General features: G+C 49.0%; 81 protein-coding genes and 2 tRNA genes. 51 read left to right on the top strand and 32 right to left on the bottom strand.

The genetic code is table 11. The features are described from left to right. Positions 1-705: 705 nt before the first annotated feature. Positions 706-2,685: a methyl-accepting chemotaxis protein gene (locus tag Q4488_RS11170; protein ID WP_303580552.1), complete on the bottom strand. Its 1,980-nt coding sequence runs from the start codon at positions 2,683-2,685 to the stop codon at positions 706-708. A 275-nt stretch (positions 2,686-2,960) separates the two neighbouring features. Between Q4488_RS11170 and carA the strand changes: the two genes are divergently transcribed. The 3 genes from carA (at position 2,961) to greA (ending at position 7,880) form a co-directional block, all read left to right on the top strand. Continuing rightward, complete coding sequence (carA, locus tag Q4488_RS11165) at positions 2,961-4,094, top strand: glutamine-hydrolyzing carbamoyl-phosphate synthase small subunit (RefSeq protein ID WP_303580551.1); 1,134 nt, start codon at positions 2,961-2,963, stop codon at positions 4,092-4,094. A gap of 88 nt (positions 4,095-4,182) precedes the next feature. Beyond that, positions 4,183-7,389, top strand: a complete 3,207-nt coding sequence (carB, locus tag Q4488_RS11160) for a carbamoyl-phosphate synthase large subunit (RefSeq protein ID WP_303580550.1) — start codon at positions 4,183-4,185, stop codon at positions 7,387-7,389. A gap of 14 nt (positions 7,390-7,403) precedes the next feature. After that, the gene (gene greA, locus Q4488_RS11155) at positions 7,404-7,880 is read left to right on the top strand and encodes a transcription elongation factor GreA (RefSeq protein ID WP_303580549.1); all 477 of its coding nucleotides are present in this window, start codon (positions 7,404-7,406) and stop codon (positions 7,878-7,880) included. Between the two features lie 62 nt (positions 7,881-7,942). Here greA and Q4488_RS11150 read toward each other — a convergent pair whose 3' ends face one another. Next, positions 7,943-8,245, bottom strand: coding sequence for a YhbY family RNA-binding protein (locus Q4488_RS11150; RefSeq protein WP_303580548.1), 303 nt, complete (start codon positions 8,243-8,245; stop codon positions 7,943-7,945). Positions 8,246-8,367: 122 nt separating this feature from the next. Here Q4488_RS11150 and rlmE point away from each other — a divergent pair, with 122 nt between their 5' ends. The 16 genes from rlmE (at position 8,368) to Q4488_RS11070 (ending at position 24,970) form a co-directional block, all read left to right on the top strand. After that, positions 8,368-8,988, top strand: coding sequence for a 23S rRNA (uridine(2552)-2'-O)-methyltransferase RlmE (gene rlmE / locus Q4488_RS11145; RefSeq protein ID WP_303580547.1), 621 nt, complete (start codon positions 8,368-8,370; stop codon positions 8,986-8,988). Positions 8,989-9,077: 89 nt separating this feature from the next. Further along, a complete protein-coding gene (gene ftsH / locus Q4488_RS11140) occupies positions 9,078-11,045 on the top strand; it encodes an ATP-dependent zinc metalloprotease FtsH (protein WP_303580546.1) in 1,968 nt (655 codons plus the stop codon). Between the two features lie 72 nt (positions 11,046-11,117). Continuing rightward, positions 11,118-11,990 carry a dihydropteroate synthase gene (folP, locus tag Q4488_RS11135; protein ID WP_303580545.1) on the top strand — a complete coding sequence of 291 codons (873 nt, stop codon included), beginning with the start codon at positions 11,118-11,120 and terminating at the stop codon, positions 11,988-11,990. Then, positions 11,983-13,320: a phosphoglucosamine mutase gene (glmM, locus tag Q4488_RS11130; protein ID WP_303580544.1), complete on the top strand. Its 1,338-nt coding sequence runs from the start codon at positions 11,983-11,985 to the stop codon at positions 13,318-13,320. The genes folP and glmM overlap by 8 nt, the downstream gene beginning before the upstream one ends. Positions 13,321-13,406: 86 nt before the next feature. Then, a complete protein-coding gene (tpiA, locus tag Q4488_RS11125; protein WP_303580543.1) occupies positions 13,407-14,171 on the top strand; it encodes a triose-phosphate isomerase in 765 nt (254 codons plus the stop codon). 12 nt (positions 14,172-14,183) lie between these two features. Next, the gene (gene secG, locus Q4488_RS11120; RefSeq protein WP_303580542.1) at positions 14,184-14,549 is read left to right on the top strand and encodes a preprotein translocase subunit SecG; all 366 of its coding nucleotides are present in this window, start codon (positions 14,184-14,186) and stop codon (positions 14,547-14,549) included. Between the two features lie 12 nt (positions 14,550-14,561). Beyond that, positions 14,562-14,648, top strand: a tRNA-Leu gene (locus Q4488_RS11115). A gap of 733 nt (positions 14,649-15,381) precedes the next feature. Then, positions 15,382-15,458: transfer RNA gene (locus Q4488_RS11110), tRNA-Met, on the top strand. A 281-nt stretch (positions 15,459-15,739) separates the two neighbouring features. Continuing rightward, entirely contained in the window at positions 15,740-16,195 is a 456-nt protein-coding gene (rimP, locus tag Q4488_RS11105) for a ribosome maturation factor RimP (protein WP_303580541.1), read from the top strand. A 36-nt stretch (positions 16,196-16,231) separates the two neighbouring features. Beyond that, positions 16,232-17,719 (top strand): transcription termination factor NusA, encoded by a 1,488-nt coding sequence (gene nusA, locus Q4488_RS11100; RefSeq protein WP_303580540.1) that lies wholly within the window; start codon positions 16,232-16,234, stop codon positions 17,717-17,719. Between the two features lie 23 nt (positions 17,720-17,742). After that, on the top strand, positions 17,743-20,313 hold the full coding sequence (gene infB / locus Q4488_RS11095; RefSeq protein WP_303580539.1) for a translation initiation factor IF-2: 2,571 nt from the start codon (positions 17,743-17,745) through the stop codon (positions 20,311-20,313). A gap of 20 nt (positions 20,314-20,333) precedes the next feature. After that, positions 20,334-20,729, top strand: coding sequence for a 30S ribosome-binding factor RbfA (gene rbfA, locus Q4488_RS11090; RefSeq protein ID WP_303580538.1), 396 nt, complete (start codon positions 20,334-20,336; stop codon positions 20,727-20,729). Between the two features lie 3 nt (positions 20,730-20,732). After that, complete coding sequence (gene truB / locus Q4488_RS11085) at positions 20,733-21,689, top strand: tRNA pseudouridine(55) synthase TruB (RefSeq protein WP_303580537.1); 957 nt, start codon at positions 20,733-20,735, stop codon at positions 21,687-21,689. 133 nt (positions 21,690-21,822) lie between these two features. Next, positions 21,823-22,092 carry a 30S ribosomal protein S15 gene (gene rpsO / locus Q4488_RS11080; protein WP_303580536.1) on the top strand — a complete coding sequence of 90 codons (270 nt, stop codon included), beginning with the start codon at positions 21,823-21,825 and terminating at the stop codon, positions 22,090-22,092. 217 nt (positions 22,093-22,309) lie between these two features. Beyond that, positions 22,310-24,412 carry a polyribonucleotide nucleotidyltransferase gene (pnp, locus tag Q4488_RS11075; protein WP_303580535.1) on the top strand — a complete coding sequence of 701 codons (2,103 nt, stop codon included), beginning with the start codon at positions 22,310-22,312 and terminating at the stop codon, positions 24,410-24,412. Positions 24,413-24,502: 90 nt separating this feature from the next. Further along, positions 24,503-24,970, top strand: coding sequence for a CreA family protein (locus Q4488_RS11070; RefSeq protein ID WP_303580534.1), 468 nt, complete (start codon positions 24,503-24,505; stop codon positions 24,968-24,970). An 8-nt stretch (positions 24,971-24,978) separates the two neighbouring features. Here the strand turns inward: Q4488_RS11070 and Q4488_RS11065 are convergent, their stop codons facing one another. Beyond that, complete coding sequence (locus tag Q4488_RS11065) at positions 24,979-25,329, bottom strand: hypothetical protein (RefSeq protein WP_303580533.1); 351 nt, start codon at positions 25,327-25,329, stop codon at positions 24,979-24,981. A gap of 258 nt (positions 25,330-25,587) precedes the next feature. On the opposite strand from Q4488_RS11065, the gene Q4488_RS11060 reads away from it, so the two are divergent. After that, positions 25,588-25,770, top strand: coding sequence for a hypothetical protein (locus Q4488_RS11060; RefSeq protein ID WP_303580532.1), 183 nt, complete (start codon positions 25,588-25,590; stop codon positions 25,768-25,770). Between the two features lie 170 nt (positions 25,771-25,940). On the opposite strand, the gene Q4488_RS11055 is transcribed toward Q4488_RS11060, so the two are convergent. From Q4488_RS11055 to rsuA, 3 genes are read right to left on the bottom strand one after another with little or no spacing between them, the layout of a single operon-like run. Beyond that, complete coding sequence (locus tag Q4488_RS11055; RefSeq protein WP_303580531.1) at positions 25,941-26,615, bottom strand: hypothetical protein; 675 nt, start codon at positions 26,613-26,615, stop codon at positions 25,941-25,943. A 20-nt stretch (positions 26,616-26,635) separates the two neighbouring features. Further along, entirely contained in the window at positions 26,636-27,679 is a 1,044-nt protein-coding gene (locus Q4488_RS11050; RefSeq protein WP_303580530.1) for a methyltransferase, read from the bottom strand. Beyond that, the gene (gene rsuA / locus Q4488_RS11045; RefSeq protein ID WP_303580529.1) at positions 27,679-28,368 is read right to left on the bottom strand and encodes a 16S rRNA pseudouridine(516) synthase RsuA; all 690 of its coding nucleotides are present in this window, start codon (positions 28,366-28,368) and stop codon (positions 27,679-27,681) included. Before rsuA ends, Q4488_RS11050 begins: the two co-directional genes overlap by 1 nt. A gap of 129 nt (positions 28,369-28,497) precedes the next feature. Here rsuA and Q4488_RS11040 point away from each other — a divergent pair, with 129 nt between their 5' ends. Further along, the gene (locus Q4488_RS11040; RefSeq protein WP_303580528.1) at positions 28,498-29,334 is read left to right on the top strand and encodes a 6-carboxytetrahydropterin synthase; all 837 of its coding nucleotides are present in this window, start codon (positions 28,498-28,500) and stop codon (positions 29,332-29,334) included. Positions 29,335-29,442: 108 nt separating this feature from the next. On the opposite strand, the gene Q4488_RS11035 is transcribed toward Q4488_RS11040, so the two are convergent. The 11 genes from Q4488_RS11035 to dksA all read right to left on the bottom strand — a co-directional run bounded on the left by Q4488_RS11035 (position 29,443) and on the right by dksA (position 41,054). Beyond that, positions 29,443-30,624 carry an acetyl-CoA C-acetyltransferase gene (locus Q4488_RS11035; protein WP_303580527.1) on the bottom strand — a complete coding sequence of 394 codons (1,182 nt, stop codon included), beginning with the start codon at positions 30,622-30,624 and terminating at the stop codon, positions 29,443-29,445. 323 nt (positions 30,625-30,947) lie between these two features. Further along, positions 30,948-31,796 carry a pantoate--beta-alanine ligase gene (gene panC / locus Q4488_RS11030; RefSeq protein ID WP_303580554.1) on the bottom strand — a complete coding sequence of 283 codons (849 nt, stop codon included), beginning with the start codon at positions 31,794-31,796 and terminating at the stop codon, positions 30,948-30,950. A 2-nt stretch (positions 31,797-31,798) separates the two neighbouring features. Continuing rightward, positions 31,799-32,593: a 3-methyl-2-oxobutanoate hydroxymethyltransferase gene (gene panB / locus Q4488_RS11025; RefSeq protein WP_303580526.1), complete on the bottom strand. Its 795-nt coding sequence runs from the start codon at positions 32,591-32,593 to the stop codon at positions 31,799-31,801. A 130-nt stretch (positions 32,594-32,723) separates the two neighbouring features. Then, a complete protein-coding gene (gene folK / locus Q4488_RS11020; RefSeq protein WP_303580525.1) occupies positions 32,724-33,227 on the bottom strand; it encodes a 2-amino-4-hydroxy-6-hydroxymethyldihydropteridine diphosphokinase in 504 nt (167 codons plus the stop codon). Further along, positions 33,220-34,632, bottom strand: a complete 1,413-nt coding sequence (gene pcnB / locus Q4488_RS11015) for a polynucleotide adenylyltransferase PcnB (protein WP_303580524.1) — start codon at positions 34,630-34,632, stop codon at positions 33,220-33,222. Before pcnB ends, folK begins: the two co-directional genes overlap by 8 nt. A 239-nt stretch (positions 34,633-34,871) precedes the next feature. Then, a complete protein-coding gene (locus Q4488_RS11010) occupies positions 34,872-35,099 on the bottom strand; it encodes a hypothetical protein (RefSeq protein WP_303580523.1) in 228 nt (75 codons plus the stop codon). 98 nt (positions 35,100-35,197) lie between these two features. Beyond that, the gene (locus Q4488_RS11005; protein WP_303580522.1) at positions 35,198-36,589 is read right to left on the bottom strand and encodes a sigma-54 dependent transcriptional regulator; all 1,392 of its coding nucleotides are present in this window, start codon (positions 36,587-36,589) and stop codon (positions 35,198-35,200) included. Positions 36,590-36,653: 64 nt separating this feature from the next. Next, complete coding sequence (locus Q4488_RS11000; RefSeq protein ID WP_303580521.1) at positions 36,654-39,548, bottom strand: ATP-binding protein; 2,895 nt, start codon at positions 39,546-39,548, stop codon at positions 36,654-36,656. Beyond that, positions 39,538-39,714 carry a hypothetical protein gene (locus Q4488_RS10995; RefSeq protein WP_303580520.1) on the bottom strand — a complete coding sequence of 59 codons (177 nt, stop codon included), beginning with the start codon at positions 39,712-39,714 and terminating at the stop codon, positions 39,538-39,540. The genes Q4488_RS11000 and Q4488_RS10995 overlap by 11 nt, the downstream gene beginning before the upstream one ends. Beyond that, on the bottom strand, positions 39,714-40,589 hold the full coding sequence (gluQRS, locus tag Q4488_RS10990; RefSeq protein ID WP_303580519.1) for a tRNA glutamyl-Q(34) synthetase GluQRS: 876 nt from the start codon (positions 40,587-40,589) through the stop codon (positions 39,714-39,716). The genes Q4488_RS10995 and gluQRS overlap by 1 nt, the downstream gene beginning before the upstream one ends. A 36-nt stretch (positions 40,590-40,625) precedes the next feature. Further along, a complete protein-coding gene (gene dksA, locus Q4488_RS10985) occupies positions 40,626-41,054 on the bottom strand; it encodes an RNA polymerase-binding protein DksA (protein ID WP_303580518.1) in 429 nt (142 codons plus the stop codon). Between the two features lie 365 nt (positions 41,055-41,419). Between dksA and Q4488_RS10980 the strand changes: the two genes are divergently transcribed. Both Q4488_RS10980 and sfsA read left to right on the top strand, forming a co-directional pair. Beyond that, positions 41,420-42,577, top strand: a complete 1,158-nt coding sequence (locus Q4488_RS10980; protein ID WP_303580517.1) for a pyridoxal phosphate-dependent aminotransferase — start codon at positions 41,420-41,422, stop codon at positions 42,575-42,577. Beyond that, complete coding sequence (gene sfsA / locus Q4488_RS10975; RefSeq protein ID WP_303580516.1) at positions 42,577-43,281, top strand: DNA/RNA nuclease SfsA; 705 nt, start codon at positions 42,577-42,579, stop codon at positions 43,279-43,281. Before Q4488_RS10980 ends, sfsA begins: the two co-directional genes overlap by 1 nt. Here sfsA and Q4488_RS10970 read toward each other — a convergent pair. After that, a complete protein-coding gene (locus Q4488_RS10970) occupies positions 43,264-43,608 on the bottom strand; it encodes a Rieske 2Fe-2S domain-containing protein (RefSeq protein WP_303580515.1) in 345 nt (114 codons plus the stop codon). The genes sfsA and Q4488_RS10970 overlap by 18 nt on opposite strands. A gap of 156 nt (positions 43,609-43,764) precedes the next feature. On the opposite strand from Q4488_RS10970, the gene Q4488_RS10965 reads away from it, so the two are divergent. Genes Q4488_RS10965 through Q4488_RS10955 form a run of 3 tightly spaced genes read left to right on the top strand, consistent with a single transcriptional unit; the run spans position 43,765 to position 46,408 of the window. Continuing rightward, a complete protein-coding gene (locus Q4488_RS10965) occupies positions 43,765-44,667 on the top strand; it encodes an energy transducer TonB (protein WP_303580514.1) in 903 nt (300 codons plus the stop codon). Then, positions 44,667-45,656, top strand: coding sequence for an iron ABC transporter permease (locus Q4488_RS10960; protein WP_303580513.1), 990 nt, complete (start codon positions 44,667-44,669; stop codon positions 45,654-45,656). The genes Q4488_RS10965 and Q4488_RS10960 overlap by 1 nt, the downstream gene beginning before the upstream one ends. Then, positions 45,650-46,408 (top strand): heme ABC transporter ATP-binding protein, encoded by a 759-nt coding sequence (locus Q4488_RS10955; protein ID WP_303580512.1) that lies wholly within the window; start codon positions 45,650-45,652, stop codon positions 46,406-46,408. Before Q4488_RS10960 ends, Q4488_RS10955 begins: the two co-directional genes overlap by 7 nt. Before the next feature lie 29 nt (positions 46,409-46,437). On the opposite strand, the gene Q4488_RS10950 is transcribed toward Q4488_RS10955, so the two are convergent. Further along, complete coding sequence (locus tag Q4488_RS10950) at positions 46,438-48,045, bottom strand: bifunctional aminoglycoside phosphotransferase/ATP-binding protein (RefSeq protein ID WP_303580511.1); 1,608 nt, start codon at positions 48,043-48,045, stop codon at positions 46,438-46,440. 60 nt (positions 48,046-48,105) lie between these two features. Here Q4488_RS10950 and mrcB point away from each other — a divergent pair, with 60 nt between their 5' ends. From mrcB to Q4488_RS10935, 3 genes are all read left to right on the top strand, one after another. Then, positions 48,106-50,451 carry a penicillin-binding protein 1B gene (mrcB, locus tag Q4488_RS10945; RefSeq protein ID WP_303580510.1) on the top strand — a complete coding sequence of 782 codons (2,346 nt, stop codon included), beginning with the start codon at positions 48,106-48,108 and terminating at the stop codon, positions 50,449-50,451. Positions 50,452-50,455: 4 nt separating this feature from the next. Next, entirely contained in the window at positions 50,456-51,055 is a 600-nt protein-coding gene (locus Q4488_RS10940; protein ID WP_303580509.1) for a tetratricopeptide repeat protein, read from the top strand. 220 nt (positions 51,056-51,275) lie between these two features. Then, positions 51,276-51,959 carry a Crp/Fnr family transcriptional regulator gene (locus tag Q4488_RS10935; protein ID WP_303580508.1) on the top strand — a complete coding sequence of 228 codons (684 nt, stop codon included), beginning with the start codon at positions 51,276-51,278 and terminating at the stop codon, positions 51,957-51,959. Between the two features lie 80 nt (positions 51,960-52,039). Here the strand turns inward: Q4488_RS10935 and Q4488_RS10930 are convergent, their stop codons facing one another. From Q4488_RS10930 to Q4488_RS10900, 7 genes are all read right to left on the bottom strand, one after another. Next, the gene (locus Q4488_RS10930; RefSeq protein WP_303580507.1) at positions 52,040-52,249 is read right to left on the bottom strand and encodes a cold-shock protein; all 210 of its coding nucleotides are present in this window, start codon (positions 52,247-52,249) and stop codon (positions 52,040-52,042) included. A 217-nt stretch (positions 52,250-52,466) separates the two neighbouring features. Then, complete coding sequence (locus tag Q4488_RS10925) at positions 52,467-53,435, bottom strand: diguanylate cyclase (RefSeq protein WP_303580506.1); 969 nt, start codon at positions 53,433-53,435, stop codon at positions 52,467-52,469. Further along, complete coding sequence (locus Q4488_RS10920) at positions 53,432-54,409, bottom strand: response regulator (protein WP_303580505.1); 978 nt, start codon at positions 54,407-54,409, stop codon at positions 53,432-53,434. Before Q4488_RS10920 ends, Q4488_RS10925 begins: the two co-directional genes overlap by 4 nt. A 363-nt stretch (positions 54,410-54,772) precedes the next feature. Next, positions 54,773-55,408, bottom strand: a complete 636-nt coding sequence (locus tag Q4488_RS10915) for a hypothetical protein (RefSeq protein WP_303580504.1) — start codon at positions 55,406-55,408, stop codon at positions 54,773-54,775. A gap of 3 nt (positions 55,409-55,411) precedes the next feature. Then, positions 55,412-56,701, bottom strand: a complete 1,290-nt coding sequence (gene hemL / locus Q4488_RS10910) for a glutamate-1-semialdehyde 2,1-aminomutase (protein ID WP_303580503.1) — start codon at positions 56,699-56,701, stop codon at positions 55,412-55,414. 11 nt (positions 56,702-56,712) lie between these two features. Then, positions 56,713-57,363, bottom strand: a complete 651-nt coding sequence (gene thiE / locus Q4488_RS10905) for a thiamine phosphate synthase (protein WP_303580502.1) — start codon at positions 57,361-57,363, stop codon at positions 56,713-56,715. Positions 57,364-57,385: 22 nt separating this feature from the next. Continuing rightward, positions 57,386-59,131, bottom strand: a complete 1,746-nt coding sequence (locus Q4488_RS10900; RefSeq protein ID WP_303580501.1) for a chloride channel protein — start codon at positions 59,129-59,131, stop codon at positions 57,386-57,388. Between the two features lie 186 nt (positions 59,132-59,317). Between Q4488_RS10900 and argC the strand changes: the two genes are divergently transcribed. Together argC and erpA are read left to right on the top strand one after the other, a co-directional pair. Next, positions 59,318-60,349, top strand: a complete 1,032-nt coding sequence (gene argC / locus Q4488_RS10895; protein ID WP_303580500.1) for an N-acetyl-gamma-glutamyl-phosphate reductase — start codon at positions 59,318-59,320, stop codon at positions 60,347-60,349. 84 nt (positions 60,350-60,433) lie between these two features. Next, the gene (gene erpA / locus Q4488_RS10890; protein ID WP_303580499.1) at positions 60,434-60,784 is read left to right on the top strand and encodes an iron-sulfur cluster insertion protein ErpA; all 351 of its coding nucleotides are present in this window, start codon (positions 60,434-60,436) and stop codon (positions 60,782-60,784) included. Between the two features lie 152 nt (positions 60,785-60,936). Here the strand turns inward: erpA and Q4488_RS10885 are convergent, their stop codons facing one another. Continuing rightward, a complete protein-coding gene (locus Q4488_RS10885) occupies positions 60,937-61,137 on the bottom strand; it encodes a hypothetical protein (protein WP_303580498.1) in 201 nt (66 codons plus the stop codon). 117 nt (positions 61,138-61,254) lie between these two features. Between Q4488_RS10885 and Q4488_RS10880 the strand changes: the two genes are divergently transcribed. From Q4488_RS10880 to Q4488_RS10870, 3 genes are all read left to right on the top strand, one after another. Beyond that, a complete protein-coding gene (locus Q4488_RS10880) occupies positions 61,255-61,584 on the top strand; it encodes a hypothetical protein (RefSeq protein WP_303580497.1) in 330 nt (109 codons plus the stop codon). Positions 61,585-61,706: 122 nt separating this feature from the next. Further along, complete coding sequence (gene hmpA / locus Q4488_RS10875; RefSeq protein ID WP_303580496.1) at positions 61,707-62,912, top strand: NO-inducible flavohemoprotein; 1,206 nt, start codon at positions 61,707-61,709, stop codon at positions 62,910-62,912. Between the two features lie 239 nt (positions 62,913-63,151). Next, the gene (locus tag Q4488_RS10870; protein WP_303580495.1) at positions 63,152-63,580 is read left to right on the top strand and encodes an Rrf2 family transcriptional regulator; all 429 of its coding nucleotides are present in this window, start codon (positions 63,152-63,154) and stop codon (positions 63,578-63,580) included. Between the two features lie 4 nt (positions 63,581-63,584). Here Q4488_RS10870 and Q4488_RS10865 read toward each other — a convergent pair whose 3' ends face one another. Continuing rightward, the gene (locus Q4488_RS10865; protein WP_303580494.1) at positions 63,585-64,703 is read right to left on the bottom strand and encodes an anhydro-N-acetylmuramic acid kinase; all 1,119 of its coding nucleotides are present in this window, start codon (positions 64,701-64,703) and stop codon (positions 63,585-63,587) included. A 26-nt stretch (positions 64,704-64,729) separates the two neighbouring features. Beyond that, the gene (locus Q4488_RS10860) at positions 64,730-66,082 is read right to left on the bottom strand and encodes an OapA family protein (protein WP_303580493.1); all 1,353 of its coding nucleotides are present in this window, start codon (positions 66,080-66,082) and stop codon (positions 64,730-64,732) included. Positions 66,083-66,377: 295 nt separating this feature from the next. Between Q4488_RS10860 and tyrS the strand changes: the two genes are divergently transcribed. Further along, positions 66,378-67,676, top strand: a complete 1,299-nt coding sequence (tyrS, locus tag Q4488_RS10855; protein ID WP_303580492.1) for a tyrosine--tRNA ligase — start codon at positions 66,378-66,380, stop codon at positions 67,674-67,676. A 147-nt stretch (positions 67,677-67,823) separates the two neighbouring features. Further along, the gene (locus Q4488_RS10850; RefSeq protein ID WP_303580491.1) at positions 67,824-69,356 is read left to right on the top strand and encodes a peptidoglycan-binding protein; all 1,533 of its coding nucleotides are present in this window, start codon (positions 67,824-67,826) and stop codon (positions 69,354-69,356) included. Positions 69,357-69,586: 230 nt separating this feature from the next. Here Q4488_RS10850 and Q4488_RS10845 read toward each other — a convergent pair whose 3' ends face one another. Continuing rightward, positions 69,587-69,853, bottom strand: coding sequence for a hypothetical protein (locus tag Q4488_RS10845; protein WP_303580490.1), 267 nt, complete (start codon positions 69,851-69,853; stop codon positions 69,587-69,589). Positions 69,854-70,284: 431 nt separating this feature from the next. Between Q4488_RS10845 and Q4488_RS10840 the strand changes: the two genes are divergently transcribed. The 4 genes from Q4488_RS10840 (at position 70,285) to Q4488_RS10825 (ending at position 74,075) form a co-directional block, all read left to right on the top strand. After that, positions 70,285-72,006 (top strand): acetolactate synthase 3 large subunit, encoded by a 1,722-nt coding sequence (locus Q4488_RS10840; RefSeq protein ID WP_303580489.1) that lies wholly within the window; start codon positions 70,285-70,287, stop codon positions 72,004-72,006. Between the two features lie 2 nt (positions 72,007-72,008). Then, complete coding sequence (gene ilvN, locus Q4488_RS10835) at positions 72,009-72,500, top strand: acetolactate synthase small subunit (protein WP_303580488.1); 492 nt, start codon at positions 72,009-72,011, stop codon at positions 72,498-72,500. 543 nt (positions 72,501-73,043) lie between these two features. Then, entirely contained in the window at positions 73,044-73,628 is a 585-nt protein-coding gene (phnN, locus tag Q4488_RS10830) for a phosphonate metabolism protein/1,5-bisphosphokinase (PRPP-forming) PhnN (RefSeq protein ID WP_303580487.1), read from the top strand. A 60-nt stretch (positions 73,629-73,688) separates the two neighbouring features. After that, a complete protein-coding gene (locus tag Q4488_RS10825; protein ID WP_303580486.1) occupies positions 73,689-74,075 on the top strand; it encodes a thioesterase family protein in 387 nt (128 codons plus the stop codon). Between the two features lie 111 nt (positions 74,076-74,186). Here the strand turns inward: Q4488_RS10825 and ilvY are convergent, their stop codons facing one another. After that, complete coding sequence (ilvY, locus tag Q4488_RS10820; RefSeq protein ID WP_303580553.1) at positions 74,187-75,059, bottom strand: HTH-type transcriptional activator IlvY; 873 nt, start codon at positions 75,057-75,059, stop codon at positions 74,187-74,189. A gap of 260 nt (positions 75,060-75,319) precedes the next feature. Here ilvY and ubiM point away from each other — a divergent pair, with 260 nt between their 5' ends. From ubiM to Q4488_RS10790, 6 genes are all read left to right on the top strand, one after another. Continuing rightward, a complete protein-coding gene (gene ubiM / locus Q4488_RS10815; protein WP_303580485.1) occupies positions 75,320-76,525 on the top strand; it encodes a 5-demethoxyubiquinol-8 5-hydroxylase UbiM in 1,206 nt (401 codons plus the stop codon). A gap of 177 nt (positions 76,526-76,702) precedes the next feature. Further along, complete coding sequence (pssA, locus tag Q4488_RS10810; RefSeq protein ID WP_303580484.1) at positions 76,703-77,482, top strand: CDP-diacylglycerol--serine O-phosphatidyltransferase; 780 nt, start codon at positions 76,703-76,705, stop codon at positions 77,480-77,482. A 747-nt stretch (positions 77,483-78,229) separates the two neighbouring features. Continuing rightward, on the top strand, positions 78,230-79,342 hold the full coding sequence (coxB, locus tag Q4488_RS10805; protein WP_303580483.1) for a cytochrome c oxidase subunit II: 1,113 nt from the start codon (positions 78,230-78,232) through the stop codon (positions 79,340-79,342). A gap of 4 nt (positions 79,343-79,346) precedes the next feature. Beyond that, the gene (gene ctaD / locus Q4488_RS10800; protein WP_303580482.1) at positions 79,347-80,960 is read left to right on the top strand and encodes a cytochrome c oxidase subunit I; all 1,614 of its coding nucleotides are present in this window, start codon (positions 79,347-79,349) and stop codon (positions 80,958-80,960) included. Next, positions 80,957-81,538, top strand: coding sequence for a cytochrome c oxidase assembly protein (locus tag Q4488_RS10795; RefSeq protein WP_303580481.1), 582 nt, complete (start codon positions 80,957-80,959; stop codon positions 81,536-81,538). The genes ctaD and Q4488_RS10795 overlap by 4 nt, the downstream gene beginning before the upstream one ends. Further along, positions 81,535-82,419, top strand: coding sequence for a cytochrome c oxidase subunit 3 (locus tag Q4488_RS10790; RefSeq protein ID WP_303580480.1), 885 nt, complete (start codon positions 81,535-81,537; stop codon positions 82,417-82,419). Before Q4488_RS10795 ends, Q4488_RS10790 begins: the two co-directional genes overlap by 4 nt. Here Q4488_RS10790 and Q4488_RS10785 read toward each other — a convergent pair. After that, positions 82,393-82,635, bottom strand: a complete 243-nt coding sequence (locus Q4488_RS10785; protein WP_303580479.1) for a twin transmembrane helix small protein — start codon at positions 82,633-82,635, stop codon at positions 82,393-82,395. The two genes, Q4488_RS10790 and Q4488_RS10785, sit on opposite strands and share 27 nt — an antisense overlap. A 56-nt stretch (positions 82,636-82,691) precedes the next feature. On the opposite strand from Q4488_RS10785, the gene Q4488_RS10780 reads away from it, so the two are divergent. The 5 genes from Q4488_RS10780 to Q4488_RS10760 all read left to right on the top strand — a co-directional run bounded on the left by Q4488_RS10780 (position 82,692) and on the right by Q4488_RS10760 (position 86,505). Continuing rightward, positions 82,692-83,411, top strand: coding sequence for an SURF1 family protein (locus Q4488_RS10780; RefSeq protein WP_303580478.1), 720 nt, complete (start codon positions 82,692-82,694; stop codon positions 83,409-83,411). Beyond that, positions 83,408-83,866: a hypothetical protein gene (locus tag Q4488_RS10775; RefSeq protein ID WP_303580477.1), complete on the top strand. Its 459-nt coding sequence runs from the start codon at positions 83,408-83,410 to the stop codon at positions 83,864-83,866. The genes Q4488_RS10780 and Q4488_RS10775 overlap by 4 nt, the downstream gene beginning before the upstream one ends. A gap of 1 nt (position 83,867) precedes the next feature. After that, on the top strand, positions 83,868-84,872 hold the full coding sequence (locus Q4488_RS10770) for a heme A synthase (RefSeq protein WP_303580476.1): 1,005 nt from the start codon (positions 83,868-83,870) through the stop codon (positions 84,870-84,872). Beyond that, on the top strand, positions 84,865-85,767 hold the full coding sequence (gene cyoE / locus Q4488_RS10765; RefSeq protein WP_303580475.1) for a heme o synthase: 903 nt from the start codon (positions 84,865-84,867) through the stop codon (positions 85,765-85,767). The genes Q4488_RS10770 and cyoE overlap by 8 nt, the downstream gene beginning before the upstream one ends. 132 nt (positions 85,768-85,899) lie before the next feature. Beyond that, the gene (locus Q4488_RS10760; protein WP_303580473.1) at positions 85,900-86,505 is read left to right on the top strand and encodes a Yip1 family protein; all 606 of its coding nucleotides are present in this window, start codon (positions 85,900-85,902) and stop codon (positions 86,503-86,505) included. Positions 86,506-86,815: the final 310 nt, after the last annotated feature.

Genomic DNA, 86,815 nt, shown 5'->3' with positions numbered 1-86,815 from the left:
TGGCATGAGCGTGTTTATGTGGTCGACGTAGCATGCCCTTTGGGCACCTCAAGCCGATTGTTCGCTTGATCGGGGCTGTTTCGTTATACGGCCTTAAAAGCCGCTGTCCGTCGTTCGAAAAAGCGTATCAATCAGGTGTAGGAGTCACGCCCTCGTGGCGATATAGGCCGTGGTCCGAGGTCCGAAAAAGCGTATCAATCAGGTGTAGGAGCCACGCCCCCGTGGCGATGTGTTTTGGTGTGTGAACGTGTTTATCGCGACGAGGGCGTCGCTCGCTACAAGGCCGGGTGGGTATTCTATCCACACCACCGGTGCGGTTCGCCGAACTCACCATACCCTTCGCCAATGCTGTAATAGCGGATAATCTGTACAAGGAGCCACGCCCTCGTGGCGATAAAAGTTATTATCCTAGGTTCGAACGCTGCGCTTGTCTGAGATTCGAAAAAGCGTAGCGCGAAACCTCTTTTATTTTTATGCTGAGATGGTTGTCTGGGGAGCGCCGATCATCCTACCCTCGAACCCAGGGTTATGACTGTCATGCTTGTTGAATAGCGTACAGTTTTGCCGGTGACCAATTATAAGTTGCGTTGTATCGCGCTAAAGCGCCGGACGAGGTGCTCGGCAAGCAATAACGGCAGGACAGTTATCGGTTGTACTATATCCATCGGCTGTTCTGCATTACCTTAGCAACAAATAGTTTTGCTGTTACTGTCTCTGTTTAAATTGTTGTAATAGTTGCATCAAGCTGTTGCTCGTATGATCAACCTGACGTGCATGTTGTTTGTTGTTTTCGGCTTCCAAGGCGGATTCCTGTGAGTGCTCTAAGGTCATATTAATGACGTCGGAGATTTGATTGGTGACAGTCGATTGCTCCTCGGTTGCCGAGGCAATCATGCTGCTCATGCTGTCTATCTCATTAATCGATATGCGGATCTGTTCAACACTTTGTCGGGCATTTTCTGCCAGTGTGACGGTGTTATGTACGCACTCTGCTTGGAGCTCTACTTTATTAGCCATCTGATCGATAGCTCCATTGAGTTTATTGATAATGACGCCGATATTGTCAGCGGCTGTGGCGGTATTTAGCGCTAAGGAGCGTACTTCATCGGCAACAACGGCAAAGCCTCGGCCACTATTGCCCGCGCGGGCGGCTTCAATTGCGGCATTAAGCGCAAGTAAATTGGTTTGTGCTGCAAAGTTCTGAATAACGTTAAGCGCCGAGCCAATCTCTTTGCCGTCATCTTTCAACTGCTGCAGTGTCAGGTTGGTCGCCTCTGCTTCTGTTTCCAGTTGGCGTATGCTTTCCCGAGTGTTTTGCATTTCGGTTACACCATGAACGGCGGTTTCTGTCGCTTTTCGCGTAGCTTCTGAGGTTTTAACCGCATTTTTGGCGACTTCTTGGTAAGAGCAGCTGAGTTGCTGAATCTGTACAGAGGCCTGCTCGGTTGAAAGCTGTTGCTTGCTAACGATGCGGGTTAAGGTGTCGGAGCTGTTATTGAGGTTTTTGCCTAGCTGATCGAGGGTCGTGCTTTCTGTATTAATTTTATCGATCAGTGCGGTGAAGTAGTCTCGCAGGCTAGCGATGGAGCTTTCGAGTATCTCGATTTCGATGATGCGACTGGTTTTCCTGTCCTCCTGAGTTAACCGACCGTTAGCGAGAGCATCTAATTGTTGGCAGGTTCCACTGATGATGCGGCTAAGCTTGGTATTGAGAAGGCTCATGATCAAGCCAATGAAGATGATTAATGAGAGGCTGACAATAAGCAATATATTGACCAGTTGATCAGTGGCATCGTAATGTGTTTGCAGGCGGTTTTGATTTTCCTGTAAGTGGTTATTGAGCTGATCAATCAATGCGGTTGTGTTGGCGATAGTGGTGGCTTTGCGCGCATAAATTTTCTCGATATTAGTCAGCTCTTTGGGATAACGTCTGATAAGGTTGCTGAGTTCCTGGGTATACAGCTCGCCGAGTTCGCTGCGTGGGCGGTCGGTATCGACGCTGTTGTTGCCTAGTAAGGCGGCTAAAGAATCATCGGCTTCCGTTGCTTCGTAGATATTAAAGCGGGGCAATTCGCTTAGCTTATTAGCGATACTGGCTAATGAGTGCAAGCGTCGCTCAACGTCGCTTCTGTTGGGGTGTGCGGCGGTAAAAAAGTGTTGTCGGCTGTGAGCGAGTTCAGGTATCAGCGGGCTTATCTTGTTGAGAATCGCTATATAGCGTTGCTGTAATTGTGGTTGCTGTTGAGCGCCTTTGTTCGCGTAATCGTTCAATAGACTGATATTGCTCAGAATTTCGCGCTCATTGTTAATTAATAGTTCTTGAGGCTGACGTAATTTTCCTGCTGCGCGTAACTGCAACAAAGCAACCGATTGTAGCTCGGTTAGCGTGTTCTCTACGGCGGGTATCCCGTTATCAGTTAGCGCTTTTACGCGGACATCCTGACGTATGAGCTGAATAAGGGCGTTATCAATTTCACTCAGCAGTGAGGCTTCGCCTGAGCTAAGGTAAATCAGAATTGGGCGGGTGACCTTGGTATCAATCTCTAGCTTAAGCTGTTGATAGCTTCGAGTTTGATCGAAACTGTTATTTAAACGCTCCAGCGACCAAAACATTAGGCAGGCCATGACGCTTACAACAAGCAGTAAGATGGCCGCCGCCATTAGATTAATTTGAGATATTTTCATTGTTCACAGCATCGAATATTTTAAAGCCTCCATTTATATGTCTTTTTTGTTACGGGCATGTTTCAGGATTTTCTGTTGATACTCATAATGGGAGGTCGGCTTACATAGACAAGCTAAGCGAGATGGATTAAAATATCGCCGATTTGCATCCTAGAAATGCACAATATGAATTCTCTATAAAAAAGCGAGGTGGGCATTTTGTTCTGCCTCGCTTTTTTGCAACTTACAGTTTATTAATTCTGTTTAGATTTTCGCGCTAAGCGGGGAGGTTAATTTTGACAAGACCAGCCATTCTGGCCCTTGAGGACGGTAGTATCTTCCGGGGAGTAGCGATTGGCGCGGATGGCCAGTCTAGCGGAGAAGTTGTGTTTAATACTTCTATGACTGGTTATCAGGAGATTCTGACGGATCCATCGTATGCTCGTCAGATAGTGACCCTGACCTATCCACACATCGGTAACGTGGGAACGAATAAAGAGGATGAAGAATCCTCTCAAACATGGGTTGCAGGTCTTGTGATCCGTGATCTGCCGCTGATCGCCAGCAACTGGCGTAGCGAACAGAGTCTGGATGAATACCTGAAAGCGAATAATATTGTTGGTATCGCGGATATTGATACCCGTCGACTAACACGTATTCTACGTGAGAAAGGTTCATTGAGCGGCTGCGTGATGGCGGGCGATATCGATGAAGCTCAAGGGCTTGAGTCGGCTAAGGCCTTTCCTGGTTTGAAAGGTATGGATTTGGCAAAAGAGGTGACTACTTCAGCGGCCTATCCATGGACATCAAGCACATGGGATCCTGTCGAAGGGCATCAAGAGCGGGCTGACACCGAGCTGCCACATCATGTCGTGGCTTATGATTTCGGTGTTAAGCGCAATATTCTGCGGATGCTGGTTGAGCGTGGTTGTCGTCTCACGGTTGTGCCTGCGAAAACCACCGCCGCTGAGGTGCTAGCACTGCAGCCTGATGGTGTGTTTCTGTCCAACGGACCCGGTGACCCGGAACCCTGCGATTATGCAATTGAAGCGATTCAGGCGATCTGTGAAACCGATTTGCCGGTTTTTGGTATCTGCTTAGGACATCAATTATTGGCGCTGGCGTCTGGTGCGCAGACCCTGAAGATGAAGTTTGGTCATCATGGCGCGAACCATCCGGTACAAGATCTGGCTAATAAACAGGTTATGATTACCAGTCAGAATCATGGTTTCGCGGTTGACGAAGAGAGTTTGCCAGCAACGTTGCGAGCGACACATAAATCGTTGTTTGATGGTTCCCTGCAGGGTATTGAACGCACAGATCGTGCAGCCTTTAGTTTTCAGGGGCACCCTGAGGCGAGTCCTGGGCCGCGAGACGTGGCGCCGTTGTTCGATCGCTTTATTCGCGATATCGAAGCGCGCAAGGCCTAAGAGCCTGACTTAAGCTATATACGGACTGCCCGTGAGCTAGCGGCGGGCAGCTTTCAACGAATTAACATTTTCGATCGGTTGTTTACACATGCCAAAACGTACGGACATACAAAGTATTCTGATCCTCGGTGCGGGTCCTATCGTTATCGGTCAGGCCTGTGAGTTTGATTACTCCGGAGCCCAGGCCTGTAAAGCCCTGCGTGAAGAGGGCTATCGCGTCATTCTGGTTAACTCTAACCCAGCCACTATTATGACTGATCCGGCGATGGCTGATGCCACTTACATTGAGCCTATTCAGTGGAAAACGGTTGCCAAGATTATTGAGCAAGAGCGTCCTGATGCTCTGCTGCCAACGATGGGTGGTCAAACTGCGCTGAACTGTGCCCTCGATCTTGAGCGCGAAGGTGTGCTTGAGCAGTTTGGCGTCGAGATGATCGGTGCTAATGCCGATACGATTGATAAAGCGGAAGACCGTGATCGATTCGATAAAGCGATGAAATCGATTGGCTTGGAATGTCCTCGTGCTGCCATTGCGCATAGCATGGAAGAGGCGTTGCAGGTGCAATCTCGCTTGGGCTTCCCTTCCATTATTCGTCCCTCTTTTACGATGGGCGGAACCGGTGGGGGTATTGCCTATAACAAAGAAGAGTTTATTGAAATTTGTGAGCGTGGCTTAGATTTATCGCCCACGAGCGAACTGTTGATTGACGAATCCCTGATCGGCTGGAAAGAGTATGAGATGGAGGTTGTGCGTGATAAAAACGACAACTGTATCATCATCTGCTCAATCGAAAACTTCGATGCCATGGGTGTGCATACCGGTGACTCCATCACTGTTGCGCCGGCTCAAACACTGACGGATAAAGAATATCAGTGGATGCGTGATGCCTCATTGGCAGTGTTACGTGAAATTGGTGTTGAAACGGGTGGGTCTAACGTACAGTTTGGTCAGTGCCCCGAAACCGGTCGTTTTGTCATCATCGAGATGAACCCACGAGTATCACGTTCATCGGCGTTGGCTTCAAAAGCCACGGGCTTCCCGATTGCTAAAGTGGCTGCCAAGCTAGCGGTTGGTTATACCCTAGATGAGTTGCAAAATGATATTACCGGTGGCGCGACCCCGGCATCATTTGAGCCTGCGATCGATTATGTTGTCACTAAGATACCGCGCTTTACTTTCGAGAAGTTTCCACAAGCAAATGATCGTTTAACCACGCAGATGAAGTCTGTCGGTGAGGTGATGGCGATTGGTCGTACGCAGCAGGAATCACTGCAGAAGGCGTTGCGTGGGCTAGAGGTCGGTGCGTCTGGATTAGATCCTATTGTTGATCTGCAGAGTGAGGATGCGCGGGCTGAAATCATTCACGAGATGAAACAGCCGGGCGCCGAACGTATCTGGTATTTGGGTGATGCTTTCCGCTTAGGTATGACCGTTGAAGAGCTGTATGAGCTCTCCGGTATTGATCATTGGTTCTTGGTGCAGGTTGAAGATCTGATTAAAGATGAACAGCGGGTGTCTAATATGACCCTGTCTGAATTGGATAGCACCGAACTGTACCGTCTGAAGCGTAAAGGTTTCTCGGATACTCGTTTAGCCGCCTTGTTAGGCGTGTCTGAAAAACAAGTACGCAAACAGCGTCATAAGTTCAATATCCGTCCGGTATTTAAGCGAGTGGATACCTGTGCGGCTGAGTTTTCGACCGATACCGCGTATATGTACTCAACCTATGAGGAAGAGTGCGAGGCGAATCCGTCTGAGCGCGATAAAATTATGGTCATTGGTGGCGGGCCTAACCGTATTGGTCAGGGTATCGAGTTTGACTATTGCTGTGTTCATGCGGCGTTAGCGGCTCGAGAAGACGGTTATGAAACCATCATGGTTAACTGTAATCCGGAAACCGTATCGACAGATTACGATACATCTGATCGTTTGTATTTTGAACCGATCACACTAGAAGATGTGTTAGAAATCGTTGATCTGGAGAAGCCTAAAGGCGTCATCGTGCAGTATGGTGGTCAAACGCCATTGAAATTGGCATTGGCGCTCGAGCAAGCGGGCGTGCCGATTATTGGTACCTCACCGGAAGCGATTGACCGTGCGGAAGACCGCGAGCAGTTTCAGCAGATGCTTAAGCGTTTGGGCTTAAAGCAGCCAGAGAATGCGACTGTGCGTTCGCTGGAAGAAGCGATTATTGAAGCGGACAAGCTGGGTTATCCGCTGGTTGTGCGTCCATCCTATGTGTTGGGTGGTCGGGCGATGGAGATCGTTTACAAGGAATCTGAATTACGTCAATACATGACCACGGCGGTGAAAGTTTCTCACGATGCTCCCGTGCTATTGGATCACTTCCTCAATGCGGCGATCGAGGTGGATATCGATGCGGTGTGTGATGGCGAGACCGTTGTGATCGGTGCCATTATGCAACATATCGAGCAAGCCGGTGTTCACTCCGGTGACTCAGCATGCTCTCTGCCTCCTTACAGTCTCTCCGATGAGCTGCAAGATAAGATGCGGGATATGGTACGTAAGATGGCGTTAGAGTTGGGTGTTGTGGGGCTGATGAATACTCAGTTAGCCTATCAAGACGGCGAAGTCTATGTTATTGAAGTGAATCCGCGTGCATCGCGTACGGTGCCGTTTGTTTCTAAGTGTATCGGTGTCTCTCTGGCCAAAGTTGGTGCTCAGGTTATGACTGGTAAAACACTGAAAGAGATCGGTTTTACAGAAGAGATCGTGCCCACGTTGTATAACGTTAAAGAAGCCGTATTCCCGTTCAATAAGTTTCAGGGAGTCGACCCTATTTTGTCGCCGGAAATGAAGTCTACCGGTGAAGTGATGGGTGTGGGTGAAACCTTTGGTGAAGCGTTCATGAAAGCACAGCTGGGGGCGGGTGAGAAAATGCCGGCAACCGGTAAAGCATTCATCTCCGTGCGCGATGTTGATAAACAGAATGTGCTGCCGGTTGCTCGTGATCTCGTTGGTTTAGGCTTCACGCTCGTCGCGACTCGTGGCACGGCTGACTTGCTGAAGCAGGATGGCCTCGAAGTACAACTTGTTAATAAAGTGATGGAAGGTCGTCCGAACATCGTCGATATGTTGAAGAACGACGAAATTGTTTACGTTATCAATACCACGGAAGGACGTAAGGCGATTGCTGACTCCGCTGAAATTCGTCGCTCTGCTCTGCAGCATAAAGTACCTTACAGTACGACGCTGGCGGGCGCTGAGGCGATGATCAAAGCGATGCAATATGGTGAAGAAAAAACCGTACGTCGTTTGCAAGACCTTCATTAAGGAATAGTAATAATATGCAAAAGTTTCCAATGACCGTGGGTGGTGAAAAAGCCTTACGTGATGAACTCGATGATCTGAAAACTGTTCAGCGTCCTACAGTGATTGCTTCTATCGCTGAGGCGCGTGAACATGGCGATCTGAAAGAAAACGCCGAATATCATGCGGCACGAGAGCAACAGGGCTTTATTGAGGGGCGAATTCAGGAGCTCGAAGGGAAGTTAGGTTCGGCTCAGGTGATCGATGTCTCTCAGATTCCACATTCAGGAAAAGTGATTTTCGGTACCACCGTCGATCTGATTAACTTGGATACTGACGACACGGTTAGCTATCAAATCGTCGGTGATGATGAGGCGGACATTAAAGGGGGTAAAATCTCTATTAGTTCTCCGATAGCCCGTGCATTGATTGGTAAAGAAGAAGGCGATATCGCTGTTGTGCAGACCCCTGGCGGCGGCGTAGAGTATGAAATTGATCAGGTGCACCATATCTGATGCAATAGGATAAAAAAACCGCCTTAGGGCGGTTTTTTTGTTGTTGATCTGTTCCGGCTACATTAACGTAACAGGTTGGACAGTTTTGGATCTGGCGTTTTCGCTGCGCGATACAGCAAAGCAACATTACCGATCTCTTGAACGATGGTTGCTTCGACAATTTGGGCCATTTCACTGATCAATTGTTTCTTCGCTTCGCGGTCGCCCACAGCAAATTTTATTTTGATGAGCTCGTGGTCTTCCAGAGCGCGATCGGCTTCCAGTAAAATGTTTTCACTGAGGCCGTTACCGGCGACAGTGATGATGGGGTTAAGACCGTGGCCGATCGTTCGAAACTGCTTCTTTTGCGTAGGGGTTAAGCTCATACTAAAATACTTGACCTTTGAATTTTGGAGCGGAAGACCCGCTCAGAATCATAATAAACCGATTTTACCTGAGTTAGTGTGCAGAAAGTAGACATTGACTCAAATTCCGAATGGGGTTGTGGGTGGCAAGATCAAAAAGCAGCGGTCGTTGGCTGCAAGAACACTTCGACGATCAGTATGTGAAAAAGTCTAGAGAGCTAGGCTATCGCTCGAGAGCGAGTTTTAAACTACTGGAATTGAATGAAAAAGATAAACTGATTCGTCCGGGTATGACATTGATGGATCTGGGGGCGGCACCGGGAGGTTGGTCTCAGGTAGCGGCAGAGCTGGTTGGCGATACCGGTCGAGTCGTATCATCGGATATTCTCGATATGGATCCGCTACCCGGTGTACAGTTCGTTCAGGGGGACTTTACCGAGGAGTCCGTGCTCAATGAAATCCTTGAAACGTTAGGTGATGAGCTAGCAGACCTTGTAATTTCAGATATGGCCCCCAATATGAGTGGTATGAGTGCTGTTGATCAGCCGGCGGCGATGTACCTAGTTGAGTTGGCGTTGGATATGGCTCGTCAGGTGTTGAAGCCCGGGGGTGATTTTGTCGCCAAGGTTTTTCAGGGTGAAGGATTTGACGAATATATGAACGATATGCGCAGCAGCTTTACTAAGGTATATACCCGTAAACCGGACTCCTCGAGGGCCCGTTCGCGAGAAGTTTATTTGATTGGACGAAATTATCGTCCTTGATATAGTCAACACGGTATAACTACTGTAGTTTTGTTTGTCTTCGGACGGACACTAATTTTGAGAAAACAGAGGGTTTTCCTTTGAACGATATGGCAAAGAATTTAGTACTGTGGCTGGTTATCGCGGCAGTGCTGTTAACCGTTTTCAATAACTTCAATAGCGAAGGCACATCGCAGAATCTGAATTATTCTGAATTTATCAGTGCAGTGAAAAGCGATCAGGTTCGGCGTGTGGTGATTGATGGTTATACCATTGAGGGTGAGCGAATCAATGGCGAGCGCTTCTCGACCGTGCGGCCTGCCTTGCAGGACCCTAAGCTGGTTGACGACCTATATAACCATAAAGTGGTTATTGAAGGTAAGCAGCCAGAGAAGCAGAGTGTGTGGACTCAGTTACTGGTCGCGAGTTTCCCAATACTGATTATCCTCGCTATTTTCATGTTCTTCATGCGGCAGATGCAAGGCGGCGGCGGTGGTAAAGGCGGGCCAATGTCATTTGGTAAGTCTAAAGCCAGAATGATGGGGCAGGATCAGATTAAAACCACGTTTGAGGATGTGGCCGGCGTCGAAGAGGCGAAGGAAGAAGTCAAAGAGTTGGTTGACTATTTGCGTGACCCTGGAAAATTTCAGCGCTTAGGCGGGCATATCCCCCGTGGTGTACTGATGTCAGGTAATCCCGGTACCGGTAAAACACTGTTGGCGAAAGCGATTGCCGGTGAAGCTAAAGTGCCGTTCTTTACTATTTCAGGTTCTGACTTTGTGGAGATGTTTGTCGGTGTGGGTGCATCCCGCGTGCGGGATATGTTCGAACAGGCGAAGAAAAACGCGCCCTGCATTATCTTTATCGATGAGATCGATGCCGTTGGCCGTCACCGTGGTGTGGGTATGGGTGGTGGTAATGATGAACGGGAACAGACACTGAATCAGCTGCTGGTTGAGATGGATGGTTTTGAAGGAACGGAAGGCGTTATCGTTATTGCGGCGACTAACCGTCCCGATGTGCTTGACCCTGCGTTGTTACGTCCGGGTCGTTTTGACCGTCAGGTGCATGTTGGTCTGCCCGATATTCGTGGTCGTGAGCAGATTTTGAAAGTGCATATGCGGAAAGTGCCGCTGGGCGATGATGTGAAAGCCGATTTGATTGCTCGTGGTACCCCTGGATTTTCCGGTGCCGATCTCGCTAACTTGGTAAATGAGGCGGCGCTATTCGCAGCGCGCTCGAGTAAGCGTACCGTGAGTATGGAGCAGTTCGAACGCGCCAAAGACAAAATCATGATGGGCGCCGAGCGTAAATCAATGGTGATGTCTTATGAAGAGCGATTGAATACGGCTTATCACGAATCCGGACATGCGATTGTCGGTCGTTTGATGCCTGAACATGACCCTGTTTATAAAGTATCGATCATTCCGCGTGGTCGAGCGTTGGGTGTCACCATGTTCTTGCCTGAAGAAGATCGTTATAGCCATAGTCGCAAGCTACTGATCTCTAATATTTGCAGTCTGTATGGTGGTCGTATTGCTGAAGAGATGACCTTGGGTAAAGACGGTGTAACCACCGGTGCATCGAATGATATTCAACGTGCGACTAGCTTGGCGCGTAACATGGTATCTCGTTGGGGCTTGACCGATGAGTTAGGGCCTATCTTATATGATGATGAAGAACAGGATCCATTCAACCGAGGTTATGGGCAGCCGGGTAAGGTGATGTCTGAAGAGGTGCAGCGCAAAATTGATGCTGAAACTCGTAAGATTATCGATGAGTGTTATGCCAAAGCCTATCAAATGTTGGAAGATAACCGAGATATTCTTGAGTCGATGACGCAGGCGTTGATGAAGTATGAAACCATCGATAGTAAGCAGTTGGATGAGTTGATGGATCGTCAGCCGGTTACCGCGCCTGAAGGTTGGCAGGAGTCTGATTCTAAAGCCGCAGCGGATGAAGCGGCGGCTAACACAGAAAAAGAAGCGTTTGATCTTGATGACGATGATGATCTCGATGGCAACAATGGTGCATCGCCAGATGCTGATCTTGATGCCCCAGATCAGAAACCTCATTAATCGATGAGTGAAACGCCATAAGGCCGGTCCCTGACCGGCCTTTTTAATAACTACTACCGAAAGGACGCCACCGTGGCTGATTTTTCTGCCTATCGTTTTGGTTCTCGTACACTTAATTTGAGTCGCCCACAGGTGATGGGGATCGTCAATGTAACGCCGGACTCCTTCTCCGATGGCGGTACCTTGTATGAAGCGCGTAAGCTCTGTGTTGATCAAGCGGTTGAGCGTGCCCGACAGATGGTGGCGGACGGCGCGACCATTATTGATATCGGTGGGGAATCAACCCGGCCCGGTGCTGCGGCGGTTTCTTTAGCTGAGGAGTTAGATCGGGTTCTGCCGGTGGTTGAACGCATTCAGGCAGAGTTGGATGTCATTATTTCTGTTGATACCAGTGCGCCAGAGGTGATGACTGAGGCGGCCAAGTTAGGGGCTGGATTGATCAATGATGTGCGTGCCTTAGGGCGAGAAGGCGCGCTAGAGGCGGCCGCCGCCACGCGCCTGCCGGTGTGTATTATGCATATGCAGGGTAACCCTCTCTCCATGCAAGATGCCCCCGCATACGCTGATGTGATCGACGATGTTGGTCACTTTTTGCAACAGCGAATCAAGCAGTGCCATGCTGTCGGGATTAATAACGATCAGATTATTCTTGATCCTGGCTTTGGCTTCGGTAAAACCGTTGAACATAATCTGCGGTTGTTAAATAATTTACGTCAACTGCAGCGATTCAATTTGCCTTTGTTAGTCGGCACGTCGCGTAAAAGTATGATTGATCATGTGCTCAAACGGTCGGTTGATCAGCGTTTAGCGGGGGGATTGGCAACCGTGGCTATCGGTGTACAGCAAGGTGGGCATATTTTCAGAGTGCATGATGTTAAAGAGACGGTAGATGTGGTGCGCATGACCGAAGCTATTCTCCATGAAAGGAGGCTTGATAATGACTAAACGTTATTTTGGTACGGATGGTATCCGCGGTAAAGTGGGTACTGCGCCGATTACGCCAGATTTTATGCTCAAGCTTGGCTGGGCGGCGGGTAAGGTGTTTGCTCGGGAAGGGCGGAGTAAGATTGTTATCGGTAAGGATACGCGTATCTCGGGCTATATGTTTGAGTCGGCCTTGGAAGCAGGCTTATCCGCCGCAGGCGTTGATGTTCTATTGCTGGGGCCAATGCCAACCCCTGCGATTGCATACTTAACACAGACGTTTCGCTGTAATGCAGGTATAGTTATCAGTGCCTCGCATAATCCTTTTTACGATAATGGTATCAAGTTTTTCTCCGAGCAGGGCACTAAGCTCCCTGATGCGGTCGAGCACGCGATAGAAGCGCAGATGGATATGGCGATGACGACCGTTGATGCGGCGGAACTCGGCAAGGCGCGTCGTATCGATGATGCGGCCGGACGCTATATTGAGTTTTGCAAAGGCACAGTGTCGGGCGATTTGAGCCTGAAGGGTTTGAATATCGTGGTTGATTGCGCCAACGGCGCTACCTATCATATTGCGCCGAAGGTTTTTCGTGAGTTAGGTGCGTCAGTATTTGAGATTGGATCATCTCCTGATGGCATTAATATCAATGAAGATTGTGGTGCTACTTCAACGGCGTTATTGCAACAGACGGTGGTTGAACGTCAGGCTGATTTAGGAATCGCGTTGGATGGTGATGGCGATCGATTGATCATGGTCGATCATCTGGGGCAGCAAGTCGATGGCGATGAATTACTGTTTATTATAGCGATGGCGTTACATGACAAGGGACGACTCAATGGCGGTGTTGTCGGCACGTTGATGAGTAACTTTGGCTTAGAGCAAGGCTTGAAGCAGGCAGGTATTCCCTTTGTGCGAGCGCAGGTGGGCGATCGCTATGTGCTCGAACAACTGATCGAGAAGGATTGGTTGCTTGGAGGCGAGTCTTCGGGGCATTTGATTTGTCGACAGTTGGCATCGACCGGCGACGGTATTGTTGCTGCTTTACAGGTACTCAAAGCGATCGTCGATACGAGGTGTTCGCTAAATGAGCTTAAGTCGGCGATGGGTAAAATGCCGCAAACGATGATTAACGTCAGGTTGCATGATAAAACGATAGATGTGCTGTCTCTATCGGCGGTGCAATCGGCAGTGATGGCGCTTGAGTCGACGCTGGGGGATCGTGGACGAGTATTGTTGCGGCCATCGGGAACTGAGCCATTAGTGAGAGTGATGGTTGAAGGCGATGATGCGGCGTGGGTTGAAGGCTTGTGTCAGGAGTTAGCCGATGTGGTTCGGCAAGCACTTTAATATTTTATCAATTAGAGTGCTCTAATCACTTGTAACTTATAATATAACTCGTTATTATATGCGCCGCTTTGCACAGAGGGGAACTCATGCGTAAGACGATAGTCGCCGGAAATTGGAAAATGAACGGAACCAGTGAGTCAATTAAGACTTTGCTGGAAAGTCTCACCTCAGGCGTGCCTGCAGTTGAGGGGCTAGTGACATTAGTCTGTCCGCCTGCTGTTTACCTATCACAGGTTAAGCAAGCATTGAGTGATGCACCGATTGCATTAGGTGCGCAAAATGTTTCATCGCAACCATCCGGCGCGTTTACCGGTGAATGGTCATTAGCGATGTTGCAAGATCTAGGTTGTGAATACGTTATCCTAGGTCACTCTGAGCGACGTAGTCTGTTCGCTGAGTCGGATGAGGATGTAGCTGAGAAAGTTGCTGCAACACTGTCTGCCGGTTTGATACCGATATTGTGCGTTGGTGAAACATTGACGCAACGAGAGTCGGGTGAGACATTGTCGCTAGTGGCTGCGCAGATAGATGCAGTCTTGCAACGTGTAGGAATAGAAGGTTTTGCCTCTGTCGTGATTGCATACGAACCTGTTTGGGCTATTGGTACAGGTTTGACGGCAACCCCGGAGCAGGCGCAGGAAGTACATGCTGCTATCCGTGCGCAACTTGCTGAATGTGATGCTGACATTGCTGATCAGTTATCAATATTGTATGGCGGCAGTATGAATGCCGGCAATGCAGCGGAGCTTTTAGCTCAGCGAGATATTGATGGTGGCTTGATTGGTGGCGCATCGCTGAAAGCTGACGAATTTCTGACAATCTGCGCTGCGGCGACAGAAAGTCGTAAGTAAGTGGAAAAATAGATGGAAACTCTGGTTCTTGCTGTACATGTTTTGCTGGCTGTCGCCATTATTGCTTTGGTGTTATTGCAGCAAGGTAAAGGCGCTGAGGCGGGTGCATCTTTTGGTGCCGGTGCCTCTCAGACCGTGTTTGGCAGTCAGGGTTCTGGCTCATTTTTGAGTCGTATGACCGCCATTATTGCAGCGGCTTTGTTTGTAACCAGTTTTATATTGGCTATTTATGCAAAAGATAAGGCGGTTTCAGTGGGTGATGCAGGCATCCCAGCTGCAGAACTTATTCAGCAAGCCGCAGATCAGGTTGATCAAGTACCTGTTCTAGAAGAGCAAAATTTACCGACAGGTGATGCGGACGTACCGCCTGGAGAGTAAACCTCGTTTTATGCCGAAGTGGTGGAATTGGTAGACACGCCATCTTGAGGGGGTGGTGACCTAATGGTCGTGCGGGTTCAAGTCCCGCCTTCGGCACCATATTTAAAGAAACGCTCTATGAGCGTTTTTTTTCGTTTATGCCTCGGCAGGACTGCGTCCCGCGTGGGTTCATCTGCGATGAAGTCCTGCGGACCGTCGTCGGCAGGCTTCGACGCCCAATGAGTCAGGCTCATTGTCAGCACCCTGTTTAAAGAAACGCTCTATGAGCGTTTTTTTTCGTTTATGCCTCGGCGGGACTGCGTCCCGCGTGGGTTCATCTGCGATGAAGTCCTGCGGACCGTCGTCGGCAGGCTTCACGCCCAATGGGTCAGACTCATTGTCGGCACCCTGTTTAAAGAAACGCTCTATGAGCGTTTTTTTCGTTTATGCCTCGGCGGGACTGCGTCCCGCGTGGGTTCATCTGCGATGAAGTCCTGCGGACCGTCGTCGGCAGGCTTCACGCCCAATGATTCAGACTCATTGTCGGCACCCTGTTTAAAGAGCGCACTATGAGCGTTTTTTTTCGTTTATGCCTCGGCGGAACTGCGTCCCGCGTGAGTTCATCTGCGATGAAGTCCTGCGGACCGTCGTCGGCAGGCTTCACGCCCAATGGGTCAGACTCATTGTCGGCACCCTGTTTAAAGAGCGCACTATGAGTGTTTTTTGTTGATGTCTCGGCGGGACAGTGTTTTGTGTGCCTGAATGCGAGAGTTTCAGTGCTTATTTAATAATCAAGTGTAACGTTCCCTTGAATTGGCTGGCTTGCGGGAGTATAATCCTCGCCGATTTCTGATGCGGGGTGGAGCAGCCTGGTAGCTCGTCGGGCTCATAACCCGAAGGTCGTCAGTTCAAATCTGGCCCCCGCTACCATTTCTTAATGGTCAATCAGAAACAAAGAGTTTCGTTAGTAACTCTTGAAGGTGAAATCAACTGCTTAGGTCATGCCTAGCAGATAGTAACCTTTCAAAGGGTTATCGCTACCAATTTCAGAATGCTGTTGAACAGTGAATGATCTGAAATTGTCGATCAAGTAGTACGTTGATTGGCCCCTTTTTAGGGGCTTTTTCGTACTTGCGGCTCAGAGGTCGTATGTTGAATGGGTCTTTGACCCATTTTTTGTTTGCTCAAAAAGTAGGTTTAGAGGTTTTTGCGTGTCAGCAAAGTTGAGTGTGTTACAGGAGCTGATTGAGCCATCGGTGGTGGCTCTCGGTTATCAGTTATGGGGTATCGAAATGATATCTCAGGGGCGTCACAGCATGCTGCGGATCTATATCGATGCCGAAGAAGGTATCGGTGTCGATGATTGCGCTAATGTGAGCCGTCAGGTGAGCGGTATTCTGGATGTTGAAGATCCGATTAGCGGAGAATATACATTAGAAGTGTCCTCGCCGGGGATGGATCGTCCGCTGTTTAAGCTGGAACAGTACAAGGCGTTTGTCGGGCATGTATTGCAGGTAAAACTGCGTATGCCATTTGATGGTCGCCGTCGATTTAAAGGCGTCCTGAGTGGCATTGAAGATGAAGATATTGTGCTGGTTGTCGATCAGGAAGAGTACCTGTTGCCGATTGACCATATTGAAAAAGCAAACATAGTTCCTCAGTTCTGAGAGTTAAGAATTGAATTTTGAGGTTGAGGCAGTTGTATGAATAAAGAAATTCTACTGGTTGCAGAAGCAGTATCTAACGAAAAAGATGTCTCAAAAGAGGTTATCTTTGAAGCGATTGAATTGGCGTTGGCAACCGCGACAAAGAAGCGTTACGACGAAGAGGCGGATGTCCGCGTCGTCATTGATCGCGCTACGGGTGATTATCAAACATTCCGTCGTTGGGCTATTGTCAGCAATGAAGGCGTTCCTCTGTTGGGGACTGAGCTGACCATGCAAGAAGCTGAAGAGATTGATGTTAGTCTTCAGCCAGGCGATATCCACGAAGAAGAAGTTGAATCGGTTAAGTTTGGTCGTATCGCTGCGCAGACCGCGAAACAGGTTATTGTGCAAAAGGTGCGGGAAGCCGAACGCGCTAAAGTGGTCGCTCAATATAGTAGCCGTGTTGGCGAATTGATCTCTGGCACCGTCAAGAAAGTGACACGAGATAACATTATTGTCGATCTGGGTAATAACGCTGAAGCGGTTCTGCCTCGTGATCAATTGTTGCCGCGGGAAACTTACCGCATGGGCGACCGTGTCCGTGCCGTACTCAATGAGATTCGCACCGAAGGACGTGGTCCGCAATTGGCGATGAGCCGCAGCTGTCCGGCGATGCTGATCGAGTTGTTCCGCATCGAAGTGCCTGAAATCTCAGAGGAAGTGATTGAGATTCGAGCGGCATCTCGAGATCCAGGTTCACGTGCAAAGATCGCTGTAAAAACCAACGATGGCCGTATTGATCCGGTTGGCGCGTGCGTGGGTATGCGTGGTGCACGAGTTCAGGCGGTATCGAATGAATTGAGTGGCGAACGTGTTGATATCATCCTCTGGGATGATAACCCTGCACAACTGGTTATTAATGCCATGTCACCGGCAGAAGTCGCATCGATCGTGGTGGATGAAGACTCTCGCTCGATGGATGTCGCGGTCGCAGAAGAAAACTTACCGATGGCTATCGGCCGTAGCGGACAGAATGTTCGTCTAGCGTCTGAATTGACCGGCTGGAAGCTGAATGTGATGACGGAAGAAGACGCGGCTGAAAAGCAGCAGTCTGAAGCAGGCTCCATTCTGGAGTTGTTCGTCAAACACCTCGATGTTGATGATGATATCGCGGGCATATTGGTCGATGAAGGCTTTACCTCACTAGAAGAGGTGGCTTATGTACCGGCGGATGAAATGCTCGAAATCGATGGCTTCGATGAAGAGATTGTTGATGAACTGCGCACTCGCGCAAAAGACGCTCTGCTCAACCTAGAACTGGCTAATGAGGAGGCGCTTAATGTTGAGCCTGCTCAGGATCTGCTGGAGATGGACGGTATGGAGCGTCATCTGGCCTATGTTTTGGCCAGTAAAGGTATCGTGACTATGGAAGATCTAGCTGAACAAGCGGTTGAAGACCTGCTTGATATTAATGAGCTGGATAAAGACAAGGCTGCAGCGCTAATTATGACTGCGCGCGCCCCATGGTTTGCGGACGAAGAATAAGTCAACGGAGGAGATAAACCCAGATGGCAGAAGTCACAGTAAAACAGCTAGCCGAAGTAGTTGGCGTTCCCGTTGATCGTTTGCTTACGCAGATGAAAGAAGCAGGTATTGCAGGAAAGAATGAAGTCGCTTCAGTAACTGAAGATGAGCGTCAGAAACTGCTAAACCATCTTAAGCGTAGCCACGGAGAAAAATCCGATGGTGAACCTAAAAAGATTACGCTGAAGCGTAAAACCACTAGTCAGATTAAAGTGTCTGGTGCTGCAGGTAAGAAAACTATCAATGTAGAAGTGCGCAAAAAACGCACCTACGTTAAGCGTGCTGACGTTGAAGAAACGCCCGCTGCTGGCGTTAAAGCAAATAATTTACAAGCTGAGCTCGATGCACAAGCGCGTCGTGATGCCGAGCTTCAGGCTGCACAAGAGAAGCAGCGCGAAGAAGCGCGCACCAAAGCAGCCGCAGAAGCGAAGGCCAAAGCGGCTCGTGCGAGCAATGGTGAGGCGGCTAAATCGTCTGAACCTAAAGCTGCGGTCTCTAAGCCTTCCATGGCCAAGCCTGCGGCGAAGAAAACAGCCGCGCCTCGATCGGGTGCGCCAGCGGCTAATACGCCAGCGCCGAATGCGAATGCGAATGCACCGAAGCAAGATCGCAAACCCGCGCGTGAGAAAAATTTCCGCAGTCAGGATAAACCAGCCGCCGGTCGTAAAGGTGGTGATAAGCGTCTATCCCGTAAGCCGAGTGGGCGTGACGGTAATCGTCGTGGCAAACCAGCTCAACGTGGCATGACCAGCTCTAACGTACAAGCATTTGAGCGTCCTACGGCGCCGGTTATCCATGAGGTTGGCATTCCGGAGTCGATTACTGTTGCTGAATTGGCGAAGAAAATGTCTGTTAAGGCGGCTGACGTGATTAAGGTGATGTTCAAAATGGGGGCGATGGCGACCATCAACTCTGTTATTGATCAAGACACTGCCACGCTGGTTGTTGAAGAGATGGGTCATACCGCTGTCGCCATGCAGGCGAATACGGTTGAAGATCAGTTGATCGAAAGTGCTGGCGCGGCTGAAGATATTGCCGGTGAGCAGGTTGAACGTGCACCGGTTGTGACCGTTATGGGCCATGTTGACCACGGTAAAACATCGCTGCTGGATTATATTCGTGAAACACGGGTTGCTGCCGGTGAGTCGGGTGGTATTACTCAGCATATCGGTGCTTATCACGTAGAAACCGGCCATGGTATGGTGAGTTTCTTGGATACTCCAGGACACGCAGCGTTTACCGCGATGCGTGCCCGTGGTGCGCAGTTGACCGATATCGTTATTCTGGTTGTTGCTGCCGATGATGGCGTTATGCCGCAGACCGAAGAAGCGGTCAATCACGCTAAGTCGGCCGGTGTGCCGTTGGTCATTGCGGTTAACAAGATCGATAAAGAAGATGCTGATCCTGAGCGAGTTAAAAACGAACTTGCGCAGCGTGATGTCTTGCCGGAAGAATGGGGCGGTGACGTTCAGTTTGTTAACGTCTCGGCTAAAACCGGTGAAGGTATCGATGCGTTGTTGGATGCGGTACTGCTGCAAGCCGAGCTGTTGGAATTGAAAGCGATTCCTGAAGCGTCTGGCCGTGGTGTTGTGGTTGAATCCCGATTGGATAAGGGTCGTGGCCCTGTGGCAACACTGTTGGTTCAGAATGGTACCCTACGCCAGGGCGATATCGTATTGGCTGGTCTGCAGTATGGTCGTGTCAGAGCGATGCTGGATGAGAACGGTAAGCCGGTTAAAACCGCTGGGCCATCTATTCCGGTAGAGATTCTGGGTCTCGATGGTACACCGGGTGCGGGTGATGAGTTCACCGTGGTCTCCAATGAGAAGAAAGCCCGAGAAGTGGCCTTGTTCCGTCAGGGTAAATACCGTGAAATTAAACTGCAGCGTCAGCAGCAGGCGAAACTTGAGAACCTGTTTGAGAACATGCAAGCCGGTGATGTCAAAACGCTGAATATCATTATTAAAGCGGACGTTCGTGGTTCCTTGGAAGCGCTGACTAGCTCGTTAATGGATCTCAGTACCGACGAAGTTAAGGTGAATGTTGTCTCCGGCGGTGTCGGTGGTATTGCTGAAACGGATGCTAACTTGGCGGTTGCCTCTAGCTCGATCATGATCGGCTTTAACGTTCGTGCGGATGCTCAGGCACGCGCCATCGTTGAGCGTGAAGATATCGAACTACGTTATTACAGCGTTATCTATGACATCATTGATGATGTTAAGTTGGCCATGACCGGTCTACTGTCTCCTGAGTTTAAGGAACAGATTGTGGGTATCGCCGAAGTACGTGATGTGTTCCGTGCACCGAAGATTGGTGCGGTTGCAGGCTGTATGGTGACTGAAGGTTCGGTATTCCGTAACAAGCGTATCCGGGTACTGCGTGAAAACGTGGTCATTTATGAGGGTGAGCTTGAATCACTACGTCGCTTTAAGGATAACGTGGCTGATGTTCGTCAGGGCATGGAATGCGGTATCGGTGTTAAGAACTACAATGATGTGAAGGTCGGCGATCAGATCGAAGTCTTCGACACGATTGAAGTTCAGCGTACCCTTTAAGAGTGCATTGATAGACTACTATGGCAAGAGAATTTAGTCGTACACAGCGGATATCTGACCAGGTTCAAAAGGACTTGGCTCAGTTGATTCAGCGTGAAATTAAAGACCCCCGCCTAGGCATGGTGACAATCAGCTACGTCAAGATCGCTAAAGATCTTGGCTATGCCGATATCTATATCACCGTGATGGCGATGGGTGGCAAAGATGAAGCAACGGCAGTGGTAGAATCCCTCAAGGTTCTTAACAATGCCGCCGGCTTCCTGCGTGGGCAGTTGTCCAGCAAGATCAAACTGCGGGTGATGCCGCAATTACGTTTCCATTTCGATGAAAGTGTTGACCGTGGTCGCCGCCTGAATGATCTGATCATTAAGGCAACGCGAGCAGATGGTAAACACGGTCAGGAAGACGGGGAATAACCGTTGGCAAGGCGGGCAAAAGGCCGCTCGGTCAATGGCATATTTCTGCTCGATAAACCGGGTGGAATGTCGTCAAACCGAGCGCTACAAATTGTAAAACGTATCTATGGCGCCGCGAAGGCGGGTCATACCGGTGCGTTGGATCCTCTCGCGACTGGGATGCTGCCACTTTGCTTTGGTGAAGCGACTAAGTTTTCTCAGTTTTTATTGAATGCCGATAAGCGCTACATCACCACGGCTAAGTTGGGTCAGCGAACTGATACCAGTGATGCCGATGGTGAGGTGGTTGAACAACGGCCGTTACCAGACAACCTCAGTGCCGCGCAGATCGACGAGTTATTACAGCAGGCGTTTACGGGCTTAATTACGCAGGTGCCGTCGATGTTTTCGGCCCTTAAGCATAATGGTCAGCCGCTGTATAAACTGGCACGTCAAGGCATTCAGATTGAGGTGAAAAGCCGTCAAGTGACGGTATTCAGTATTGAATTACTGGATTTCCGCGGTGATGAAGTCGATCTCGATATTCGTTGTAGTAAAGGCACCTATATCCGTTCAATTGTGCAGGATATGGGCGAGATGCTAGGCTGCGGAGCGCATGTTAAAATGCTGCGCCGTCTCGACTCGGGGCCCTATAAAGCAGAGGCGATGATGCCTTTAGCTGAATTGGAGCAACGTGTAGCGGATATGGGGAGTGAGGCCACGACAGAAGCGATACAAATGTCGTTGGATACGTTATTATTACCGTCATGGAGCCCTGTTGCGGATACCCCAGAGGTGTTGCTATCAGCAACTCAAACCCTTGCTCTCTGTCAGGGGCAGCGCGTGATGTTGGATAACGTTGACGAGCAGCCACTGGTGCGGATTCGTGATAGCGCGAGTGATAAATTTCTGGGGATTGGTGAAGTTGACGTGTATGGGCAATTACTGCCGCGTCGCTTGATGAATACGCAGGATATATAATTGATTTGTCTGTGTGGCTTAGGCGGCACAGGCAATATGACGTTGCACTGATAATATGCTCGGTACAACGCGACTATTAATCCACCACGCTTATACAGTCAGTGGTGTGCATATTAAATTTGGAGTTTTTAAAATGGCATTATCTGTTGAAAAGAAAGCTGAGATCGTTGCTGAATACGCACGTGTTGAAGGCGACACCGGTTCTCCTGAAGTTCAGGTTGCTCTGCTGACTCACAACATCGTTGGTCTGCAATCTCACTTTAAAGGTCACATCCATGACCACCATTCTCGTCGCGGTCTGATCCGCATGGTAAACCAGCGTCGTAAGCTGCTGGATTACTTGAAGAATAAAGATGTAACTCGTTACGCTGATCTGATCAAGCGTCTCGGTCTGCGTCGCTAAGATAATGTTCCGGGGCCATCATTGATGGCCCCGGTGCTTTTTAAGGTCTGCTAAAATAGAGATCACTATAAGGTCTGTACTGCGTTTTACACCAACCAGCCTGTACTCTAGTGGGTTCTCAGGGAGACCAGAGCCCAGCAGAGTACTGGCTATAAAGAGGCCGGTGTGACGTTGCACAGACATTTTTTTGTTTTGCATAAAGATAAGGAATTGTATCGTGCCACAAGCAATTACTAAGACATTCCAATACGGTAAGCATGAAGTTACCCTCGAAACGGGTCGGGTTGCCCGTCAGGCGAGCGGTGCTGTATTGGTAACGATGGGTGGTGTACAGGTTTTGTGTACCGTTGTGGGTGCTAAATCAGCCCGCGAAGGTCAAGACTTTTTCCCACTGTCTGTTCACTACCAAGAAAAGTACTATGCCGTTGGACGTATCCCTGGTGGCTTCTTTAAGCGTGAAGCGCGTCCATCTGAGAAAGAAACACTGACATCACGTTTGATTGACCGTCCTATCCGTCCGTTGTTTCCTAAAGGCTACATGAATGAAGTACAGGTTATCTGTACGGTGATGTCTGCGGATAAGATTAACGATCCTGATATTGCGGCGATGATCGGTACTTCCGCTGCACTGGCGGTTTCAGGTATTCCATTCCAGGGTCCTATCGGTGGCGCGCGTGTTGGTTATACCGAAGAGGCGGGTTACTCGCTCAACCCAACCTATGAAGAGCTGGAAACCTCCATGCTGGACATGGTGGTTGCGGGTACTTCCGATGCCGTACTGATGGTTGAATCCGAAGCGCAAGAGCTGTCTGAAGATGAGATGCTAGGGGCCGTTGTATTTGCGCATCAGCAGATGCAAGTGGCTATCTCTGCTATCAATGAGTTGGTTGCCGAAGCCGGTAAGCCGCGCTGGGAATATGCACCAGAAGCTAAGGACGCAGCACTGATCGAACAGGTGCGCGGCGTCGTTGGTGCTGATATCAATGCTGCTTATCAAACGGCTGACAAGATGGAGCGTCAAAACGCTCTGAGTCAAGCACGTAGTAAAGCGGTTGAAACGTTGTGTGGTGAAGAGGGTCAACCTTCTGCTGCTGAAGTATCCGGTATCTTTAAATCACTGGAAAAAGAGATTGTTCGGGGTCGTATCCTTGATGGTCAGCCACGTATCGATGGTCGTGACAGCAAAACTGTCCGTGGTATCGATGTTGAAGTTGATGTATTGAGTGGTACTCACGGTTCTGCACTGTTTACCCGTGGTGAAACTCAGGCGATCGCTACCTGTACACTCGGTACAGCGCGTGATTCACAAATCATCGATGCGATCGAAGGCGAACGTCGCGATCCATTCATGTTGCACTACAACTTCCCTCCTTACTCTGTCGGTGAAGCGGGTCGTATGGGCGCGACTGGCCGTCGTGAGATTGGTCACGGTCGTCTAGCACGTCGTAGTGTTGCAGCCGTTCTGCCATCACAGGAAGAGTTCCCGTACACTATCCGTATCGTGTCTGAGATCACTGAATCTAACGGTTCAAGCTCGATGGCATCGGTTTGTGGTGCGTCTCTGTCTATGATGGATGCGGGTGTTCCGTTGAAAGCGCCGGTTGCCGGTATTGCTATGGGTCTGGTTAAGGAAGGCGAGCGTTTCGCGGTCCTGACGGATATCCTCGGTGATGAAGATCATCTGGGGGACATGGACTTTAAAGTAGCGGGTACAGAAGCGGGTGTTACCGCGCTGCAGATGGATATCAAGATTACCGGTATCACTGAAGAGATCATGGAGATCGCGCTGGAGCAGGCTTATGAAGCGCGTGCTCATATCTTGAAAGAGATGGCTAAAGTGATTGGTTATGCCCGTCCTGAACTGCCAGACAATGCCCCTGCGATGACACTGCTGGAAATTAATCCAGACAAGATTCGTGACGTTATTGGTAAGGGTGGTGCGACGATCCGTGCGCTGACAGAAGAGACCGGTGCCACCATTGATATTGAAGACAATGGTACTGTCCGAGTCTATGCGGCCGATAAAGCAGCCGCGAAAGCGGCGGTGGATAGAGTTCGCGAAATTACTGCTGAAGCTGAAGTAGGTAAGATCTACGAAGGTAAGGTGGTACGTCTTGAAGAGTTCGGCGCCTTTGTTAACATTCTGCCGGGTAAAGATGGCTTGGTACACATCTCGCAAATCGCTAACAAGCGTATCGAGAAGGTGACTGATTACATCAAGATGGATGACACGGTTAAGGTTAAAGTGATGGAAGTTGATCCTCGTGGTCGCATCAAGTTGACTATGCGTGATCTAGAGCAAGATGAATCTGTAGAATAAGTCTTCATTCTGCGTCAAAAAACCCGCTGCTGCGGGTTTTTTTGTACCTATTGGATAACTGATGAGCTGATGATTAAAAGAGATATGAGTATGAAAAGACGAATAGCCATGTTGTCTGTTCTGCTGCTGACGGGGTGTGGCGGAGAAGATGTGGGTGATGTTTCACTGGGCTTTCTGACGACGAAGGATATTAAACTGAACGTGTTGGTTGACCCTGTTGTGACGGGAGTGACTTGCCATGTTGCCAGTATTGAAGCCAATCTTAATTTTGCGGATCCGAGTGATTCATCGATTGCTTGTCGTCAGACAGGCCCGATTACCGCAGAGATGATCGCTGCGATTGATCGCTCCAAGAGCGGTGCCGTGGTGTTTCGAAAATCCAAGAGCGTGTTGTTCAAAACGATGAAAGTACGCCGGATTTTTGATCCACAATCACAAACGCTGATGTACCTCTCGTATTCAACCAAAGAGATTAACGGTAGCTTTAAACACAGTCTTTCGACAGTGCCTTTATGGGGCACTGCGGCCTATCAAGCGCGACCGATGCCTAAGCAATAGAGGAGACGCTAGCTGACGGATTTGTAGCTTTCTAATCCTGCCATGCTGGGTTGATAGGCCTGAGTAGCACTGCGCGCCAAGGCGCGTAATAAGCGTCCGGTAATACAGTTAAAGCATTGCGGACCGTTGCGTTGGCACAGTGAGTTGGCACAGGCATTCAGGAGTAACTCATGAGCGGCCTGCTGTTGTAGGCTGCGTGTCGTTGAGTACAGTTCGTAACAGGTGACAATGCCTTGTTCGAGTAACTCGTTAACAGCGTGACCACGCCATTCGGCGATGAGACTATTCGATAGGCCGCTATGTAGTTTGATCACCGGTTCCCTGCGCTCTAACCATGCATCAATTCGAAGTGCATCCATCTGTAACTCTCTATTAATTAAATGATAATGATTCTCATTATGTTTATTTGAGCTGTTAATGCAAGTCTTTTATGCTGGTTTTGGTCTTGAACGTTTATTACTCAATGCGCTTTAGATCAGCGGTTGTGCGGCTTAGGTGAGTTGTCCCAATGTTATGCACAGGCTTGTTCCGTTGATTCTGGGGGTAACTATTATCAAGATAAGTGGACTCATGCTGCGAGCATAGCGGCGATAAGCGTGTCTTAGATAGCAATAGAGATGCTGGGAGAGGGTAAGCAAGCGTTTATCGATGACTTTGAGGCAATGGCTAGAGATTATCTCGGTAAGTCTATCGAGTTTGTGCGGGCGATTGCTGAAAGGAATTTAGTGGCGTTACATACTCATCCAATGTGGCCGGGTGATGATCAATATGGCACGATGGATTTTTTTCCGTTTCGATGAGCAGGGAAAATCGTTGCGCATTGGGATTCTGTTTAGGGAGTTCTCGCGGAGACTAAAAATGCTCATCCGATGTATTGATTGGCGGGTGATGAGGCGCGGCGATAGCGCATACTTTGCATATGATCGAGTCAGGGAAGCCATACCGCACTCCCCCTGTTGAGTCATGATTGTTAGGTGCTCTTTTCCCGCATAACGCAATACAATCGAAAGCCATAGATCGTGTATAGGCAGTTAAGAAAGCCAAACACGATATCAAACAGGCTACGTAATATGAGAGAGTCGATGCCCATGGTTTGTAGTAGGGTTTCTATGAGCAGGTTACTACCGAGCAAGATAACAAACAGACAAGCTAAGCCGTTAAGCAGTGGCCAGAAATAGTCTGAGGTGTCTTGCCAACTGTTTTTTAACGACTCAGTTGGGCCTGATTTTTCGATGACGCTGTGATATTCGGCAAATCCCCAGCGGATCATGACAAAGACGCCGGGGATAAAGAACAGCAGTAAGCCGATGACGATGCCACATGCGCCGAGTAGCTTAGTGAGAAACAAGGGCCCCCAGCGTTGCAGACCGATTTTGAGTGCTTGAGTCGTGCTGATAGGCTGATTATTCACAACCGATTCAAGATAGGCAATGGTGGCGCCAGCATAGAGCGGCAAGAAGATCAGGCTCGCCAGATAGAACATCATCACTGAATCATTCATCTCTGGATTGCTCGGATCAACGGACTGCATAGCGCTCATGCTGATCAGGGTGATGAGAATAATAAAGGGTAGCTGTATCCGCATAATCGCTTGCATATGGGCGCGGAAAAAGAACCATGTTTGTTTAAGATAAGTGGCGATCATGCTGTATTTGTCACTCGTGTTTAGTGCGGTTGGGCCAGTCGTATCAACTTAAAGCTACCGTTGTCGGCGATAACCTCTATGGTTGAGAACAGTTTTTTGGCTTTTCGTTCAAGGGGTATATGTAAGTTCACCACAAAGCAGGCGATGCCGTCGGGCTGTAAATGCCGGTGAGCGGCCTTAAGAAAGCGATCAGTCATATCCCCTTCAATACTGAAGCCTTGATGAAAAGGCGGGTTACAGAGGATTAACGGGAAGCGCTGATCGATCCCTTCGGCACAGTCGGCAGCAATGATGTGGCCATCAATCTGTTGCTGCCGAAAATTTTCAGTGCAGGCGAGTAGGGCTCCAGCATTGTTATCGGTGGCCGTCACTAGACAGCCGAGTGACGCGCCATTAAGGGCGAGATAGCCATAGCCACAACCGAGATCGAGTAGGGATTTGGGAGGGCTCGCGAGGCTAGCGATAAACTGCGGTAACGCTGATATTAGCAATGCGCTACCTTTATCGATCTTATTCCAACCGTAAACACCGGGCTTACTGATATAACTCAAGTGATCATCGCTGGCGACGTCACGTAAGCGACAATAATCCTGATCATCGAGTAATTCAGTAGCGGCCGAACCCGGCGACTGAAGGATACCCATCCAAGTATTTTTATCTGATTTAGAGGCTTCCATCTGTCCAGCAAATAGCTTTTTCGCTTTGTCTAGATAGGTTTTAATACCTTCGTTTTTGAGTCCCGCAAGTGCAAGCGTACCGCCGGGTTTAAGCACGCGTATCGCTTGATTGATAATATGATGCACCACGGGTTTTTCTTTCGAGACCCGGTAGATAATGTTATCCACACTGTGATCAGCATAGGGGCTGAAGTCGAAATCAGAAAACTGGCTCTGCCAGCCGGCGCTTTCCAGCTGCTGACAGAGATCGAAGCGATTACTGATCACGGTAATCGCGGGATTGACCTTGCTGGCTTGATTGAGCAGGTTTTCATCGGCAATCCACAGAGCAACGCCATCGGCGTTATCCAGCTGTGGTTTTAACAGAGCAAAGGCGGTATCAGTCATCAGAAAGAGTTCGCTTCGGCTGCGGTAAGGAAACGGTATTCACCTGCTTCTAGATCGTCATCTAGGCGAATATTGCCAATCTGTTCTCGGTGCAGGGCGGTGACTTTATTACCCATCGCGGCAAACATACGCTTAACCTGATGATAACGACCTTCGTGCAGCGTGACTCTGGCCTGAGTGTCCGACAGTATCTCGAGCTCAGCGGGCAGGGTGGGCTTGTCTTCATTGCGCAAGGTGATACCGGCAGCAAACTGTTGGATATAATCCGCAGTGATCGGCTCGGCGGTGCTGACGAGGTACACTTTATCGCACTGATGCTTAGGTGAGGTGACGCGATGCGACCATTGGCCATCGTTGGTGATCAGCACTAAGCCTGTGGTATCGATATCTAAGCGTCCAGCCGGATGCAGATCCCGTATGGTGATCTGCTCGAGTAAGTCGATCACCGTCGGGTGCTCGCTGTCTTCGGTGACGCAAACCGTGCCGGCGGGCTTATTGAGCATTAAGTATTTAGGGCCTGGCGGGGCAATATCACGACCTTCCAGTGATACCTGATCATCGCTTCGGACTTTGTAACCGTGATCCTGACACAGTTGACCGTTTACCTCGACATTCTTACATTTGATCTGTCGTTTAATTAGACTGCGGGGTAAACCGGTTGCCTGACTTAGATATTTATCCAGTCGCATTGAATTTCATCTGCCTGTTATCAAAAAGAGCTAGTATACCGGTACTCGTCAGAATGCAATAGGGCTGGTAATCAGCTAATATACGCCCTTTCGATATCCGATCCTTTGCCATTAACTGTGTGACTGCCTGTGAAGCTTTTTGTAGATAACCTGACCAATGTTGATTTTTCTTACTTGCATCCGCAGCGAGGCTTGCTGGGCGAGTCTTGGCTGGTGCAATTAGTACTCGATGGTGACTTAAATGAAGAGGGCATGATCTGTGATTTTGGCATTGTCAAAAAAGCGGTGAAGCAATGGTTTGATAACAGTATCGATCATGCGTTGGTCGTGCCGACTAATATGGCTAACCTGCATTCAGAGCAATTGAATGGCGAAACAACGGTTAACTGGCGCTATCCTGAAGGTGGTGAGTTCTACTGTCGTTCGCCAGAACAGGCGATCGTGCTGGTGGATATCGATGAAATTAACGAGCTTAGCTTGGCGGCTTGGTGTAATGCTCAGCTCTTGGCGTTATTTCCCGATGAGGTGAAAGGGCTAGAAATTAGTTTTGTGCCTGAAACAATCAATGCGGCGTATTATCACTATAGTCACGGTTTGCAACAGCATGACGGTAACTGTCAGCGTATTGCGCATGGCCACCGTTCGCGGATTCAGATCTTTCTCGATGGGCAACGGGATACCGTTGTCGAACAACAATGGGCGAAAACCTTTTCTGATATCTATATCGGTACCCGAAGCCACTTGGTGAGTGCGACCGATGATGAACATCATTATTGCTATGATGCCCCGCAGGGGGAGTTTGAGATTCGTTTACCGGCGAGCCACTGTTATCTGATGGGTACTGAAACCACGGTAGAGCAGATTGCTTGTCACCTTGCGGCGCAGGTGAAGTTATCCCATCCCGATCGAGAGGTGATGGTGAGAGCGTTTGAAGGAGTGGGGAAAGGCGCGATTGCAACAGCCTAATGTGGGTCTCGCTCGGGCGATTTAAAAGCCGAGCCATTGAGGCATAAAAATAGTGTAAAAAAACGCGGTTCGGGCCGCGTTTTTTTGTGACAACGGTTTTCGCTAGGTTTAGCTGCGCTCGATCGCTAGCGCAGTACCCATGCCACCACCGATACAGAGTGTCGCTAAGCCTTTTTTAGCATCGCGGCGAGCCATTTCGTGCAGCAAGGAAACAAAGATACGGCAGCCTGAAGCACCGATTGGGTGGCCTAAGGCGATAGCGCCACCGTTAACGTTCACCAAGCTAGTATCCCAGCCAAGTTCTTTGTTAACTGACATGGCTTGCGCGGCGAACGCTTCGTTCGCTTCAACCAATTCTAGATCATCAACAGTCCAGCCGGCTTTTTCAAGCGCTTTCTGTGTAGCACAGATGGGGCCTGTACCCATGATAGAGGGATCAACACCCGCAGACGCATAAGCTTTGATGGTTGCCAGTACGGGTAGACCTAGCTCAGCAGCTTTTTCTGCAGAGCATAGCATAACAGCTGCAGCACCATCGTTGATGGTCGATGAGTTACCCGCAGTGACGGTGCCGTCTTTTTTGAAGGCCGGACGCAGTTTAGCCAGAGCCTCTGCCGTGACGCCAAAACGTGGCTGCTCATCGGTATCAAATACAATAGGGTCGCCTTTGCGCTGAGGCATCACAACGGGAATGATCTCATCTTTGAACTTGCCAGAGGTGACGGCTGCTTCAGCTTTGTTTTGCGAGGCTGCAGCAAAGGCATCCTGCTCTTCACGGCTGAAGCCATACTTGTCGACAATGTTTTCAGTGGTGATACCCATGTGATAATCGTTGAACGCATCCCAAAGACCATCTTTGATCATGGTATCTACCATTTTCCAGTCACCCATGCGAGTGCCGTTACGGGAGTTTGGCAGCAGGTGAGCAGAGGCGCTCATATTTTCTTGACCACCGGCAATGATCATTTCAGCATCACCACAGCGGATTGCCTGAGTCGCCAGTTGAATTGCTTTTAAGCCTGAGCCACAGACCTTGTTGATGGTCATGGCTGATACTTCAATAGGTAAGCCGGCATTGATAGCTGCTTGACGTGCGGGGTTCTGACCGCAACCGGCGGTGAGTACTTGACCGAGAATGACCTCATCAACTTTATCTGCGGCAACACCGGATTTTTCCAGCAGCCCTTTAATAACAATCGAGCCTAGCTCGCTGGCAGGAACGGATGACAGGGAACCATTAAAACTACCCACCGCTGTGCGGCCGGCAGCTACAATAACAACATCGCGCATGATTATTCCTCTTGCTTATAAAATTGCTGCAGAATTATAGTCACGTATGGTGACGAATATATGGCAGGTCAGTCTGTAACCTGACAGTGATGACTCTACAGCTGTTTTTGTAATTATTTCTATTTGTGCAGTGCAGTACAACATAGACAAAAGGTCACTGCAATGGGGTTAACCCTGAGAGCGACACTAACAGATAAAACATGTCACCGGTCACAGAATTTAACAGGTGTTAAGGGAATAGCCAAGCAGACTAAAGATGGAGATCGCAGAGGAATGTGATTTTGATGTTCAGATACCGCCATCAGGCGGTATCTGAGAAGGGCTTAGAGATCGAGCATCATATTATCAATCAGACGCGCTTTACCCAGATAGGCAGCGGCGATTAAGACTAATTCCGTATCGTTGCTATCGGCTTGATGCAGATTATCACGCTTGGAAATACAGTAATAATCGCGCTTGAAGCCTGCCTGCTCGAGAGCGACCTGCGCCTCTTCTTGCAGGGTTAGATAATCTCGGCGGCCCGCGGCTATCTGATCGATAGTGGTGCGAATCGTTTGATTGAGGATCGGCGCGATGGCCAATTCTTCTGCTGTCAGGTAAGCGTTGCGAGAGCTTAACGCGAGATTGCTTTGAGCGCGAACGATAGGTGATCCCTGAATCTCAACGGGCAGAAATAGGTCTTCTGCCATGCGACGAATCACCAGCAATTGTTGGAAATCTTTCTCACCAAAGATCGCCACATCGGGCTGTACGATGCCGAATAATTTACATACCACGGTGGCAACACCGCGGAAATGTCCTGGACGGGTGGCGCCACAGTGCATATCCGAGATGCCTGGCACCTCAATCTGCGTTTGTATCACCTGACCATTGGGATAGATCTCTTTGATCGTCGGCGCGAACAGGTAATCGCAATTGGCCAGTTCAAGTTTCTCTTGATCGGCTTCCAAAGTGCGCGGATAAGCGTCGAGGTCTTCGTTCTCACCAAACTGTAGTGGGTTCACAAAGATGCTGGCGACAGTGATATCGGCATTGTTGTTGGCTTGATGAATCAGTTGGATATGACCCGTATGGAGATTGCCCATAGTTGGCACAAAACCGATACGCTTGCCCGCACGACGCTCTGCGCCGAGGGTTTCACGTAGCTCGGCAATAGAATGGATAGTTTTCATCATTATTCGAATCCGTGTTCCGCGCCGGGGAAAGCGCCTGCCTTAACTGCTTCGGCATAGGCTTTGAACGCACCGGCGATATCATTACCTTGCGTCATAAAGTTTTTTACAAACTTAGGACTGCGTCCTGGGGTAATGCCTAGCATGTCATGCATAACAAGTACTTGAGCATCGGTTTCAGGGCCTGCGCCGATACCGATAACCGGAATATCAACCGCTTGGGTAATTTCACCGGCGAGTAATGAAGGCACGCATTCTAGTAACAGCATCGCTGCACCAGCCTGCTCAAGACGCACAGCGTCTTCGATCATCTGTTTCGCGGCGCTGTTATTGCGGCCCTGTACCTTATAGCCACCTAGGACGTTAACGGCTTGAGGGGTTAACCCTAAATGGGCGCAAACCGGAATGCCGCGCTGTGCCAACAGAGCGATGCTTTCATCTAACCAGGCAGCACCTTCCAACTTGACGATGTGCGCGCCTGCTTGCATCAGTGCAGCGGCACTGTCCATGGCCTGTTCGGGAGTGCTATAGCTCATGAAAGGCAGGTCTGCCATGATCATTGAGCCTTGATTGCCTGCTTTAACCGCTGCGGTGTGATATGCCATCTCTTCGACGGTCACCGGCAGTGTACTATCGTTTCCCTGCAGAACCATGCCCAGGGAGTCGCCCACTAATATAACTTCAACACCCGCAGAACTAATTAGGTGGGAGAAACAGGCGTCATATGCGGTTAGCACCGCAAATTTTTCACCAGCCTGTTTTCGAGCCATTAGTGTATGAAGGGTAATGCTGCTCATAAGAGAACCTGCTTATTTATTACTCACACGGGAGGGGATTATACCTAGGCCTTTTCGGATTAACTATTATCTATTGCGCATAGGCAATAAAAACGTTGTAACTCTTTGTTTTATAGTTATTTTTGTTTGACTAGATTAGTTCAAGCGAGCCCTTGTCACAGTTTTTTAGGCAATCTGCGAGGCTGATTTGATTAGGGATATATACGTCAGGATCGATTTCTGCCAGCGGATAAAGGACAAAATTACGGGCTTGAATAAAGGCATGAGGGACGGTTAAGCGTTCGTTATTGATCTGCTCGTCACCATAAAGCAGTAAGTCTAGATCCAGTGTACGCGGCCCCCAGTGCTGTATTCTTACCCGTTGATGTAGCTGTTCAATCGCTTGCAACGCATCTAGCAGTTGCAGCGGGGTAAGGGTGGTTTCTAAGCTGGCGACGGCATTGATGTAGTCGGGTTGGCCGACTGGGCCAACCGGATCGCTGCGATATAGGCTGGAATGAATCAAGCCGCGACAACAATCTAAACGTTCCAGTTCAAGCAGTGCGCGACTCACCTGAGTAACGGGGTGTTCGAGATTGCTACCGAGGCCGATATAGCAGCGAATCCAGTTTGTCTTGTGGGATAACTCAGCCATTATTCTGCTCGGGTTTTTTGCTGGGGCTGCGGCGACGTCGGCGACGCTTGGGGGCTTCATCCTTGGGTACGTCACGGGACATATGGCTGCGAATCTGAGGGTTTTGGGCTTGATAGTCAGTCCACCATTTGCCTAAACCTTCGAGGTTTTCACCACTGTTTTCGCGCAGCATCAATAGATCATAGGCGGCTCTAAAGCGAGGATGCTCCATTAACCGTGAGGCTCTTTTACCTTGACGACGCGGAAGACGGAACTGTAATTCCCAGATTTCCCGGATCGGTGTAGAAAAACGCCGCGGAATAGCGGTCTGACGGATCTGTTGAGCAATCACCTGATTCGCCGCTTCATGCATTGCTGGAACCGTGTGCATCGCCTCATTTTTTTGTAATTGAGCCATGCGACGCTGCATGGGATACCAGAGCAGTGCGGCAAATAGAAAGGCCGGTGTGACGCTCTTGTTCTGCTGTAAGCGCCGATCGGTGTTCTGCAACGCGTTGAGTATCAGTTGCTCAACGGGTTCGCCTTGTGGGTCATCGAGACACTCCGCGGTTTGACGGAAAACATGTTCCAGCAGACCGTATTTACGGAACTGATGAAATGATTCGATACCGTGGCCCGATTGAAATATTTTCAGTACCTCATCAAATAAGCGTGCCGGGGCAATATCTTTGAGCAGGTAACCGAGCTCATACAAAGGGGCTTCGGTTGCCGGCTCAATGGTGAAACCTAGCTTAGCGGCAAAACGTGCCGCGCGGAGCATCCGTACCGGGTCTTCACGATAACGGGAATCCGGATCGCCAATCATTCTCAGGGTACGATTTTGTAGATCATTGAAGCCGTTAGTAAAATCGTAAACGCAGTGATCTTTGGGGCAGTAATAGAGGGCGTTGACGGTGAAGTCACGTCTTAGAGCATCCTCTTCGATCGTGCCATAAACATTATCTCGAACGATCATGCCACTATCATTTTGACGACCGTGTTCACCATCCTCATTTTTAGGCTGACTATCATGGCTAGCGCGGAAGGTGGCAACCTCTATCATGTCTCGACCGAAGCGAACATGCAGTAGCTTAAAACGTCGACCGATTAGACGTGAACGGCGAAATATCGCGTGGGCTTGTTCCGGCGTGGCATTGGTGGCGACATCGAAGTCTTTCGGGTGCTTATCCATCAGCAGATCGCGGATACAACCACCCACTAGGTAGCCTTCGTAACCTTCATCCTGCAAATGATAGGCTGTCTTCATCGCCGCATCGTTCAACAGTCTGCGAGGAATCCGATGGATCTCTTCTGAAATAAGCAGAGGGCCACTTTTTGGCGGGCTAGCTTTGCTGGCGGATGGCTGTCGATTACGACCGAATAGTTTACGGATAAACGAACCTATAGGTGATGAGTTTTTGTCCATATCTTACTGAGAAACTTGCGCAGAAATAAGAGGCCAGAATAGTAGCACAAAAGACGAGTAAAAAGCGTAGTTTAAGCCGTCGTTTACGGATCTTGAATGCAATACAGTAGGGAAGTTTTGAATAACGAATGATGAAAAGGAGATGGGTAAGCTGATCGCTGTTAGACAACAACTCAGTATTAGCTTGTTGTTTTTATTTCTAATAGCACTGATTCGGGACCGTTGTATTGGGTGTCAATTCAGCGATCAGCTTGTAGTGTCTCATTGTTATTTTTATTTGAGACGAGATACTTATCAGCTAATAATCTGGGTTTTATTTTTATTACGATTATCGGCAGTAAGTGTTGTTCTTCTTCTTGATCTAATAATAGCACTTGCTGTGCCAGTTTTTGTAACTCTTTGTTTTTTATTGTTTTGTTGTTTTTTGCCTCTGGTTTGTTACTCAGTGTTACCGGGTTGGGTAACAAATAGTGTTACCTTTATACACATGTTGTGGGTGCTTGGTGGGGGATAAGTAACACTTTTGAGTCACCTTTTAGGTAACTCAGTGCATCTAGTGCGGGTATTAATCTTTGGGTTTTCGAGGGATTCCCAGTTTTTGACGACGTTCCCATAAGCATTTCCGGCTGACGCCAAGCTTCTTCGCCAGTTTGGTTTCACTCATACTATCCTGATTCTCCAAGACAAAACGTTGAAAATAGTCATCAAGCGATAGGTTTTGCTCGGGACGGCGTTCATTAACATCGGTTTCTGCCACCAATGAGTGGCCGCTGGCAAAGTTTGATTCCAATTCTGCTAGGGAGTCAGGCTCAATATCCAGACCGAGTAGGTCGGTGGTAATCAGCTGATCTTCGGCCAAGATAACGGCTCGCTCGATGGCGTTTTGCAGTTCTCGCACATTCCCTGGCCATTGATAGCGAATCATGGTGCTACAGGCATCATCATTGAATTTGAGTAGCGGGGAACCCAGTTTTTCACAGCTACTTCGTAAAAACTGTTGCGCAATTTCGATAATATCCTCGCCGCGCTCACGTAAAGGAGGCATCTGTAGTTCCATGACATAGAGTCGATAATACAGATCTTCGCGAAACTCGCCGGTTTTCGCCATCGCCTTGAGGTTACGATGGGTCGCGGCAATCAGACGCACATCGACATTGATCGCTTTCACCGAGCCGACTCGGCGGATCTCGCTTTCTTGGAGAAAGCGTAGCAATCGTGCTTGGGCTTCGAGGGGCAATTCACCAATTTCATCGAGAAAAAGTGTGCCGCCGTGAGCCGCTTCGATGAGTCCATTTCGAGTGGCATCGGCACCCGTGAAGGCACCTTTTTCATGACCAAAAAGTTCGGATTCAATCAGTGATTCGGGAATGGATGCACAGTTAACCGATACCATGGGCGAGTTGGCTCGAGCGCTCTGTTGATGAATCGCACGGGCCGCGAGTTCTTTGCCGGTGCCGGATTCACCTTGAATCAGTACGGTGGCATCGGTACCGGCAACCTTATGAATGCGCGTAAAAAGGTTTTGCATCGCGCTACAGTTGCCGACCATTTCGTGACGGCGTTTAGTTTGAGCGGTATCTGTCGGATGGGCACTATTCTCGTCATTGCTACGCAGCTTGATGATATTGCCGATGGTTTCGAGAATTTCATCGTGATCGAACGGCTTGGCGATATAATCTACGGCGCCCATTTTCATCGCATCAACAGCGGAACGCATGCTGGCGTAGCTGGTCATAATGACAACCGGCACGGCTTTGGCTAAATCGATCAGGTCGGTGCCGGGCGCGCCGGGTAAGCGCAGGTCACTGATAATTAGGTTGTAATCATTGAGGTTAAATTGGCGGGTCGCGTCGTCAACAGACTCCGCGTCGTCAACACGGTAGTCATTGCGCTCCAATAGTCGTCGGAGGGCGGAACGTATAATCGACTCATCTTCTACGATCAGAATACGGCTCATTCGGTTTACCTTTGCTTCTTGTCCTCGTGTCCCAGGTGTTTGTTATATGACAAACTTGATCCTGTTAAGAGACTGGGAGGGTGATAACCACCTGAGTGCCATTGTTCTGATTTTTATTGGCGGGACTCACTATATGAATACTACCATAATGCTCCTCGATGATGTTATAGACCAAAGATAGTCCGAGCCCGGTGCCTTTGCCGGGATCTTTGGTGGTGAAAAACGGTTCAAATAGTTTGCTTTGATGTTCGGGCGAGATACCGCTGCCCTCATCATTGATGGTGATGATCACCGAGTGGCCGCTGTGAGTCGCGTTGAGCCAGATGTGACCCTGATGCGGCGATGCATCGCAGGCGTTGTTGATGAGATTGACGAACACTTGCATCAGTCGCTGCGGATCACCCTGAATATGGATCGCACTCTCGATGCGATTGATCAATGAGAGTGTTTCACTGCGATTATCCATGGATACCAAGTGAAGTGCTTCATCGGTCAACGCTTTTAGATTAATGCTTTCTGTCTGTGGCTGACGATCACTCTGACCGGAATGTGCGAAGCGCACTAAGGATTGCACGATTCGGGTGATTCGCTGAGTCTGTGTGACGATCTGTTCGGCACTTTCGAGAATATAGGGATCATCCGTTTCATATTTAAGGTTTTGGGCTAAACAGGCAATACCGGTGACGGGGTTGCCAATTTCATGGGCGACGCCGGCGGCAAATCGGCCAATCGAGGCGAGTCGTTCGTTATGAGTTAAGCGATTCACCAGTAGCTGATTCTCGGTTTCGTTCTCTAACAAAATAACCATGGATTCAGTGTCATCGGTGAGATTGGCTTTATGCAGACTCAACCAGCAATTCTCACCGGCAATGAGGAGGTGCTGGGAAAGAAGGTGGTTGTTCTCTTGTTGAGAGAAATTATGCAGCAATTCCCCCCAGGGATCGGGGAGGTTGATAAGCTTGCGCGAGAGAACGGCGGAGTGCTTGAGTCCGATAAAGCGTTCCATCTCTTCGTTCCAAAAAATAATTTGTCCCTTTTCATCTAACGAGCAAGCACCAACGGGTAGACGCTGTAAGGTCATGCGGTGGTGACGCCGTAGATTATCTAATTCCGCCGCTAGGCCGCTGAGTCGGGTTTGATAGGTTTCTAGTTGCGTTTCCAGTAGATGAATATCCCGAGTGCGGTACTGTCCTACATCAGTGTGTACTTGTTGATTGAGTAACGTACTCGCTTCCACCGGACCAAATAGCGCGCTCAGGCGACTTTCAATATGGTTTCTCAGACGTGCCCGTTCGATAGCATTGAGCTCGCCGCTCATCATGTTGAGCTCTTTTAAAGCGTGCTCTACTTCTCGTCGTGCGGTTGTTTTACCGAGTCTCGGGCTGAGTAATTCGGTCAATTCGTCACTGTGATTGATATTGAGTTGAGGCCCCACCGGTCGTTGTAAGCTGTTATGTAGGCAGGCACTGGCGCTGGCGATCTCTTCTTGTGAGCTATGCGTTAGGAGTGAGGTGAGGAGAAATACAATGATGTTGGCGGACAGCGCATAGATGGCGATCTGATGCCAATTGTCATAGTCGAGAATCACCGTCTCTGAGGTGAGGCTATCGCCACCGAGTAAACCGGTTAGCATCGAAGTAATCCATATCCCCATGCCAGCGATGAGCCCTAGAGAGAAGCCGTTTCGGTTAGCCGCGGGCCAAAACAATGTCGCCAGAATGCCCGGCAGGAACTGCATAAAGGAGATAAAAGCGAGTGTGCCGAGCCAGTGCAGGTTGTAGTTCAGCCCTACCGTACTGTAAAACAGATAGCTGCAGAGCATCATAACAACGATGAGTATGCGCCTTAACCAGAGTAAACGGGAATAGAGACGGTGGCTTGCTAGGGGCGGCGTGAAGGGCAGAATGAGATGATTTTGCAGCATCGAGGCGATCGAAATGGTGGCCACAATAATAATGCCACTGGCGGCGGTTAGGCCGCCGATAAAAGCAAGCGTGGTGAGAAAGTTAGATTCGAGCTGTATGCCGAGGTTGAGTATCAGAAACGCTGGTTGATCGGCGATACCCAGCTTAATACCTGCCCAGAGGATGGGAGGCACTGACAGTGCCATGATTAATAGGTAAAGCGGCAGCCCCCAGCTGGCTTTATAGAGACTGTTAGAGGAGGTGTTTTCGGTAAACATCATGTGGAAGGTGTGAGGCATCACAATCACGGCGGAGAAAAATCCTAGCAACATGGTGCGCCACATATCGCTATCGAGCGGTGTGTGCAACAAGGCCATCTCTTCTGGGTGCTGTAATAGCCAGCGTTCAAGCCCATCTGGACCATCCATTACCGTCAGCAAGGCGGTTAGCGCCAGCGTGACCATGGCGAAGAGTTTGATCAGTGAGCCGGTGGCCATCGCAACAATTAATCCGGTACGATTATAGCGTAGCGAGGGGTTACGAGCGCCGACGAGAATGGTGAATAATGCAATCAGAGAGCAGAAACCGATGGCTATCTGATTGGAAGAAAAGTCCTGATTTAAAATATGTAATGAGTCTGAGACGGCTTGAATCTGAATTGAAATAAGCGGCAGTATCGCAATCAGCGAGAAAATAGCGGTGAGCGTACCGGCGGTCGCCGAGCGAAAGCGAAAGGCAAACAGGTCGGCGAGTGAACTGAGCTGATAGGTTCGAGTGATGCGTAAAATAGGCACCAGTATCACAGGGGCGAGAAAAAAGGCCGCCGAAGCCCCTAGATAGGAGGCCAGAAAGCTATAGCCAGACTCTTTGGCCAACGCAAAGGTGCCATAAAAGGTCCACACGCTGCTAAAGACGCCTAATGACAGAATATAGGTGATGGGATGATAGATGATGCGTTTGGAGATCCAGCCGCGTTCAGTAATATACGCGGTACCGAAGAGGATGGTGAGATACGTGATAGCGATGACGATCAGTTCAGTCAGATTAAAATTCATCGCTACGTTGCCTCCGTTCCAAAATTGCAATAATCAAGATAAGCGCTGCCCAGATAATAAAAGGGCGATACCAAGGGGTCGCAGAGTCTGGCCACCATTGATCCAGCAGTGGCGATAGGAGATAGCCGCCAATCACCAATACGATTAAAACACGGTAAAAATGCATTAATTATCTTCCAGTATAAGGCCTATTTGTTTAGGAATAGCGGAGATATTCCAGTGCTCGATAGCCCATCTGAGGCATTCATCGAGGCGACAGTCGTGGAGTTCTGTCACGGGTTGCTGACCGAGAAACTGTAATGCTCGAATGATTTGCTGTCGTGCGTGATGTCGATCCAATGCTGGCGCAAGGGTTTGCTTACTCAGCTTCTGTCCCTGAGTATTCGTGGCGACAGGAATATGGGCGTAGATGGGGCGGGGATAGCCTAGCTGTTGCTGTAAGTGTCTCTGTTTAGGGGTGGAATCGAGCAGATCAGAACCGCGCACGATGTGATTGATCTGCTGCTCTGCATCATCAATGGTCACCGCGAGTTGATAAGCAAAAAAACCATCGCGACGAAAGATAACGAAATCTTCGATTTGAGCAGGGAAGCTTTGTGGCCCCTGAATTTGATCATCAAATGGATAGTCTTGTGGATTATGGCTGCGAATAGCGCAAACATGCTGAGGGTTGGGTGGATGGCGGCGACAATGCCCGTCATAACGGCTGCTGCCGGTACGCTGTCGGATCTGTTGTCGGGAGCAATCACAGGGATAAGCTTGGTGACGCTGGCGTAATTGCGTTAAGGCTTCGTGGTAAAGATGTAACCGATCACTTTGACGTATAACGGCATCATCCCATTCCAAGCCATAGTCTTCTAGCGTGCGGAGGATGTCATCAGTGGCGCCTTGGATAACGCGAGGCGTGTCGAGATCTTCAATGCGTACGAGCCAACGGCCATGATGAGCGCGAGCGTCAAGATAGCTGGCAAGTGCAGCAAGGAGAGAGCCAAAGTGGAGCGGGCCAGTGGGTGAGGGAGCGAAGCGACCGATATAGACCATTGCAAAAGCGGCTGACAGAGAGTCAGCCGCGAAGGGTCAGATACCGAGCTGCTTTTCTTTGATCTCAGCCAGTGTTTTGCAATCAATACAGAGTGTTGCTGTTGGGCGCGCTTCCAGTCGACGAACCCCGATCTCTACGCCACAAGCGGAACAGTAGCCATAATCGTCATCGTCGATGGTTTCCATCGCCTTTGAGATCTTATTGATCAGTTTACGTTCTCGATCACGGGTGCGCAGTTCGAGGCTGAATTCCTCTTCCTGACTCGCCCGATCGCTGGGGTCGGCAAAGTTAGTTGCTTCTTCCTGCAGGTGATTTACGGTACGATCGACCTCTTCCATGAGTTCCTGTTTCCAGGCGTTTAGGATTTGGCGGAAATGATCTTTTTGAGCATCATTCATGTACTCTTCGCCTTCCTTAATTGGATATGGCTCAAAGTGGGTGAACTGTGTTTCTTGATTCGGCATAGTTCTGCCTCGCTTCTCTCTCAACAGGTCGGGCAACCGTGCCCGAACGCTTGTACCAACGGCTTTTATACCGAAGGTGTTTAATCCATCCATCAGAAGGGAGCTGAAGTTACCAGAACCTTCGAGTTAGCACCAGCCCCCCAGAACAAAAAACTAGCTTGTTATCATTAAGCTTTAGATCTTGCTGTTGAAACTTAATGATAAGCGTTTACGGCATTAAACCTGCTCAAACGTCAATTATAGCAGGGATTAGCGATTATACGCGGCACAATCAATCGCTTTCTAGGATGAGAATTCTGCGTTAACGCTATGACTAATGTATAATCGCGACCTTTCAAATACGCGTCACAAGGGAGTCGTCTGTCATGAATAACTGGTCGCATCGGGTCGCCGATATTGAGTCTTTTAAAGTGATGGATCTACTAAAACGAGCGAAAGAGCTGGATGCACAAGGCCATGATGTGGTGCACATGTGTGCCGGAGAACCCGATTTCGCGACGCCTGCACCGATTGCCGCCGCAGGCATCGCGGCGATTCAAGAGGGGCATACACAATATACCCCTGCGGCGGGGATTCCGCCATTAAGGGAAGCGATCGCGAGCTTTTATCAGCAGCGTTACGGCTTAGATATCCCTGCCGAGCGAGTGATTGTGACGGCGGGCGCATCGGGCGCGTTATTGTTGGTGTTCGCGACGTTAGCTAATCCGGGTCAAACATTTATGATGGCCGACCCAGGCTACCCCTGTAATCCGCGCTTTTTACGTCTGCTGGAGGCGCGAGGTCAGTTAGTGCCGGTGACAGCAGCGGATAATTATCAGCTAACGCCAGACTTGATCGAGCAGCACTGGCAGGCGAATACGGCGGGTGTGTTATTGGCTTCGCCATCGAACCCCACGGGCAGTGTGGTGCATCGAGAGCAGCTAGAGCTGATTGCACAAACGGTTAAAAGTCATGCTGGGCGGCTGGTGGTTGATGAGCTTTATCATGGTTTGACCTATGGTTTTGATGCGACCTCGGTGCTGTCGGTGGATCAAGATGCGTTTGTCCTCAATAGTTTCTCGAAATATTTCGGCATGACCGGTTGGCGCTTGGGCTGGACTGTGGTGCCTGAGGCGGCGGCCCCAGAGGTCGAACGGTTGGCGCAAAACCTATTTATTTCACCGCCGACCATTGCGCAATACGCCGCGTTGGCGGCGTTTCAGCCGGATACGCTAGAGATTTTAGAACAACGCCGAGAAGCGTTCAAAGAGCGCCGGGATATACTGGTGAAGGGCTTGCGGTCGTTGGGCTTCGGTATCCCACTGACGCCCGAGGGGGCTTTTTATGTTTATGCTGATGCCTCCCGTTTTACGGATAATACCTTCGACTTCTGTTGGACGTTGCTTGAGCAAGATAAAGTAGCGGTGACGCCCGGTATCGATTTTGGAGACTATCAAGCGAATCGTTATATCCGTTTCTCCTATACCACCAGTGTCGCACAGATCGAAACCGCATTAGCCCGTCTACGGGCGAGGTTGAGCTGATGCAATTAGCGCATATGCAGTCGGGGCGCCTGATTAAACGTTATAAGCGTTTTTTGGCGGATATTGAGTTGAATGATGGAGAGCTGTTGACGGTGCATTGCCCTAATACGGGCTCGATGAAAAACTGCGCCGACCCTGGCAGTGAAGTGTGGATTCAAAATTCGGGGAATCCACAACGTAAATACCTGTTTGGTTGGGAGTTGGTGCAAGTCGAGGGACGTTTTTGGGCCTGTATCAATACCGGGCGGGCGAACGCGTTGATTCGTGAAGCGATTGAAAACGGTGTGATTGAGACGTTGCAAAATTATCAGCAGATACGTCAAGAAGTAAAATATGGCGATGAGAATAGCCGTATTGATCTGCTGTTGGAAAGCTCGCGGCGATCGCCGTGTTATGTTGAAATTAAAAATGTCACCCTGTTGGAGGAGAATGGAATTGGCTCTTTTCCCGATGCCGTGACAACGCGTGGTGCGAAGCATCTACGCGAACTCATGTTGATGGTATCGCAGGGGCATCGCGCGGTGCTGATCTATTGTGTGCCGCATACCGGAATAGAGCAGGTACGGCCGGCAGATCATATTGATCCCGAGTATGGTCGGCTGCTGCGTGAGGCGGTGGCGGCGGGGGTTGAAGTGTATGCCTATGGTGCCCGCATTACGCCGCGAGAGGTCACCATTAGTCATCGACTACCGGTGTGTCTCTGAGGCTGATGCTAGGCAGATCTGTCCTTCAATAATGACAAATTCAATCGATGTTAATGTGGCGCCGGTGCAAGGGCCGGCAATGCAGAGGCCCTCATCGATAGTAAATAGGGCGCCGTGGGTAGCGCACTGAATAAACTGTTTTTCAACATCGAGGAAGGTGTCAGGCATCCATTCCAGAGGGATACCTTTGTGAGGGCAGCGGTTTTCGTAGAGGTAGAGCTTGCCTTGATGATTGACGGCAAATAGGTTTCGCTCGCCCAGTTTGATACCTTTGGTGCTGTTTTCGGGGAGTTCGCTGATAAGTATGAGTGGTGTGATAGTCGTCATGGTGAATCCGATTAATAATCTGATGAGAAAATGTCAGACAGTTGTATTGATACTGCTATTATAATCGCCAATATTGGTTATCCATCTTAGCGGATAAAAAACTAGCTTATAACTCTAGCCTATAACTAAAGCCTATAATTAAAGTGACTTAAATCTGTGAACAGCCTGCTGGCCGCTCTACTGAAGTGGCGTTTCTTTGTCATGAGCATTGGCTTGTCCGGCGTTGTTCATTTAGCCCTGATAGGTGGCTGGTGGATGTCTTGGCACGCCGCCAATATCGGCGGGGCTGATGTCTTGGCGATTAACCTGACCGTGTCAGCATCGACTGTCGGTGAGGCGAGTGCTGTTGTTGCGGATGAAAAATCGGCCGATGCCCGAAACAAGCCTCTTCGCGACAGTGATGAACGGCTTAAAACTACCTCTGAGCATCAGGTGACGCCATCAACGTCTAAGGCGATTCTCGATAAACCCGCCGATCACTCGACATCGGCTGCAAAGCCGATCAATCAGCCGATCAGCCAACCGATCACAGCGTCAAAGCCACTTAATCACACAGCGACAGCGGCAACAGAAGCAGCAATAGAAGCGCCAGAGATCGTCGCAGCACCGTTGCCGACTCGATATAACACTATCAATACCGCTGCGTTGCAGGCCTCTTCCGCATCAGCGGCATCTACAGCCGTGCTTGATACACTCAAGCCGACATCCACTGCCTCAGGGTCGCTGGTCAGCTCAGCGCCTTCGTCTACGGCTAGCGTCGCGCAGGGTGCGCCGATATATCATGCGCAGCCAAGCTTTATGACGCCGCCGTCTCCACCGCAATATCCACGACTCGCTCGCAAGCGAGGGATTGAAGGGCGCGTCATGTTGCAGGTGACGATTAATCGTCATGGTGCGGTTGAGGCGTTACAGGTGGCGCAAAGTTCGGGATCTGAACTGCTCGACCGAGCGGCGCAAAAGGCCGTGCAGGATTGGCAATTTGTGCCTGCGAGGCAAAACGGTATTGCGGTTGCGTCTTATGTGCGAGTGCCGATTGACTTTGTATTGGAGAAACATTGATGAGCCATCGTAAAGCTGTCTGGGGTATCGGCTGTCTGTTACCGCTGATGATACTGCTATCGTTATTAATCGGTCCGACGAGCTTAGATCTGACCACGATATTCGATGATTCTGTTGCCAGTCAGGTGTTCTGGCAGTTACGACTGCCACGGTTGTTATTGACGCTGTTAGCTGGAGGCGTACTCGCTATTACCGGCGCAGCGGCTCAGTCCCTGTTTCGTAATCCATTGGCCGACCCTGGCTTGATCGGTATCTCTGCCGGTGCAGCGCTCAGTGCGGGCATCATGATGGTGTTACTCGGTAGTTCGGTTTATTGGCTAGGGGGATTGATGTTACCGCTGGCGGCGTTTGGCGGAGGCGTACTCACCACTCTGTTAGTAGCGCGATTATCGCTGACAATGCAGGGCGTGTCGGTGACCAATATGCTGCTGTGTGGTATCGCCATTAATGCGATTGCTTTAGCGGGACTCGGTGGTTTGAAATATATGGCGGCAGATCAGCAACTGCGACAGTTGAGCTTTTGGATGTTGGGCAGTTTGAATCATAGCCGCTGGCAGGATTTGTTGGTGCTATTGATGGCCGTGGTACCGGTGTTGTGGTTGTTACCGCGCTATGGTCAAAAGCTCAATCTGCTGCTCTTGGGTGAACAGCAGGCGAGTCTGTTGGGGCTAGACGTTATGCGTTGTAAACGGGTTATGATTTTATTGATTGCCTTGGGTGTGGGGGCGGTCGTCGCTCTGACGGGCATCATCGGCTTTATTGGTTTGATCGTGCCGCATTTGGTGCGGTTGATGATCGGGCCGGATAATCGTCGTCTGCTGCCGTTATCGGCATTGCTCGGTGCGGCGTTACTCACTTTTGCAGATATTATCTCACGTATCTTGGTGTCGCCGGCTGAACTACCGGTAGGCATTGTGACGGCGCTGGTGGGTGGGCCATTTTTTCTCTTGTTGTTAACCCGCCGTCAACGGGAGTTACGTGTATGTTGAAGCTGTCAGAAGTCTGTTTGACGCGTAATAGTAATCACTTACTTACTGATATCAGCCTGACGTTACCTGCCGGCGAAATTACCGTGTTGTTAGGGCCGAATGGGGCCGGCAAGTCGACCCTGTTAGGCTTGTTAGCGGGATTGCAGTCACCCGATAGTGGCTGTGTCCATCTTAAGCAGCAGTCCATCAGTGAGATTGATCCACCGTTGCGTGCCCGCTTTTTGGCGATGTATACACAACAGCAGCCCTTGAACTTTCCGTTTCGAGTAGCAGAAGTCGTGGCATTAGGCTGTTATCCATTAATGCTCTCGCCTGACTTGCTGGCTAGCCGTGTCGCCGCGTGCTTGGCTCAGTTTGAACTGCAAGCATTGGCTCAGCGAGACTATACCTCGCTGTCGGGTGGCGAGCAGCAGCGCGTACAAGTTGCCCGTGTGTTGGCACAGGTGGGCGCGGAATGTCAGGTTTTATTGCTGGATGAACCCGTGAGTGAAATGGATCTCAAATATCAGCAGTTACTGTTGCAGCATATTCGCGCGGTGGCCGATAGCGGTGTCGCTGTCTGTTGTGTCTTGCACGATCTCAATCTGGCAGCGCAAGTGGCCGATCAAGTGGTTTTATTGCAACAGGGTGAAGTGATTGAGGTGGGCGCGGTTGCGACGGTGATGACGGCAGCGAAACTCAGTCAGCTCTATGGCGCAGCGGTGACTCAGGTGGTTAGCGATCCCTGGCCGGTGTTTGTCAGCGGCCCCTAACGCCTTGAGAGGTGATGGGACCGGATGACTTAGGGCGTCAGGGGGAGATGAATCAGTGGATCTTGATCAATCTGCTGACAGAGGTCTGCAATAGCATTATCACCGAGGGTATCTACTCGGTAACTGTAAGCGAGTTCTTCAGCTTTTAGCGGCTGTTGGCTTTCTTGTTGTTGACGCATAATGCTGACATCGGCATCGGAAGGATCACTGCCTATTTGTTGACGACTGATTAAGCGTTTTTCCATGACTGTTTGATTGCAATGACAGGCGATAATACGTATTTCAACCCCCAGTTTAGTCGCCATTTTTAGATAATTTTTGCGCGTGCGTTCGCGAATAAACGTGGCATCGACGATCACGGTTTCACCGGCGTTGAGCAGCTTTCGAGTGAGCGCTTTGAGATGATTGTAAGTATGTACATTCATCTCATTGCCATATAGCTCGAGATTATCGCCTTTTAAGCTGAGTTCGCGGTGTAAGCGTTTGCGTTCTACATCCGAGCGGATGCGAATGGCTGAACTGTGTTCCAGTAGCTGCTGGCTGAGATAGCTTTTGCCGCTACCGGATACGCCATGCATCAAAAATAGTACTGGCGAGGGTTTGTTCGCATAGCTTAAGGCGAGCTTAGTGTAGCGTCGATACTCGGTCAGATTGCGTGCTGCACCGATCATCGCGACTTTAGCTCGCACCATGGCTCGATAGCCTTTGTAGAAGTTCAGTAATTGAGTGCCATCATAATCGCCGGTGATCTCTAAATAGCGGTTGAGGCAGCGATGGGATAAGGCATGTTGTTGATTGGCTTCTAAATCCATTAACAGGAAGGCGAGATCGCAGATGGTATCGATCCAACGAAACTCAAGATTAAATTCAATACAGTCAAACAATCTTACCTGACCATCGAGTAAGGTGGTGTTGGCTAGATGCAAGTCGCCATGACATTCGCGGATATTGCCTTCCCGCTTACGCTGCTCTATTTTTGACGCCAGACTGCGAAACTGTTGACTGACTTGATACGCCAACTGTTGAAGTTCCATCCAGTCATCCAGTGTGTCTAAGTGTTCGCTGGTATGGCTGAAGTTATCACTGACAACTTGCCAGATGGTATCCGGTTCGCCCCACGGACCATCGGTACTGGCGTGGGGGACGCGCAGGTGAAAGTCAGCAATTTGTTGACTCAATTCATCAATATGAGCAGGCTGTAGGGTATTATTCAATAGCAGTCGGTCGAGTCGCAGGGAATCATCAAACTGACGCATTTGAACCGCATACTCGAAGGGAATCTCCGCTTCGCTCGCGTTAGGCAAACCATCGATGTTAACCGTGTCTGTCGATTCAGGCGGGGTTAATTGCGTGCTCATTAATGTAGGGTTGGCGGGCGTGCCGCAAATGGCGATGACCTGCTGATAAATATCCGGTGCCAAGCGCTGATTGAGTCGTAGCTCTTCATGACAGTAGTGTTTACGACTCTCTAAACTAGTAAAATCAAGGAAACCAAAATTAACCGGCTTTTTGATTTTATAGGCGATCTCTCCCGTTAGAATTACCCACGAGATATGCGTCTCAATCACCCGAATGGCATCAGTCGGATGAGGATAATGGCTAGGATCTGATAGGGCAGTGATCAGTGCTTGAGTCATAGAATAGGTATGCAATTTAGTAAGTAGTTGCCGGATTTCACAGAGGATTATACGTAGCTCATGGCAAAAAAGAGAGTGGCAGCAGCATCTCGTACACAAAAGAGTCGTAAAACGACGCCTAAAAAACCATCTTGGAAGCGGCGTCTGTTGAAATTGATACTGAAATTGACGCTCGTCATGATGGTGATTGCTGCCGCAGGGTTGGTGTACCTTGATGCGCAGGTGCGGGCTAAATTTGAAGGTAAACGCTGGGCATTGCCGGCGAAAGTGTATGCCCGCCCATTGGAACTGTTTCCAGGGCAGCCGCTGAGTCGCGATGATCTGAAAATAGAACTGCAAGGGCTAGGTTATCAGTTCACTTCCCGTGCTACTCAGCCGGGTAGTGCCGAGTGGGCGTCTACGCGTGTCCGTGTTTTTACCCGAGGCTTTAATTTCCCTGATGGTCCCGAACGTGCACAGTCGTTACTGATTGATTTTAATGGCGCGGGTGTCAGCCGTATACGCGATACCGCTGGTCGGCAGTTACCGTTGGTGCGCTTGGAACCGATGCTGATTGGCGGTATTTATCCGAAAGATAATGAAGACCGTGACCTGATTCAGTTAGCGCAAGCGCCACCTCACCTCGTGGATGCGCTGATCGCCATAGAAGACCGTAACTACTATCACCATCATGGTATCTCTTTGCGAGGTATCGCTCGAGCGATGCTGGCGAATATCAAAGCCGGTCGTTTTGTGCAGGGAGGCAGCACCCTAACGCAACAACTGATTAAAAACTTTTACCTTAGCGCCGAGCGTTCCTTGAGCCGTAAGTTGGCAGAAATTCCAATGGCGATGCTGTTGGATTTACATTACAGCAAGGATGAAATTCTACAAGCCTATCTGAATGAAGTGTATTTGGGGCAGGAGGGATCGAGAGCGATACATGGCTTTGGTCTGGCCAGTCAGTATCTGTTTGCGCAACCGATTGGTGAATTAAAGCTGCATCAGGTGGCATTAATGGCGGCCATGGTAAAAGGCCCCTCCTTTTACGACCCGCGTCGGCATCCTCAGCGAGCCATGGAGCGTCGTAACCTGGTGCTGAAGATGCTGCAACAACAAGGCAGTATTTCCGCCGCAGAGCGAACTAAGGCTGAGCAGCAGCCGCTGAGCGTGGTCAAGCAGCAGAGTTTACAGAAAGGCGCTTATCCAGCTTATCTCGATTTAGTCAAACGGCAATTACGGCAAGAGTATCCTGAAGAGGCGCTCAACAGCGAAGGACTGCGGGTATTTACCGCATTGGACCCGATTGCTCAGATAAGGGCTGAAAATAGTTTGGTTGAGGTGACGGCTAATCTGCACAAACGTTATGGTGCATCCGTTAAGGCGTTAGAAGGCGGTATGGTGGTGAGTAATCCGCTGAGTGGCGAAGTGCTGGCGGTGATTGGCGGCCGTAATACGCGCTATCAGGGGTTTAATCGGGCATTGGATGCGCAGCGGCCCATTGGCTCCTTGATAAAGCCAGCGGTATACCTCGCGGCGCTGGAGCAGGGTTATACCCTTGCATCGATCATCGATGATGAGCCGATCGAAGTGAAATTGGCGAATGGTGATGTGTGGCGACCACAGAACTATGGCCGCACGAGTCATGGTCCAGTACCGCTGCACCGTGCTCTATCGCATTCGTATAATCAATCAACCGCGCGTTTAGGGCTAGAAGTGGGTACCGATAAAGTGGTGGATATGTTGCAGCGGCTCGGTTTACAACGGGAGATACGTGAGTATCCATCGATGTTATTGGGCTCTACGGCATTATCGCCATTGGAGGTGGCTCAGCTTTATCAGACTATTGCCGGTAACGGTTTTCAGGTACCCATGCGAGCGATTCGCATGGTCACAGATAGTCATAACGAAGAACTATCTCGTTACCCGTTCAATATTTTACAAACGGTGGATGCGGCGCCCGTACATCTGATTCAGTATGCCTTACAAGAGGTTGTGAGTGAGGGAACGGCGCGTTCTGTCTATCGCCGTTTACCGCGAAGTTTGACCGTAGCGGGCAAAACCGGCACCACCAATGATCAGCGAGATAGCTGGTTTGCGGGGTTTGCTGGCGATCGTTTGGCGGTGGTCTGGCTAGGGTTGGATAATAATAAACCCTTACCGTTAACGGGTAGCAGTGGCGCGCTGCGCGTCTGGACTGACTTTATGGCGCAGGCTCATCCACAGCCATTTGTGGCAGAAAGACCGGAGAATATCCAGTATCATTGGGTCGAAGATGCCACCGGTTTGATGTCCGGTGAAGGTTGCGAGGGCGCGCGTCAGTTACCGTTTATTGAAGGTACCGAGCCGCAACAGTCTTCTGGGTGTGGTGACACTGTTATAAATAACCCGCTGGATATTTTTAAGCGTTGGTTTAGATCGGAATAAACAAATGAAAAAAGTTATATTGACTGGCCTTGGGCTGCTTTTGACCTCGTTATTGACGGGCTGCATTAGCGGTAATGCCAATATTAACCCGATTGTTGAAGATCGATCCGCCGCCGGAAAAGACGTGGTGGTTAATCAGCAGACCGGCGAACAGACGGCGATAGCCACCCCAGTGGATACGCGTCAGGGCTTTACGGTGATCAGCCGTCCGGTTGAAGCGGCCGCTGTTGCGCCACGGGAAAGCACTCCAATAGCCCCCGCGAACCGAACTGACGTATCACCGAGCAATCCCGCCGTGCTGGCGTTACTCGACGGCGCCAAGCAGCAGCAAGCGCAGGGGCAGTATCGTACCGCGCAGAGCAGTCTAGAGCGAGCGCAACGAATAGCGCCACGCGATCCGCAAGTGTACTTTCAATTAGCCGATCTTCGACGACAGCAGGGGCAATACCTTCAGGCCGAGCAGTTGGCGCTCAAAGGGCTCACACTGGCCCGCGGACAATCATCGAGGGAACGCAAGTTTTGGATACTGATTGCTGATATTCGCAGTGAAGGTGGCGATCATAGCGGCGCCGCAGACGCACGGGCGAAAGCGCGTAGCTATTGATTTCATGTAACTTGACGCAACTACCGCCGCAACGGCTGATGCAGCGTTAGCGATTGAGGTAGCCTTTTTGGCTACTGATCGATAGCCGCTATAACGGTGGTCTCGATTTTTAAGTCGATTAGAGAGATCGTCTATGATTCGGTATCAGCCAATGAAAGCCTGCGTGCAGGGGGGCGGTGAGTGATGAGTAGGTCAGCGTTATTTGAGAGGCGAAGAGTGAATGTCAGAATCTAGATTACAAGTGGCATTGCGTGAGCACTTTTTGTTTTCAGCGCTACCGGAAAATGCACGTGACGTGCTTTATCAGCAGTGTCATGTGATCAAGCTCAGCAATGATGAGGTGCTGTTTCATCAGGGCGATGTCGCAACCCGCTTTTATATCGTGCTGACTGGGGGCGTGAATCTATTTCGCGTGTCGCCGGATGGTCAGGCCAAGGTGATTGAGGTGATTAAGCCTGACGGCGCTTTTGCTGAGGCGCTGATGTTTATGGATCAGGTTTGTTATCCCCTGAATGCGGTGGCGATGGGGGTGAGTGAGATAATGGTGATCCCCAATAAGCTCTATAAAGAGATGCTGCTAGCCGCTCCGCAGAGTGCGTTAAAGGTGATGGGTAGTATGGCCGTGAAATTGCATCGGCGTATCACCGAGATCGAAACCCTGACATTACAGAATACGCGACACCGGTTAGGTAACTACTTGTTTGGTTTGGCACATAATCCTGCCGCATCAAAGTGTCAATTGCAGTTGCCGATGGCTAAGCAGTTGATCGCATCGCAGTTGGGTATGCAGCCGGAAACGTTTTCTCGGTTGATGAAGGAGATGAAGACACAAGGGCTGATTGATGTGAAAGGGGCCGATGTGATGGTTTATGACTTGCAGGGGTTACGTGAATTTGGCCATTGAGGGTTAAATTTTACATTAGCGAGCACATAAAAAAGGGCAAGCCTCAGCGAGGCTTGCCCTTTTTTAAGGGTTGTTATCGATTAGATAGCAACAATGTTCTCAGCTTGCGGGCCTTTAGGGCCGCTAGTGACAGTAAACTCTACTTGCTGGCCTTCAGCCAATGTTTTAAAGCCATCGCTTACAATAGCGCTGAAGTGAGCAAAAACATCTGGGCCAGATGCTTGTTCGATGAAACCAAAACCTTTAGTTTCGTTAAACCACTTAACTGTACCGGTTGTTGTATTAGACATAATAATATCCTGAAATTTATATAAAAAGTGCCTTAAAAAGGCTGAATGGCATGAAAATATAGACTGAGACTTAAAAACTGCAGGACGTGGTGTTACGAATAAAACAACGAAATGTAGGATGTAAATATGAGTATTCTTTCTAGCTGAAAGACACTCTATAGAGATCTAATGAGCATGTCTATCTATTTCTCTGATCAGGCTGTCTATCATCAGAGTGTTATTGATCGCGCTGGAACAGTGTCACTTGATTACGACCATTCTGTTTCGATTTATAGAGTGCTTGATCGGCTTCTTCTAGCCACTGTGTTTCAGTACTTTGATCGAGCCTAATTTCAGATAGGCCGATGCTGATGGTGACCGATAGTTGGTGATCGCCATAGTCGATGACGCTTGCTTCGACGGCCGAACGTAACCGTTCAGCAAAAATCATCGCATTTGCACCATGGGTTCCTACCAGAATCGCGCCGTATTCTTCACCACCATAACGGCCGACAAAATCTGTTTTTCGCGCCTGTTGTTGCAAAATATTGGCAATCGTCTGAATAACAATATCACCGGCTTGATGGCCATAAGTATCGTTGACTCGCTTGAAATGATCGATATCCAGAATAATCAGAGAAGAAGCTGCTTGCAGTCGTCCAAAGCGAGCAAACTCTTTTTTAAGACACTCTTGCCAATAGGCGCGATTGTACAGCCCCGTTAATCCATCCACACGGCTTAACGATTGCAAGCGTTTATTGGCGGCCTGCAACGCTTGTTGTGCCACGGCATTATCGGTAACGTCGTAAATTAACATGCCAATATGATCAACTTGACCTGTCGGTGAACTCAATGGAATCAAGGTGACATTCTGATACATATAAGGCGCACTACCCGTGATGGGGCGGTGGCTTTTAAACTGAAACAGATAGGGTTTTTGTTCCCAAGAGATATAGGCGGTATTATTGAGCAGCAAGACACCCTGCATCTTTTTCGTTAACCAATGTTCCGGTAGTTCTGGAAACAGGCTGAAGAGCTTTTGATTGGTGGCTTTACTGGCGGCAATACCGGAATGGTTTTCCATAAAATCATTCCATAGACAGATGGTATTATCGCGGTCGATAACAATCAGGCCCGCTTCAAAATTTTGTAATAGCCCCAAAATCCAGTGAATATCATTAATATCTTGATTCGCTGTTGCGTTCATGAAAAATATCTCGCCATCTCTTTTAGTTTCGGCAATGAGTCTTCGGTAAATATAACCAGCAGTTCGCACTGGAAGTTGTGTAACTTTAATTGGTAATCAATCGCGATCATTAACGTTTTTTGCCACTGAGTATTTTGCCTAGGTAGCTCAGTAAAGTGACGTAAAATAATCGGGGTTGCTCTGCTTAGGGTCATATCGAGCTGTTTCGAGAACCCTGACATAAAGGCCCCTATTAATGTATTAGACAGGGTCATTTGTAATTCAATGTTAAATTGATCTGTCTGTCCCTGCATATCCATGAGTCGAGCAATCGTATCGAGATTGCCTTGTTTGATGAGTAATAACGCTTCACCCGCGATATTGGGCCCCACGAATCCTTGACTGACCAAGTCGCAGTCACTGCTAGCGGCGCTGAGTAAAATCATTTCAACCTCTGCAGGGGACACCAGGCTGACTCTAGGGATGGGGAGGTTAACAAATGTATCCAGCAGTCGAGCTAATTGATTACCCGCCTGACCCATGGCAATGTTGGCGATTTCTTGGTAGTAATCGGGGAGTTCGAGGATCTCTTGGTTGGCTAAAGAGGGCGCTGAATGTTGCAGTTCGTGGAGTAATCCGTATTGATTTAGCACCTCGGCAATAACATCAGATGAGCAGGGCTTTTTAATAAAAGCTAAAGCGCCTAGTGCCATCACTCGGTTGTATGCTTCAGGTTGAATATCGCCTGAAATGACGATCACCATGGTGGGTAGGTCATCGCGGCGGATACGCTCTAATACTTGATAGCCGTCCATGATCGGCATATTAAGATCGAGAAAAAGGATATCTGCTTTGCCAGCTCGAATAGCATCTAAGGCTTCTACGCCATGCTCAGCAAAGGTAATATCTACATTCCAGTCTCGCAAGGCAGCGGCGATCTGTTTGCGCGCTAAGCGGGAATCATCACAGATAACGATTGGAACAGCTGAATTCAATGAGTTTTTCCTTGCGCTAGTGAAATATCGACGTGCGACAGAGAGTTTAACAAAGAGATTAATAGATACTCTGATAGAAAACCATATTGCTGATAATAAACGCTTTAACTATTTACCCCTGTGACTCAACGCGACAGATAGGAGGGAAGAGCCTTTATGATATATTCGCACTTTAGCGACACTGTTGCTACCGGGTTGGCGACTAAATTGATGTGTTATTTAGGCGGCATACTGCCGATTGTCGTTGTGCGGCGATAAAGGGAGGCATTAGTGGCGGCATTAAGCATGAGAATGGATCAGGGAAGCGCCTAGTAGGCGCTTTTAAGTTGGCGCTCATCAGTTAGCGCTTATAAGCCATGACAGTCAGACGTTAGACCGATGAAACTGAATCGTTTGCTGAATAGCGATACCGGTTAGGGGTAGGGCTGCTGTCAATAAAAGCGGATAGAGCACCTGACTATCGGGTAAGGGTGACGCTAGTACTGCCCCAGGCCCCGTCACTAGCAGTGCGATAGCCATATTAATACCGGCCAGTAGGCTTGCTTGTCGTAGTGCTTTTTCTTTGATGATCAGTGTCACCCATAGAAAACTGACAGAAATCATAACGGCAACGATCTGAGTATATAACTCGCCATGCTCCATGCGGCGGAGTAATTCAAACAGCGCGAATAAACCGAGTAGCCAGCGTCCCCATGCCGGCCGTTGCCAATGTTGCGAAGATGCACTGATAAATAATGCGGTGGCCAAAAATGGCAGCGCAACAAAGTAGGCCAGATTGCTCAAGAGTCTTTGCAGTGTGGCGATATCAGTACCGGCAAACTGATCAGACTGATTCACAAGTTCTGATAACGCCCAAATAGCGACAAACCCAGCACTCAAAGCGGCCGCTTGTAGCGTCGCTTTGGCGGTATCGCTGTGGCTTTGTGCGTGACGTTGCAACTGACGTGCGCTGAACAGCGCACTGATTAACAATGCGCCGTAGACTAAGCTGATGAGCATCGTTTATTCCGCGGCGAGTTTGGCAAACACGCGGCCAGCTGCTTCGATTGTGGCATTGATATCGTCTTCGGTGTGAGCCTGAGACATAAAGCCCGCTTCAAAGGCAGAAGGGGCTAAGTAGATGCCTTCTTCGAGCATGCCATGGAAGAAACGGCCAAATTTATCGGCATCACATTTCATGACTTCGGCGAAGCAAGTAACCTGTTCTTGCTCGGTAAAGAATAAACCAAACATGCCGCCCACTTGCGTGGTGGTGAAGGGGACACCATGACGGAGCGCCATCGCTTCAAAACCTTGCGTTAGGAGTTCTGTTTTGGCGCTGAGTTTTTCATGAAAGCCTTCTTCCTGAAGTGCATTCAGCATCGCTAGGCCCGCGGCCATCGCCAGTGGATTACCGGACAGCGTACCCGCTTGATAAACAGGGCCCAGTGGTGAGATATACTCCATGATTTCACGCTTACCGCCGAAGGCGCCCACGGGCAGACCTCCACCAATCACTTTACCCATGGTGGTGAGATCTGGAGTGACGCCATAGTAGCCCTGTGCACCGGTTAATGAGACACGGAAACCGGTCATTACTTCATCGATAATCAACACCGCGCCATATTCATCACAGACTTCTCGCAGACCTTGCAAGAAACCCGGTAGGGGAGGAATACAGTTCATGTTGCCGGCTACGGGCTCAACGATAATACAAGCAATCTCGTTGCCCGCCTCGGCAAACGCTTGACGGACATTGTCGATATCGTTGTAGGTTAGGGTAATGGTATGTTCTGCCAAGCTGGCGGGCACACCGGGAGAACTTGGCTCACCCAAGGTCAGCATGCCGGAGCCGGCTTTGACTAATAATGAATCCGAGTGACCGTGGTAACAGCCTTCAAATTTGACGATTTTATCGCGGCCGGTATAGCCGCGGGCTAGACGAATCGCACTCATGGTCGCTTCCGTACCGGAGCTGACCATCCGTACCAAGTCCATGCCGGGCATGATCTCACAGACTTTATCGGCCATCTCGATCTCGATGGCGGTGGGCGCACCGAAACCGAGGCCGGAGTCCATCACTTTGCGCACGGCATCCATCACCGTTGGGTGTGAGTGTCCTAGAATCATCGGCCCCCAAGAACCCACATAATCGATGTAGCGCTGATCATCTTCATCAAACATATAAGCCGCTTCACCGCGTTTAAAAAAGATCGGCGTGCCACCCACACCTTTAAATGCGCGTACCGGTGAATTGACGCCACCTGGGATATGGGTCTGAGCGGCTTGGAATAAAGATTCTGAACGGGACATGTTGGGCTCTCTTAATTCGTGTCGTGAGCGGAGCAGTTAAACAGGGCGTTAAACTGTCCGGCCTGGGCGCAAATATCATCGTTGGCAAACAGATTGTGGATGACGGCGATCATATCGGCTCCAGCGGAAATTACCTGATCTGCATTATCCATATTAATGCCGCCAATCGCTACTACCGGAACGGGTAGTGTTGCTTTGGCTTCGCGGATCAGACTCATAGGTGCAAGTGTGGCATCGGGTTTGGTGCTTGAAGGGAAGAGCGCACCAAAGGCGACATAATCGGCGCCTTGTTGATAGGCGGAGTGTGCCAAGGGCAGTGAATTGTGGCATGTATTGCCAATAATTGCGGTTGCCCCTAGATAGGCGCGTGCGTCCTCGATATTGCCATCGCCTTGACCGAGATGAACGCCATCTGCGCCACTTGCCTTGGCGAGTTGCGTATCATCATTGATGAGAATCGGGCGCTGATATTGCTGACATAAATCCACTAGCGCTATGGCCTGTTGCAGGCGCAGCGTCTGATCGTTGGATTTATCGCGGTATTGAATAATGTGCGCACCGCCACGAAGGGCTTGCTCCACCTGTAACAATAGGCTGTCGGTGTTGGGCATTAACGTACTATCGGTAATCGCATATAAACCGTGTAGCGGAAACTCTGTCATCGGATTCCTTAGGAGAATGGGGTTATGGTTCGATTTTTTGGGTATAGAAGTGCTCAACCTGTTCGCGGGTGAGAATGCCGGTGATCTCTTTGCTATAGTTTTGTATCCACAACGCATCGACCCGTTGCTGATTCATCCGATCGAGGGCCTCTTTGAGCGTCGCATTGATACCGATCACGGCGATATCTTTACGCACCGCGGGTACTTCTGTGAGTATGAGTGTTTGCTCAGCGTTAAAGTCAGGCTGCTCACTTTGCTGCGCCATAAACTGCTCTAAACTGGCGGGTAGCAGAATGTAACGCGGTAACTGATCGTTATCTTCGAGCACAATCCAATCCGGTTGGTGTGCCAATATGCGTCTGGCGGCTTCCACGTTGATGTTCATGGCGCAGTGGATAATATGGCTATGCATCACGCTGCTAACGCCTTGACGTGATAGCGCTTGAGCGAGCGGTTCTTGACGATAGTCCAGCCCTTGAGCGTAGAGTTGATTGAGAAAGATAGACGGTTGTTTAAAGAAAAAACGCACGGTGATGCTAGCCACGACGATCGCGAGCATCCCCGGAAAGATGATATTCGGGTTGGCGGTGAGTTCGAGTAATGCAATTAGCGCGGCTAAGGGGGCATTCAGCACCGCACCCATCATCGCGCCCATCCCCAGCATGGCGTAAAAGCCAACCCCTGAATGGCTGGCACCGGTCACATAGGCGACTAGTAAGGCAAAGGCGGCTCCGGTGAGGGCCCCAATATATAGCGTCGGGCCAATCAGACCGCCGGGCACACCTAGGCCCAGTACGATCGGTGTGAGCAGGCCTTTAGTTAGCAACAAACAGACCAACAACGTTAACCCCATGCTGCCCTCTAGGACTTCCGATAACGTGTCATAGCCAAGCCCCATGACCTGTGGATAGCCACTGGCGACGATGCCTGTTAATAATCCTGCGGTTAACAGTTTTATGCCTAGCGGCCAGGTGATGGTTTTCTGTGTCTGCAGCAAAATACTGATAAACGCGGCAGCGACTAAAGCACAGAGAATGCCCAGTAACATGACAAACGGTAGTTCTGACATGGATTGAATCTGTAGTGCTGGGATAGTGAAGGCGGATTCGTCACCGTAGACAAAGCGGATCAGTAAGGTGGCCGTGACGGAGGCCACGAGCACCGGGGTAAAGCCGATCACTGTATATTCCATCAGAATTACTTCCATCGAGAAGATAACGCCGGCCAGAGGGGTATTGAACGCCGCGGAGATGGCGGCAGCTACGCCACAACCCACCAGAATACGTAAAGAGTTATTCGGCAGTTTCAGCACCTGACCGACCAAACTACCGCAGGCCGCTCCCAGATGCACGGCGGGCCCTTCGCGACCGACCGAATGTCCGCTTAATAGGGCGATCGCAGCCCCCACGAACTGCACCAACATGTTTTTGCCGGGCAGGTTTCCTTGATGATAACTGAGCCGTTCCATGACATGGAGAATGCCGACTTTGCGACTAGCCGGAGATATGTTCCAGAACAGCAAGGCAATCGCGAGTGTACCGATGATGGGCAGTAGCACACGCGCCCATACGGGTAATGCTTCAAAGTTCTCACTTTGACCGCCCGGTAGCCATGCTTGTAATGGTAGATCGATCAATAGGCGGAAGGCTAGAATGACTAATCCCGTTGCCAGTCCAGAAAGAATCCCCAGCAGCACCAGCTGTGGTAAGGCTTCAACGTGAGCTAGTCGATTGCGAAAGTGAGTGAATGACATCGAGTCTTTTAACATTTGATGTGAGTCAGCCTTTGTTAAAGCACAGATAGCGGGGAGTTTAGTAATGATTATCCTACCACCCCGTTAACATGAACAGGGCTATAGTGGCCTATTTTAGCGGTACGCAATAGTAATGCCTCGCAAGGGTTTGTATCATACGTAGACTGAATAGAAAACCGTAGAACCATTTGAGAGGTCAAAGTGATCAAAGTAGGTATCGTGGGCGGCACCGGTTATACCGGCGTAGAGCTGCTAAGACTGTTGGCAAACCATCCTGAAGTGTCAGTTGAGGTGATCACCTCGCGTTCTGAGGAAGGAGTGCGAATCGACGATATGTACCCCAACCTGCGTGGTCACTACGATCTGCAGTTTTCGGTGCCGAACGTGGATACATTAGCCCAATGTGATGCGGTGTTTTTTGCCACGCCTCACGGTGTGGCAATGAAAATGGCCCCCGAGTTGGTTGAACGGGGTGTACGGGTGATCGATCTAGGGGCCGACTTCCGTATTAAAGATCTCGAGCTTTGGTCTCAATGGTATGGCATGGAACACACCAGTCCAGCACTAACCGCGCAAGCGGTCTATGGTTTACCTGAAATCAACCGTGCCGCCATCAAGGAGGCGCGTCTAATTGCCTGTCCTGGATGTTACCCTACGGCCACTCAGCTAGGCTTTTTACCCTTGGTTGAAAACGGCTTGATCGATCATCGTCGTCTGATTGCCGATGTTAAATCGGGTGTCAGTGGTGCAGGTCGTGGTGCAAAGGTGGGTTCACTGCTATGTGAAAGCAGTGAAAATATGAAAGCCTATGCCGTAGCGGGTCATCGTCATCTGCCGGAGGTTAAGCAAGGCCTAAGCGCAGCGGCGGGGCGGCCTGTCGGCTTGACCTTCGTACCGCATTTAACCCCGATGATTCGAGGTATCCACGCGACCCTGTACGGCATACTTAAAGATCCTACTGATGGCTTGCAGGCCTTATTTGAACAACGTTATGCCAATGAGCCATTTGTCGATGTGATGCCTGCCGGCAGCTTGCCAGAAACACGTAGCGTCAAAGGCGCGAATATGTGTCGGATTAGCGTCTTTCGGCCACAGGACGATGATACCGTGGTGGTGTTATCGGTGATTGATAATTTGGTTAAGGGCGCGGCGGGTCAGGCGATTCAGAATTTGAATATTATGTTCGGCTTTGATGAGGCCGAAGGGTTGCGACATACCGGCATGATGCCGTAATCGGAACTTTCTATACTTGACTAAATTAGTCGGTTAAATAGATAATAGATCCCTGAACAGGTAAACACGAGTGAGTGAGCAGATATGACAGAGATGACTGACCAGCAGCCGGACATGGTTTTTTCAGATTCCGCCGCGGCGAAGGTAAGACGTCTGATCGAAGAGGAGCAGAACGATAACCTTAAGTTACGGGTATTTATTACCGGTGGCGGGTGTGCGGGATTCTCTTACGGTTTCACTTTTGATGAAGCGGTGGCTGATGATGATACCGCGATTGAAAATGATGGCGTCACTATGCTGATTGATCCGATGAGCTATCAATATCTGGTCGGCTCGGTAGTGGATTATAAAGAGGGTCTGCAAGGTTCTCAGTTTGTTATCGATAATCCTAATGCAACCACGACCTGTGGCTGTGGTTCCTCTTTCTCGATCTGATTAACACGACAATGCGCTGATGCTGATCATGCTGTATTAGAAGCCCCGTTAACGTCTATTTACCGATGTAAATAGACGTTAACGGGGCTTTGTTGTTTTTCGCATAAGCCGTTGAAAGTTTGCCGTTAATTAGTCATCACGTACGCAAGTCATTAACTCAATACATGCGAGATATAGAGTTTTGCGGTTAAGCCAAAGAGGCTGAGGCCGCTTAGCAAGCCTAGAAAAATGATACGTCCCTCTCGATTTGCTCCCGCCTTAAGTGCAACGTGCCAGACACTCCAGAGTTTTAACAAAATCATGACGATGACCGTTATAAAAACGTAGATCTCGCTAGTTGTCCAAGTAATCATGGTTGTGCCTATCTATAATGTTCATTTGATATATATGTTATACCCTGTTAATATTCATTTCAAATGAATATTAACAGGAATATTCTTCTCTTACTAAAGAACCTCAGGAGTCAATAGATGCATAGGTCGGAGATACTTAAGCCCTTGAGCCGAGAACATCATACCGCGTTAGTGCATGTGAAACGGATACTCGAACGCGCTGAAGACGGTGTCACAGCGGTGCTGAGTTATTGGCAGCAGGAAGGCGATCAATTGCAGCCGGAGCTGCTGACTCTCTTTAGCGAAGAGGAAAGCTTAGTCGAGGGAATAGAAGCACCGCTTTTGTCGCAGTTTTGGCATGAACATCAACAGCTGCGATCGTTGATGGCGTCTCCCAATGCTGAGAATCTACAGGCATTTGCCGTTTTAGTAAAAGCGCCCGTTCTTCAAAGTGAATATGTGCTTTGAAGAGCGGACGCTTTTCCCTTATCTAGAAGCGCATCACCTCGACCCGCGGTAACACCAACATCAAACACGCGGTGTTATGGACTGCACCATTAAATAATTCTATATCAACACTAAGGCTGTCTATGAAAACTGAGACTATCACGATCGTCAAAGCTACCGTGCCTGCTATTCAAGCATCAGGGGAAGCGATTACACAACACTTTTACCGGCTGCTATTTGCTGAAAACCCCGAATTGCAGCATGTCTTCAATATGGCGAGTCAAGCGAGTGGACGACAACAGTCGACACTGGCCGCGGCTATTTTGGGATATGCCGCGAATATCGATAATCTCGGTGCGCTAGGCGGCGTTGTAGAGAAAATTGCCGCGAAACATTTTAGCTTGGATATAACGCCGCCGCAGTACGATATTGTGGGTCGCAATCTGCTACGAGCGATTCAAGAAGTATTGGGCGATGAGGTCGTGACCGATGCCGTGCTGGCCGCATGGGCGGAGGCTTATCAGCAACTGGCGGATATTCTTATCGGTCGAGAAGCGCAACTCTATAGTCAAGCCGAAGCGGAAGGTTGGGCGGGTTTTAAAGCGTTTCACGTGACGCGTGAGGTTGATGAGAGCGATGAAATTCGTTCTTTTTATCTGAGTCCCGACGACGCTCAGCCGTTACCGAAATATCGCCCCGGTCAGTTCTTGAGTGTCAAAGTGACGAGCCCTGATTGGGCGTATGAAGAGATTCGTCAGTACAGCCTCTCGGATAGCTATCGCCCAGAGGGTTATCGAATCTCGGTTAAACGTGAATCATCTCCGTTAGCCGAGGTGCCGGATGGAAAGGTTTCACTCTACCTACATAATACGCTTAAAGTGGGCAGTCAGTTGGCCGTGCATATGCCCAGTGGTGATTTCTGTTTGAAACACAATGATCGTCCCGTGGTGCTTATTAGCGGTGGGGTGGGTGTCACGCCGATGCTGAGTATGTTGAATGATCTGTTACGAAGCAACGATACTCGTCACGTCACTTGGCTACAGGGAACCCGAAATCGTCAATCCCATGCGTTTGCCGAGCATATCGGCTGCCTCAAGCGAGATTACCCTCAGCTCACGACGGCGATTTTCTATGACGATCCGGCGGGAGCACAACAATCCCGTGATTATGATCATCAAGGCTATATTACGACTGAGTGGTTGAAACATTACTGTCCGGCGGATGCTGAGTTTTATTTTTGCGGCCCATTGCCGTTTATGCGGTTGATTCACAGTCAATTAAAAGACTTAGGTATCGATGATGAACAACTAAACTATGAAGTCTTTGGGCCAGGAGAGAGTGTTAACTGAGCGTGATAAAACTGATTTGCAAGAGTGCGACGGTGGCCGGCGTGATGTCGCTGTTTTTTTGCCTCAGCACTGATCAATTAAACCTGTGGGGAGTTCTTTATCCACAGGCCGCCGCCTTAGCAACCGGCTGTAATCTATTGTTGAGACGTTTATAGAGGCATCGACTATTGTGCGACTATGAAACGGGGTATAGTTATTTACCCCGTTTTTATTAATTTTTTGCCCGTGTTGGAGTGTCTATGAGACTGACGGCTTTTACCGATTTTGGTCTGCGAACATTGATGTATCTTGCTAGCTTGAAAGAGGATCAACTGAGCAGTGTGGCTGAGGTTGCAGGTGTTTATCGAGTGTCTCAGAGCCATATGGTCAAAGTGATCGGACAGTTAGCCAAACTGGGTTATGTTCAAACGATTCGAGGTAAAAATGGCGGGATTCGGTTGGCCGTTAAGCCTGAGCTGATCAATATCGGAGAGGTGATTGAACAGCTTGAAAATCATTTGGACGGTGTCGATTGCGTGACCACATCCTGTCAGTTAGTCGCCGGTTGCGAACTTAAGAATGCGTTGCTGAAAGGGATGCAGGCCTTTATCGATACGATGCGTCAATACACTCTCGCAGATATCATGCTCAATCAGCGTCAGTTAATTCCGCTCATCTCCGCGATGTGAGCGTTTAGACGCCACTGTTACCCCAATAAATGGCGCCTAATGGACGATAACCGGCTGCTCCAGTAACGCCGGGCTCGTTACCACTTTGATGATTGAGTGTCCTGTACGCGAGCCATGCAAATGCTGCTGCTTCAACCCAATCAGGGGCGAGGTTTAGGTCGCTGGTGGTCGTCAGTGAATGGGGTTTGAGTAGCTCAGTCAGACGTTTTTTCAATGTCTGATTATAACTCCCGCCGCCACACAGAAAAATCTGTAGATCATCGAGATGATGATTGAGGATAGCATCGGTAATAGAGCGAGCGGTTAATTCCAATAGGGTAGCTTGTACGTCCTCAGGCTTGGGTTGCGTTTCCAACGCCTTGAGAGACTGCTCGATCCAAGCGTGATTAAATTGTTCTCGGCCGGTACTTTTAGGCGCTGCTTCACTGAAATACGGGAGTGCCAACATCGCCTGTAAGAGTGGCGGGATAACCTCTCCGGTTGCCGCCCATTGGCCCTCTCGATCATAGTTTTTCTGCTGTTGCTGCTTGATCCAACTATCCATTAAAACATTGCCTGGGCCCGTATCGTAGCCGAGTACAGGTTTGTGGGCGGCTGCCTCAAGGATGGTTAGGTTCGCCATGCCACCGATATTCACCAGTATTCGATTGTGTTTCGGGTGACGAAAGAGTGCGCTATGAAAAGCGGGAACGAGCGGGGCACCTTGACCGCCGGCGGCCATATCCCGACGACGAAAATCAGCAACGGTGGTAATACCGGTGAGTTCCGCTATGCGGTTTGGATCGCCGATCTGTAAGGTGAAGTGGGCTTCGGGACGGTGACGAATCGTCTGACCATGACTACCGATCGCGACGATATCGGCACGTTCAAGCTGATGTCGATGAATCAGCTGGTTGACAGCCGTGGCAAATAATTCCGCTAACGCTAGATCTAGTCGGCCTAAGCGTTCAATCTCATTATCGGCGGGATTAAACAGTGCGAGTGTGGCAGCATGGATGGCGGCAGGAATGGGCTCGTTATGGCTGGCGATCAATTCAAATGTCGGTTCAAACCGCACCGCGACGGCATCAATACTGTCAAGGCTAGTGCCGGACATCAGGCCTATAAAAATCGGGGCATTCATGAAAGTTCCTGAGAGTCCGGTTGAGATTAGTCAGATAGTGAAGCCAATTGAGTCGCTTTGTAAGCTTCTAGCTGTGCCAGGCTCTGTTCAGCTACGCTGAAAAAATGCCCACGTTCAGCCTTATTTATAGGCGAGGCATGCGGTAACTTAACTGTTTGTGGGTTTTTATGGACGCCGTTAACTCGGAACTCGTAATGCAAATGAGGGCCCGATGCGAGACCGGTTTGACCGACATAACCAATCACATCCCCTTGTTGCACGCGACTGCCGTTTTTCTGGCCTTTACGGTAATTGCTCATATGCGCATAGAGGGTAGTGATATTGCCCCCGTGTTGCACGATAACACAGTTACCATAGCCGCCTTTTTTACCTCGCCAAATGATTTTCCCATCGCCGGACGCTTTGATCGGTGTGCCGGTGCGGGCTGCATAGTCGGTGCCTTTATGAGCTCGAGTAAGACCGAGCACGGGATGCTTGCGACGTGTTTTGAAGCTGGAGCTGATGCGAGCAAAGTCGACTGGGCTGCGTAAAAAGGCTTTACGCATACTGTCACCTTGAGGCGTGTAATAACGACTATTACCTTGACTATCGGTATAGCGGATAGCGGTATAGCTTTGACCTTGATTGACGAACTGAGCCGAGAGGATGTTACCTTCGCCTATTTTTTGGTTATCGAGAAATCGCTCTTCGTAGACCAGATTAAAATGATCGCCTTGACGCAGATCCAGTACGAAATCGATATCCCAGCCGAAGATGGCGGCTAACTCCATGATCATACGATCCGATAAGCCTGCCCGAGAGGCATCGAGAAATAGGGAGTTTTCGATAGAACCTTGAATAAAGCGTGGTTGGATATCGGGCTGCTTTTCGATCTCTTTAACCTCATAGCCCTGCTCGGAGGCGATAATCAATGAACTGTTGAGTTGATTACGGATATGTTTGAGCTTGTATAATTGCTGATCGTTAATAACAAAGCTGAGTGTTTGGCCTGGATAGATGCGTTTTAAGGCCTCGGTATCCTTGACCGCGGTACTCACAAGAAAGGCTTCTCGGCTGCTGAGCCCCGCCCGTTTAAAAATCGAGGTTAGCGTGTCCCCTTGACGCACGGTGAAATCCTGCCACACATCGGGGCTTTGTGGATAAGCCTGTTGTTGAGGCTGTTGTTGAATTTGTTGTTGCGATAGCGTTGATGTGCTGTCAGCAGTACTCGTTTTTAGAGGCAGAGGTTGTGCCGAGGTACTTGTCGCATTCAATACGGATGCGGGTGCATCTTGCGAAGGCATTAGCATGGCCGTTAGCGCAATAATCACCGTGCAGATAATGACTGCCGTCAGGTGAGTAACGGGAAGATGCTGTTTTAGACGCTTGATTATCAACACGCGGCTCTGCCTCAGTGGTTAAAAGTTATGCAAAGTATACCGGAAGCGAACAAATAATCGAAATATTCACATTATATCGGCGAAGAACAGTGTATATAGCAGTCAAACTGCCATTGATGGGAGACACGACTGTCTGTGAATCGCCGCCAATGGTTACTCAATAACGATCCGCGTGATTAACCGACCCGAATCTTAGCGTTGTTTCAGCATCATAGGTTTGTCGGATTTAATGTGGAAGGGTAGAATACGACCTCCAATAATGGCTACTTATTTTATGAAGGGTTAATAGAAGGCAATGACAGACAAAACACTGCTACAGGATTTGAATGCGCGCGGATTGATCGCGCAGATGACCAGTGAAGAAGAACTGGAACAACACCTGGCTGAAGGTTCTGTCACCCTTTATTGTGGCTTCGATCCAACCGCAGACAGTCTTCATATCGGTTCTTTGGTACCGCTGTTAGCGCTTAAACGTTTTCAGCAGGCGGGTCATAAGCCGCTGGCGCTGGTGGGCGGTGCGACTGGCTTGATCGGCGATCCTAGCTTTAAAGCTCAGGAACGCAAACTGAATGACGATGCCACCGTCTCGGGTTGGGTCGAAAAAATTAAAGGTCAGGTGAGTCAGTTTATCGATTTTGAGTGCGGCGCGAACAGTGCCGCCGTGGTCAATAATCTCGATTGGACGCGTGACATGGATATTCTGACGTTTCTACGGGATGTGGGTAAACACTTCTCGGTGAATCAGATGATCGCGAAAGAGTCGGTGAAACAGCGTATCGATCGTGAAGGTGAGGGTATCTCGTTTACCGAGTTCACCTATATGATTTTGCAATCCTATGACTATCAACAGCTGAACGTCAGCCATAACTGTACCTTACAGATTGGCGGTTCTGATCAGTGGGGCAACATCACCGGCGGAACGGAGCTGACACGACGGATGAACGGTAACAAGGCTTTTGGTCTGACGTTACCGCTGATTACTAAATCAGATGGCACTAAATTTGGTAAAACCGAGTCGGGTACCATTTGGCTGTCACCGACTAAAACCTCGCCTTATGCGTTTTATCAGTTCTGGCTGCAAACCGCAGATGCCGATGTTTATGCTTTCCTGAAATATTTTACTTTCTTATCGGTTGAAGCGATCGATGCGTTAGAAAAGTCAGATGCGGAGCGTGAGGGTCGTCCTGAAGCGCAGGCGGTATTGGCACGAGAAGTCACGCGTCTGGTACATGGCGAAGAGGGATTGACGGCGGCGATGCGAATTACTGAAGCACTGTTTAGCGGTAATCTGTCTGACCTAAACGAAGCTGATTTTGAACAGCTACAACTGGATGGCTTACCATCTTCTCGCTTAGTGGATATCGATCTGGCTGAAACACCGTTAACCACGCTGCTGAGTGATGCGGGTTTAGCGGCGTCAGGTAAGCAGATTAAAGATGCCCTGCAACGTAATGCGGTGATCATCAACGGTGTTGAGAAAGGCATGGATGACAATATGCAAGCGGCCACGATTTTTACCGCAGCGAATGGCACCTATCAGCGCTTTTTCCTAGTTAAACTTGGTAAGAAAAAGCATCACCTCTTTTCTATCTGATAACGATCGCTAACGAAAAACGCGCTATTCGCAAGAATGAGCGCGTTTTTTTTGTCGTTTTTGCGGGTATTAGCCTAATGGTGCATAGCAGTAGTGGATTTATGTTCTACCTTTATAAGACAAAAAATAATTTTATGAGGGGGATGTATGAAAATTACATCGCATCATGTCTTTCGTCTGACAGGCTTAAGTGCCGCTATTTTTCTGGCTGCATGTAGCACTCAAACGCCACAGACCACGGCTGTTTTCGATCCTGTAGAGTTAGAACAGCGTAATCAAAACCTAATCGATAAAGAGAAAGCGTTGGCACAACGGGAAGCGATGCTCGCCGATAAAGCCGCCAGTCAAGGGGTGGGAAGTGAGCCCTTACTACCGCCCGCAGCCAAATCGGGTGAGTGTTATGCTCGGGTTTGGGTGGAACCAGAGTATCAAACGTATACCGAGACGGTATTAGTCAAAGAGGCGGGGCAGCGCGTTGAAGTCGTGCCCGCGCAATATCAAACCGTGACTGAGCGTCTCATGGTGCAACCGGCGAGCTTCAAAATGACACCGGTGCCTGCCAAGTATGATGTCGTTAAAGAACAGAAACTGATACGTGAAGCCGAGCAAGTCTGGCGCATCGATAAAAGCTTAAACAGTGCTCCTGCTAGCCAGAACTTACTAGCGGCAGCGGCATCACACGGTATTGATCTTGATGCGGCTAAGCCAGGCATGTGTTTTCACGAGCACTATGTGCCTGCCGAGTTTGAGCAGGTCAAGGAAACGGTTTTAACTCGCGAAGCTTACGAAAAAGTGAGCGTCGTGCCAGCGAAATATCGTTGGGTTGAAAAGCGCGTCATGGTGAAAGAAGCCAGTAGTCGTATTCAAGAGATACCGGCGCAATATAAAACGATGACCGAACAGGTTGTCGATGTGCCTGCCCATACGGTATGGAAAAAAGGCACGGGGCCGATTCAGAAGATTGATCAGGCCACCGGTGAAATTATGTGTTTGGTTGATATCCCAGCCACTTACAAAACAGTTTCTCGTGAGGTGTTGGTAACACCGGCTAGTACACGCACGATTGAGATACCTGCTGAGTATAAAACAGTGAAAGTACAAGAGCTGGTTTCTGAAGCGCGGGAACAGCGGATGGCAGTGCCTGCGGAGTATTCAGATGTCGCGTTAACCAAAAAAGTGCATGATTATGAGTTTGATTGGCATGAAGTTCACGATATGACGCATCCGAGCAGTACGCGTACGGGTAATAAAATCTGTCTAACTGAAACACCGGCTCAATATAAGACCGTTGAGCGTACCGTTGTTGTTCAGCCTGCGGGCTTCAAGCGAATGGATATTCCAGAAAAATATGAAACGGTTGAAGTGACTAAGCTTGCTGTCGCGGCTCAGGAAAAACGTTTTGAGATTCCCGCCGAATATAGGACGGTCACACTCAGTAAGTTGGATAAAGAGGGCTATATGGAGTGGCGCTCAATTTTGTGTGATACCAATATGACCACTACGAATATCAGCCATATTCAAAAAGCACTACTGGATGATGGCTTTGACCCCGGTCGTATTGATGGCGTGATTGGTCGTAAGACGATGTCTGCGGTTAATGACTTTCAGCGAGCGAATGACCTACCGGTTGATGAATATATCAATATGGAGACGGTGAAGGCGCTAGGTATCCGTTTGTAATCGAGTACTGCTGAGTCTAAAGCGCCCTGTTTTTCAGGGCGTTTTTGTGTCTGTGACAGAGATAAAATGACGGCGATGGTTCATCTTAGGAAAACTCTTGATGTGGCGGTGATGGCTCTGAGACGGAGGAGGTCTCTGGCTTAGTTATAGGCTTAGTCAGGGAAAATGAGGGGTTGAAAGCAGGGTGGGAATCCCCGCTATCAGGTTGATCTAGTTTGAGGACGGTTGGCTTAATACAGCGCTTTTTCGTCGCGAACCAAATCTTTTAACATCTCTAGAAATAGGCTATCTGCTTCGCTGTGTTCCAGTGGAATTTTGATGCTAGTGGTGGCGGACAGTTCATCGGCAATTTTTACATTGGCATGCTTTTCGTCGATATGTTTACGGGTGATTTCTAGTGCGGTTTGACAGATATCTGGCTCTACCATTATTTTGCGTAATACCAGCACAAATTCATTTAATGCGCGTTCCTTGTTTTTAATTTCCGCAGTGTTCATGCAACGATCTCCGACTCGAAAAATATCTATGGTTAGCTAATTTTACTTTTTTTCACTATAGCATTGTCATTGCCGAGTCGGCAGTCTTGAGTGATACAACTGAAGAATATTTGTTTTATCATCGCTGTTCTCTTGATCATTTCATAATCTACTGTCAGAATGACGCCACAATTTTGTTGTTTCTGCACTAAGTAGGTTACCCCGAAGCAGAAACTTGATAAGCACACCCAGCTTATCTTCCCGGGTTTACAGTGTGTACCCACACGTAATCATCGGATGAAGAGTTGCTTTTGCCTTTCTCTGATCGTATCGGTCACCTTCGCAAAAGCCTGCTGGTTGATGTTATTTCTCACCAGTAGGCGCGTCATAACATCCTCCAGTATCAGATTTTTATATACATGCCTCTGTGCGTGTAATTTGAGGATACTATTGTGGAACAACTTTCAGGCGGCGAAATGGTTATTCGCGCCCTTAGAGATGAGGGTGTGAAACACATCTACGGCTATCCCGGTGGCGCATTGCTGCACATTTATGATGCCTTGTTTCAGCAGGACGATGTGCAGCATGTTTTAGTACGCCATGAGCAAGCGGCCACCCATATGGCTGATGCGTATGCTCGTGCTACCGGTAAGGCAGGTGTGGCGCTGGTGACTTCTGGCCCAGGTGCGACCAATGCGGTGACCGGTATTGCCACGGCATACATGGATTCAATACCGATGGTGGTGATTACCGGCCAAGTCATGAGTACATTGATCGGTGAAGATGCGTTCCAAGAAACCGATATGATCGGCGTCTCCCGTCCCGTTGTTAAGCATAGTTTCAGTGTTCAGAATCCTGAAGAGATCCCTTCTATTATCAAGAAGGCATTCCATATTGCGGAAAGTGGTCGTCCTGGACCGGTTGTGGTCGATGTGCCTAAAGATATGACCAACCCAACGGATCGTTTTAACTACGAATACCCGAAAAACATTAAACTGCGTTCTTATAATCCCGTTAGTCGTGGTCACAGTGGTCAGATTAAGAAAGCCATTGATATGGTGTTGGATGCCAAGCGTTTGGTTATCTATAGCGGTGGTGGTGTTATTTTAGGTGATGCCAGCCAAGAGTTAACCGAGTTAGCGCAGCTGTTGAATGCACCGGTGACGAATACCCTGATGGGATTAGGCGGCTATCCAGGTACCGATCGCCAGTTTATCGGTATGTTGGGTATGCACGGTAGCTATGAAGCCAATATGGCGATGCATCATGCGGATCTGATTTTGGCGGTGGGTGCGCGTTTTGATGACCGAGTAACCAATGGCGTCGATAAGTTCTGTCCCACGGCGAAGATTATTCATGTGGATATCGATCCAGCTTCTATTTCTAAAACCATCAAAGCTGATGTGCCGATCGTTGGGCCTGCTAAGCATGTGCTGAGTGAGATGGTTTCTCTGGTTAAAAACAGCAAGAAGCAACCAGAGAAGGGGGCTATTGATGCGTGGTGGAAACAGATTGATGAGTGGCGGACACGTCATGGAGGTCGTTATCTGACCGATGATTCTGAGAAGATGAAGCCGCAACAGGTTATCGAGATGCTCAGCAAGGTCACGGGCGGAGACGCTTATATCTGTTCTGACGTTGGTCAGCATCAGATGTTTGCCGCGCAATATTATAAATTCAATAAACCTAATCGTTGGATTAACTCTGGCGGCCTAGGCACCATGGGCTTCGGTTTACCGGCGGCGATGGGCGTGAAGATGAACTTCCCAGATGAAGAGGTCGTTTGTGTTACCGGCGAAGGTAGCATTCAGATGAATATTCAAGAGTTATCCACTATTAGTCAGTACAACATTCCACTCAAGGTTATCTGCTTAAATAACCAGTCTTTGGGGATGGTACGTCAGTGGCAGGATATGAACTATGAATCACGTCACTCTCATTCGTATATGGAGTCTTTGCCGGACTTTATCAAACTGGTTGAAGCCTATGGCCACGTTGGTATGAAGGTGGATAAATATGAAGATCTAGAAGCGGCGATGACGAAAGCGTTTGCGATGAAAGATCGGATGGTATTTATGGATATCACCGTGGATCCGTTTGAGCATGTATACCCGATGCAGGTACCACGTGGCTCTATGCGTGATATGTGGTTGAGTAAGACGGAGAGAACCTGATCATGAGACATATTATTTCTGTGCTGATGGAAAACGAGCCTGGCGCATTGTCCCGCGTTGTGGGATTGTTCTCTCAGCGAAACTTTAACATTGAGTCGCTTACCGTTGCCCCGACAGAAGATTCAACACTGTCTCGCCTGACGGTGACTACTATTGGTAGTGATCGAGTAATCGAGCAGATTACTAAGCAGCTTAATAAGCTAATCGATGTGGTCAAAGTGGTTGATTTGACTGAAGGTGATCATGTCGAGCGTGAATTGATGATGATTAAGCTGAAAGCCAGTGGTCAGATGCGTGCTGAGATTAAGCGGACTGCGGATATTTTCCGGGGCCAGATTATCGATGTAACGCCGACTACTTATACCGTGCAGCTGACCGGCGCGAGTGATAAATTGGATGCCTTTATCGACACTCTCGGCACCGCCCATATTATGGAAGTAGTGCGTACGGGTGTTTCCGGTTTGTCGCGTGGTGAGAAGGTATTGAGCCTGTAATCACTGACGCGAATAGGGTTATTTAAAAGCCGCTCATTGAGCGGTTTTTTTTGCTCAGTACGGGCCCTGAAGTGATTACGTTGAGCGACCCGTTAGCGATAGCTAGGCTATCGTTACCTGCAGGATAGCGGTAAGGCTAACATGTTAGGGAAGATGCGAATAAGTCAATTACGCCTCTGGCTTACAGAGAAGCTGGAGGTCAAGGCAACAGTTACAGGCATACTGGTTGTACGTCGAAAAATGTTAACGCTGAGATCCTGTTTCTCTGAAAGCCCCGAAGGGCGGATATTAGAATGGTCATCTACTTTGTCAGCCAGCTTGAAAAGGTCCAGACATTTCGCTGCACTGGCTTTCGGTATCTGGCCATTCTAATGTCCGCAGAGAACATAACGGACTTATTCGCACCTTCCTTAGTGAGGCAGTGCGTAAGCGATTGTTTGTGGCTTGCTGTCGGTGTGGCGAGTTAATCAGGGCTGGTGTTTCCATTTTAAGCGTATTATTCTTGAACTCTTAATAACCGGTATAGAATTCAGAGACCATCCTATGAGTGGAAAGCTGCTCTATCTGGTGGGCGCTTCAGGCAGCGGTAAAGATAGTTTGCTTGAGGGGTGCCGTCAGCGTCTACAGGCGAGTCATCGTTGTTTTGTTGCCCACCGTTATATCACCCGAGCGCCAAATATTGGCGGTGAAAATCATATCCACCTATCCCCTGATGAGTTTGATATGCGTGCCAGTATGGGGATGTTTGCCATGCAATGGTATTCTCATGATTATAGCTATGGCATCGGCTCAGAAATCGATAATTGGTTAGCGAAGGGGGTGAATGTCGTTATTAATGGCTCCCGTGAATATCTACAAATTGCTCAGCATGCTTACCCGAACTTGATTCCGGTGCTGGTTCAGGTCGATGAAGAGCAACTGCGTCAACGGCTGATTGAACGAGGACGAGAAAGTGAAGCTGAGATTATTAAGCGATTGAATCGGCATCGACAGTTTGTTGATAGCCTGCCGAGTAATATTTTGAAAATTGATAATAATGCGAATTTACAGGCCGGCGTGGATGCATTGTTGACGATTATTAACTCGCTAGCGCCTGAATCGGTTCAACCGATTCGCTCAACTCACTAGTTATAATTGATGTTTAACAGGGTGCTATGACAGCACCCTTTTTTGGTGATGAGGTTTTCAATGTTCGGTATCGATATGAGCGTCAGGGATTATGAGCTAGATATGCAGGGTATCGTGAATAACGGTGTCTATTTTAATTATCTTGAGCATGCTCGACATGCCTTTCTGCTGCAGAGCGGCATCGATTTTGCGGCATTGACTAACGCGGGTATTCATTTAGTGGTGATTCGTTCCGAGCTGGATTACAAAGCGTCATTAAAGAGTGGCGACGCTTTTCGCGTTGAAGTCGAGTTAGAGCGTATCAGTAAAGTGAAATTTGGCTTTCGTCAGCGAGTGGTTCGCATTGAAGATGAGAAGGTCTGTCTGACAGGATTAGTTATCGGCACCGCCTTAAATCATCGCGGACGGCCGCATATCCTGCCGGAGATGACCGCTCTGCTTGATTAATGAGACACTTACCGTTTCCGTTGTCGTACTGAGCGAAGCAACGTTTGTGAGTGAATAACCTGAGTAGTGAGTGCGTTTAAGAGGGCTTTGATCGTCTGCATCGGTTGAGCATCAACGGACCTGAGACCAAAAAGCTGAGATTAACGGACTCTGAAGTTTCTTCTTGAGCGTAATCAGTCCTACATCATAGGCTTTCAATTCTGGCTTGATGGGTAGGATGCGGACTCTAGACGCCAGCGGACTGTTTTCCAATACGATTTTGGGGACAACAGCCACGCCGAAGCCTAGGCTGACCATACTCACAATCGCTTCATTGCCGGCCACTTGTGCATAGATTTTTGCTTTAGTACCGCGTGTTTTAAACCACTGATCAACTCTTTTTCGTGAAACGCCTTCTTCAGATAAAATCATCGGTACCGCTGACCAATCAATCGGCTCTTTAAGCATTGAGTCGAGTAAAGGATCTTGCTGCGGAGCAATAAAGACCAGTGGTGAGAGCGCCATATGTTTAAACGATAGATTGCTCGGAAGTGTATCAGTACGAGCGGCGATGGTGATATCGTCAGTACCACTGATCACCCGCTGAATGGCGCTTTCGGGGTCACCTGTATGCAATTTGATTTCGATTTTGGGGTGTTGTCGGCGAAAATTATTGAGCATATCGTAGAGAAAGCTATAGCTTGCGGTGACCGAACAATACACACTGATTTCGCCTTGTAACTCTTGTGCTTCCTCGAGCAGAGAACGACGTATTACATCCCATTGTATTAAGGCTTCTCGCGCATATTCCTGAAACCTCTCGCCTTCGCGGGTTAACTTGACTGAGCGATTATCGCGCTCAAATAGTTGTACGCCGAGCGTCTCTTCCATCTGCTTGATGCTGCGAGTTAAGGCCGAAGGGCTGATATGACAAGCCTCACTGGCACGGCCGAAGTGCAGCGTATCACACAGACGGATAAAAAATTTAAGCGAGCGGGTATCCATAAATGAGATCAGCTTATGTATTGCAATATATGAAATGTATTTTTGCATATAGAGCGGTTTCTGCAATCAGTTTTTATCTCCGTAGCATTTCTGTTCGTAGAACTTATGCCCGTAGAGTATGGCAGCATTTTTTACATTAGGATGGTCGCCGTGATTTATTAAATGAGCTTGATCTGGATTAGGGAAATTCGTCTGCTTTGGGAGTAACGTTGAACGCCATATTCCAATGGCTATGGCGCATCAGCGCTCAGAGGTTTTGCATGAAGTATGACATCATTATTATTGGCGCGGGCCCCGCAGGCTTGAGTTTTGCTCGATCACTGGGCGAGACTTCATTAAATGTATTAGTCGTGGATCGTGCGTCTCTCAGTGTGTTGCAGAGCCCGCCGGAAGATGGTCGTGAAATCGCATTAACGCATTTTTCCTTAGCCTCCATGAAAGCGGCGGGGGCTTGGCAGCAGCTAGCGGTAAACGATGTATCACCTATTTGTGCGGCGAAAGTACTGGATGGGAACTCGCGTTATACGCTGGACTTCAATAATGAGAATACCGATCTCGATGCGCTGGGTTATTTGGTCCCCAACGATAAAATTCGTAAAGCTTATTATGAGGTTGTAGCAGGACTCGCGAATGTCGAGCTGTTAACAGACACCACCGTTGCAGAGGTCGGTAGTGATGCGCATCATGCTTGGGTGCAGTTGACTAACGGAGAGCGTTTGGAATGTGATCTACTGGTCTCAGCGGACAGTCGTTTTTCAGGCACGCGGCGTCAAATGGGCTTGCCTGTCAGTATCAAAGATTTCTCTCGTACGGCTATTGTGTGTCGTATGGAGCACACCGAGTCACATCATCAAACGGCATTTGAGTGTTTTCATTATGGTCGCACCGTGGCCATTCTCCCGATGACGGGTAACCTGTCATCGATTGTTGTCACGGTTTCGAGTAAGGACGCCGAGAAGGTATTCAATATGAGTGCTGAGGCTTTCGCCGCGGATATTGAACAGCGTTTGCAGGGGCAGTTGGGTAGCATGAAACTGTATGGCGATCGTCATCTTTATCCGCTGGTGGCCACTCATGCGAATCAGTTTGTCAGTCAACGATTTGCGCTGATTGGCGATGCAGCCGTTGGTATGCATCCGGTGACGGCTCATGGATTTAATTTAGGTTTGAGAAGTCAGGAAAGCTTAACAAAAGAGATTAAAGAAGCGCTCAGTCGAGGGATGGATATCGGTTCTAATCGTGTTCTACAGCGATATCAGCGCCGCCATATGCGGCTGACTCGACCGCTTTATATGGGCACTAATATCGTGGTGGGATTGTTTACCAATGATCATGTTGTCGCCAAAGCTGCTCGTAAAGCCACATTACGGGTAGCGAATAATTTTGCGCCATTAAAGCGAGCCATCACTCGAAAGTTAACGGAGAAGCGGGTTGCTCGACCCTTCTTTTTGCCCGGATTTAAGTAACCCGTCTGCCTCAGCAACAAGGCATGTCGATGCGTTTCGTTTGTAAGAATAAAGGCCACACTCATCGCTGTTATGTTTGATGCAAATACGTAAAGCGACTGGCTAGCGATAGCTTTCCGTTATGCGGAAAAGTAGAATAACAGCACATTTTGTGAATCCATTGGTGTAAACAGCTCTATGAACAGCCCACAGGGAAATGAATCAGAACAATCCGATCAATTAAATCAAGAATCGACCGACCCAAAACCTCGCAGCCGAGGGATATATTTACTGCCTAACCTGTTCACGACAGGCGCACTCTTTTGTGGCTTTTATGCCGTTGTCGCGGGCATGAATGGCGTGTTTGATAATGCGGCAATCGCGATTTTTGTGGCGATGGTGCTGGATGGTCTGGATGGTCGTGTTGCGCGTTTGACGAATACGCAGAGTGCCTTTGGTGCCGAATATGATTCGTTGGCCGATATGGTCTCTTTTGGTGTCGCGCCTGCCTTGGTCAGCTTTAGTTGGGCCTTGAGTGGTGCGGGTAAGTTTGGTTGGTTCTGCGCCTTTATCTATGTTGCTGGGGCCGCGTTGCGTCTGGCGCGTTTTAATACTCAGATTGGCTCTGTCGATAAACGTTACTTTATTGGTCTGCCAAGCCCTGCAGCCGCGGCAGCGATTGCCGGTTTAGTGTGGGCTTGTGTCGAATTTGATATTGATGTGAGTAACATGATTTATCCGATTGCGATCTATGTGGCTTTGATGGGCGTGCTGATGGTCAGCAATGTGCTTTACTATAGTTTCAAAGATGTGGATCCAAAAGGAAAAATCCCGTTCATGATTCTGTTGGTGATCGTGCTGACGATCGGTGTGATATCAATCAGTCCGTCTATTTTTCTTTGGTTACTGCTACTCGGTTATTCATTATCGGGTCCAGTGCTTTGGTTATTACGTAAGCGTAAGACACTCAGTAGTTAGATGCTTGTAGGCTAGCAGAGGGTTGCTTCGAATAGATATAAGCGTAATCACGGTCAATCGATTCAACCCTCTGAGATGACGCCTGAACCTATTTATCGAAATCGACGTCGTTTAATGCAAGCAGCGTTATCGATGACTGCGCTGCCTGTATGGGGTTCACTAAACGTCCCTATATTATAGTGGGTTGGCTAGCGTTGTTGATGATATTACCGCTAGCGATAACATCGACTCAAGGAATGCAGCGGCGGTTAGGGAAGCGCTGCGTTATCTCATTTATCCCGCCAGTTTGTTGGCGCTGCTGTATTTCATCTGACAGATTCGTTCTGACTGCTCACCGCAACTCATATTTACCGTTCTGTTGATGGTTTTACTGAGGTGTCGGTTGTTTCTCAAACGATGCCGTTGAATCTTATCGTCTGGATATGCGCGGTTGATCGGCTCTTAAGTACCGCTTTTTAGCATCATCTTTGAATAGCTATGTGGTTAGTTCGCTAAGCAGTGGTGTGCTAGGGTCTCGATACTGTATCGATAAGTTATGTTCTAAATATTGATTTTTGATGAATTTGAATGCGATATCGGGGGCGTTGCAGATACTCTGACAGAGGGGCTTTTTTCTTGCACTTTCAAATCTACTGCTATACTGGCTGATAACCAAGTGATCAACTCGGATAACGGAATCGCATAACAGGGATCATTGATAGGCTTGGTTTATTGCTGTTGAATACTCGACGGCAAGGAGGCTTAGGAATGATACGTATCGACAGAGTGCTGCTGTTGACGAGTGTATGTTATGTGCCGTTAGTGTCAGCAGAGTGGCAGGTTAATTTGATTGAAGGGGCGACGGATATCAGTCGCTCTGTCTATGACCTGCATATGATCATCTTTTACATTTGTGTCGCCATCGCGGTGGTGGTGTTCGGCATTATGTTTTGGTCGATCATTTGGCATCGTAAATCCCGCGGCGCTAAAGCGGCGCACTTCCATGAAAGTACTTGGGTCGAAATTATCTGGACCATCATTCCGGTGGTCATTTTGGTGTCGATGGCCGTCCCTGCCAGTACCACGCTTATTCAGATGTATGACAAGAATAACGCCGATCTTGATATTCAGATTACCGGTTATCAATGGAAGTGGCGCTATAAATATCTTAATCAAGATATCGACTTTTTTAGTTCACTGACGACCCCTCAAGAGCAGATTAATAATCAGCAAGCCAAAAGCGAACATTATTTATTGGAAGTGGATAAACCATTAGTCATTCCGGCGGGTAAAAAGGTGCGTTTTCTGCTGACATCAAACGATGTGATTCACTCTTGGTGGGTGCCTGCGTTAGCGGTGAAAAAGGATGCAATTCCGGGATTCATCAATGAATCTTGGACATTGGTGGATGAGCCGGGCATTTATCGGGGGCAGTGTGCTGAATTGTGTGGTCGAGATCATGGCTTTATGCCGATTGTGGTTGAGGTTAAATCGCCAGCAGATTATCAGTTATGGCTTGCCGAACAGGCTAACTTGAAAGTTGCAGAGCAGCAGTCGGCTCAGCGTCAGATGAGTCAGGCAGAGTTAATGGCGCAGGGAGAGCAGGTTTACAAAGCCCGCTGTGCCGCTTGTCATCAGCCTGAAGGGCAGGGCATTCCGGGTGTTTTTCCCGGGTTAGTGGGTAGCAAACTGATGACAGGCGATGCGGCTGAACACATCAATGTGGTTCTGTTTGGGCGATCCGGCACTGCAATGCAGGCATTTGGCGAACAGTTGAGTGTGGTGGACTTGGCATCGGTTATCACCTACGAGCGTAATGCTTGGGGTAATCAGGGCGGTAGCGTGACAGTTCAACAAATCAATGCATTGTTGAAGGAGTAGGCTGATGGGTAACGTAGAACAGGTGGTTCACAGTGCGGGACATCATGGCCCAGCAAAGGGGCTTACTCGCTGGCTTTTTACCACCAATCATAAAGATATCGGTACACTTTATCTGTTATTTAGTCTGACCATGTTCTTTGTTGGCGGTTGCATGGCGTTAACGATTCGGGCTGAACTGTTTCAACCGGGTTTACAGCTGATAAGGCCAGAGTTCTTTAATCAGATGACCACCTCACACGGCTTGATTATGGTGTTTGGTGCGGTGATGCCTGCTTTTGTCGGCTTAGCGAATTGGTTAATTCCAATCATGATTGGCGCGCCGGATATGGCCTTGCCGCGGATGAATAATTGGAGCTTTTGGATCTTACCGTTTGCCTTCGCGATGATGCTATCAACATTGTTGATGGAGGGGGGCGGACCTAATTTTGGTTGGACTTTTTACGCCCCGCTGTCGACGACTTATGCCCCGCCTAGCGTGACCTTTTTTATTTTCGCTGTGCATATGATGGGTATCAGCTCCATTATGGGTGCGATCAATGTGATTGCGACCATTCTTAATATGCGTACCCCCGGCATGAAATTGATGGATATGCCGTTATTCGTCTGGACCTGGCTGATTACGGCTTTTTTATTGATCGCCGTCATGCCAGTATTGGCGGGCGTGGTGACCATGATGTTAATGGATATTCATTTTGGTACGAGCTTCTTCGATGCCGCCGGCGGTGGCGATCCGGTGTTATTTCAGCATGTGTTTTGGTTCTTTGGGCATCCTGAGGTCTATATCATGATCTTGCCCGCCTTCGGGGTGGTGTCAGAAATCATCCCTACTTTTGCTCGTAAACGATTGTTTGGTTATACCTCCATGGTGTATGCCACCGCCTCAATTGCGTTGCTCTCGTTTATTGTTTGGGCACACCATATGTTTGCTGTGGGTATGCCTTTAGCTGGTGAGCTGTTTTTTATGTACACCACGATGCTAATAGCAGTGCCGACTGGAGTGAAAATATTTAATTGGGTGGCGACGATGTTTCGTGGCTCGATGACCTTTGAAACACCCATGTTGTTTGCGTTGGCATTTGTGGTGCTGTTCACTATCGGTGGTTTTTCGGGACTCATGTTGTCAATCGCGCCGGCGGATTTTCAATATCATGATACCTATTTTGTCGTCGCGCATTTCCATTATGTACTGGTACCCGGTTCCGTGTTCTCGATTATGGCTGCGGCCTATTATTGGCTGCCTAAATGGACGGGGAATATGTACAACGAAACGATGGGCAAGTTGCACTTTTGGCTTTCTTTTATCGGCGTTAATGTCACTTTTTTCCCCATGCATTTTCTTGGCTTGGCGGGTATGCCGCGAAGAATTCCTGATTATGCTCTGCAATTTGCCGACTTTAATATGGTGGCGACGTTGGGTGCCTTCCTGTTTGGTCTGTCTCAACTACTGTTTGTTTATAATGTTGTTTGTTGTATTCGCTCCGGTAAAAAAGCCAGTAATGAGGTTTGGGAAGGTAGTCATGGACTTGAATGGACGCTGTCATCGCCGCCGCCATATCACTCATTTATTGAACCGCCGATTTTCAGTCATCCCTATAAGGATGGCCATCGAGGTGAATGATGAATCTACGACAACAACGCAATCGCTCTCTACTCGTTAAGCTGCTAGTCAGTACGGTGCTGATGTTCGGTTTTGGTTTTCTATTGGTGCCGTTATATGACGTGTTTTGCGATATTACTGGCTTAAATGGCAAGTTGCAGAATACCGGAGCGTTGACGCAGGCGTATCCAATTAATCAGCAGCGTCAGGTTCGAGTACAGTTTCTTGCCGTGAATAATGAGGCGATGCCTTGGACGTTACGTCCTGCAAGGTCTGAAATATCGGTTCATCCCGGTGAAATGACACAGACAGCCTTTATGGCTGTTAATCCAACCAATAGACCTATGGTCGCGCAGGCGATACCCAGTGTGGCGCCATCTGCCGCGGCTAAATATCTGCATAAAGTCAATTGTTTCTGCTTTGAACAGCAACCATTGGGGGCAGGTGAAGAGCAGGAGATGCCTCTGGTGTTTATGGTGGATGACGAGTTGCCGGACTACATCCAAACCATCACACTTTCCTATACCTTGTTTGATATCACCCCTGAGCTTAGGCCGGCTAATGATGTTGTGAATTCAGCAACAAGGAGTGCCCTATGAGTCATCAAACTTATTATGTGCCGGCGCAAAGTCGCTGGCCAATTTTTGCTTCGATCGCGCTTTTTTTAATGGCATATGGCGCTGGAGCATTGATGAATGCGCTGAGCGCTAAATCGGATACTGCGCTGGGATTAAGCCTCTTGATCGGAGGGCTACTGTGCATGGGGCTAATTATGACTGGCTGGTTCAGTCATGTGATCGATGAGAGTCGCAGAGGGCTTTATTCAGTTCAAATGGATCGCTCATTTCGTTGGGGAATGAGTTGGTTTATCTTTTCAGAAATTATGTTTTTCGCCGCTTTTTTTGGGGCGCTTTTTTATGTCAGAAATTTATCGGTTCCTTGGCTGGGCGGCGAAGGGGAAAAGGGCGTAGCTAATATGTTATGGCAGGGGTTTGAAGCCTCTTGGCCGTTGATGAAGACTCCAGATATGGCCGCTTATCCTGGTCCTTCGGGGGTTATTGATCCACTGCATCTGCCTCTTATTAATACGCTGTTACTGCTAAGTTCCAGTGTAACGGTCACATTAGCGCATTACCGCTTAAAGCAGAATCGCCGTCCACAAGTCGTTCTGTGGTTGGCGCTTACTATCGTTCTAGGCTCAGTATTTATTGTCTTTCAGACAATGGAGTACGCTGAAGCGTATCAAACGTTGGGTTTAACGCTGCAGGCTGGTATCTATGGTGCCACTTTTTTTATTCTGACGGGTTTTCATGGCGTGCATGTCACCCTCGGTACACTGATGTTAATGGTGATTCTATTACGCGTCATACGAGGACATTTTTCCCCGGATAACCATTTTGGCTTCGAGGCGGTTACATGGTATTGGCACTTTGTTGATGTTGTTTGGCTAGGGTTATTCCTGTTTGTCTATCTGATGTGATGCGGCATTCACTGGGAAAGGGGTTCTCAGTAAAAGCTCTCCACTGTAGAAGCCGATTGAAATCATCAGCAGTAGCAAGGCCGCTAAGACAACGCGTAAAAGCAAGGATTTCAAGGTGCGTTGAGAACGACTCTGATCTTTGAACAAAAAATACATAGCCGTAAAGAGGCTAATAATGATGAGAATAAAAATAATAACAATCAGGATCTTAAACATAATCAATACTCTTGCATGGTTGAATCAAGCGAGACGTAACGTGGAGCAAGGTCTTATTGAGTAAAGTTCAGCGCATACCGCTTAGCAAGTGGTTAATGATTATTCTTGCCTTGTTATTGATTGCATTATTGCTATGGCTAGGTGGGTGGCAGTTGCAGCGTGCGAAAGAAAAACAGCAGTTACTCGAGCAGTGGAATCGAGCCCATATTGATCTGACGGTGCTGCCTAACCCCGATCATGCTGAAGCCGTTGGGGTGAAATTAGCGGGCTACTTTCTAACCGATGTGATCTATCTTTTAGATAATAGAACGCGAGAGGGGCAAGTTGGGTATGAGGTAGTGGTTGTCTTTCGTATCGATAAAGCAGAGCAGAGGGAGACGCCACTCGTGTTGATTAATTTAGGCTGGATTAAAGGCAGTCAGTATCGAGATCAATTACCGGCGATTGAATTACCTGATGGACCTCAGGAGATCGTAGGCCGATTGATAACGCCTCTGCCAGCGGTTCAACTTCACTCGGATGATTGGCAAGACGCTGGCCATGTGAGGATTCAGCAGTTGGATATGGCAAGGTTAAGTGCTCGACATCCAAACTTATATCCAGCCATTATGCGTATTGATAAACCGTTGTTACCACAGCTAAGTGTCGGCTGGCCGGTGGTAAGAATGTCACCGCAACGGCATATAGGTTATGCGGTGCAATGGTTTGGTTTGGCCATGGTGTTAATGGTTGGATGTGGTTGGTTGATCTGGCAGCAAAGACGGGAGAGGCTATGAATAGCAAAGGTTATCCGCGAACGGTCTTTTGGTTAGTGTGGGCGGTGGCGTTCATCCCCTTAATCGGTGCATCACTGGCTTATTATTCAGACTGGCGTCCCGTGCAGCAGATTACCAGAGGCGAACTGTACTCTCCGGGCGTGAAGCTTAATGATGTGCTCGTTGTGGAGTCGGGAGCGACAATCGAGGGAAGCTGGCAGTTAATTCTGTTAGTCGATAAAGATTGCGCTGATGAGTGTCGTCGCTGGCAAGAGGTGCTACCTAGCTTGCAGACCTCATTGGGTAAAGATAGTGATCGATTACATTGGCAGCGAATTGAATCTCGTGACTTAGGTGCAGGTCTATTATTGGCAGATCCACTCGGTTTTATGGTGACTCGCTACAGCTTATCGCTGCCTCCTCAAGCCATTATTAAAGACCTAAAGCGTTTATTGCGGATATCGAAGGTGGGATGAGATGAAGACTAACCGCCCACTTTTAATCTGCTATGTGGCGATTGTGCTGACGGTATTAGTTATTTTTATGGGCGGCTGGACCCGTATCATGGATGCGGGGTTAGGTTGCCCGGACTGGCCCGGTTGTTTTGGTCAACTAACGGCGCCTATTTCTCAGCAGCATATTGACGCGGCGCAAGACAACTTTGTGGGTGTTGAAGTTGATGCCGTCAAAGGTTGGATTGAAATGGTGCATCGCTATATGGCAACAACACTTGGATTATTGGTGATGTTATTGGTAGTTATGGCGTGGCGGCGTCGTAGACAGGTAGGTTACCCCGTTAGATTATCGTTCATTTTATTGTTGCTAGTGGTTTTGCAGGGCGTGTTTGGTATGTGGACGGTAACTTTAAAGCTGCTGCCGCCAATTGTCTTGGGGCATCTGCTGGGCGGCTTATTAACCTTGACGCTGCTGATTGTACTCGCAGGTAAGATTCGAGCGATGAGTAACACAGGTCATCGGAGCTCTCACCGGAGCTCTCACCGCGGGCTGATGCGTGTGGCGGTGCTGATTCTGTTCGTGCAGATATTGCTGGGCGGTTGGACCAGTGCCAATTATGCGGGGTGGGCCTGCACCCATTGGTTTAGCTGTATTGCAGGGCAGAGTACAGAATTAGATTTTGCCACAGGCTTTAGTTTTAACCTAGAGGCGGATCAAAATCATCAAGGCGGCACACTTTCTCAGTCAGCCCGAGCGGCGATTCAGATGGTGCATCGAGCCGGTGCGGTCGTTGTGAGCATCGTTATATTACTGGTCGGCATATTGGCTTTACAGCATCGAGCTAGTCGGCGGCCTGCGAGTTTGCTGTTAGCGTTGCTAATTGCACAACTCTGGTTAGGTGGCGCGAATGTGATTTATGGCATACCAACGCTACTGGCATGGTTGCATCATGTCGGCGCGGTGTCGTTATTGCTCTGCTTACTCTGGCTGAAATCCTGTTACCGAGAGGAGATACGCTATGAATAATAGTCAACCAAGAGTTATCGTTGAAACGCTTATCTGGCGTGATTATCTAGAGCTTTGTAAGCCCAGAGTGGTTGCGGTGATGTTATTGACCGCCGTGGTGGGTATGTGTTTGGCCTCGAGCAGTTTTCCACCGCTTACTATTGTTATCAGTGCCACACTGGGTATCGGTCTGATGGCATCGGGTGCGGCGGCAGTCAATCATGTTATGGATCAAAATATTGACGCAAAGATGGCAAGAACCCAGCGTCGCCCTTTACCGCAAGGAAAAATAAGCGAGACTCGGGCGCTATTGTTTGCATCATGTTTGTCTCTCTCGGGTATCGCTGTATTAATCATCGGGACTAATTTATTAACAGCTTGGTTAACATTGGGCGCTCTGATTGGTTATGCGCTTATATATACGATGCTACTAAAGCGGGCGACCCCCTTGAATATTGTTATCGGTGGTATTGCCGGCGCCGCACCTCCGCTACTGGGTTGGGTCGCTGTGACAGGACAGATTGAGCCTGACAGTTTGCTGCTGATGTTAATTATTTTTGCTTGGACGCCGCCGCATTTTTGGGCTTTGTGTCTGCATAAAAAAGAGGATTATGCTCGTGCAGGTGTGCCTATGCTGCCGGTAACCCATGGCGAGCAATATACTAGGCTGCAGATTTTGCTCTATACGGTATTAATGGTGTTGACGACATTGTTTCCATTTATGACGGGCATGAGTGGGCTGGTGTACTTGATTGGCGTGACGTTATTAAATTTGAGATTTATGCAGTGGGCGGTGAGAGTGTTTTTGGCCAAAGAGCATGCCGCCCCGATGGCGATGTTTTGGTATAGCGTGAAATATATTATGTGGTTATTTGTCGTGTTATTGGTTGATCATTACATAATCAGTCTACACTAAGTAAAACGAATCAATTTTAAGTACTCATATGAGTACTTTAGTGACACATCAAACCGGAACCTTAAGGAGAGCACGGTTACTCAAACACTAAAATGAGGCCGATAATAAAACTTGGCCTAGGAGGAATGACCTATGTTTCTGCAGCATATGTGGGGTGTAATCTACGACCCTAAGCATGAGTGGCGAGATATTCGCAAAGAGCAATACTCGATGATGCACTGCTTCTTGGCACAAATAAGCATTTTAGCCGCCATCCCGGCGTTATCTCTGTTTATCGGCACAACGCAAGTGGGCTGGAGTATCACGGGAGGGGATTTCGTTAAACTGACAATGCAAAGTGCGTTGATGGCGGCAGTGGCTTTTTATGTTGCGATGTGGGTTGGCGTAGGCTTTATTGCCTATGTTATCCATTGGATGGAACGCACCTATGGAGGTAAGGTTAGTCTGGATGAATGCATGGTACTAGCAACCTTCACGGCGACACCCATGTTCATGGCGGGTATTGTTGGCTTATACCCTGTGTTGTGGCTCAATGTTATTGTTGGCATGGTGGCCGTGGCTTATACGGTTTATCTGCTGTTCACTGGTGTTCCAGAAATAATGCAAATCCCTGAAGATAGGGCGTTCTTCTTTGCTTCATCCATTCTGACGGTGGGACTATGTGTGTTAGTCGGGTTGTTGGCGGTCACCGTGATCCTATGGAGCACTGTCGTGCCTTTGAGTTACGTGAGTAGCTAATAATCAACGCGGTTGGACAATTTAGACACTAACATAAGCAAGCATAAAACCGCCGTCAGGCGGTTTTATGGTTTTAGGGATCGATCAGCCTACATAAGCCCGTTCTGCTTATCAACAGCATCGCTATTACGCTTATTAAGGGGCTTCGCTAACGGCAAGTGAGTCGAGCAGCGCTATTGAGTAGTGCTATATAGCGCCGCGTGGTTAAAGAATTCGCCGTTTTTCATAAATTATTCACTTTTTCGTGCTGTCCCTGTTGACTCTCTGCCTGTCCGGTGTAGAATGCGCCTCCTCGCTTGAGACAGCCACC

The sequence above is a fragment of the Amphritea sp. 1_MG-2023 genome (genome assembly GCF_030547545.1).
Taxonomy (GTDB): Bacteria; Pseudomonadota; Gammaproteobacteria; order Pseudomonadales; family Balneatricaceae; genus Amphritea.
The sequence above is the reverse complement of the archived record's forward strand: the minus strand, read 5'-3'. Positions and strand labels throughout refer to the sequence as shown.

Bases quoted from the DNA above. Each gene is read 5' to 3' on its own strand.
- Q4488_RS11170 (WP_303580552.1), bottom strand. From the start codon at position 2,685: ATGAAAATATCTCAAATTAATCTAATGGCGGCGGCCATCTTACTGCTT.
- carB (WP_303580550.1), top strand. From the start codon at position 4,183: ATGCCAAAACGTACGGACATACAAAGTATTCTGATCCTCGGTGCGGGT.
- greA (WP_303580549.1), top strand. From the start codon at position 7,404: ATGCAAAAGTTTCCAATGACCGTGGGTGGTGAAAAAGCCTTACGTGAT.
- Q4488_RS11150 (WP_303580548.1), bottom strand. From the start codon at position 8,245: ATGAGCTTAACCCCTACGCAAAAGAAGCAGTTTCGAACGATCGGCCAC.
- ftsH (WP_303580546.1), top strand. From the start codon at position 9,078: ATGGCAAAGAATTTAGTACTGTGGCTGGTTATCGCGGCAGTGCTGTTA.
- glmM (WP_303580544.1), top strand. From the start codon at position 11,983: ATGACTAAACGTTATTTTGGTACGGATGGTATCCGCGGTAAAGTGGGT.
- tpiA (WP_303580543.1), top strand. From the start codon at position 13,407: ATGCGTAAGACGATAGTCGCCGGAAATTGGAAAATGAACGGAACCAGT.
- secG (WP_303580542.1), top strand. From the start codon at position 14,184: ATGGAAACTCTGGTTCTTGCTGTACATGTTTTGCTGGCTGTCGCCATT.
- nusA (WP_303580540.1), top strand. From the start codon at position 16,232: ATGAATAAAGAAATTCTACTGGTTGCAGAAGCAGTATCTAACGAAAAA.
- infB (WP_303580539.1), top strand. From the start codon at position 17,743: ATGGCAGAAGTCACAGTAAAACAGCTAGCCGAAGTAGTTGGCGTTCCC.
- rbfA (WP_303580538.1), top strand. From the start codon at position 20,334: ATGGCAAGAGAATTTAGTCGTACACAGCGGATATCTGACCAGGTTCAA.
- rpsO (WP_303580536.1), top strand. From the start codon at position 21,823: ATGGCATTATCTGTTGAAAAGAAAGCTGAGATCGTTGCTGAATACGCA.
- Q4488_RS11070 (WP_303580534.1), top strand. From the start codon at position 24,503: ATGAAAAGACGAATAGCCATGTTGTCTGTTCTGCTGCTGACGGGGTGT.
- Q4488_RS11065 (WP_303580533.1), bottom strand. From the start codon at position 25,329: ATGGATGCACTTCGAATTGATGCATGGTTAGAGCGCAGGGAACCGGTG.
- Q4488_RS11060 (WP_303580532.1), top strand. From the start codon at position 25,588: ATGCTGGGAGAGGGTAAGCAAGCGTTTATCGATGACTTTGAGGCAATG.
- Q4488_RS11055 (WP_303580531.1), bottom strand. From the start codon at position 26,615: ATGATCGCCACTTATCTTAAACAAACATGGTTCTTTTTCCGCGCCCAT.
- Q4488_RS11050 (WP_303580530.1), bottom strand. From the start codon at position 27,679: ATGACTGATACCGCCTTTGCTCTGTTAAAACCACAGCTGGATAACGCC.
- rsuA (WP_303580529.1), bottom strand. From the start codon at position 28,368: ATGCGACTGGATAAATATCTAAGTCAGGCAACCGGTTTACCCCGCAGT.
- Q4488_RS11035 (WP_303580527.1), bottom strand. From the start codon at position 30,624: ATGCGCGATGTTGTTATTGTAGCTGCCGGCCGCACAGCGGTGGGTAGT.
- panC (WP_303580554.1), bottom strand. From the start codon at position 31,796: ATGAAAACTATCCATTCTATTGCCGAGCTACGTGAAACCCTCGGCGCA.
- panB (WP_303580526.1), bottom strand. From the start codon at position 32,593: ATGAGCAGCATTACCCTTCATACACTAATGGCTCGAAAACAGGCTGGT.
- folK (WP_303580525.1), bottom strand. From the start codon at position 33,227: ATGGCTGAGTTATCCCACAAGACAAACTGGATTCGCTGCTATATCGGC.
- pcnB (WP_303580524.1), bottom strand. From the start codon at position 34,632: ATGGACAAAAACTCATCACCTATAGGTTCGTTTATCCGTAAACTATTC.
- Q4488_RS11005 (WP_303580522.1), bottom strand. From the start codon at position 36,589: ATGAGCCGTATTCTGATCGTAGAAGATGAGTCGATTATACGTTCCGCC.
- Q4488_RS11000 (WP_303580521.1), bottom strand. From the start codon at position 39,548: ATGAATTTTAATCTGACTGAACTGATCGTCATCGCTATCACGTATCTC.
- Q4488_RS10995 (WP_303580520.1), bottom strand. From the start codon at position 39,714: ATGCATTTTTACCGTGTTTTAATCGTATTGGTGATTGGCGGCTATCTC.
- gluQRS (WP_303580519.1), bottom strand. From the start codon at position 40,589: ATGGTCTATATCGGTCGCTTCGCTCCCTCACCCACTGGCCCGCTCCAC.
- dksA (WP_303580518.1), bottom strand. From the start codon at position 41,054: ATGCCGAATCAAGAAACACAGTTCACCCACTTTGAGCCATATCCAATT.
- Q4488_RS10980 (WP_303580517.1), top strand. From the start codon at position 41,420: ATGAATAACTGGTCGCATCGGGTCGCCGATATTGAGTCTTTTAAAGTG.
- sfsA (WP_303580516.1), top strand. From the start codon at position 42,577: ATGCAATTAGCGCATATGCAGTCGGGGCGCCTGATTAAACGTTATAAG.
- Q4488_RS10970 (WP_303580515.1), bottom strand. From the start codon at position 43,608: ATGACGACTATCACACCACTCATACTTATCAGCGAACTCCCCGAAAAC.
- Q4488_RS10960 (WP_303580513.1), top strand. From the start codon at position 44,667: ATGAGCCATCGTAAAGCTGTCTGGGGTATCGGCTGTCTGTTACCGCTG.
- Q4488_RS10955 (WP_303580512.1), top strand. From the start codon at position 45,650: ATGTTGAAGCTGTCAGAAGTCTGTTTGACGCGTAATAGTAATCACTTA.
- Q4488_RS10950 (WP_303580511.1), bottom strand. From the start codon at position 48,045: ATGACTCAAGCACTGATCACTGCCCTATCAGATCCTAGCCATTATCCT.
- mrcB (WP_303580510.1), top strand. From the start codon at position 48,106: ATGGCAAAAAAGAGAGTGGCAGCAGCATCTCGTACACAAAAGAGTCGT.
- Q4488_RS10940 (WP_303580509.1), top strand. From the start codon at position 50,456: ATGAAAAAAGTTATATTGACTGGCCTTGGGCTGCTTTTGACCTCGTTA.
- Q4488_RS10935 (WP_303580508.1), top strand. From the start codon at position 51,276: ATGTCAGAATCTAGATTACAAGTGGCATTGCGTGAGCACTTTTTGTTT.
- Q4488_RS10930 (WP_303580507.1), bottom strand. From the start codon at position 52,249: ATGTCTAATACAACAACCGGTACAGTTAAGTGGTTTAACGAAACTAAA.
- Q4488_RS10925 (WP_303580506.1), bottom strand. From the start codon at position 53,435: ATGAACGCAACAGCGAATCAAGATATTAATGATATTCACTGGATTTTG.
- Q4488_RS10915 (WP_303580504.1), bottom strand. From the start codon at position 55,408: ATGCTCATCAGCTTAGTCTACGGCGCATTGTTAATCAGTGCGCTGTTC.
- hemL (WP_303580503.1), bottom strand. From the start codon at position 56,701: ATGTCCCGTTCAGAATCTTTATTCCAAGCCGCTCAGACCCATATCCCA.
- thiE (WP_303580502.1), bottom strand. From the start codon at position 57,363: ATGACAGAGTTTCCGCTACACGGTTTATATGCGATTACCGATAGTACG.
- Q4488_RS10900 (WP_303580501.1), bottom strand. From the start codon at position 59,131: ATGTTAAAAGACTCGATGTCATTCACTCACTTTCGCAATCGACTAGCT.
- erpA (WP_303580499.1), top strand. From the start codon at position 60,434: ATGACAGAGATGACTGACCAGCAGCCGGACATGGTTTTTTCAGATTCC.
- Q4488_RS10885 (WP_303580498.1), bottom strand. From the start codon at position 61,137: ATGATTACTTGGACAACTAGCGAGATCTACGTTTTTATAACGGTCATC.
- Q4488_RS10880 (WP_303580497.1), top strand. From the start codon at position 61,255: ATGCATAGGTCGGAGATACTTAAGCCCTTGAGCCGAGAACATCATACC.
- hmpA (WP_303580496.1), top strand. From the start codon at position 61,707: ATGAAAACTGAGACTATCACGATCGTCAAAGCTACCGTGCCTGCTATT.
- Q4488_RS10870 (WP_303580495.1), top strand. From the start codon at position 63,152: ATGAGACTGACGGCTTTTACCGATTTTGGTCTGCGAACATTGATGTAT.
- Q4488_RS10865 (WP_303580494.1), bottom strand. From the start codon at position 64,703: ATGAATGCCCCGATTTTTATAGGCCTGATGTCCGGCACTAGCCTTGAC.
- tyrS (WP_303580492.1), top strand. From the start codon at position 66,378: ATGACAGACAAAACACTGCTACAGGATTTGAATGCGCGCGGATTGATC.
- Q4488_RS10850 (WP_303580491.1), top strand. From the start codon at position 67,824: ATGAAAATTACATCGCATCATGTCTTTCGTCTGACAGGCTTAAGTGCC.
- Q4488_RS10845 (WP_303580490.1), bottom strand. From the start codon at position 69,853: ATGAACACTGCGGAAATTAAAAACAAGGAACGCGCATTAAATGAATTT.
- ilvN (WP_303580488.1), top strand. From the start codon at position 72,009: ATGAGACATATTATTTCTGTGCTGATGGAAAACGAGCCTGGCGCATTG.
- phnN (WP_303580487.1), top strand. From the start codon at position 73,044: ATGAGTGGAAAGCTGCTCTATCTGGTGGGCGCTTCAGGCAGCGGTAAA.
- Q4488_RS10825 (WP_303580486.1), top strand. From the start codon at position 73,689: ATGTTCGGTATCGATATGAGCGTCAGGGATTATGAGCTAGATATGCAG.
- ilvY (WP_303580553.1), bottom strand. From the start codon at position 75,059: ATGGATACCCGCTCGCTTAAATTTTTTATCCGTCTGTGTGATACGCTG.
- ubiM (WP_303580485.1), top strand. From the start codon at position 75,320: ATGAAGTATGACATCATTATTATTGGCGCGGGCCCCGCAGGCTTGAGT.
- pssA (WP_303580484.1), top strand. From the start codon at position 76,703: ATGAACAGCCCACAGGGAAATGAATCAGAACAATCCGATCAATTAAAT.
- coxB (WP_303580483.1), top strand. From the start codon at position 78,230: ATGATACGTATCGACAGAGTGCTGCTGTTGACGAGTGTATGTTATGTG.
- ctaD (WP_303580482.1), top strand. From the start codon at position 79,347: ATGGGTAACGTAGAACAGGTGGTTCACAGTGCGGGACATCATGGCCCA.
- Q4488_RS10795 (WP_303580481.1), top strand. From the start codon at position 80,957: ATGATGAATCTACGACAACAACGCAATCGCTCTCTACTCGTTAAGCTG.
- Q4488_RS10790 (WP_303580480.1), top strand. From the start codon at position 81,535: ATGAGTCATCAAACTTATTATGTGCCGGCGCAAAGTCGCTGGCCAATT.
- Q4488_RS10785 (WP_303580479.1), bottom strand. From the start codon at position 82,635: ATGTTTAAGATCCTGATTGTTATTATTTTTATTCTCATCATTATTAGC.
- Q4488_RS10775 (WP_303580477.1), top strand. From the start codon at position 83,408: ATGAATAGCAAAGGTTATCCGCGAACGGTCTTTTGGTTAGTGTGGGCG.
- Q4488_RS10770 (WP_303580476.1), top strand. From the start codon at position 83,868: ATGAAGACTAACCGCCCACTTTTAATCTGCTATGTGGCGATTGTGCTG.
- cyoE (WP_303580475.1), top strand. From the start codon at position 84,865: ATGAATAATAGTCAACCAAGAGTTATCGTTGAAACGCTTATCTGGCGT.
- Q4488_RS10760 (WP_303580473.1), top strand. From the start codon at position 85,900: ATGTTTCTGCAGCATATGTGGGGTGTAATCTACGACCCTAAGCATGAG.